114 protein-coding genes, 2 tRNA genes and 5 pseudogenes (2 of these 121 cut by a window edge) are annotated in these 115,343 nt (G+C 34.3%); 101 read left to right on the top strand and 20 right to left on the bottom strand.

The features are described from left to right. From trpE to bcp, 9 genes are all read left to right on the top strand, one after another. Positions 1 to 46 carry the 3' end of an anthranilate synthase component I gene (trpE, locus tag THYS13_RS04010; RefSeq protein WP_042833256.1) on the top strand. The gene continues 1,382 nt to the left of window position 1, outside the view, so the window shows 46 of its 1,428 coding nt (coding positions 1,383-1,428); the start codon falls outside the window, past its left edge; its stop codon occupies positions 44 to 46. Then, a complete protein-coding gene (locus tag THYS13_RS04005; RefSeq protein WP_042833255.1) occupies positions 46 to 633 on the top strand; it encodes an aminodeoxychorismate/anthranilate synthase component II in 588 nt (195 codons plus the stop codon). Before trpE ends, THYS13_RS04005 begins: the two co-directional genes overlap by 1 nt. Next, positions 614 to 1,630 carry an anthranilate phosphoribosyltransferase gene (gene trpD / locus THYS13_RS04000; protein WP_042833254.1) on the top strand — a complete coding sequence of 339 codons (1,017 nt, stop codon included), beginning with the start codon at positions 614 to 616 and terminating at the stop codon, positions 1,628 to 1,630. The genes THYS13_RS04005 and trpD overlap by 20 nt, the downstream gene beginning before the upstream one ends. Beyond that, positions 1,630 to 2,412 (top strand): indole-3-glycerol phosphate synthase TrpC, encoded by a 783-nt coding sequence (gene trpC / locus THYS13_RS03995; RefSeq protein WP_042833253.1) that lies wholly within the window; start codon positions 1,630 to 1,632, stop codon positions 2,410 to 2,412. The genes trpD and trpC overlap by 1 nt, the downstream gene beginning before the upstream one ends. A 1-nt stretch (position 2,413) precedes the next feature. Beyond that, positions 2,414 to 3,025 carry a phosphoribosylanthranilate isomerase gene (locus tag THYS13_RS03990; RefSeq protein WP_042833252.1) on the top strand — a complete coding sequence of 204 codons (612 nt, stop codon included), beginning with the start codon at positions 2,414 to 2,416 and terminating at the stop codon, positions 3,023 to 3,025. Next, complete coding sequence (trpB, locus tag THYS13_RS03985; protein WP_042833251.1) at positions 3,022 to 4,197, top strand: tryptophan synthase subunit beta; 1,176 nt, start codon at positions 3,022 to 3,024, stop codon at positions 4,195 to 4,197. Before THYS13_RS03990 ends, trpB begins: the two co-directional genes overlap by 4 nt. Next, positions 4,194 to 4,982, top strand: coding sequence for a tryptophan synthase subunit alpha (gene trpA / locus THYS13_RS03980; RefSeq protein ID WP_042833250.1), 789 nt, complete (start codon positions 4,194 to 4,196; stop codon positions 4,980 to 4,982). The genes trpB and trpA overlap by 4 nt, the downstream gene beginning before the upstream one ends. Before the next feature lie 10 nt (positions 4,983 to 4,992). Then, entirely contained in the window at positions 4,993 to 5,775 is a 783-nt protein-coding gene (gene aroF, locus THYS13_RS03975; RefSeq protein ID WP_052210453.1) for a 3-deoxy-7-phosphoheptulonate synthase, read from the top strand. A gap of 80 nt (positions 5,776 to 5,855) precedes the next feature. Further along, positions 5,856 to 6,317: a thioredoxin-dependent thiol peroxidase gene (gene bcp, locus THYS13_RS03970; RefSeq protein ID WP_042833946.1), complete on the top strand. Its 462-nt coding sequence runs from the start codon at positions 5,856 to 5,858 to the stop codon at positions 6,315 to 6,317. A gap of 31 nt (positions 6,318 to 6,348) precedes the next feature. Here the strand turns inward: bcp and THYS13_RS03965 are convergent, their stop codons facing one another. Continuing rightward, a complete protein-coding gene (locus THYS13_RS03965) occupies positions 6,349 to 7,530 on the bottom strand; it encodes a PLP-dependent aspartate aminotransferase family protein (RefSeq protein WP_042833249.1) in 1,182 nt (393 codons plus the stop codon). A gap of 220 nt (positions 7,531 to 7,750) precedes the next feature. Between THYS13_RS03965 and THYS13_RS03960 the strand changes: the two genes are divergently transcribed. Together THYS13_RS03960 and THYS13_RS03955 are read left to right on the top strand one after the other, a co-directional pair. Next, positions 7,751 to 8,062 (top strand): DUF5665 domain-containing protein, encoded by a 312-nt coding sequence (locus THYS13_RS03960; RefSeq protein WP_082990366.1) that lies wholly within the window; start codon positions 7,751 to 7,753, stop codon positions 8,060 to 8,062. Positions 8,063 to 8,077: 15 nt separating this feature from the next. Next, on the top strand, positions 8,078 to 8,698 hold the full coding sequence (locus THYS13_RS03955) for a TraR/DksA C4-type zinc finger protein (protein ID WP_042833248.1): 621 nt from the start codon (positions 8,078 to 8,080) through the stop codon (positions 8,696 to 8,698). A gap of 23 nt (positions 8,699 to 8,721) precedes the next feature. On the opposite strand, the gene THYS13_RS03950 is transcribed toward THYS13_RS03955, so the two are convergent. Beyond that, on the bottom strand, positions 8,722 to 9,138 hold the full coding sequence (locus THYS13_RS03950) for a secondary thiamine-phosphate synthase enzyme YjbQ (protein ID WP_029689246.1): 417 nt from the start codon (positions 9,136 to 9,138) through the stop codon (positions 8,722 to 8,724). A gap of 253 nt (positions 9,139 to 9,391) precedes the next feature. On the opposite strand from THYS13_RS03950, the gene THYS13_RS03945 reads away from it, so the two are divergent. From THYS13_RS03945 to THYS13_RS03870, 16 genes and pseudogenes are all read left to right on the top strand, one after another. Next, positions 9,392 to 11,083 carry an SWIM zinc finger domain-containing protein gene (locus tag THYS13_RS03945; protein ID WP_042833247.1) on the top strand — a complete coding sequence of 564 codons (1,692 nt, stop codon included), beginning with the start codon at positions 9,392 to 9,394 and terminating at the stop codon, positions 11,081 to 11,083. A 559-nt stretch (positions 11,084 to 11,642) separates the two neighbouring features. Then, a complete protein-coding gene (locus THYS13_RS03940; RefSeq protein WP_042833246.1) occupies positions 11,643 to 12,842 on the top strand; it encodes an LCP family protein in 1,200 nt (399 codons plus the stop codon). A gap of 226 nt (positions 12,843 to 13,068) precedes the next feature. Then, positions 13,069 to 14,040 (top strand): class II fructose-1,6-bisphosphate aldolase, encoded by a 972-nt coding sequence (gene fba, locus THYS13_RS03935; RefSeq protein WP_042833245.1) that lies wholly within the window; start codon positions 13,069 to 13,071, stop codon positions 14,038 to 14,040. 25 nt (positions 14,041 to 14,065) lie between these two features. Next, positions 14,066 to 15,304, top strand: a complete 1,239-nt coding sequence (locus THYS13_RS03930; RefSeq protein ID WP_042833243.1) for a 6-phosphofructokinase — start codon at positions 14,066 to 14,068, stop codon at positions 15,302 to 15,304. A 753-nt stretch (positions 15,305 to 16,057) separates the two neighbouring features. Further along, complete coding sequence (locus tag THYS13_RS03925) at positions 16,058 to 16,819, top strand: DeoR/GlpR family DNA-binding transcription regulator (protein ID WP_029689261.1); 762 nt, start codon at positions 16,058 to 16,060, stop codon at positions 16,817 to 16,819. Between the two features lie 25 nt (positions 16,820 to 16,844). After that, a complete protein-coding gene (locus THYS13_RS03920) occupies positions 16,845 to 18,131 on the top strand; it encodes a four-carbon acid sugar kinase family protein (RefSeq protein ID WP_042833242.1) in 1,287 nt (428 codons plus the stop codon). A 6-nt stretch (positions 18,132 to 18,137) separates the two neighbouring features. Further along, positions 18,138 to 19,136, top strand: coding sequence for a 4-hydroxythreonine-4-phosphate dehydrogenase PdxA (pdxA, locus tag THYS13_RS03915; protein ID WP_042833241.1), 999 nt, complete (start codon positions 18,138 to 18,140; stop codon positions 19,134 to 19,136). 39 nt (positions 19,137 to 19,175) lie between these two features. After that, positions 19,176 to 20,432 carry an MFS transporter gene (locus tag THYS13_RS03910; protein WP_042833240.1) on the top strand — a complete coding sequence of 419 codons (1,257 nt, stop codon included), beginning with the start codon at positions 19,176 to 19,178 and terminating at the stop codon, positions 20,430 to 20,432. Between the two features lie 207 nt (positions 20,433 to 20,639). Continuing rightward, the gene (locus tag THYS13_RS03905; RefSeq protein WP_042833944.1) at positions 20,640 to 21,782 is read left to right on the top strand and encodes a glycerate kinase; all 1,143 of its coding nucleotides are present in this window, start codon (positions 20,640 to 20,642) and stop codon (positions 21,780 to 21,782) included. 171 nt (positions 21,783 to 21,953) lie between these two features. Beyond that, positions 21,954 to 22,451 carry a hypothetical protein gene (locus tag THYS13_RS03900; RefSeq protein WP_065214129.1) on the top strand — a complete coding sequence of 166 codons (498 nt, stop codon included), beginning with the start codon at positions 21,954 to 21,956 and terminating at the stop codon, positions 22,449 to 22,451. 144 nt (positions 22,452 to 22,595) lie between these two features. Then, on the top strand, positions 22,596 to 23,798 hold the full coding sequence (gene istA / locus THYS13_RS03895; RefSeq protein WP_042833238.1) for an IS21 family transposase: 1,203 nt from the start codon (positions 22,596 to 22,598) through the stop codon (positions 23,796 to 23,798). A gap of 8 nt (positions 23,799 to 23,806) precedes the next feature. Beyond that, positions 23,807 to 24,571 (top strand): annotated as a pseudogene (gene istB, locus THYS13_RS03890) (IS21-like element helper ATPase IstB); the annotation flags it as partial. Between the two features lie 153 nt (positions 24,572 to 24,724). Next, complete coding sequence (locus tag THYS13_RS03885; RefSeq protein WP_235603228.1) at positions 24,725 to 25,069, top strand: transposase; 345 nt, start codon at positions 24,725 to 24,727, stop codon at positions 25,067 to 25,069. 412 nt (positions 25,070 to 25,481) lie between these two features. Beyond that, positions 25,482 to 26,531 (top strand): LacI family DNA-binding transcriptional regulator, encoded by a 1,050-nt coding sequence (locus tag THYS13_RS03880; RefSeq protein ID WP_042833236.1) that lies wholly within the window; start codon positions 25,482 to 25,484, stop codon positions 26,529 to 26,531. Positions 26,532 to 26,579: 48 nt separating this feature from the next. Continuing rightward, positions 26,580 to 27,596 (top strand): ROK family protein, encoded by a 1,017-nt coding sequence (locus THYS13_RS03875; protein ID WP_235603227.1) that lies wholly within the window; start codon positions 26,580 to 26,582, stop codon positions 27,594 to 27,596. Between the two features lie 8 nt (positions 27,597 to 27,604). Further along, positions 27,605 to 28,255: an SIS domain-containing protein gene (locus THYS13_RS03870; protein WP_042833235.1), complete on the top strand. Its 651-nt coding sequence runs from the start codon at positions 27,605 to 27,607 to the stop codon at positions 28,253 to 28,255. 303 nt (positions 28,256 to 28,558) lie between these two features. Here THYS13_RS03870 and THYS13_RS14555 read toward each other — a convergent pair. Continuing rightward, positions 28,559 to 29,438 (bottom strand): annotated as a pseudogene (locus THYS13_RS14555) (transposase). A 256-nt stretch (positions 29,439 to 29,694) separates the two neighbouring features. On the opposite strand from THYS13_RS14555, the gene THYS13_RS03855 reads away from it, so the two are divergent. The 7 genes and pseudogenes from THYS13_RS03855 to THYS13_RS14100 all read left to right on the top strand — a co-directional run bounded on the left by THYS13_RS03855 (position 29,695) and on the right by THYS13_RS14100 (position 38,850). Then, complete coding sequence (locus THYS13_RS03855) at positions 29,695 to 31,056, top strand: sugar ABC transporter substrate-binding protein (protein ID WP_042833233.1); 1,362 nt, start codon at positions 29,695 to 29,697, stop codon at positions 31,054 to 31,056. A 153-nt stretch (positions 31,057 to 31,209) separates the two neighbouring features. Beyond that, positions 31,210 to 32,211, top strand: a pseudogene (locus THYS13_RS03850) (IS110 family transposase); the annotation flags it as partial. Positions 32,212 to 32,736: 525 nt separating this feature from the next. Continuing rightward, positions 32,737 to 33,654, top strand: coding sequence for a carbohydrate ABC transporter permease (locus THYS13_RS03845; protein ID WP_052210451.1), 918 nt, complete (start codon positions 32,737 to 32,739; stop codon positions 33,652 to 33,654). Then, a complete protein-coding gene (locus tag THYS13_RS03840) occupies positions 33,632 to 34,513 on the top strand; it encodes a carbohydrate ABC transporter permease (RefSeq protein WP_369819196.1) in 882 nt (293 codons plus the stop codon). Before THYS13_RS03845 ends, THYS13_RS03840 begins: the two co-directional genes overlap by 23 nt. 26 nt (positions 34,514 to 34,539) lie before the next feature. Continuing rightward, entirely contained in the window at positions 34,540 to 35,742 is a 1,203-nt protein-coding gene (locus THYS13_RS03835; protein WP_042833232.1) for a PLP-dependent aspartate aminotransferase family protein, read from the top strand. A 34-nt stretch (positions 35,743 to 35,776) separates the two neighbouring features. Beyond that, on the top strand, positions 35,777 to 38,263 hold the full coding sequence (locus THYS13_RS03830; protein WP_042833231.1) for an alpha-mannosidase: 2,487 nt from the start codon (positions 35,777 to 35,779) through the stop codon (positions 38,261 to 38,263). Positions 38,264 to 38,634: 371 nt separating this feature from the next. Next, positions 38,635 to 38,850: a hypothetical protein gene (locus tag THYS13_RS14100; protein WP_042833230.1), complete on the top strand. Its 216-nt coding sequence runs from the start codon at positions 38,635 to 38,637 to the stop codon at positions 38,848 to 38,850. 128 nt (positions 38,851 to 38,978) lie between these two features. Here the strand turns inward: THYS13_RS14100 and THYS13_RS03825 are convergent. From THYS13_RS03825 to THYS13_RS03815, 3 genes are all read right to left on the bottom strand, one after another. Next, positions 38,979 to 39,042 (bottom strand) — tRNA-OTHER (locus tag THYS13_RS03825). 137 nt (positions 39,043 to 39,179) lie between these two features. Next, positions 39,180 to 39,878 (bottom strand): hypothetical protein, encoded by a 699-nt coding sequence (locus THYS13_RS03820; protein ID WP_042833229.1) that lies wholly within the window; start codon positions 39,876 to 39,878, stop codon positions 39,180 to 39,182. 16 nt (positions 39,879 to 39,894) lie between these two features. Beyond that, the gene (locus THYS13_RS03815) at positions 39,895 to 40,203 is read right to left on the bottom strand and encodes a hypothetical protein (RefSeq protein ID WP_042833228.1); all 309 of its coding nucleotides are present in this window, start codon (positions 40,201 to 40,203) and stop codon (positions 39,895 to 39,897) included. Positions 40,204 to 40,289: 86 nt separating this feature from the next. On the opposite strand from THYS13_RS03815, the gene THYS13_RS03810 reads away from it, so the two are divergent. The 3 genes from THYS13_RS03810 to THYS13_RS03800 all read left to right on the top strand — a co-directional run bounded on the left by THYS13_RS03810 (position 40,290) and on the right by THYS13_RS03800 (position 43,121). Continuing rightward, positions 40,290 to 40,508 (top strand): helix-turn-helix domain-containing protein, encoded by a 219-nt coding sequence (locus THYS13_RS03810; RefSeq protein WP_042833227.1) that lies wholly within the window; start codon positions 40,290 to 40,292, stop codon positions 40,506 to 40,508. A 16-nt stretch (positions 40,509 to 40,524) separates the two neighbouring features. After that, positions 40,525 to 42,294 (top strand): AAA family ATPase, encoded by a 1,770-nt coding sequence (locus tag THYS13_RS03805; protein WP_042833226.1) that lies wholly within the window; start codon positions 40,525 to 40,527, stop codon positions 42,292 to 42,294. 446 nt (positions 42,295 to 42,740) lie between these two features. Beyond that, positions 42,741 to 43,121, top strand: coding sequence for a hypothetical protein (locus THYS13_RS03800; RefSeq protein WP_042833225.1), 381 nt, complete (start codon positions 42,741 to 42,743; stop codon positions 43,119 to 43,121). A 499-nt stretch (positions 43,122 to 43,620) separates the two neighbouring features. Here the strand turns inward: THYS13_RS03800 and THYS13_RS03795 are convergent, their stop codons facing one another. The 6 genes from THYS13_RS03795 to THYS13_RS03770 form a co-directional block, all read right to left on the bottom strand. Beyond that, positions 43,621 to 43,980 carry a DUF6075 family protein gene (locus THYS13_RS03795; RefSeq protein WP_052210450.1) on the bottom strand — a complete coding sequence of 120 codons (360 nt, stop codon included), beginning with the start codon at positions 43,978 to 43,980 and terminating at the stop codon, positions 43,621 to 43,623. A 37-nt stretch (positions 43,981 to 44,017) separates the two neighbouring features. Beyond that, a complete protein-coding gene (locus tag THYS13_RS03790; RefSeq protein ID WP_052210449.1) occupies positions 44,018 to 45,004 on the bottom strand; it encodes a tyrosine-type recombinase/integrase in 987 nt (328 codons plus the stop codon). 474 nt (positions 45,005 to 45,478) lie between these two features. Beyond that, positions 45,479 to 46,276: a DUF3800 domain-containing protein gene (locus THYS13_RS03785; protein ID WP_042833223.1), complete on the bottom strand. Its 798-nt coding sequence runs from the start codon at positions 46,274 to 46,276 to the stop codon at positions 45,479 to 45,481. An 83-nt stretch (positions 46,277 to 46,359) separates the two neighbouring features. Continuing rightward, the gene (locus THYS13_RS03780; RefSeq protein ID WP_042833222.1) at positions 46,360 to 46,716 is read right to left on the bottom strand and encodes a hypothetical protein; all 357 of its coding nucleotides are present in this window, start codon (positions 46,714 to 46,716) and stop codon (positions 46,360 to 46,362) included. A 98-nt stretch (positions 46,717 to 46,814) separates the two neighbouring features. Then, positions 46,815 to 47,426, bottom strand: a complete 612-nt coding sequence (locus THYS13_RS03775) for a M48 family metallopeptidase (protein ID WP_042833221.1) — start codon at positions 47,424 to 47,426, stop codon at positions 46,815 to 46,817. Next, positions 47,423 to 47,815, bottom strand: coding sequence for a helix-turn-helix domain-containing protein (locus THYS13_RS03770; RefSeq protein WP_042833220.1), 393 nt, complete (start codon positions 47,813 to 47,815; stop codon positions 47,423 to 47,425). The genes THYS13_RS03775 and THYS13_RS03770 overlap by 4 nt, the downstream gene beginning before the upstream one ends. Before the next feature lie 184 nt (positions 47,816 to 47,999). Here THYS13_RS03770 and THYS13_RS03765 point away from each other — a divergent pair, with 184 nt between their 5' ends. From THYS13_RS03765 to THYS13_RS03600, 36 genes are all read left to right on the top strand, one after another. Continuing rightward, positions 48,000 to 48,245, top strand: coding sequence for a helix-turn-helix transcriptional regulator (locus tag THYS13_RS03765; protein WP_052210448.1), 246 nt, complete (start codon positions 48,000 to 48,002; stop codon positions 48,243 to 48,245). Positions 48,246 to 48,258: 13 nt separating this feature from the next. Further along, positions 48,259 to 48,498, top strand: coding sequence for an excisionase family DNA-binding protein (locus tag THYS13_RS03760; RefSeq protein ID WP_042833219.1), 240 nt, complete (start codon positions 48,259 to 48,261; stop codon positions 48,496 to 48,498). Positions 48,499 to 48,531: 33 nt separating this feature from the next. Beyond that, positions 48,532 to 48,708, top strand: a complete 177-nt coding sequence (locus THYS13_RS14235) for a hypothetical protein (protein ID WP_161485922.1) — start codon at positions 48,532 to 48,534, stop codon at positions 48,706 to 48,708. 106 nt (positions 48,709 to 48,814) lie between these two features. After that, positions 48,815 to 49,042 carry a hypothetical protein gene (locus THYS13_RS03755; RefSeq protein ID WP_042833218.1) on the top strand — a complete coding sequence of 76 codons (228 nt, stop codon included), beginning with the start codon at positions 48,815 to 48,817 and terminating at the stop codon, positions 49,040 to 49,042. 79 nt (positions 49,043 to 49,121) lie between these two features. Further along, complete coding sequence (locus THYS13_RS03750) at positions 49,122 to 50,051, top strand: YqaJ viral recombinase family protein (RefSeq protein WP_042833217.1); 930 nt, start codon at positions 49,122 to 49,124, stop codon at positions 50,049 to 50,051. Positions 50,052 to 50,066: 15 nt separating this feature from the next. Next, positions 50,067 to 50,963 (top strand): recombinase RecT, encoded by an 897-nt coding sequence (locus THYS13_RS03745; protein WP_065214128.1) that lies wholly within the window; start codon positions 50,067 to 50,069, stop codon positions 50,961 to 50,963. A 73-nt stretch (positions 50,964 to 51,036) separates the two neighbouring features. Continuing rightward, the gene (locus THYS13_RS03740) at positions 51,037 to 51,987 is read left to right on the top strand and encodes a hypothetical protein (RefSeq protein WP_052210447.1); all 951 of its coding nucleotides are present in this window, start codon (positions 51,037 to 51,039) and stop codon (positions 51,985 to 51,987) included. After that, the gene (locus THYS13_RS03735; RefSeq protein WP_042833216.1) at positions 51,984 to 52,541 is read left to right on the top strand and encodes a replicative helicase loader/inhibitor; all 558 of its coding nucleotides are present in this window, start codon (positions 51,984 to 51,986) and stop codon (positions 52,539 to 52,541) included. Before THYS13_RS03740 ends, THYS13_RS03735 begins: the two co-directional genes overlap by 4 nt. Before the next feature lie 6 nt (positions 52,542 to 52,547). After that, complete coding sequence (locus THYS13_RS03730) at positions 52,548 to 53,150, top strand: hypothetical protein (RefSeq protein ID WP_042833215.1); 603 nt, start codon at positions 52,548 to 52,550, stop codon at positions 53,148 to 53,150. Positions 53,151 to 53,155: 5 nt separating this feature from the next. Continuing rightward, on the top strand, positions 53,156 to 53,329 hold the full coding sequence (locus THYS13_RS14230; RefSeq protein WP_161485921.1) for a hypothetical protein: 174 nt from the start codon (positions 53,156 to 53,158) through the stop codon (positions 53,327 to 53,329). 129 nt (positions 53,330 to 53,458) lie between these two features. Further along, the gene (locus tag THYS13_RS03725; RefSeq protein ID WP_042833214.1) at positions 53,459 to 53,812 is read left to right on the top strand and encodes a hypothetical protein; all 354 of its coding nucleotides are present in this window, start codon (positions 53,459 to 53,461) and stop codon (positions 53,810 to 53,812) included. Continuing rightward, positions 53,799 to 54,068, top strand: coding sequence for a hypothetical protein (locus THYS13_RS03720; protein WP_042833213.1), 270 nt, complete (start codon positions 53,799 to 53,801; stop codon positions 54,066 to 54,068). Before THYS13_RS03725 ends, THYS13_RS03720 begins: the two co-directional genes overlap by 14 nt. Before the next feature lie 5 nt (positions 54,069 to 54,073). After that, positions 54,074 to 54,550, top strand: a complete 477-nt coding sequence (locus tag THYS13_RS03715; RefSeq protein WP_042833212.1) for a hypothetical protein — start codon at positions 54,074 to 54,076, stop codon at positions 54,548 to 54,550. 210 nt (positions 54,551 to 54,760) lie between these two features. Continuing rightward, entirely contained in the window at positions 54,761 to 55,135 is a 375-nt protein-coding gene (locus THYS13_RS03710) for a hypothetical protein (protein ID WP_042833211.1), read from the top strand. A gap of 43 nt (positions 55,136 to 55,178) precedes the next feature. Then, positions 55,179 to 55,577: an HNH endonuclease gene (locus THYS13_RS03705; protein WP_042833210.1), complete on the top strand. Its 399-nt coding sequence runs from the start codon at positions 55,179 to 55,181 to the stop codon at positions 55,575 to 55,577. Between the two features lie 181 nt (positions 55,578 to 55,758). Then, positions 55,759 to 56,262 (top strand): phage terminase small subunit P27 family, encoded by a 504-nt coding sequence (locus tag THYS13_RS03700; RefSeq protein ID WP_369819195.1) that lies wholly within the window; start codon positions 55,759 to 55,761, stop codon positions 56,260 to 56,262. 17 nt (positions 56,263 to 56,279) lie between these two features. Beyond that, the gene (locus tag THYS13_RS03695; RefSeq protein WP_042833208.1) at positions 56,280 to 57,995 is read left to right on the top strand and encodes a terminase large subunit; all 1,716 of its coding nucleotides are present in this window, start codon (positions 56,280 to 56,282) and stop codon (positions 57,993 to 57,995) included. Between the two features lie 20 nt (positions 57,996 to 58,015). Further along, on the top strand, positions 58,016 to 59,269 hold the full coding sequence (locus THYS13_RS03690) for a phage portal protein (RefSeq protein ID WP_042833207.1): 1,254 nt from the start codon (positions 58,016 to 58,018) through the stop codon (positions 59,267 to 59,269). 23 nt (positions 59,270 to 59,292) lie between these two features. Further along, entirely contained in the window at positions 59,293 to 60,363 is a 1,071-nt protein-coding gene (locus tag THYS13_RS03685) for a head maturation protease, ClpP-related (protein ID WP_065214127.1), read from the top strand. Further along, on the top strand, positions 60,360 to 61,469 hold the full coding sequence (locus tag THYS13_RS03680) for a phage major capsid protein (RefSeq protein ID WP_042833206.1): 1,110 nt from the start codon (positions 60,360 to 60,362) through the stop codon (positions 61,467 to 61,469). The genes THYS13_RS03685 and THYS13_RS03680 overlap by 4 nt, the downstream gene beginning before the upstream one ends. A gap of 62 nt (positions 61,470 to 61,531) precedes the next feature. Continuing rightward, on the top strand, positions 61,532 to 61,816 hold the full coding sequence (locus THYS13_RS03675; RefSeq protein WP_042833205.1) for a head-tail connector protein: 285 nt from the start codon (positions 61,532 to 61,534) through the stop codon (positions 61,814 to 61,816). Next, complete coding sequence (locus tag THYS13_RS03670) at positions 61,813 to 62,142, top strand: phage head closure protein (RefSeq protein WP_042833204.1); 330 nt, start codon at positions 61,813 to 61,815, stop codon at positions 62,140 to 62,142. The genes THYS13_RS03675 and THYS13_RS03670 overlap by 4 nt, the downstream gene beginning before the upstream one ends. Continuing rightward, positions 62,132 to 62,509, top strand: coding sequence for an HK97-gp10 family putative phage morphogenesis protein (locus THYS13_RS03665; protein WP_201035649.1), 378 nt, complete (start codon positions 62,132 to 62,134; stop codon positions 62,507 to 62,509). Before THYS13_RS03670 ends, THYS13_RS03665 begins: the two co-directional genes overlap by 11 nt. After that, entirely contained in the window at positions 62,509 to 62,835 is a 327-nt protein-coding gene (locus tag THYS13_RS03660) for a hypothetical protein (RefSeq protein ID WP_042833203.1), read from the top strand. The genes THYS13_RS03665 and THYS13_RS03660 overlap by 1 nt, the downstream gene beginning before the upstream one ends. A 6-nt stretch (positions 62,836 to 62,841) precedes the next feature. Beyond that, positions 62,842 to 63,411 (top strand): major tail protein, encoded by a 570-nt coding sequence (locus THYS13_RS03655; RefSeq protein ID WP_042833202.1) that lies wholly within the window; start codon positions 62,842 to 62,844, stop codon positions 63,409 to 63,411. Between the two features lie 41 nt (positions 63,412 to 63,452). Next, positions 63,453 to 63,779, top strand: coding sequence for a hypothetical protein (locus THYS13_RS03650; RefSeq protein ID WP_042833201.1), 327 nt, complete (start codon positions 63,453 to 63,455; stop codon positions 63,777 to 63,779). Between the two features lie 214 nt (positions 63,780 to 63,993). Next, positions 63,994 to 66,222 carry a phage tail tape measure protein gene (locus tag THYS13_RS03645; RefSeq protein ID WP_052210446.1) on the top strand — a complete coding sequence of 743 codons (2,229 nt, stop codon included), beginning with the start codon at positions 63,994 to 63,996 and terminating at the stop codon, positions 66,220 to 66,222. Beyond that, entirely contained in the window at positions 66,219 to 66,563 is a 345-nt protein-coding gene (locus THYS13_RS03640) for a hypothetical protein (protein WP_042833200.1), read from the top strand. Before THYS13_RS03645 ends, THYS13_RS03640 begins: the two co-directional genes overlap by 4 nt. Before the next feature lie 11 nt (positions 66,564 to 66,574). Beyond that, positions 66,575 to 67,981 carry a hypothetical protein gene (locus THYS13_RS03635; RefSeq protein WP_042833197.1) on the top strand — a complete coding sequence of 469 codons (1,407 nt, stop codon included), beginning with the start codon at positions 66,575 to 66,577 and terminating at the stop codon, positions 67,979 to 67,981. A 16-nt stretch (positions 67,982 to 67,997) separates the two neighbouring features. Continuing rightward, a complete protein-coding gene (locus tag THYS13_RS03630) occupies positions 67,998 to 68,621 on the top strand; it encodes a hypothetical protein (RefSeq protein ID WP_042833196.1) in 624 nt (207 codons plus the stop codon). A gap of 22 nt (positions 68,622 to 68,643) precedes the next feature. Further along, a complete protein-coding gene (locus THYS13_RS03625) occupies positions 68,644 to 69,405 on the top strand; it encodes a hypothetical protein (protein ID WP_042833195.1) in 762 nt (253 codons plus the stop codon). Between the two features lie 4 nt (positions 69,406 to 69,409). Continuing rightward, a complete protein-coding gene (locus tag THYS13_RS03620; RefSeq protein WP_042833194.1) occupies positions 69,410 to 72,439 on the top strand; it encodes a glycosyl hydrolase family 18 protein in 3,030 nt (1,009 codons plus the stop codon). A 98-nt stretch (positions 72,440 to 72,537) separates the two neighbouring features. Next, entirely contained in the window at positions 72,538 to 72,726 is a 189-nt protein-coding gene (locus THYS13_RS03615; protein ID WP_235603225.1) for a hypothetical protein, read from the top strand. Positions 72,727 to 72,731: 5 nt separating this feature from the next. Next, positions 72,732 to 73,472, top strand: coding sequence for an N-acetylmuramoyl-L-alanine amidase (locus THYS13_RS03610; protein WP_042833192.1), 741 nt, complete (start codon positions 72,732 to 72,734; stop codon positions 73,470 to 73,472). 5 nt (positions 73,473 to 73,477) lie between these two features. After that, positions 73,478 to 73,798 (top strand): phage holin, encoded by a 321-nt coding sequence (locus THYS13_RS03605; protein ID WP_042833190.1) that lies wholly within the window; start codon positions 73,478 to 73,480, stop codon positions 73,796 to 73,798. 112 nt (positions 73,799 to 73,910) lie between these two features. Continuing rightward, the gene (locus THYS13_RS03600; protein WP_042833189.1) at positions 73,911 to 75,104 is read left to right on the top strand and encodes a tyrosine-type recombinase/integrase; all 1,194 of its coding nucleotides are present in this window, start codon (positions 73,911 to 73,913) and stop codon (positions 75,102 to 75,104) included. Positions 75,105 to 75,235: 131 nt separating this feature from the next. On the opposite strand, the gene THYS13_RS03595 is transcribed toward THYS13_RS03600, so the two are convergent. Beyond that, a tRNA-Trp gene (locus THYS13_RS03595) sits at positions 75,236 to 75,311 on the bottom strand. A gap of 175 nt (positions 75,312 to 75,486) precedes the next feature. On the opposite strand from THYS13_RS03595, the gene THYS13_RS03590 reads away from it, so the two are divergent. Next, entirely contained in the window at positions 75,487 to 76,755 is a 1,269-nt protein-coding gene (locus THYS13_RS03590) for a stalk domain-containing protein (protein WP_042833188.1), read from the top strand. A 44-nt stretch (positions 76,756 to 76,799) separates the two neighbouring features. On the opposite strand, the gene THYS13_RS03585 is transcribed toward THYS13_RS03590, so the two are convergent. Beyond that, positions 76,800 to 78,074 (bottom strand): serpin family protein, encoded by a 1,275-nt coding sequence (locus THYS13_RS03585; protein ID WP_042833187.1) that lies wholly within the window; start codon positions 78,072 to 78,074, stop codon positions 76,800 to 76,802. A gap of 316 nt (positions 78,075 to 78,390) precedes the next feature. On the opposite strand from THYS13_RS03585, the gene THYS13_RS03580 reads away from it, so the two are divergent. From THYS13_RS03580 to THYS13_RS03540, 10 genes are all read left to right on the top strand, one after another. Continuing rightward, positions 78,391 to 79,011 (top strand): nitroreductase family protein, encoded by a 621-nt coding sequence (locus THYS13_RS03580; protein ID WP_042833186.1) that lies wholly within the window; start codon positions 78,391 to 78,393, stop codon positions 79,009 to 79,011. Continuing rightward, on the top strand, positions 79,011 to 79,766 hold the full coding sequence (locus THYS13_RS03575) for a sulfite exporter TauE/SafE family protein (protein ID WP_042833185.1): 756 nt from the start codon (positions 79,011 to 79,013) through the stop codon (positions 79,764 to 79,766). The genes THYS13_RS03580 and THYS13_RS03575 overlap by 1 nt, the downstream gene beginning before the upstream one ends. A gap of 20 nt (positions 79,767 to 79,786) precedes the next feature. Next, the gene (gene mscL, locus THYS13_RS03570; protein ID WP_042833929.1) at positions 79,787 to 80,167 is read left to right on the top strand and encodes a large conductance mechanosensitive channel protein MscL; all 381 of its coding nucleotides are present in this window, start codon (positions 79,787 to 79,789) and stop codon (positions 80,165 to 80,167) included. A gap of 36 nt (positions 80,168 to 80,203) precedes the next feature. Further along, on the top strand, positions 80,204 to 80,365 hold the full coding sequence (locus tag THYS13_RS14370; RefSeq protein ID WP_201035647.1) for a hypothetical protein: 162 nt from the start codon (positions 80,204 to 80,206) through the stop codon (positions 80,363 to 80,365). 188 nt (positions 80,366 to 80,553) lie between these two features. After that, positions 80,554 to 81,621 carry a type III-B CRISPR module RAMP protein Cmr1 gene (cmr1, locus tag THYS13_RS03565; RefSeq protein ID WP_042833184.1) on the top strand — a complete coding sequence of 356 codons (1,068 nt, stop codon included), beginning with the start codon at positions 80,554 to 80,556 and terminating at the stop codon, positions 81,619 to 81,621. A 4-nt stretch (positions 81,622 to 81,625) separates the two neighbouring features. Beyond that, the gene (locus THYS13_RS03560; protein WP_042833183.1) at positions 81,626 to 82,750 is read left to right on the top strand and encodes an RAMP superfamily CRISPR-associated protein; all 1,125 of its coding nucleotides are present in this window, start codon (positions 81,626 to 81,628) and stop codon (positions 82,748 to 82,750) included. Then, a complete protein-coding gene (locus THYS13_RS03555; protein WP_042833182.1) occupies positions 82,738 to 86,055 on the top strand; it encodes a CRISPR-associated protein Csx11 in 3,318 nt (1,105 codons plus the stop codon). Before THYS13_RS03560 ends, THYS13_RS03555 begins: the two co-directional genes overlap by 13 nt. 3 nt (positions 86,056 to 86,058) lie before the next feature. Continuing rightward, the gene (locus tag THYS13_RS03550; protein ID WP_042833181.1) at positions 86,059 to 87,285 is read left to right on the top strand and encodes an RAMP superfamily CRISPR-associated protein; all 1,227 of its coding nucleotides are present in this window, start codon (positions 86,059 to 86,061) and stop codon (positions 87,283 to 87,285) included. After that, on the top strand, positions 87,282 to 87,656 hold the full coding sequence (locus THYS13_RS03545) for a hypothetical protein (protein WP_042833180.1): 375 nt from the start codon (positions 87,282 to 87,284) through the stop codon (positions 87,654 to 87,656). The genes THYS13_RS03550 and THYS13_RS03545 overlap by 4 nt, the downstream gene beginning before the upstream one ends. Positions 87,657 to 87,658: 2 nt before the next feature. Beyond that, positions 87,659 to 88,615, top strand: coding sequence for an RAMP superfamily CRISPR-associated protein (locus THYS13_RS03540; protein WP_042833179.1), 957 nt, complete (start codon positions 87,659 to 87,661; stop codon positions 88,613 to 88,615). Positions 88,616 to 88,685: 70 nt separating this feature from the next. Here the strand turns inward: THYS13_RS03540 and THYS13_RS14095 are convergent. Continuing rightward, positions 88,686 to 89,233 (bottom strand): annotated as a pseudogene (locus THYS13_RS14095) (group II intron maturase-specific domain-containing protein); the annotation flags it as partial. Between the two features lie 127 nt (positions 89,234 to 89,360). On the opposite strand from THYS13_RS14095, the gene istA (THYS13_RS03530) reads away from it, so the two are divergent. Both istA (THYS13_RS03530) and istB (THYS13_RS03525) read left to right on the top strand, forming a co-directional pair. Next, a complete protein-coding gene (istA, locus tag THYS13_RS03530; protein ID WP_082990393.1) occupies positions 89,361 to 90,833 on the top strand; it encodes an IS21 family transposase in 1,473 nt (490 codons plus the stop codon). After that, positions 90,826 to 91,596 carry an IS21-like element helper ATPase IstB gene (istB, locus tag THYS13_RS03525; protein WP_042832981.1) on the top strand — a complete coding sequence of 257 codons (771 nt, stop codon included), beginning with the start codon at positions 90,826 to 90,828 and terminating at the stop codon, positions 91,594 to 91,596. Before istA (THYS13_RS03530) ends, istB (THYS13_RS03525) begins: the two co-directional genes overlap by 8 nt. Positions 91,597 to 91,687: 91 nt before the next feature. On the opposite strand, the pseudogene ltrA reads toward istB (THYS13_RS03525), so the two are convergent. Next, a pseudogene (gene ltrA / locus THYS13_RS03520) lies at positions 91,688 to 92,560 on the bottom strand (group II intron reverse transcriptase/maturase); the annotation flags it as partial. A gap of 583 nt (positions 92,561 to 93,143) precedes the next feature. Between ltrA and brxF the strand changes: the two are divergent. The 6 genes from brxF (at position 93,144) to THYS13_RS03490 (ending at position 104,582) form a co-directional block, all read left to right on the top strand. Beyond that, the gene (gene brxF / locus THYS13_RS03515) at positions 93,144 to 93,620 is read left to right on the top strand and encodes a BREX-3 system P-loop-containing protein BrxF (protein WP_003869593.1); all 477 of its coding nucleotides are present in this window, start codon (positions 93,144 to 93,146) and stop codon (positions 93,618 to 93,620) included. 1 nt (position 93,621) lies between these two features. Then, positions 93,622 to 97,305 (top strand): DUF6079 family protein, encoded by a 3,684-nt coding sequence (locus tag THYS13_RS03510; protein ID WP_042833177.1) that lies wholly within the window; start codon positions 93,622 to 93,624, stop codon positions 97,303 to 97,305. A gap of 15 nt (positions 97,306 to 97,320) precedes the next feature. Then, the gene (locus THYS13_RS03505) at positions 97,321 to 99,882 is read left to right on the top strand and encodes a DNA methyltransferase (RefSeq protein ID WP_042833176.1); all 2,562 of its coding nucleotides are present in this window, start codon (positions 97,321 to 97,323) and stop codon (positions 99,880 to 99,882) included. A gap of 1 nt (position 99,883) precedes the next feature. Further along, the gene (locus tag THYS13_RS03500; protein ID WP_042833175.1) at positions 99,884 to 102,568 is read left to right on the top strand and encodes a DEAD/DEAH box helicase; all 2,685 of its coding nucleotides are present in this window, start codon (positions 99,884 to 99,886) and stop codon (positions 102,566 to 102,568) included. Positions 102,569 to 102,574: 6 nt separating this feature from the next. Beyond that, positions 102,575 to 103,552, top strand: coding sequence for a BREX-3 system phosphatase PglZ (pglZ, locus tag THYS13_RS03495; protein WP_235603224.1), 978 nt, complete (start codon positions 102,575 to 102,577; stop codon positions 103,550 to 103,552). Between the two features lie 64 nt (positions 103,553 to 103,616). Continuing rightward, complete coding sequence (locus tag THYS13_RS03490; RefSeq protein ID WP_042833174.1) at positions 103,617 to 104,582, top strand: DUF4236 domain-containing protein; 966 nt, start codon at positions 103,617 to 103,619, stop codon at positions 104,580 to 104,582. A 58-nt stretch (positions 104,583 to 104,640) separates the two neighbouring features. Here THYS13_RS03490 and THYS13_RS03485 read toward each other — a convergent pair whose 3' ends face one another. After that, complete coding sequence (locus THYS13_RS03485; RefSeq protein ID WP_042833173.1) at positions 104,641 to 105,219, bottom strand: Uma2 family endonuclease; 579 nt, start codon at positions 105,217 to 105,219, stop codon at positions 104,641 to 104,643. A 194-nt stretch (positions 105,220 to 105,413) separates the two neighbouring features. On the opposite strand from THYS13_RS03485, the gene lspA reads away from it, so the two are divergent. Next, positions 105,414 to 105,848: a signal peptidase II gene (gene lspA / locus THYS13_RS03480; RefSeq protein WP_042833172.1), complete on the top strand. Its 435-nt coding sequence runs from the start codon at positions 105,414 to 105,416 to the stop codon at positions 105,846 to 105,848. Positions 105,849 to 105,852: 4 nt separating this feature from the next. Then, positions 105,853 to 106,776 carry an RluA family pseudouridine synthase gene (locus tag THYS13_RS03475; RefSeq protein WP_042833171.1) on the top strand — a complete coding sequence of 308 codons (924 nt, stop codon included), beginning with the start codon at positions 105,853 to 105,855 and terminating at the stop codon, positions 106,774 to 106,776. A gap of 133 nt (positions 106,777 to 106,909) precedes the next feature. On the opposite strand, the gene THYS13_RS03470 is transcribed toward THYS13_RS03475, so the two are convergent. Continuing rightward, positions 106,910 to 107,905 carry an AIR synthase family protein gene (locus THYS13_RS03470; RefSeq protein WP_042833170.1) on the bottom strand — a complete coding sequence of 332 codons (996 nt, stop codon included), beginning with the start codon at positions 107,903 to 107,905 and terminating at the stop codon, positions 106,910 to 106,912. A 221-nt stretch (positions 107,906 to 108,126) separates the two neighbouring features. Here THYS13_RS03470 and pyrR point away from each other — a divergent pair, with 221 nt between their 5' ends. From pyrR to pyrE, 7 genes are all read left to right on the top strand, one after another. Next, a complete protein-coding gene (pyrR, locus tag THYS13_RS03465) occupies positions 108,127 to 108,663 on the top strand; it encodes a bifunctional pyr operon transcriptional regulator/uracil phosphoribosyltransferase PyrR (protein ID WP_029688802.1) in 537 nt (178 codons plus the stop codon). A 206-nt stretch (positions 108,664 to 108,869) separates the two neighbouring features. Then, complete coding sequence (locus THYS13_RS03460; RefSeq protein WP_042833169.1) at positions 108,870 to 109,784, top strand: aspartate carbamoyltransferase catalytic subunit; 915 nt, start codon at positions 108,870 to 108,872, stop codon at positions 109,782 to 109,784. 1 nt (position 109,785) lies between these two features. After that, positions 109,786 to 111,081: a dihydroorotase gene (locus THYS13_RS03455; protein ID WP_042833168.1), complete on the top strand. Its 1,296-nt coding sequence runs from the start codon at positions 109,786 to 109,788 to the stop codon at positions 111,079 to 111,081. Between the two features lie 59 nt (positions 111,082 to 111,140). Further along, the gene (gene pyrF / locus THYS13_RS03450) at positions 111,141 to 112,064 is read left to right on the top strand and encodes an orotidine-5'-phosphate decarboxylase (RefSeq protein ID WP_042833167.1); all 924 of its coding nucleotides are present in this window, start codon (positions 111,141 to 111,143) and stop codon (positions 112,062 to 112,064) included. Between the two features lie 8 nt (positions 112,065 to 112,072). Then, a complete protein-coding gene (locus tag THYS13_RS03445; protein ID WP_042833166.1) occupies positions 112,073 to 112,804 on the top strand; it encodes a dihydroorotate dehydrogenase electron transfer subunit in 732 nt (243 codons plus the stop codon). Next, positions 112,801 to 113,709 carry a dihydroorotate dehydrogenase gene (locus THYS13_RS03440; RefSeq protein WP_042833165.1) on the top strand — a complete coding sequence of 303 codons (909 nt, stop codon included), beginning with the start codon at positions 112,801 to 112,803 and terminating at the stop codon, positions 113,707 to 113,709. Before THYS13_RS03445 ends, THYS13_RS03440 begins: the two co-directional genes overlap by 4 nt. A 13-nt stretch (positions 113,710 to 113,722) precedes the next feature. Further along, on the top strand, positions 113,723 to 114,295 hold the full coding sequence (gene pyrE, locus THYS13_RS03435; RefSeq protein ID WP_039929352.1) for an orotate phosphoribosyltransferase: 573 nt from the start codon (positions 113,723 to 113,725) through the stop codon (positions 114,293 to 114,295). Here pyrE and THYS13_RS03430 read toward each other — a convergent pair. Both THYS13_RS03430 and THYS13_RS03425 read right to left on the bottom strand, forming a co-directional pair. Further along, the gene (locus THYS13_RS03430) at positions 114,292 to 114,525 is read right to left on the bottom strand and encodes a peptidoglycan-binding protein (protein ID WP_003868407.1); all 234 of its coding nucleotides are present in this window, start codon (positions 114,523 to 114,525) and stop codon (positions 114,292 to 114,294) included. The two genes, pyrE and THYS13_RS03430, sit on opposite strands and share 4 nt — an antisense overlap. A 66-nt stretch (positions 114,526 to 114,591) precedes the next feature. Next, positions 114,592 to 115,343, bottom strand: the 3' portion of a protein-coding gene (locus THYS13_RS03425) for a class I SAM-dependent rRNA methyltransferase (protein ID WP_006570357.1). 424 nt of this gene lie beyond the right edge of the window; only the last 752 of its 1,176 coding nucleotides appear in the window; its start codon lies off the right edge, out of view — the gene reads right to left on this strand; it ends in the stop codon at positions 114,592 to 114,594.

Below are 115,343 nucleotides of genomic sequence, written 5' to 3'. Positions count from 1 at the left end.
TTACGAAACTTTAAATAAGGCAATGGCTCTTAAGGAGGTTCTTTGATGATTCTGATTATAGATAATTACGATTCTTTTACCTATAATCTTTATCAATATGTGGGAGAAATGAACAAAGAAATATTTGTAATAAGAAATGATGAAATGGATATTGAAGAGATTGAAAAACTGAATCCTGAGAAAATTATATTATCACCTGGACCGGGAAGGCCTGAAAATGCAGGCATATGCGTTGATGTCATTAAAAGTTTAGGGGACAAAATTCCAATATTAGGAATATGCCTTGGCCACCAAGCGATTGGATATGCATATGGTGCAAAAATTGTGAAAGCAGATAAGATAATGCATGGCAAAACTTCTCTCGTATTTCACGAAGGTGAAAAAATATTTAAAGATATTAAGAATCCCATAGAGGCAATGAGATATCATTCTCTTGTTATTGACAGACAAACCCTTCCAAGAGATTTAGAAATTACAGCCTATACAGAGGAAGGAGTGATTATGGGAGTAAGGCATAAAATGTACCCTGTATATGGTTTACAGTTTCATCCAGAGTCTATCTTGACAGAGCAGGGGAAAGAAATTTTGAGAAATTTTTTGGAGGTGGGATACCATGTTACAAGAAGCTATTAAAAAAATTGTTTTAAAGGAAAGTCTTAAAGAAAAAGAAGCTTATGCTGTTATGAATGAAATTATGAGTGGTAATGCAACTCCTTCTTTAATAGGGGGCATATTAATAGGACTACGATTAAAAGGTGAAAGTGTGGAAGAAATAACAGGTTTCGCGAAGGCAATGAAAGACAACGCAATAAAAGTAGAACTTGCTTCGGACTACGTGATAGATACTTGTGGTACAGGTGGCGATGGGGGGAAGACATTCAATATTTCAACGGCGGTTGCTATAATTGCTTCAGCTGCAGGAGTAAAAGTTGCAAAACACGGCAATAGAGCTGTTTCCAGTAAAAGTGGAAGTGCAGATGTTTTGATGGAATTGGGATTTGACATTGAAATGGTGCCAGAAAAAACAAAAAGATTAATCGAAGAAAAGGGTATGGGATTTTTGTTTGCGCCCAAATATCACGTTGCAATGAAAAACGTAGCAGGTATTAGGAAAGAGTTAGGCACAAGAACGGTATTTAATGTTTTAGGGCCATTGACAAATCCCGCATTTGTAAAAGGACAGGTGTTAGGAGTTTACGATAAAGGATTGATTCATCCTCTTGCTGAAGTACTTTTAAGATTGGGAATTGAAAAGGCTATGGTGGTCCACGGTTTTGATGGCCTTGATGAAATAACTACTACTTCTCCTACTTTTGTCAGTGAAGTAAAAGAAGGCAAAGTCATTGATTATGTGATAGACCCAGGAGATTACGGTATCCCTTATGCAAAACTTGAAGATTTAGAAGGCAAAGACGCTAAAGAAAATGCTCAAATAATTTTGAACATTTTGAGAGGTGAAAAAGGGCCAAAAAGAGATATAGTCGTTTTAAACGCAGCAGCAGCCTTATATATAGGAAAAGTTGTGGAAGATTTAAAAGAAGGAATAAAAGTGGCAAATTATCTAATAGATACGGGTTTAGCTCTTGATAAGCTTACAGAGATTTTGGAGTACCAAAGGAGGCTTAGTTGATGGTGTTAGATGAGATTGTGAGACACAAAAAAAAGGAGGTGGAAGAGAAAAAAAGAATAAAGCCAGTAGAGGAACTAATTAACGAAATTAAAGGAGGCTATTCTGGCAGTTTCAAGAAAGCACTTCAAAAAGAGGGTATATCAATTATTGGGGAGATAAAAAAAGCCTCTCCCTCCAAAGGAATTATAAAAGAAGACTTTGATTCAGTAAAAATTGCAAAAGTATATGAGAAAGTTGATATTGACGCTATTTCCATTTTGACAGAGAAGGAATTTTTTAAAGGGGATGACAACTATATCAGGGAAGTAAAAAAAGTGAGTTCAAAACCTATTTTGAGAAAAGATTTTATTGTGGATGAATACCAAATATATGAATCAAAAATTTTAGGAGCCGACGCAGTACTTCTCATTGTTTCCGTATTAGGGGACAAATTAAGAGATTTTTATAATTTATCTAAAAGTGTAGGTTTAGATGCGCTTGTGGAAGTTCACGATAGACAGCAGCTTGCAATAGCATTAGAAGCTGAATGTGACATAATAGGTATAAATAATAGAGACCTCAAAACTTTTAATGTAGATATAAACACAACAGAAAATTTGATTAAATATATACCTCAAAGTACAATAATTGTTTCCGAAAGTGGAATAAAAATACCTGAAGATGTAAGGTATTTAGCTTCATTGGGAGTAGATGCCGTATTAATTGGCGAGACTTTTATGAAAATTATAGATGATATTGACAAAATCACTGATTTTGTAAGGGAGGCAAAAGGAGGAGGATAAATTGGTAAAAGTAAAAATTTGCGGACTGAGAAGAAAAGAGGATATTGAATATGCCAATGAGCTAAAACCTGATTATGTAGGATTTGTCTTTGCAAAAAGCAAAAGACAAGTAGAGGTAGAACAGGCTTTATACCTCATAAGACTTCTTGATAAAGAGATCAAAACAGTGGGAGTTTTTGTAAATGAACCAGTGGAAAATGCATTAAAGATAGCTCAAACACTAAATCTCGATGTTTTACAGTTTCACGGTGATGAAACACAGGATTATATAGATAATTTTAAAAATTTCACAGTGTGGAAGGCAATACGCATAAAAGACAAAGAAGATTTGGAAAAAACAAAAGAATTTAAAGTAAATAGTTTTGTATTTGATACTTTGACAAAAAACGAATACGGTGGTACAGGAAAAACATTTAATTGGGAAGTTTTGAAGGGGATTGAATTGAATGTTCCAATAATTTTGGCAGGAGGGCTAAATGGAAACAATGTAGAGGAAGCTATAAAAATAGTAAATCCATATGCTGTTGACGTCTCCAGTGGCGTTGAGACAGAAGGTTATAAAGATTTTAAAAAAATGAAATCATTTATTGAAAAAGTGAGGGGTATTCGATGAATGGAAGATTTGGACGTTTTGGAGGCCAGTATGTGCCAGAGACTGTGATGAATGCGCTTATAGAATTAGAGAGGGAATTTGAAAAAGCTAAACAGGATAAAGATTTCATGGAAGAATATAGGTATTACTTGAGGGAATATTCAGGAAGGCCTACACCTTTGTATTATGCTGAGAATCTTACTAAAAAGCTGGGTGGGGCAAAGATTTATCTAAAGAGGGAAGACCTAAACCACACAGGAGCCCATAAAATAAACAACGTATTGGGACAGATTTTATTGGCAAAACGGATGAATAAAAAGAGAGTTATAGCTGAGACAGGGGCAGGACAGCATGGAGTGGCAACTGCTACAGCTGCTGCAATGTTTGGAATGGAATGCGAAATATTCATGGGAGAAGAAGATATAAAAAGGCAATCTTTAAATGTCTTTAGAATGAAACTTTTAGGTGCAAAAGTAACACCAGTAAAATCAGGGACGGGAACCTTAAAAGATGCAGTAAATGAAGCAATAAGGGATTGGGTGACGAATATAAACGATACCTTTTATGTGATGGGTTCTGTTGTTGGGCCTCATCCTTATCCTACTATGGTGAGAGATTTTCAAAGAGTAATAGGAGATGAGGCAAAAGAGCAAATACTTCAAAAAGAAGGAAGACTTCCTGATTATGTGATTGCTTGTGTTGGCGGAGGCAGCAATGCCATGGGAATTTTCTATCCCTTTATTGAAGATAAAGAGGTAAAATTGATAGGCGTGGAAGCTGCAGGTGAAGGAATTGAGACAGGGAAACATGCAGCTACAATGGCGAAAGGTTCTGTAGGAGTATTGCACGGCATGATGACTTATCTTTTACAGGATGAAGAGGGACAGATAATGCCAGTATACTCTATATCTGCAGGACTGGATTACCCAGGTGTAGGTCCAGAACATGCCTTTTTAAAAGAAAGTAATAGAGCTCAATATGTGTATGCGACAGACGAAGAAGCATTGGCGGCTTTTATGGATTTATCTCAAACAGAAGGGATAATACCAGCTTTGGAAAGTGCTCACGCTTTGGCATATGCTATGAAACTGGCTCCAAATTTAAGTGAAGACAATATTATCATTGTAAATTTGTCAGGCAGAGGAGATAAAGACGTAGATACAGTTGCAAAAGTATTGGGGGTGGAGTTATGAATAGGATTGACAAAAAGTTTGAAGCCTTAAAAGGAGAAGGGCACAAAGCTTTAATAACCTTTATAACAGCGGGAGACCCGGATATAGAGACGACTTATGATATAGTCTTGGCTTTGGAAGAAGCAGGAGCGGATATAATAGAACTGGGAATACCTTATTCTGATCCCTTAGCTGATGGACCTACAATACAGGCTTCTTCACAAAGAGCTTTAAATAAAGGTGTAAAAATACCTGATATAATGAAAATAGTAGAAAAAATAAGGTTAAAAAGTGATATCCCTCTGGTTTACCTTGTCTACTATAACTCTATATTCAAATATGGCATACAAAAATTTTTAAAAGAGTCAAAAGATGTAGGGATAGATGGGCTTATCATACCAGACTTGCCTATTGAAGAAAGAAAAGATATTTTAGAAGAAGCAGATAAATACGATATTTATTTAATACCTTTAGTTGCTCCCACATCAAAAGAAAGAATAAAATTAATTACTGAAAATGGCAAAGGATTTGTATATTGCGTTTCAATTACAGGTGTGACAGGTGCGAGGGAGGATATTGAAACTGACATTGAAGAATATATGAAGACAGTCTCTCAATACACCAATATGCCAAAGGCGATAGGGTTTGGCATATCTACTCCGGAGATGGCGAAAAAATTAAAAGATTTCAGTGATGGAATTATTGTAGGGAGTGCCCTTGTAGAAAGAATTGCTAAAGGGTATAATAAATCTGAAATGCTGCAGGAAGTTAAGAGTTTTGTATCCAGCTTAAAAGAAGTTTTATGAAGGTGATAAAATGGACCTTAAAATAATTGGCGACAAAAATAACAAAATATCAATAAAAATTGGGAATATAACTATGGGTAAAGACAAACTTATAATAGCAGGACCCTGCGCTGTTGAGAATGAAGAAATGCTTGTAAAAACAGCAGAAAAAGTTAAAAGCTGGGGCGCAAATGCTTTAAGAGGAGGAGCTTATAAGCCCCGCACTTCTCCTTATTCTTTTCAAGGTTTAGGAATTGATGGACTTAAAATGCTGAGAAATGTAGGCGATATGTTTAATTTGCCTGTTGTAACTGAAGTTTTGGATGTGAGGGATGTTGAAATTGTTGAAAGATATGCTGATGTTTTTCAAATAGGTTCAAGAAATATGCAGAATTTTTCGCTTCTCAAAGAAGTAGGAAAAACCAAAAAGCCTGTTTTATTAAAAAGGGGATTTTCAGCTACCTATGAGGAATGGCTTTATGCAGCGGAATATATTGCTATTGAAGGAAACACCAATATCATCATGTGTGAAAGAGGTATAAGGACTTTTGAAACTTATACGCGAAATACTTTAGATATAGCTGCTATTCCAGTAATTCATGAACTTTCAAACTTGCCTATTATCGCAGATGTAAGCCATGGTACAGGGAAAAGAAGCTTAATTATACCAATGGCGAAGGCTGCAATAGCTGCTGGTGCAGATGGAATAATGGTGGAAGTTCACCCTGAGCCCAATAAAGCATTATCTGATGGAGAGCAGTCCCTTGATTTTTCCCAATTTGAAGAATTGATGAGAGAGATAAAAAGCTATTGAAATTTTGCGTGAGAAAATATATAATAGAAGTAACAGAAAATAATTATCTAAGGAAAATAATTTTAGAAAGTAGGGATAGCATGGTAGAGCTAAATAAAAAAGCTCCTGACTTTACTTTAAATACTCATGATGGAAAACGAGTTTCCCTTTCAGATTTTTTAGGTAAAAAGGTTGTTTTATACTTTTATCCAAAAGATAACACTCCAGGTTGTACAAAAGAAGCTGTTTCTTTTAGGGACAACATAAAGTCGATAGAAGAGAAAAATGCTGTTGTAATAGGTATAAGTTTAGATGATGAAACTTCTCATAAAAAGTTTATTGAAAAATTCAATCTTCCTTTTATTCTTCTAAGTGACAAAGATGCGAATGTGTCTACAGAATATGGGGTATACAAAGAAAAAAATATGTATGGCAAAAAGAAAATGGGAATAGAAAGGTCAACTTTTATCATTGACTCTGAAGGGATTGTTAGGAAAATATTTAGAAGAGTAAAAGTAGATGGACACGTTGAAGAGGTATTAAAGGCGCTAGATGAAATATAAAAAAGTTTAGGGAAAGCCCTAAACTTTTTTCTTATATCTTGTCAAGAGCTTGTTTAAAGTCTTTTATAATATCTTCTATCTCCTCTATTCCAACAGAAACTCTTATAAGCCCTTCTGAAATTCCTAACGCGTTTAATTCTTCCTTGCTGAGAGACCTATGGGAAGTGGATTTTGGATGAGTTATCATGGTTTGTACTCCTGCCAGTGAAGGAGCAAATTTCACCAGTTTCAGCTCTTGCATAAACTTATCTACTTCAGGTTCTCCACCTTCTATTTCAAAACTTAACATACCTCCAAACTCATCTTTAAACAACTTCTTTGAAACGCTGTAGTCTGGGTGAGAGGGAAGTCCGGGATAATACACTTTTTTGACTTTTGGATGGCTTTCTAAGAATTTAGCCAATTCCATTGCATTTTTACAGTGTTCTCTCATTCTTAAGAATAGAGTTTTTGCTCCTCTTAAAACCAGCCATGCATCAAAGGGGCTCATTGAACCGCCGAAGTTTTGTGTGATTCTTTTTGTGCGGGAGATAAATTCTTTATTACCTGCTATAAGTCCGGCGATGACATCACTGTGGCCATTAATGTATTTTGTTGCGCTGTGTATTACAGCATAGGCTCCTAATTCAATTGGTTTTATCAAATAAGGTGTTGTAAAAGTATTGTCAACAATCAATTTTATATTGTGCTTTTTTGCAATATTTGCAACTTCCACAACGTCAAAAACTCTTATTAGAGGATTTGTCATGATTTCCATGTATATCACTTTAGTGTTTTGTTTTATAGCTTTTTCAACAGCTTCTAAATCGGAGAAATCTACTAAAGTTACATCAATATTAAGTCTTTTAAATTCTGCATTAAAAAGACTGTTTGTACCACCGTAAATATCTTTTGCGGCGATTATGTGGTCTCCTGAATTTACTTCTGCCAACAAAGCTGAAGAAATTGCCGCCATTCCGGATGAACAAGATTGTCCTGCTTCCGCGCCTTCTAAACTGGCAATTAATTCTTCCACTGCTGTTTGATTAGGATTTCCAAGTCTTGTGTACATATACCTTGAAGGATTACCACCAAGATAATCGTAAACTTCTTCCAATGTATCAAAAGTGAAAACAGAAGTTTGATAGATAGGAAGAGTTTTTGGCATTGGAGGAATTTCTTTATCTATGTAGTTTCCAGTATGTACTACTTTTGTTTTAAAACTTAAATCCATTTTATCAACTCCCACAATTTGTACTTTAAATTAATGATAATATGTGCAAAATTAAAAGTCAACAACGCTTCACTTGAATTATATTTTGAGGTAAACTATTATTAAATACAAGATTGATTGCATATTTTTTCTAATGAATAAATAAACGTTTATAAAGGCTTTATTTTACAGTAATAAAGAAAACGATACTGGAAAAATTAAATGTAAGGAGGAAAAAGTCTTGAATAAAGGCGAATATAAAAACAATAATAATATTATGTTAACTACAATAAAAAAACAATTGGACCAAATGTCAGAGATGATGGAGAAGATGAAAATTGCTGATTACGTCGAGCTTATGCAAAGCCCTTATAGGCTTTTGTGGTTAAACTTTATAGGCGGGGTAGCAAGAGGTTTTGGAATAGCAGTAGGCTTTACAATACTTGGTGCGATAGTTCTTTATATACTTCAAAAATTGGTGGTATTAAATTTACCTCTAATTGGCAGTATCATAGCTGACATAGTTAAGATTGTAAATCAAAAGTTATATTAAATAGGAGTTGGTATGATGGATAGTGAAAAGCTGGAACATTTTAGACAATTACTATTAAAAGAAAAGGGAAAGGTCTTAAGCACAATAAATCAAATGAATTACAATGATGGCATTGGTGGAATTGCACAGAGAGAGTATTATCAAGAACTTTCTCTGTTGGATAATCATCCGGCAGATTTTGCTTCTGAAGTTTATGAAGTAGAGAAAAATTATGCTCTTAAAGACAACGAAAAACATATTTTAAGGCAAATAGAAGAGGCTTTTAAGAGGATGGAAATGGGTACTTACGGGATATGTACTCACTGCCATAAGCCCATTGAAGAAGAACGATTAGAAGCCCTTCCTTATGCTGCTCTTTGTGCAGAATGCGCTAAAAATAATGATTTGAAATTAAAAGATTTAAGGAATTCAAGGCCTAATGAAGAGAGAATGATAAAATACCCCTTTGGATGGGGGTATAAGGATTTAAAAGGAGAAATTCAATTTGATGCAGAGGATTCTTACCAGGAGGTTGCACGATTTAATAAGACAAAAAGCGGTTTGGATAATTATGATGATGACTATGATGATGAAAATGCTGGTTATGTAGAGGAAACTGACAAGATAAGCAATGAAGATTATAAAAGGACTTTGTAAATCTCCGGGAAACTGGAGATTTTTTATTCACCTATAATTTTGACCAACACTCTCTTTTTCCTTCTTCCGTCAAATTCACCGTAAAAGATTTGTTCCCATGGACCAAAATCTAATTTTCCATCTGTTATAGCTACTACAACTTCTCGACCCATTATTGTACGCTTTAAATGAGCGTCTGCATTATCTTCATAAGTATTATGATAATATTGGTCATAGGGTTTTTCGGGGGCTAATTTTTCCAAGAAATTTTCAAAGTCCTTATGTAAGCCTGGTTCATCGTCATTTATAAAAACACTTGAGGTAATGTGCATTGCATTACATAAAAGAAGCCCTTCCTTGATTCCGCTTTCCCTAACGCATTCCTCTATAAGAGGTGTAATGTTTATAAATTCTCTTCTCTTTTTTGTTTCAAACCACAACTCTTTTCTATAACTCTTCACGAGGATACCTCCTTTGTGGTGGCTTTTTTATTTTATTTATATTTTATCATTTTTTTAATATTTTTACGAAAAAATTATTTTGGAAGAAGGAATTTTTATAGTTTGTAGAGAAATACTTTATTAAAGTAATTGGATAATTAAATAAATCTGTTACCTAAGGTAGGTGATAACTATTTTTGACGATTCAAGCAGGAAAAATAAAATTTATCAAAAAAATGTTGTCTTTTTGAGAAAGAGTGGTGAGAAAGTATAAATGACTATATATGATTTTGAAGACTATATCGATGAAATAATTTTAGATAGAGGTTATGATTACTATGTTGGAGGGAACATAATAGACATTTATAATCCCGGGAAAAATGAATATATTTTCAAAATTCAAGGTAATGATGACTATGAGGTTATAGTAAAACTTGATGACAATGGGAAAATTCTCTATTCAGAATGTAATTGCCCATATGATTATGGTCCTGTATGTAAACATCAGGTAGCAGCTTTTTATAAACTGGTTGAGATTTTTTTTAGCAGTCAAAATGAAGCTTCAAATGTACAAAAAAGAGCTAAAGAACAGCAGGATATAAAACAGGATATAAAAGAAGTATTAGATAGTCTTTCAAAAGAAGAGTTAATAGATATCCTAATGGATTTAATAGGAGAGGATGAAACTTTAAAAAAGAGGCTCGTCTTGAGATATTCAAAAGTTGACAGTAAACAGGAACTTATAAGGTGCAGAAAACTAATAAATTCTATTGTTAAGAAATATAAGGGCAGAGATGGTTTTATTTCTTATGATGAAACATATGATTTTGCAAGTGAAATGGGAGATTTATTGTGGAAAGCCAGAGACACTGAGGATATATTCTTAGCATTGGATATTGCATTTTTAGTACTTGAAGAAGCGATACAGGCTTTTGAATACGCAGATGATTCGGGCGGAAGTATAGATTTGTTAATATCAGACGCCATAGAAGTTATAGGAGACATAATAACTCAGAGTGAAAACTTAGATGCAAATTTAAAAAGGGAGATATTTAATAGGTTATTGACATTAAGTGAAAGCAAAATTTTTGATGGATGGGAAAGTTATAGAATTGATATACTTTGGCTTTGTGCTGACTTTGTTGACATAGAGGAACTGAGAGATAAACTGGTGTCGAAAATAGAATATCTTATAAGTAATTGGTCTACTAAGAATCGCTATGGAAAACATATTACGGAAAAATTACTTCAAATTCTTTATGTAATAAAAGAGAGATATGGGAGTAGAGAAGAAATAGAACAATTCGTACAAGAACATCTTGAATTTGACTTTTTTAAAGAAGTGTTTATTCAAAAGAGCTTTAGAGAAAAAGACTATGGGAAAGTCATAGAATTAGCTTTAAAGTGGGAGGAACAAGACAGGCAATATCCTGGTTTAGTATCAAAATGGAAAAAGATGAGATATGAAGCCTATAAAAAGCTTTCATTAAAAGAAGAACAAATGAAATTGGCAAAAGAGCTTTTGTTTGATGGAAATTTTGAATACTATCGAGAACTAAAGGAATTAATTACTGGCGATAGAGCAGAGTTTTACAATAATTTAAAACAAGAATTAAAAAGCTTCGAGGGATGGCATGGGAAAGATATTTATCTTAAGGTCATATTAGAAGAAAATGACTTGGATGAGCTTATGGAGTTTGTAAAAGAAAATCCAACAAGAATAGAAGAATATGCAGATAAGCTAAAAGATAAGTTTAAAGATGAAGTTATTGAAGTATACAAAAAATATATAAAACTTGCTGCAAGCTCTTCATCAAATAGAAAAGACTATCAAAGAGTATGTGGAATACTTAAAAGATATAAAAAAATAGCAGGACAGCAAAGCCAAAAAGAAATTATAAATGAGCTAATGAGGTTATATAAAAAAAGACCAGCATTTATTGATGAACTTAGAAAAATTAAGTAAGGCAGGGTTAAAGAAATTTTTCATTAAAATATAGGGAAAATATAAGAAACCGAGGGATGATACTTCTTTTAATCGAAAAAATCAAGAATACGAAGAATGCCAGGTTTATACCTCTATTGAAAGAATGGAAGAGAATAGAATATAAAAAGGTTCAAACAGAGCTTCAAAAAGCCATTGATTATTTAATGAAAGTTGGATTTTGAGAAATTTTATGATGTAATTACTTTAATTTATTCTATTTAAAAATTAAATATGCAAGTGCCAAGGGAGCCAGAAAACACATATTAGAACAAGTAGTTTAAAGAAAAATTTATAATATTGGCACTATTTTTACCTGTCTTGTTTTAAAGACACTGAAAGTAATATTATCGGTCTCGGTGTCTTTATTTTTTTTATTTATTATGAAAGTTTTTTTAAAAAAAGATGTAATGCCTTTCGAATTTTCTATATAACAATAACATCACATTAATTGACATTATCAAATCAAAGTGATATACAATAGATATATAATATGTGATAGACTAAATGAGCATAATAAGATATTTAGGAGGGAAAAAATATGAAACTGTTTAAAATATTATCCTTTCTTTTGGTGGGAGTTATAATTTCTACAGGAATAGCAGCTCTTATATTTTATAGAAATATACATGTATCTGCTGTTCAAAATGGAAACCCTTCTTCAAATATTCCTTCTAAAAACGAATCTTTTACTCAGAAAAATATCGTTGTTATAGGAAGCGATGAAAACAACTTATCTGATACCTTATTTATAGTAAACTACAATCCTGAAAATAAAAGTATAAATATCTTGTCGATTCCAAGAGATACTTATTATCATCGTCCAGGCTATAACGCTCCTGGTGATAAAAAAATAAACGCTGCCTTTTCTGAAGAAGGAATAGAAGGAACAAAAAAAGCTATAGAAAACCTGCTTGGAATAAAAATAGATAATTATATAATTTTAAATTATGAAGGCTTTAAAAAAGTAATAGATATACTTGGAGGAGTAGAAGTATATGTTCCTTTTGATATGAAATATGACGATAACAGTGCTGATCCTCCTCTTCATATAGACTTAAAAAAAGGATGGCAAGTATTAAATGGGGAAAAAGCAATGGAATTTGTGAGATATAGATATGGTTATCCTGATGCTGACCTTGGGAGGATAAGAGCACAGCATCAATTTCTTGAGGCTATATTCAAAAAATTGACGCAACCTTCTATTCTGCCCAAACTTCCTTCGTTGGCTATTACCATAACTAAATATGTAAAGACAGATTTGACTGCATCAGAAATAACAGAGTATAGTTACCAATTTATAAAAAATAAACCTTTTACTGTAAATACTTTTACACTGCCCGGTGAACCAGGGTATAAAGATGGTGTTAGTTATTTCTTTGCAGACTCTACTAAAATTCCTGAGATGGTGGCAAAGTTTTTAGGTAAGAAGAACTTACTATCCAATACATCTACTGGAGAAGAAAATAAAAATATAAGAGTGGAAATATTAAATGGGACAAATATAGAGGGACTAGCTTCAAAATACGCGGAAATATTGAAAAGACAAGGATTTGATGTAGTAAGAATAGGAAATGTTATAGGAACTACATTTTTCTCATCCCACGTATATGCCAGAACTAATGAAGAAAAAGCTAAAAAAGTAGCAAATGCCCTTTCTATACTTTCCGTAGAAAAAGACATTTCTCACGACTCACCTGTAGATGTAACGGTGATATTAGGGAATGACAAATCAAAGTAAAAATAAGAGTAATAGAAAACTATAAAACTGGTTTCATTTGGGAATTACATGATTTACTTCTATGTCGATAATCCTGCTGTATAAATGAATCAAGTCATATACTCATAAAATTTTATTTTTTAAAGTTATGTACTTTTACAATGAAATAGTTTAAAATAAAATTAATAACTCAATCGGTATTTTTATTCACCATGCTCAACAAATTACCAAAGAGGGGGAGATTTAAATGCCATTGGTTACCACTAAGGAAATGTTTAAAAAAGCTTATGAGGGCAAATTCGCTATAGGAGCCTTCAACATCAACAACATGGAAATTATACAGGGTATAATTGAAGCAGCAAAAGAAGAGCAGGCACCAGTGATACTTCAGGTTTCTCCTGGGGCTAGAAAATACGCAAAGCACATCTATTTGGTCAAACTCGTAGAAGCTGCTGTTCAGGAAGCTGCGGACATACCAATAGCCTTACATCTTGACCACGGTGAAGACTTTGAAATCTGCAAGGAGTGCATAGACGGTGGATTTACCTCTGTTATGATTGACGGTTCCAAGCTTCCTTTTGAAGAAAACGTTAAGCTTACAAAAAGAGTGGTAGATTACGCACATGAAAGAGGTGTAGTTGTGGAAGGCGAACTCGGAACCTTAGCCGGAATTGAAGACAATGTGAAAGTAAAAGAGCATGAAGCTTTTTTGACTAACCCTGATCAGGCAGCAGAATTCGTAGAGCGAACCGGGGTTGATTCGCTGGCAGTAGCTATTGGAACCAGTCACGGCGCCTATAAATTCAAAGGTGATCCCAAACTGGATTTTGAAAGATTACAGGAGATAGTAAAAAGATTTCCAGAAGGATTCCCTATAGTTCTTCACGGTGCTTCCACGGTAATTCCAGAATTTGTTGAAATATGTAATAAGTATGGCGGAAATATTGCTGGAGCTAAAGGTGTTCCTGAAGACATTCTAAGAAATGCTGCTACTATGGGCGTATTGAAGATTAACATAGATACAGACTTAAGGCTTGCCATGACCGCAGCCATAAGAAAACACCTGGCGGAACATCCTGAAAATTTTGACCCGAGGCAGTACTTAAAAGAAGGAAGGGAAGCTATAAAGACGATAGTAAAACATAAGATGAAAAATGTCCTGGGGTGCAGCAATTGGGCACCAGCCATTTTAGAAGAAATAAATAAAAGTAAAAATTAGAAAATTATAGTATGGGGGTATAGCCATGTCTTCTAAAGTCAATTGCCTGGTAGCTCAGTCAGGAGGTCCCACAGCTGTCATAAATTCAAGCCTGTATGGGGTGATAATGGAAGCCTCAACCTTTTCTAAAATTGACAAAGTCTACGGCGGGATAAACGGCATAGAAGGTATTTTAAAAAAAAAGATAATTGACGTATTTGACATACCCTACGATAAAATAAACCAGATGAGGTTTACTCCTTCAGCAGTGCTGGGCTCTTGCAGATACAGGTTAAAGGATTACAGGGAAAATGATGAAGAGTACAAAAAATTATTTGAAATCTTCAAAGAGTACAATATAAAATACTTTTTCTATATCGGCGGAAACGATTCAATGGAAACTGTCCATAAAATTCACAGCTACGCAAAAGAAGTGGGATTTGAAATAAACGTCATCGGCATACCCAAGACGATAGACAACGACCTCGTATTTACAGACCATTCTCCGGGTTTTGGCAGTGCAGCAAAATTTATTGCAACTGTAACGTTAGAACTTGCGCTGGACGGAGAAGCATACGAGACAAAAACAATAAATGTACTTGAAGTGATGGGGAGAAACGCTGGATGGCTGGCTGCTTCTTCTGCTCTAGTAAAAGACCGACTCCCTAACTTAAGACATCTTATATATCTTCCTGAGGTACCTTTCAACGAAGAAAAATTTCTGGAAGAAGTAAATGAAGCTTACAAAGAGTACGGCAACGTCTTTATCACCATTTCAGAAGGAATTAAAGATGAAAGTGGTAATTATGTTGAAGCAGGCTCTGGTTCCTACAAACAGGACAGTTTTGGACACACTCAGTTAGGCGGAGTTGGCGATTACTTAGAATACCTGATAAAACAAAAGATATATAAAAGGGTAAGAATGACAAGATTAGGTTTTACACAGAGAAGCGCTCTTCACTTTGCCTCCCAGGTGGACTTTGAAGAAGCAGAAAAAGTTGGCAGAAAAGCGGTGCAGTTTGCATTAAACGGTGAAAGCGGTAAAATGGTGGCTATCATAAGAGATAGCGACAATCCTTATACCACACACATCGAAGTGGTAAACGCGGGAGAAGTATGCAACGAGGAAAAACTGCTACCTTCATCCTGGATAACAGAGGACGGCACTTATGTAAAAGAGGAATTTTTCAACTACGCAAGGCCTTTAATACACGGTGAGGTAAAAATTCCGGTAGAGGGGCTGCCTCAATATATAAGCCTAAAACACCAATACAATCTATGGTAAAGTCGTATTAGGCTTTGTCTGGAGATAACAACAGGTGAAATTACTCCTGTTTTATTCTCCGTTTTTTTTTCTTAAAATTTCGAGCAATCTTGTAAAATAATCAAATAAAGGAGCTTCAAATTCCGTGTACAAAACTTAAATCGATTGGCTCTCGGGAGAAATTATTTTTATATGTCAAAATATGTCGTCAAGCAAATGTATAAAAGAAATAATTGAAAGATAAACTATTTTACCTGCTAGCTGGCAGGTTTTTTTATCAACTTGTTATTGTCAATAAAAATTCCTTCCTTATGGGAAAGATTTTTCTCTATCTAAAATTAATCAACTATCATCAATGAGTTTTGATTTGCTCAATAGCTTGAGTGATTAGTATTTGATTAAGTACAGACTCTAAGAATTTGGCTAGCTTTTCATCTTTAGCTCTTAAAATGGCAAAATAAAATCAAATTTTACTAGATGCTAGATTAGAAAAAGAGAGTAAGGAAGGAGAGTAAGCAATATATATTAAGGAATAATGCCAAAAATTACTTAGCCTGCTTAACTATTAGTGCTTAAATAATGTGAATGGAAATTGATTTTATAATAAATACAACCAAGATAAAAAGAAACAGCTTTTTTACAGATGTTTTTAGAACAATAATCTATAAGATTTTTTAAAACTTTAAGAAGGATTTTTTTAAATTATGTCGAATATAACATATATGAACATAAATAAACATATATAATCGATAAAAATAAACAAGGAGAATGAAAATGTTACCCGAAGAAAGGCGCATTAAAATTATAAGTGTATTAAAAGAAAATGGAAAAGTTGAAGTAGAAGAGCTATCCCAAAAATTAAAAGTATCGCCAATGACTATAAGACGTGATCTTGCATATTTAGAAGAAAGAGGTATAGTATTAAGAACTCACGGAGGAGCTGTATATTCTAATATATTGAACTATGAGATTCCGTACTCAAATAAAGAAGTGATAAACAAAGCTGAGAAGGAAAGAATCGGTAAAAAAGCTGCGGAATTTGTCAAGGAAGGGCAATCTATAATACTTGATGCGGGAACAACATGTCTGGAAGTAGCAAAGAATTTGAAATACACAAAAGATATAACTGTTATAACAAATGATATAAAGATCGCAATTGAGCTTTATACTAACTCAAATATAAAAGTGTTTTGTACCGGAGGATTAGTTCAATCAAATGTAGGGGCTTTAATTGGGAATTATGCAGAGGAATTTATAAAATCGATTAATGTAGATTACGCGTTTATAGGAGTATCATCAATTGATGAGGAATATATGGTTTCTACCCCAACAGTTGAAAAGTCTTTTTTGAAGAAAAAAATGATTCAAAGTGCAAATAAGTCTGTTTTGCTTGCTGATCATAGTAAGTTTAACAAGAGGTCACTTGCAAAAATATGTAGAATAAGTGAAATTGATATTTTAATAAGCGATTCACTTTTAGATGAAAAAATAATAGAAGATCTAAAAAAATTAGTTCCAACACTGTATTTGGTTTAAATGTAGATAAAGGAGGATATTATTGATGCCCAAAATTTTGGTTATTGCAGATGACTTTACAGGAGCAAATGCGACGGGAGCTTTGTTGAAAGAAAGTGGATTTAATTCTATTTCGTTATTAAGTTATCGAAGTATAGCAGATTGTTCTATAGACAAAGATGTAGTTTGTATAAACACAGATACAAGAGCACAAGAACCTAGTTATGCATATGAGACAGTAAAAAATGTAGTCAACCAATTTAGAGAAAAAGTAGACTTAATTAGCAAAAGAATAGATAGTACTTTAAGAGGAAATATTGGAGCTGAAATAGATGGTGTTCTAGATGGATTAAAACAGGGATATAAAGCTATTGTTGTGGTGGCATACCCTTCTTCTGGGCGAATTTCAGTTGGAGGATACCTCCTTGTCAATTCTATACCTTTACAAAGAACAGGTGTTTCAAAAGATCCTAAGACGCCAGTTAAGTCCTCAAAAATAATAGATATAATAAAAGGGCAAAGTAATAAAAATATCGGATATATTTATTTGGAAGATGTAATGAAAGGTTATGTTGTTTTAAGTGAAAAAATTGCAAACGATTTAAATGAGATAATTGTTATAGACGCTGCTACGGATGAGGACATTGATACAATTGCAAAAGCGTGTATATTGTCAAAAATACCTATCGTTTGTATAGACCCTGGACCTTTTACTACAGCAATGGCTAAAAACTTATTAGGACAAAATTATAACGAGGGTAAAGAACACAAAATTTTAATGATTATTGGTAGTACAACAGATCTAACAAGAAAACAGATTGATTATATTTCAAAGCAGAGAAATATATTAATCTGGAATGTTAATATAAGAAACGTGATTGAAAATTTAAGCGAAGAAATAACAAGAATCCCTTACTATATAAAAAATAATAAAGGAAACAAATATTTATGTATAACGACTTCACTAAAAAGTGAAGACGTTTTAGACTTAAAATTATTATCCAAACAATATAACGTTAGTCCAAATACAATATCATACAAAATCTCAGATGGATTAAGTAAAATAACTAAGTACATTTTGCAGAATCCTATTTTTAAAGTAAGTTCTGTGTATGTAAGTGGAGGTGATATAACACAAGAGTTTTTAAAGAATATAAATGCAGTAGGAATTGAGATTATAGAGCAAGTTATTCCATTAGCTGTACATGGGAAGATAATAGGAGGTGAATTTAATGGTTTGAACATAATAACCAAAGGAGGATTGGTTGGAGACGAAAAAACTCTCGATTATATAGTTTCATATATTGAAAAAAATATTGAAAGGAGAAATTAAGCTAAGATGGATAGACCAGTTGTAATAATACCCATTGGTGATGTTGCAGGAATAGGTCCTGAAATAGTTGTTAAAGCATTAACTAATAAAGAGATTTATTCTGTTTCAAAACCGTTAGTTGTAGGTGAATTAATGGCCATAAAAAGAGCATTAAATGTAACTAATTTAAGTTTAAATATTAATATTGTCAATATTATAGGAGAGGAGAAATTTGAGTATGGCACCATAGATTTAATTAACTTGAATAATGTTGATTCCAATAATATTGAGTTTGGTAAAGTTCAAGCTGAAGCGGGTAAAGCTGCCTTTGAATTTATTAAAAAATCAGTTGAAATAATTCAAAATGGGTACGCGAATGCGATGGCAACTACTCCAATTAATAAAGAAGCCCTTAAAGCTGCTGGAATAGATTATGTGGGGCATACTGAAATACTTGGAGGACTTACAGATACTGTTGATCCACTGACAATGTTTCAAGTGCGTAATTTGAGAGTGTTTTTTCTAACTAGGCATGTATCGCTTAAACAAGCAGTAGAGATGATAAAAAAAGAAAGAGTTTATGACTATATCTTAAAATGCAATAATGCTTTAAAAAGCTTAGGTATAGAAAAACCGAAAATTGCGGTAGCAGGCTTAAATCCGCATAGTGGAGAGCACGGGTTATTTGGAGATGAGGAGGTGAGAGAGATAATACCTGCAATTGAGAGAGCTAAAAACCTTGAGATAGATGTAACAGGGCCAATAGCAGCGGACTCAGTTTTTTATATAGCGCTAAAAGGTGCTTTTGATGCTGTTATATCACTATACCATGATCAGGGACATATTGCTACAAAGATGGTTGATTTTGAGCGAACTATATCTGTAACTTTGGGATTGCCATTTATTAGAACATCTGTTGATCATGGTACAGCTTTTGATATTGCAGGTAAGAATATTGCAAGTTCTATCAGTATGGAGGAGGCAATTAAATTAGCGGCTTTTTATGCAAAAGTTTATAGAATGTAAATAAAATCAAAAATATTTTCATGAAAGGAGAATGCTAATATGGAGAGTACATCAAAACGTTGGAGCCGAATTATACCTGTTGCTTTTGTAATGTATATGACTGCTTATATGGACAGAATCAATGTTGCTATGATTTTACCATATATGACTAAATCTATTCATCTATCTAGTGCTGACATGGGACTTGCAGCAGGTATATTCTTTATTGGATATATGATACTGCAAATACCGGGTGCAATATTAGCAAATAAATGGAGTGCTAAAAAAGTAGTTTTTATTCTAATGATTTTATGGAGTGCTATGGCAATGGCTACAGGTTTAGTAAAAAATGCAACACAACTTTTTATAATCAGATTTTTACTAGGAGTTTTTGAAGGTGGTGTTTGGCCAGCAGTTTTGGTTTTATTGGCTACATGGTTTCCTGCGAAGGAAAGGGCTCGAGCAAATGCTTTTTGGATGATTAACTTGCCCTTATCCGCTATTGTTATGGCCCCAATTACTGGATGGTTACTTTCAATAACGAACTGGCGCATGGTTTTCTTTATAGAGGGTTTATTACCACTTTTATGGGCGGCTGTTTGGTGGATTACTATTGATGATAAGCCATCAAGAGCTAAATGGATATCAGAAGCAGAAAGAGAATATATTATAAAAACAATAGAACAAGAAAACATCAACAAACCTAAAGGCACTGGTTATTTATCAGCTTTTACAAATAAAACAGTTCTTTTACTTGTAACAGCATATTTCTTTTGGATGTCTGGATTTTATGGATATACAATGTGGGTACCAAGTGTTGTAAAAAGTTTTGAGAATTTTACTTCTTTTGTAGTAGGGTTAATATCTGCTGTACCATTTGCTTTTGCTATGATTGGTATGGCTATAAATTCTTCATGGTCCGATAAAAATCAGCAAAGAGAAATTCATGTTGCTATTCCTCTTATAATTGGAGCTTTTGGACTGATTGGTGGACAGTTTTTGGCACATACACCATTTACAAAAATGATATTCTTAATTATAGCAGCAATTGGTGCTTATTCTCCCTATGGTCCATTTTGGGCAATTCCGACTGATATATTAAGACCAGAATTAGCTGCAGCAGCTATGGGATTAATAAATGCCATAGGCAATTTGGGTGGATTCCTTGGTCCCTATATAGTTGGGTGGATTAAGGGAAATTATTCAGGTTTTTTAGGCTTTATTGTGTTAGGTGTATTCTTGCTAGTTACGGCTATTATAGCACTAGGACTAAGATATGTGAATCATGCGTCGGTAAAACACAGCTCAGTGGGTTAAAAGCTAATTTAAAGAAAGGGGAAAATTAATAAAAAATTATATTTTTTGATTTAAACAAATAGTTAAAATTTAATTAATAATCGATTTGATTAGAGAACTTATTTCAATATTCGGGGAGGGAATAGCCCCCGAATATTGAAATTTATATTTATATCTAGTTATATCTAGTAAAATAAGTAAAAAAATAAGGAAGCGGGAGTGATGTTTTTGAAGATTTTACTTGCACCCGATTCATTCAAAGGTAGTTTATCTTCAAAAGAAGTATGTAATGCTTTAGAAGAGGGGATAAAAAAAGTTATAAATGCAGAGATAATTCCTGTTCCAATAGCAGATGGAGGAGAAGGAACGGTTGAAGCGCTTGTAATGTCTGCCGGTGGAGAAATAATTGATGCATATGTAACGGGACCTTTAGGGAAAAAAGTAAAAGCCTTTTATGGTATATTAAATGACGGAACGGCTGTAATTGAAATGGCTGCTTCTTCAGGTTTATACTTAATTCCCGAACACATGAGAAATCCTCTTAAAACAACTACCTACGGAGTAGGAGAGCTAATCAAGTTAGCTTTGGAGAGAGGGTGCCGCAAATTTATTATAGGAATAGGTGGAAGTGCCACAAATGATGGTGGAGCAGGAATGGCACAAGCCTTAGGAGTTAGGTTCCTTGACATTAATGGCAATGAAATAAGCTACGGTGGAGGAGAGCTTAATAAAATAGAAAAAATAGATTTAAGCAATATTGACAAAAGGATATATGACAGTGAATTTATTGTGGCATCAGACGTTGATAATCCTCTATGTGGCGAAAGGGGTGCATCAGCTGTATACGGACCACAAAAAGGAGCAACTCCTAAAATGGTGAAAATTTTAGATGAGAATTTAAAGCACTTTGCACAGATTGTTACAAAAACAACTGGTAAGGATTATTCGAATATTCCAGGTGCAGGAGCAGCAGGGGGATTAGGATTTGGACTAATGGCATTTTTAAATGCTAAATTGAAACCAGGGATAGAAATAGTAATGGAAATTGCAAAATTAGAAGAAAAGATAAAAGACTGCGATTTAGTGGTAACAGGAGAGGGAAATACTGATTTCCAGACAGTTTTTGGTAAAGCACCAGCTGGAATTGCAAAGCTTGCGAAAAAGTATGGTAAGCCGGTTATAATACTATCAGGTGGGTTAGGTAAGGACTATAAAAAACTGTATGACATAGGAGTCACAGCTTTTTTTAGTATTGTCAATAAACCTATGTCAATAGAGGAAGCAATGAGAAGTGCTTATTCTCTCATTGTTGATAGAATGGAAGACATCATGAGGACTATTTTAGTATACCAATTAGCCACTCAAGATTAATAAAACACAGCATGTGATGAAAAATAAAGTATAAGTTGTAAAAAATTTACTTTAATTAAACTAAAATTAACAGGGCAAAAGATTGATAGCTACTTAAGTGTTTAAAAGAACGTTTTTTTGTGGTACAATTATTATGAACCATAGTGAAAATCCTCCTTGTATGATGTTTAGTTGACACCTATATCATACACGATTTTCACTATGGTTGCTATTTTTTTATCTGTTGCATTTAATTATACAACTAACCTCCTCACAAGATTCCTGTCAGAACAGGCGTACTACGACGAAAAAACCAAGAAGCTCAAGGCCAAAGATAGCAAAAGCATACCCAGCGATTTCCTTCAGTCAGCATACGATGAGGATGCTACTTATCGCAAGAAGGGGAACAAAGCTGAAAGCGGATACGTTTTAAACCTTAGCGAAACCTGTTCAAAAGAAAATCCCTTCCAGCTCATAACAGACTATACGGTAGAAAAGAACATAAAAAGCGATGTAGAACTTTTAAAAGAAAGACTACCTATTGTAAAACAAAATACCGAATGCCAAGAAGTCTATGTAGACGGTGGTTATTACTCCGAAGAAGTAGTGCAAATTGTAAAAGTGTTTTTTAAAAGAAAACGGTGTGGAATTCCACTTTACCGACTTAAGCGGCAGGAAGCCTATTTCTAGGATATCAGTGACCGAATATGAAATAGATGAAGAAATGAAAGTTATGTAAATGATAAAATAAGAATGTACGAAAAGTGGAAAATAAAAATGTACAAATTTGTACATAAATTTGGTATCCTTCTGTTTGTAGGAGGGATACCAAAAATGAAAAATCTATTAGGTCAAATTAGTATATTTAAGGCTATGGAGATAAAACCTAATTTTTCAGAATTAGCAAGAGAATATGGAATAGATAGGAGAACTGTTAAAAAGTATTATGAAGGATATGAAGGCAAGCCAAAAACAAGAAATAAACAAAGTAAATTAGATAAATACTATGATGAAATAAAAGCAAAGCTTGAGATAAAGGGGGTTACGGTAAAGGGAGTATATGAATACTTTGTTTCTAAAAATTATGATATTGGAACATATTCTAATTTCAACAAATATGTAAAGAGAAAGGGGTTGAAACCTACTAAAAAAGCAAGTGATCATCCACGATTCGAAACTCCTGCGGGGAAACAGGCCCAGGTAGATTGGAAGGAAGACATAAAATTAGTTTCGAGATATGGAGAAGAATTCGTTGTTAATGTATTTAACTATAAACTTGGATATTCAAGATATTGCTACTTTGAATATAGGAAAGCAAAAACTCAACAAGATGTAATTGGATGCTTGATAAACGCATTTAAAGCTACAGGAGGTGTTCCGGAGGAAATACTTTTTGACAATATGAAAACAGTAGTTGATATAACAAACGAGGGGAGGAAGATAAATAATAAAATAAAAGCATTTGCAAATGATTTTGGCTTTAAGATACGCTTATGTAAACCAAGACACTCATATACAAAAGGAAAGGTGGAATCATCTAATAAATTTATTGACTGGTTACTGCCATACAATGGTGAATTTGAAAATGAAGAAGATTTAATAAAGATAATTGATGAAATAAACAAAAAAGTTAATCAATCCACAAATCAATCAACAGGGATACAACCGATAATATTATTCCAAAAAGAGAAGGAGTATCTATCTCCGCTACCAAGTAATGATATCATAGAAAGTTATATGAACTTCGAACAAAAAGCAACTGTCCATAAAGATTCTACGATATATTACAAAGGTAGTAGATACTCAGTCCCTCCAAAATATATAAATAAAACTGTAACTCTTAAAACAGTAGAAAATGAGTTACATGTATATTTTAACACAGATTTGATATCTGTCCATATATTAAGTGATAAAAAGATAAATTATCATGAATCTCATTATAGAGAATTAATGGAAAATCTTATCAAAAATAGAGAGGATATTGAACAAATATGCACAAATAATCTTAACGAATTGGATAAATTATTGCATAGGTAGGTGAGGGTGTAAGTAACTATACTAAGCTATTAAACAATTTAGAAGAGCTTGGATTAAATAACATAAAAAATAATATAGATATGTACTTAAAACTGATTAAATCAGGAGAAAAAAGTGTTATAGATGCTCTATATGAACTAAGCAATTTAGAAATAAAATCAAAACAAGAAAAAGCAATACTTGCATGTGTTAAAGTAGCAAACTTCCCTTTTTTAAAAGAACTTGATGATTTTGATTTTGAATTTCAACCAAGCATAAACAAACAAGAAATTCTTGATTTAAAAAGTTTAAGATTTGTAGAAAATAACGAAAATATATTGTTTGTAGGAACCCCCGGGGTAGGCAAGACACATCTTGCCGCCGCCATAGGGATAGAATGTGCTAAGCACAGATATTCTACATATTTTATTCATTTTCAAGAATTAATGTCTCAATTAAAAAAGGCATTAGCAGAAAACCGTTTAGAGATCCGATTAAAACATTTTTCAAAGTATAAAGTGTTAATAATAGACGAAGTAGGGTATTTACCAATAGACACAGATGCTTCAAATATATTTTTTCAGCTAATATCTAAAAGGTATGAAAAGCATAGTACTATTATTACAACTAATATGCCCTTTTCTAATTGGGCAGAAGTATTTGGATCAGCAACATTAGCCAATGCAATATTGGATAGATTACTTCATCATTCGCATGTTATATCAATAAAAGGGCCTTCATATAGATTAAAGTCAAAAGTTGAATATTTTAACAGTTCTTCGAATGCATCTTAGTACATTTTTTGTACAAAATTATATTCCACTTTTTGTACAAAAATATATTGACTTTTACAAGTTATAACAAAGTGTCCAAGGGGAATAATACGAATCCATGCCGGTGTTAAGAACGGGCAGACGGTGGCCCATTTTCCAAAAGAAGCCTGTACAATGTGTGAATTGAAAAATCAATGTTACTGCAAAGAACAGAAAAAAGATTACGTGGTGAGGATAAATCTAAAATCGATAGAAGCAGCCAAACAACGGGAAAAGATAGAATGTAGGTGTGAGGAAAACAAGAGCAAAAGAGCTGCAATAGAAGGTACCAATTCAGCCTTGAAAAGTGGTCATGGTCTTTCGAAGCTTCGAGTAAGAGGACTTGTAAAATGTAGAGTAAACATAGGCTTAAAGGTATTGGCCCAGAACTTTAAGCGTTTTGCAAGATATATGTTGGAGCAAGCTAAAAAAGCTATTCCAAAGGTCCGAGGGGGAAGTGTGCCCATATTTACTCAATAAATGGTATAACGTATTATAAAGGTAAAATGTAAGCTTTTCTCGGCAGACTTTACACTGGATTTTTGTTATCATAGGTGCAAATTACCACAATTTACCTAAAAAAATTGTCAAAGTACAGAAAAGCAGATTCTAAAATTGAGTTTCTACACTAGAATCAAATTTTCATAAAAAATTTTTTAAATAAAGAAGGATTTTTTTATTTTATGTAGAATATTATTTAATAAGATGAAAGACAACGATAGTAAAAATATATCTAATTTATACAAGATAAAATACATAAAAATTTGTATAAATCAAAAATTTTTACCAAATATAAGAGTAAAAAGTAATTAATGTAATTATTTTTTATAAATATTGAGGATTAATTTGTCTAACGTTTTACCTAATATTACAAGTAGAATAGGGTGGCGGTATGAAAAAACAAAAATCTTCTCCTACTATTAAGGATGTTGCAGAATATGCAGGTGTTTCCATAAAAACTGTATCGCGAGTTATAAACGATTCTTCTGAAGTGACAGAAATTACTAAGAAAAAAGTTCTAGATGCTATCGAGAAATTAGGTTATAGACCCAATGCTTTGGCAAAAAGTTTGCGTATAAAAAGGACTTATACTATTGGAGTCATAATTTCAGATATTGCAAATAGCTTTTTTGGCAATGTAATGAAAGGCATAGAAAATGTGGCTATTAAAAATCATTATAATATAATTTTTGCGAATTCTGATGAAAATATTGAAAAGGAGAAAATGTATTACCAATTTTTTATCGAAAAACAGGTAGAAGGTATGATTATTATTCCCGCTCCAGGCTCGCAAAGCTATTTGAAAAAACATGCTGGGTTAATTCCCGTGGTGTTTATAGATAGAAAGCCAAAGGACTGGGACGGTATTGTAGTAAAAGTAAACAACGAAGAAGGAGCTTATTTATTGACAAAACATTTAATTGAAGTTCATGGATATAGGAGTATAGTGTTTTTAGCTACAGAGTTAGACATTGACCCTGTAGGAGAGAGGTTTGAAGGCTATAAAAAAGCAATGGAAGAGGCAAATCTGAAAGTACGGGTAATTGAAGGAAATAGGACAATTGAAGACGGGTGTAAAGCTATTGAAAAAGTTCTCTTTTCTAATAAGCCTCAAGCTATTTTTGGATGTAACCACGTAATGACTTTAGGTGCTATTAAAGCTACTAAAAAATATTCTTTGGAAGTCCCGAGGGATATTGCAGTTGTAGGATTTGATGATTTCGAAAGCGGAGATGTTTTAAGACCACACTTAACTGCTGTTGCACAGGTTCCATATAGGATAGGAGAATATGCTGCGGAGCTTTTATTTAAACAAATTACTAAAAATGAGTTTATTAAAGAAAAAGAAATTATTGTTCCGGTGGAATTAAAGATTAGAGAGTCATGTGGTTGTTTGTATGTAAATGTAAATGAAGGCACTATTATAGAAAACCGTTATTAAAATTCGTTTGAAGATAAATTTTTGCCAGATATGTAGGAGGAGTTTTAAGTGGGATATTTAATAAAATCAAATAAATATGAGAAAGATTTCAACGGATATGTAATAGGAATTGATGTAGGGGGTACAAAGACAGCAGTTATTTTGGGAGATACTAAAGTTAACGTTATAGATAGAATTGAATATTCTACCAAAGAATTTGACAAACAACCAATGGAAATGATAAACAAAATGATTCAAACAATTAAAGATGTACTGCAAAACCATAAAATAACACTGGAAGAAGTAAGAAGTATAGGAATTAGTTCAGGAGGACCTTTGGACCTAGAAAAAGGCATTATATTGTCGCCGCCTAACCTTCCAGGATGGGACGAGATTCCGATTGTTGATATATTATCCAATGAATTTAATGTTCCTGTATATTTGGAAAACGATGCAAATGCTGGCGCTGTTGCTGAATGGAATTTTGGTTCAGGGGTGGGGTGTAAAAATTTAATTTTCTTAACATTTGGGACTGGTATGGGAGCGGGTCTTATTCTTGATGGTAAATTGTACAGAGGCACCAATGGGATGGCTGGAGAGGTAGGACATATAAGATTAGCAAAAGATGGTCCTGTCGGTTATGGCAAGAAAGGTTCCTTTGAAGGATTTTGCAGTGGAGGAGGGATTACGCGTCTAGCTCAAATAGAAATTTCGAAAAGATTGTCTAATGGTGAATCAGTAGAATTTTGCCCTTCGTTTGATATGCTTTCAAAAATTACTGCCGAAGATGTGGCTGTTGCAGCACAAAAAGGGGATAAAGTTGCTTTAGAAATTATTAAGATAAGCGCTGAATATTTAGGTTTAGCTCTTTCAATTTTGATTGACATACTAAATCCAGAAAAGATTATTTTGGGAACTATTTTTACAAAAAATGAAAGTTTGTTTAGAAAAATAGTAGAAGAAGTCATAAAAAGAGAGGCATTAGAAATTTCTGCAGGTGTATGTAAAATACAACCTTCTAAACTTGGGAATAAAATAGGAGATTATGCTGCTTTGTCTGTAGCATTAAGAATAGGGATGGAGTGAAGTAGATAATGAAAAAAAGCTTAAACTGGGGGATGCTTGATGAGTTAGTAAGTAGATTTCCGGAACTTAAATATCTGGAGAGCTCTATTAAAACAGCTGTAGAGGTTATTATAGAGTCATATGAAAAAGGTGGAAAGCTACTTGTATGTGGTAATGGTGGAAGTGCAGCTGATTCGGAACATATAGTAGGGGAGCTTTTAAAAGGCTTCATGAAGAAAAGGCCGCTAAATGTGGAGACTATAAACAAGCTAAAGAAGTTTGACTTTCCATGGGGAAATATCCTTGCTGAAAAGTTACAGGGTGGACTACCAGCTATTTCTCTTACCGCTCACACAGCTTTTTTGACTGCTTTTATGAATGATGTAGATCCGGATTTAGTTTTTGCCCAGCAAGTTTTTGTATTAGGGAAGAAGGAAGATATTTTGATAGCACTAACTACTTCTGGCAATTCTAGAAACATTTTGTATGCCATTTATACAGCGAAAGCTTTAGAAATGACAAGTATATGCTTTACTGGGGAAAGTGGAGGAAAAGCAAAAGAGATATGTGATGTATTATTGAATGTTCCTGCAAACGTTACTCATAAGGTTCAAGAGTATTATTTACCTATTTATCACACTATATGTGGGATTGTGGAAGAATATTTTTTTAAAATTTAATATTTATTGGAGATATACAAAATTAGTTATAACAATCACGAGTAAAAACTAAGATATGGACGATATACAATAATATAGTAATTGACAATACTAATCAAATAGGGATGTGCAAAATTAATAAAAATAATCACGAACAAAAACCAAAATATGTATGACATACAATATATAGTAATCAACACTGACAATCAAACATAAAGGAAGTGGTAAGGGAAAAGAAAAGACAAAAAGAGGAGTTAAAAAAGGGCATAAATATCCTGTAAAAGTCAAATGTTAAAAAGTGGAATGAACCAAATTCAGCAAAAGTTAAGCCGATTGCATCAGACCAACAAGGGACTTAAACTCATCAAATTTACCCAGTTTAATAGCTACAATAGCAACAGTAAGCAAAGTAATATGGCCAAAAGTATTAAGGTTGCTGACAGAATTAATATTTCTAACATAAGCTTTTTCAAAATCCAGAGCTTTAAATCGAGAATTATATCTTTCTGATTCTACTCTTAGTTTATAGACAGCCTTAAAATATAGGGAGTCTCTATTAATAGAGGACCTATAATCAGAAGATATAATAGCATACTTAGTACAGCCTCTATGCTTTTTGCCATTAAAATATTTAGGATGCTTTATAGGGCAGGCAGAGTCATCTTTAGAATTACAGAACTTGCAAACAAATTTTTGCTTAATAAAACCATCAAAATACTGCTTGCCGTCTTTGAGCATTTTAATACCTGCTTCACAAACCATATAACCATCATCAGTCAGAGGGGGATTTTTAGAATTACGCTTGTTAAGAGGAATAAAACAATGACCATGGAGAGTATCTCTAACATAATTATAGAGTTTCTTAACGTCATAACCTTTATCAGCGATAAAATTAGTACCAGTCAGTTTAAACCAATTATTAGTATCAGCAAGTAAAGACAAAGCAAGCCACAAAGATGAGTAATGATAAGATTATTGCGGAGATAATCTAAAAGGTCAGAAATTATACCGAATCTTAAAGCTTCATAACAATAAAAGCTCTAAACATTGCATGATGAGAATAACCCTTACGGCCAGGACTAGAGGAAGGGAATTCAGGCATTGAAGACAAGTCCAGATTTTTAAACATAGAAGAATAGAAATCAATTTTAGACAGAGAAGTAAAGAGTTCAGGTATATTTAAAAGTAATTGAAGCTGGTACATGTAGGATTTCCTCCTCCTTAAGAAATATTTTCATGCTGTATATATAATAATTCGACAAATTGGAGGGAAAATCATACATAAAAGATAAAAAATTCAAGATAGATAGGAAAAAAATATGTCTGTAGAATGGCTTAAATTAAGGCTTTTGAATTTTGCACAAGTCTACTTACTTAGGATTAGGAGGTGATGTAATATGGTTTAAAAACAATAAATAAAGAAAATTTCAAATACTTACAAAATTTAGGAGGGATTGAGAATGATTAAAATCTTTGCTGTTAAGATAATTTCTTTAATGTTAGTTTTGTTACTACTTTTAAGTGCTTGTACTCCAAAATCCTCCGTGAAACAAGAAAATCCCCAAGGGAACAAGATAGTGACTATAAAGTTTGTTGATGTAATGCCTAGTCCAGAAAGAGATCAAATTTATCAGGAGATAATTAATGAATTTACTAAAGTGTATCCTAATATAAAAGTTGATTTAGAAACTATACCTTGGGATCAGGCCCATGATAAATTAGTTGCTTTAGCAGCTTCCAAACAATTGCCCGATGTTATTATGTTGCATCCATTATGGGTACCGGAATTTATTTCAGCTGGATGGGTAAAACGAATAGATTCGTATTATCAACACTTTAAATATAAAAACGACTTAATTCCTTTTGTCAAAGATGTAATGATTCAAAAAAGGCAAAAAGATGTGTATGGAGGAATATATTACCTAGTAGATACTGTAAATGTACATGCTTTATATGTAAGATCTGATTGGTTTAAAGAAGCGGGAATTCCTTTACCAAAAACATGGAATGAGGTATTTGAAGCAGCTAAAAAACTTACAGATCCTGCTAAAAATAGATATGGTTTTGCATACAGAGGTGCGCGTTTAGGTTTTGAACAAATAATGGATTACGTGTTTACTGCTCTTCATGGACAATTATATGATAAAGATGGAAACTGTTTAATTTCTACTCCCCCAGCAGTAGAAGCATTTATTCGCTATACAGATTTATATAAAAAAGGTTATAGTCCTAAGGATTCAATAAACTGGGGTTATAGAGAAATGGTTCAAGCATTTACTTCAGGACTAGTGGGAATAATGAATCAGACTTCCGAAGTGATAGAAGTATGTAAGAAAAATATGAAAGAAGGTACATGGGAGGTAATACCATTCCCTAAAGCCGATGATGGTAAAATTTATTCTTCTGCATTGGCTTTTGGTTATGCTATTTCTGCTAATTCGTCTCATCCAGATGAAGCTTGGAAGTTTATTGAGTTTTTAAGCTCCCCGGATATTAATCTCAAATATGCAAAAGGAAATGGATTTTTACCTATTGTGAAACAAGGAATTTCAGATCCTTATTTTACAGAAGGACCAATGAAGGGATACTATGATACACTGAATTCTCCAGATTTGGTAGCACTTCCAGATTGGGGATATTTCCCACAACTAGGTGAGTTTACTGAATCAATAATGGATGCAGAAGTTCAGAAATATTTACTGGGGCAACAAAGTGCAGAAGAGACATTGAAAAAACTTGCTGATTATCTTACTAAATATCAAAAAGAGTATATGAAAGAACATCCTAATATTCCGGTCCCACAGCCTTTCTCTTTACGTTGAGAAAAAAGGGAAAAGGGATAATTAAAAAGTTGTCCCTTTTCCCATCACCTTAATTTATTTTACCATAAACATTATAATATAATTTATGTCTTTTTACAAATTATTATTGAGTATAAAAAATGTTAACGGAGGAGTAGAATATGGGAAATACCTATAAAGGTAGTATTGGTTAATCCATTTCATGTAAAGAGGAGCAAAGAATTAGATGACAATTCTCCCACAAAAAGCGATAGAAAAGACCCAAAAACAATAGCAATGCTAGTAAAAGACGGGAGATATGTAGAGCCGACAATACCTGAAGGAGTATATGCAGAATTAAGGGTAGCGATGGACATAAAAGACAGGTTGAACAAACAAATAGGGATGACAAAAAATCAAATAACAAGATGGATGGACATATACTTTCCGGAGTTTAACACCGTATTTTCAGACTGGGAAGGGAAAGCAGCACTTATCACATTAAGAGAATTTCCAACGCCTGAGAAGATAGCAAAAAAGAGTGCTGAAGAAATAATATCGATATGGAAGAAAGAAGTACAAAGAGGGGTAGGAGAAAAAAGGGCTATAAAGCTGATAGAAACTGCTAAGGAGAGCATAGGGAAGAAGCAGGGCATAAAGATGGCAGAATACGAGATAAAGACTCTCATTGAACAATACGAATTTCTCAAAAAACAAATTGAAGAAGTAGAGAAGAAGATAGAAGAATTAATAGTTGAGATACCAGGGGTTAAAGAACTACTAGAAATCAAAGGGATAGGGATAAATACAGTAGCGGGTTTTATTGCAGAAGTAGGAGACATTGAGAAATATGAACATCCAAAACAGATACAAAAACTAGGAGGATTAAACCTAGTAGAGAATAGCTCTGGTAAACATAAAGGAGAAACGACAATAAGTAAAAGAGGGAGGAAGCGATTGAGGAGAGTACTATTTAATGCAGTAATGGCCTTGGTTGCAAAAAACGAAGAGTTTCGTGAACTACACAAATATTACACTACCAGAGCGCAAAACCCGCTAAAAAAGAAGCAATCACTAATAGTATTGTGCAACAAACTGATAAGGGTATTTTATGTCATATTAAAAAAAGGAGTAAAATATGACCCAATCAAGATGATGAAGGACATAAAGAGGCCAGCCTTACAGGAAGCTGCATAAAAAGTGCTAACATACTATCAAATCAATTAAGGGTTAATCATCTTCTCTTCAGCTTTAAATTACTCACATCTAAAAAGCTGACCCTTAAGAAGAATTAATTTTTAGGGAAAACGAAAGTGTGAACGACGTGACCTAAAAGGTAAAGTAAGGAATAAAACAAAAACAACTAGTCAAGATGGTATATTGACAACAAGAGCGGGAATTGTCATACAAGAATAATCACCATACGGGCAAAGACCCTGCAATGGAGCAGAAATGACATCCACCTCATGGCAGGTAGAACGAAGGAATTAAGGACTAAGATCCAGTGAGACATGGGAGGGTAAACCCCATGAGATAAGTGGAGCTATCCCGCCATAATATGGAAATAGGATATGAGGTTTATTAAACTTACCTATTTAATGGTTAGATAAGTAAGAAATGATAATATAAGCCATGAGATGCTCTTGTTGTGATGAGAAAATTAAAGAAAAACTAAGATATTAAGAGAAAATAAAAGATAATAGAGGGAGGTTCAATGATTGAATGTATTACAAAACTCTTAAGATTTTAAAGAGGAAGTTTCAAAGAGAAGAAAAAGAAGTTATTGTTATGCTTATACCTACTTATGCAATATTAATACTATTTATGGGATATCCCTTATTAAACAGTTTATATTTTTCATTCCAGAAGTATAGGCTTTCACAACCTAATAAAATAGGATTCAATGGTATAGAAAATTACATTAATATACTCAACGATCCAAACTTAAAATTAATCATGTTTAATACTCTAAAATGGGTGTTTTTTACCCTAATTTTGCAATTTATATTGGGATTTATTTTGGCTCTTGCATTAAGAAAGCCATTTAAAGGACGCAATTTTTATCAAGCAATTGTATTCTTACCCTGGGCTCTATCAAACTTTGTAGTAGGGCTGACTTTTCAATGGATGTTTAATGGAGAATATGGAGTTATTAATGATTTATTGTTAAAATTAAAATTTATTTCACATAAAATATCATTTTTAGGGAGTACAACTTTTGCCTTATGGACGGTTATAATTGCTATGGTATGGATAGGTATTCCTTTTTTTGCAATTATGATTTTAGCTGCTCTACAATCAATACCCGAAGAATTATATGAAGCTGCAGAAATAGACGGTGCAGGAGTTATTATGCAATTTTTGAACATAACATTACCTCTTATTAAACCTACTATTATAGTTACTTTGCTTTTAAGAACGATATGGATATTTAATTCTGCTGAATTAATTTATGTCATGACATATGGAGGACCTGGTAATTCATCTAATACTTTTGTATCGTATATGTTTTTAAAAGCTTATAGTTCCTTGAATTTTGGAGAAGCTTCTGCTATGGGAGTTTTAGTTATGATTTGTCTTATGCTGTATAGTATTATATTTATAAGAATTACAGGATATGCGGAAGGAAGTGAATTTTAGAATGATACATATCAAACAAAAGATGGGTGTTAATAAAAAATTTTTTTCAATATTAATTAGAATAATTGTTTTAACTATTTACTTATTAATTGTAATATTTCCGTTATATTGGATGTTGATAACTTCATTAAAACCTCGAAATGACATATATACTTTGAACATTCAATACTGGCCCTATCATGTTACGTTCCAAAATTATACTGAGTTATGGAGATTCACACAGTTCCCGATTTATCTAAAAAATAGTATTTTTGTTTCTGTCATTTCTTCTACCTTAGTCTTATTTTTTTCAATTTTAGGAGGATATGCACTAGCCAGATATAAATTTAAGTGGAAAAATTTTACTATTATAAGTTTGCTAATTACACAAATGATTCCTACAGTTCTATTAATTATTCCATTATATGTTATTTTCTCACGATTTATGATTATTAATACGCTTATTAGTTTAATAATCTTTTATACAACAATTAATTTGCCATTTTCTTTGTTGATGATGGGGAGTTTTTTTGAGCAAATACCAAAATCACTTGAAGAGGCAGCTATGATAGATGGATGTACTAAAGCCCAAGTAATAATCAAGATTGTATTGCCAGTTATGTTACCAGGTATAATAGCTGTGTTTGTTTTTGCTTTTGTCGGGGCGTGGAATGAGCTTTTAGGAGGTGTTATGTTTATAAATTCAGAATCTTTAAAGACTATACCAGTAGGATTAAATGGATTTGTAGGGAAATTTGAAGTTAATTGGGGTCAGATGTCTGCTGGTAGTATATTAGCATTAATTCCAACAGTAATAATGTTTGCTTTTGTACAAAGATATATAGTAGAAGGACTTACTAAAGGAGCTGTAAAAGAATAAAAGATTTAGAGGGAAGGAGAGAAAACATGAAAAACAAGAACGATGAGTTTAAAGAAGATATAGCTATATGCACAAGTTTTGGTGAGGATGTGGAAAACTATTATGGTGCTATATCACCACCTATTTTTGAGACTTCTTTGTTCGTTTTTAAATCGTTTCAAGATATCGAAAAAGCATTTTTAGCAGAAAATATGAATTATGTATATACTAGAGGATTAAATCCAACAGTAGAGATTTTAGAGAAAAAAATTGCTGCTTTAGAACGAGGAGAGAGTTGTAAATGTTTTAGTTCTGGGATGGCTGCTATATCTGCTTGTTTTACTACTTTTACTAAGCAAAGGGATCATATTTTATTTATAAATAATGTATATGGACCAACAATTAAGTTCGCAAAATATTTAAAAAAATATGGTGTAGAGTATAGTATGGTACTAGTAAATGACGAAAATAATGAAAGAGAACTATTTAATGAAATAGAAAATGCTATACGCAAAAATACAAAAATTATTTATATAGAAAGTCCAGGAACATTTACATTTAAATTGATAGATTTAGAAAAAGTTTCTTATATAGCAAAGAAAAACAAAATAATTACAATTATTGATAATACATGGGCAACTCCTTTATTTCAAAAACCTTTGCAGTTTGGTATTGATATTTCTATTCACTCATGTTCTAAGTATATAAGTGGGCATAGTGACGTACTTGGAGGAGCCGTAATATCTAGAAAAGAAATAATTGAAAAAATTTTTTTTGAAGGTTTTCAGTTGGGAGGAGGAGTGATTGGACCTTTTGAAGCATGGTTATTAATTAGAGGATTAAGGACTTTACCACTAAGAATGAAACAACATCAAGAAAATGCGCTAAAAATTGCAGAATTTTTAGAACAACATAAAAAAATTGAGAAAGTTAATTATCCAGGTTTGAAGTCGAACAATTTTTATGAGTTAGGTAAAAAGCAATTGAAAGGATATTCTGGATTAATGAGTTTTCATTTAAAAGTAAATAATATTGAACAAATTATTAAATTTGTAAATTCACTTAAGATATTTAAAATAGGGGTAAGCTGGGGAGGATATGAAAGTCTTGTATTACCAGCCTATCATAGCAATAATATACAAGAGCTTCAGGAATGGGGTATTCCGATAAATTTAGTTAGATTATCGATAGGTTTAGAGGATGTTAATTTACTTATAAAAGATTTAGAAAATGCATTAGCAAGTATCTAAAAGATTGAGTTGCTAATTTAAGGGGGTACAATTCATGAGTTCTGAGAAAAAGATACATTTAATTGGAAATGCTCACATAGATGCTGCATGGTTATGGAGATGGCAAGAAGGATTCGCGGAAATAAAGGCAACTTTCAGGTCTGCACTTGATAGAATTAAGGAGTTTCCAGATTTTATTTTCACTGCTTCAAGTGTTGCTTACTATAAGTGGATTGAAGAAAATGATCCTGAAATGTTTGAAGAAATAAAAAAAAGAATCGAAGAGGGAAGATGGATTGTAGTGGGAGGGTGGTGGGTAGAGCCAGATTGTAATATTCCAAGTGGAGAATCTTTTATAAGACAAAGTTTATATGGGCAGCGATATTTAAAAAATAAATTTGGGATAATATCAAAGGTTGGGTATAATATAGATTCATTTGGACATAATGCAGCACTTCCTCAAATATTGAGAAAAAGTTATATTGATTATTACGTTTTTATGAGACCTAATATTATTGAAAATGATTCGATACCTGAATTGTTGTTTTGGTGGGAGGGAATTGATGGAACTAAAATTATAACATATAGGATACCAGATAATTATGAAACTTTTTCTGAAGATTTTAATGATAAAATCGAAAAAACAATGGAAGTATTTAACAAAGAAAGTAATGTAGATGTAATGTTGTTTTATGGAGTTGGTAATCATGGAGGAGGACCTACTATTGAAAATATTAAAACTATAAAATACTGGCAATCAAAGGGATATGATGATAAACTTATTATGAGTTCTCCTAACCATTATTTTGAAGATATAGGTAAAAAAAACATAACTTTGCCAGTGTATAAAGGAGAATTACAACACCATGCTAGTGGTACATATTCTACTGTTTCACATATTAAATTAATTAATCGAAAAGCAGAACATAGGATACTCGTTGCAGAAAAATTTGCAGCAATTGCTTCATATCTTTTTAATTATAATTATCCTAGGGATGAAATAAAAAGAGCATGGGAGGAAATTTTGTTTAATCATTTCCATGATATAATAGGTGGCTGCAGTATAAAAGAGGTTTACGATGATGCTTTAGAAGGGTATGGAAAAGCATTAAATATTGCAGCTAAGGTTTTAAATAATGCTATCCAGAAGATTTCTTGGAGTATTGATACTTTTAAGGGTCAAAAAAGAATAAGGAATAAGACAAAAGATTGGATATTATGGGAAGTAGAAAATGAAGGAGTTCCTGTTGTAATTTTTAACCCTCTCTGTTGGAGTGTAAGAATGCCTATACAATTAAATAGATTAGTGAAGAGTGTAACAGATAGTAATGGCAATTTTCTTACAATACAAAAAGTGAGAGCACCATATACTAATAGAGAAGATAAGTGGGCAACATTATTTTTAGCTGATATACCTCCTATGGGATATAAGGTATATTGGGCTTATTTAAGCATGGTTCCATCTGAAATAAAGGATGAAAAAGGGTTGTTAGTTGATAACTATATTTTAGAAAATGATTTTGTCAGAATTGAAATTGAATCCCAAACAGGTTATATAAAAAAGTTATTTGACAAAAACAATAAAGTAAACGTTTTTTTGGATAAAGGGGCGATACCGATAGTAATAGATATATCCCACTGTGATACCTGGGCTCATGGGGTTTTTGAATTTAGAAATGAAATAGGAAAATTTGCAGATGCAGGAGTAAAGATTTTAGAGCAGGGACCTTTAAGAGGTAAACTACGGGTTATCAGTAGATATAATAACTCTATGTTGATACAAGATTTTATATTGTATAAAGATAAACCATATATTGAGGTAGAAGTAAAATTAGATTGGAGAGAAAAGCATAAAATGCTTAAATTGTCTTTTCCAATAAATATAGTGGAACCTATAGCTACTTCCGAGATACCATATGGATACATAGAAAGACCTACAAATGGAAAAGAAGAGCCCACTCAACAATGGGTAGATTTAACAGGTAAATGTGAAAATGTAATTTATGGGGTATCCATAATAAACAATGGGAAATATAGTTATGATATAAAAGAAAATGAAATAAGAATGACAATTGCTAACAGTTCGATATATGCAGAACATTTTGGAGGTAGAGATGAATTTTGTGAATATATGGATCAGGGTATTCAAGAGTTTAAATATATAATTTATCCTCATTTATGTGATTGGAGAAATGCAAACGTAGTGAAAATAGCGTACGAATTAAATGTGTCTCCTGTCTTTGTAATAGAAACATATCACGAAGGAAGATTGCCTTTAGAGTTTAGTGGAATATCTATATCCTCGGATAATATAATTGCCTCGGTTTTCAAAAAAAGTGAGGATGGTGATGATTTTATACTTAGGTGTTATGAAACAAATGGTATTGATACATTTGTTACAATTACAATTCCATTTTTAAATCGACAATTTACTTCATATTTTAAGAAGAGCGAAATAAAGACATTTAAAATTCCTTTAGATGGGAAAAAGGACGTGATAGAATGTGATTTTCTTGAATTTGATAGTGAAAATACTTTATAGTAATTTATTATTGATAATCTTCAAAGTCTTCAAAGGGTCTAGAAAAAAGCTTACAATATCGCTAGTTAAGTATTTTAACCAAAATTATCTATTCTCATGCATAAAATATAAAAATGTCAGTTAATTCTTAACTGGAAAAAGCATTTTCTAAATGGTTAGTTGTATCTTCTTGACTTTATCAGTTTGAAACCCAAAAGGCTTGGGAATACAGGTATTGACAAAAAATTGGCGTAAAATTTGTCACTACAGTACTTTCTCATGCTAATTAATTCCATGACTTCCTCATATGTAATGAAACTTTTTCGTGCTTTCATTTTCATCACCTTTAATATATCTTTAGCTTACTCCTCTATCTTTTGTTTGAAGGCTTTTTGTCAATAGTTGGGGTGGGTATTTTTTCTGAATGCCCACCCCAACTATTGACAAAAAGCCAAAATAACAAAGTTTTTTCTGTAGATTATGCAACAAGCGATAACATGAAAAACATAGAATGCATCTACGTGCACGAAATAAATAATATAGATCCAAATGCCATGACTGTAAGAGAATATCACGAAAAGATGAAAAAAGAAAAAGTAACAAAATAGAAGTGCAGCGCTTTTAGCTGCACTCTTATTATTATCTATTTTTATTTGTTTTTATTTATTATGTTTGCAAAATGTTTGCAAATTTATTTTTAGACAAAAATAAAAAGGCTTAAAAGCCTTTATTTTTCTGGCAGGGGAGACAGGACTTGAACCCGCAGCCCACGGTTTTGGAGACCGTTCATCGACTCCCCTGTGCACTTATAGTATTTTCAGGCTTTCCAGCCGTTATCATTTCCACGGTTATCGGATTCATTGACCCTACCTATAAATATAATATACGACACATATTCGCAAATTCCTGCATATAGATGAAGAAAAATTTTATAATTTTATTGTCTACCGCCAATTGCTCCCCAACCTATTTCGTAAAGCTCTTCTCTTTCTCTTATTCCTGATTCCCATGCCTCCTTGACGGCTTTAGTAGCTCTGTGGTATTCTTCAAGTGTAATCTTGTTACGCCTCTTATATGTTGCAAAGTAATTTTGAACTGCTCTTCTGTCAGCTGTAGAAAGCTCCTTTTTCGGGGGCTTTTCTTTTTTCTCGAGGAAAGAACCACGAAGGAGGAAATAAGCAATTATCCCATCCATAAGCGAGACCGTCTGAAGTGTTAACACACCTTTGCTTAAATTCCACTGTGGAACTGAACGCGAAAGTCTCCTCCATGCATTTCGTAAAAGCTCATTTTTGACATATTCCACCAGCTCCTCTCGTGTTTGCAGCTCTTGCCTCGGCACTCTAAACACAAGCAAGTCATTTTTCCTTGCTGGCAACCATACCGGCATATCACCAACGACATCAGCAAGCGTAAAAGCCTTAGTGCCCTCCTCTCCAAACACAATTCCCTCTCTTTCTTTAAGGGCAAATAAAAGCCTTTCTTCTTCGGGAATGCCTTTCATAAAGCGCTTTAATGGGTTTATGAACCATTTTTCAAGGAAAACTCCGGCAGGAGGCTTTTGCTCAACCGCCTTGAGGAACTGAATTGTGGCTTTAAATACTGCAATTTCTATTTTTGCACGGCTTAAAGGCATTTCACCTTCAGAAGCTTTAAAGAAATTCCCAAAAACGGCTTACAAGCGCTTTAGAGCCTTCAACTGGTCTTGTAAAACACCTCTCAAGAAGGTTAAGCAGAGCAAGCATATCCTCTTCCGTTAATCTTTTTGCTTTAGCACCTTTTTCTTTTTCCCAACAGAGGAATGCCTCTTTATAATCTCCTCCTGAAAGCACCTTTAAGCGGTTTAAAATTGCTTTCTCCCTTTCGGTCTTTGGCTCTGGAGCTTTCTCTTCCATCCACACCTTAGCAGGATATGTTGTCAAAGGCACTTCAAGAGGTACTTCAACAAGTGCTTTTTGCATTTTGAAACCTCCTTTCGTGTTTTACACTGTTTTACACCTACATTATATAATATTATTAGTAAACATTCAATAGGAGGTGGTAGAAAATGGCATATACAAAACTTAGACTTTTACGTAAAGCCAAGGGCTTAACCCAATTACAGTTGGCGGCAATGACGGGAATTCACATACCAGAAATTTACAAACTCGAGAGGGGGCTTTTAAGACCGTACCCCGTGTGGAAAGAGCGTATTGCAGCAGCTTTTGATTATCCTCTTGATAAAGTGGACGAACTTTTTGAAATTGTTGAAAATTCTGACGAATAAAAGGGGGTGAGCTGTAATGGAAACAGCAAACGTAACCGAAGTTTTATGCGAAAGTCTACCCTATTTTCCAGGTCAAAGGCACCACTTGACTTTAGCGTTAGCGGGATGGCTCAGAAAAAGGGGCTACACGAAGGGAGAAGTTGAAGAGATTGTGAAGCTAGTCGCGTTGTGTTTTAACGATGATGAAATTGATGAGAGAATTCACAATGTTCAGACAACTTTCGAGCAGGATTTAAATAACGTGGCGGGTTGGAAAATGCTAATGGAAATTATCGGTGAAGAAGCTGCCAAAGAGTTGGACGCCAGAATCCCCAGAATCTTCCTGTACACGGACGAGTTCGGAACTCCGCTATTTCGAGTTTTGCGTTGGGACAAACCGGAGGGGAAGACCTTCAAAACCCAAAACTTCGACGGAAAAGAATGGAAAGATGGTCTTGGAAATGCAAGGAAGGTTTTATATAGACTTCCAGAAGTCATAAAAGCCATTAAAAATGATTATGCAATTTTCATTGTTGAGGGTGAAAAGTGTGTGCACGCTATGGAAAAACTGGGTCTTACTGCCACAACGAACCCGTTTGGAGCGGGAAAATGGCTGGACGACTTCACAAAACAATTAACAGGCGCCAAAGAGGTGGTAATTATCCCAGATATGGATGAAGCTGGTAGGAAGCACGCGGAAAAAGTAAAAGAATCCCTTGAAAAGCATAATATTCCAGAAAGGATTGTTGAACTGCCAAATCTTGGAGAAGGGGAAGATATAGCCGATTGGCTGTCACGAGAAGGAAGTAGGGACAGGCTTCTGGAGCTTATTGAGAGTTCTCAAGAAACGCAAAAACGCCCTGTTGTACAAGTGTTCGGGGTGAAAGACTTTCTCCAATATGCTGAGTCGCTTGGCTCGATATCTTGGCTGGTGGATAGCTTAATTCCAGAAAATGGAATAGTCCTCATCAGCGGACGTCCGAAACGAGGCAAATCGACTCTGGCACGTCAGCTTCTCACAGGTGTAGCTGTTCCCAACAAAGCCTTGTCGCTAAACAAGTCCGTTAAACAAAGCCCCGTAGTCATTACTGCGGGTGAGGACTTCCCACAGGCGGTAGCACAGCATCTTTTGAATCTCGGCGCGTTGCAGGACTCACCAATTTCTATTGCTTTACCCACGTCTTTCACGGAGGACTGGCAGGAGCTACTGCAGCCGTTTGAAGGAAAACTTGTGCTATTAGACCCCGCTCCTCTCTTTCTAAAAATTAGGGACGTTAACGACTACGTCCAGGTGTATGACCGATTAGCAGAGCTCAAAGCCTTTGCTAAAAGTCATGACATGACCCTTGTCTTAACATGGCATGACCGCAAACCCGCGAAGGGAGACAGCACTGAAGCAATGGACGCTGTGCTGGGGTCAACAGCCACTACAGGCGCTGTAGACGTGGTAGCAAATCTGTTAAAGCCTGTAGGCGCACCTCCCACTAGCAGGCAATTGGCAATAAAAAGCAGGCTATCAGGCGAATCCATTATAGACCTGCAATTTGAGAATGGGCTATACACAGTGCAAGACACTGAAGGTTTAAGTGCTTTTGCCATGGAGGTACTTGATTTCCTCAAGAAGTACCCTGGCGCAACGGCGAATGCTATAAGGCAAGCGTTCTACAGGAGCGGGACAGCTGTAGCAGAAGCGTTGGAGGCACTCCGAAATAATGCCCTGGCGTATTTTATGCTCCGAGGTAATAAAGTTGAATGGTACGCAGTGGAAAAAATTACTATTTTACACGAGGGGAAACGAGTAACGTAGAGCGATTTTAGTCATGTGAGTCCAGTTAGTCCAGGAGTGGCTCGAACCCGCGTCACAGCTGGATTTGAAGCTGGACTAAAGTTAAGTCCAGTTCGAGTCCAGTCAGTCCAGTTCGGACTCATTGGACTCATTGGACTAATTGGATTAGTCAGTATATATATAAATACACATATATATATAAATACACATGTGTTTCTTTCCTTGCATTCTCCCCTCGTGGAAATTAAAATTAAATGCAATTAAAATCAAATGCAATTAAAATCAAATGCAATTAAAATTAATCCCACGAAGGAAGGAGGTGATGGTATAATCGCTGAGGAGTCATAAAGGCACCAGAAAGGAGGTGGTAGTCATGATTGTTTTCCTCTTCGTGATTTTGCTTTGTATTTTGTACCCAAAACCTGTTTTGCTTGCCCTTAACCTTAAGCATTTGGAGGTGAATTAAAATGACTATTAAAATGACAATGACAATTAAGTCTAAAAAGCCCATGCGCATTGCTTGGGCGCGCTACCGTGTCCTTGAGAGCAGGACAGGAGAATATCCACCCTTCACCTGTGGAGAAATAGCCTTTCGCTACTTTCGGCTTATCAGCATAAGCGGCGGCAAATGGCTGTGGGAGGCATACGGCTACAAGCCAGAGGATGGTGAGCGCTATAACCTCCTGAAATTCGATGCGAGAAAATGCCCTGAGGATGCAGTACCTTTGGCATTTCACGACGTTGAGATTTATTCTTATAACCCCGTGGAATACGTGAAGACTAAACCCGAATGGGTAGTCATTGACGTTTCAAAATTTATTGCCACCTCAAGAGAGAATAGCGCATAGCTTTTCCCTTAAGGGGATTATGGTGCACCCGCCTTTTGCCGTGACCGCCTGCTCTTTTCCTGCCCTCATAAAGAAGAATTGAAGCACTGTAAAATTTCGGAAGGCATTCCTCTAATCCTTCGTAGGGAGTGCCTTCATAAGGGCTTTTTAAGATTTTAGATTCTTTATTCAAAATTATCACCTCATTTAAAATTATATTAAAATTATATTAAAATTCTGTAAATTTGTAAAGGTAAACTGGGAGTATTCGGAAGTATTTTCCTTTTCTTCCTCGTGGATATGAATGGAGGTGCCTCACTTCTGCCATGACCCCAGCGAATCAAAAAGCGGGATACCCATTCGCTTTAGAGCCATGATGAAGAATAAAAAACAAAGCCTTTAAAGGCTTTATGAGCGTTTTTAAATTCCACAGTGGATATATTTTTATATGTCCAGTGCTTTTAAAACAGCTCTAAAAGCCTTTAAAGGCGTCCTTGCGTTTATGGTTTATAAAAACAGCTTAAAAACATCTTAAAGCAATTGCGCTTATGGCTAAATCAAAAGCCTCTTTACTCAATCCATGAAAGGCTTCTAAAGGCGTTATGCTGAAATTGTTATAGAGGTTAAAGGCTAATGCGATTAATTTACGTTCTTCGCGGGTTAATTGCGTTAAACCTGCAAGGCATTCAGGCTTTATTGTATGCTCGCTGAAGTCATAAATCTCCTCTACACTTAATTTACCTTCTTCGTAGTATAAGCTATCTATACCCGAGAGGAGATAAAAAAGGCTCTGCCTCTCGATATCTTCCTTCCTCGTGTTATCTCTTGCTAAAAGCTCAAAAAAGCGCTGCTCATGAGCTTTTGAGATGAATTCATACATACTCATACACCTCAATTATACGAAATTATAGTTTCGTCTAATTGCTTGAATTCCTCGAATTCATTGAATTCATTGAATTCATTGGATTTCTTGAAACTCTTTTGCCTAAATACTGAAGTTTATTCAAAGGGGAGGCTTTTTCATGCGCTTCGTGAAGGTCATCTTTTGAAAGGCGTATGTAGCGTCTTGTCATGGATAAATCGGAATGTCCTAAAAGTCTCTGAAGGCTGAAAGGGTCTCCACCTGCTCTTAAAAACTCAATTGCAAAAGTATGCCTTAAACCGTAAGGCGTTATTTTCACTCCTGCTTTTTCGGAATACTGCTTTACTATGCGTGCCCAACTGTGGGAAGTCAAAGTTTTGCCATATTCACTTGCAAAGAGAGGAACTTCATTATTCCACCAGTGAGGTCTTGCCTTGAGGAACTTCAATAAAGCCTGAACGGTGAAAGGCGAGAGGATTAATGTCCTTCCTCCTCGTGTTTTAGAGACTTCAGGACGGATATAAATCTCTCTTGCTTCAAGGTTTAAGTTAGAAAGCTTGAGGTTTAATACCTCTGAGGGTCTTGCTCCTGTGTCAAGCTGTACTAACATAATGCAGTAGTCTCTTAAACCTGCATAAGTCTTTTTATCAGGTGCATTAAAAAGCTTTTTAAGCTCCTCTAAAGGTGCATGTCTCACATTTGAAAAGTCCTCTTTCGCCTTTTTAATGCCATCTGTGGGATTAGCAGGCAGGTAACCTTCACTTACACACCAGTTGAAAAAGGCTCTAAGGTACTGTAGTTTAATATTTCTGTAGCGGGGAGATGAAGGAATGCTGAAATACTTAAGAAGTGCAATACGGATTTGTTGATAGGTAGAATGGTCTAAACCTAAAAATTCAATAAACTTTTCCACGTGGTAGCGGTAATCTTTCAAAGTACGAGGCGCAAGCCCATCGGCTTCTCTCACGAGGAGGAATTCCTCAAGAAGTGGTTTCATATCAATGGCTGGCATATTATGGATACTATATGCTTTTTTAGACATAATAAAAGACCCTCCTTTATACCCCTCCGTGGTATACCGCCCTCTTTTTCCAATGCCCACGGATTTTTTGGGATTTTAAGGTAGGGTCATCGCCTGCAAATATTGAATTTACAATAATGGCAGGGGAGACAGGACTTGAACCCGCAGCCCACGGTTTTGGAGACCGTAAAAAGTCATTTTGTGCAGTTGTGTTAATTTGTGAAAGCCTTGATTTAAAAGGGTTTTATAAGTTTGGAATTAAGGTACATTATGTGTTTTTGTGTCCCCAATCGTAAATTGTGTCCCCAATTTGTCACCAATTCTTTATTTTAAAAATACAGGTTGAATCTCTCCTAATAGTAACTGTTACGCGGTAATATTTTTTCTTTCAGGTTTATTTTTTTAAAAAATTTTTTTTAAAAACTAGATTTTTGATTTTAAATGTAGTATAATATAAGTGAACCACTGAGAGCGCGAATGCGTGGGTAGGTGGTGCTATTTTTTATTTTTTGGATAATTAACTACACCGAATTCATCGTTTGGATTAGCTTTAAGATTTAAACATTTTTTAAGATTATTGAGAAAATTGTAAACGTCATCGAATTCTAAAAGTTGTGCAACTCTATTAGCAAAATTTTCATTTAAAAAATTTTTTAAGGAATATAAATAGATTAAATATGATACAAAGTCAGTAATTTGAAGAAAGTATGATTCTTTAGAGTTTTTGGGTAATATATCTTCTGTGAGTAGCTGTATTTCTTTTCTATATGTGCTGCCTGGATAAATTTTTGAAGCTATTGGATTATATATTTGCATTTTACGCGCTGTTTTTCTCATTTTACCCAGTCGACCTTCGTCTGTTATTATAAGAAAACGAGAATCCGAGTTTAAAAGATCGTTTTCTATTCTTTGTATGTTATATGATAAAGCTGCGTCTAGTACTTTATAATCTTCCTTTATAATGCGAGGTTTTACGATTACCACATTAATAAATTTAATTTGTTCTAAAGAGGGTATAAAATCTACCCAATCTTTTAAAATTTGCTTTTTTGTTTCCAAATCCCATTTATAATTTCTATATGGGTTTTTGTCAGTTAGAAAAGCCTTAGTATGGAATTCCATAGCGATAGGTAAATTGTATTTTGATTTTAACATCCTTCTAAAATCTTTTATTTGATTATAATTATTTTTCCATACATTTTCTGGCATATATAAACTGGTTAGTACAAATAATTTAGAAGAGTAATTTGGATAACCATCATCTCCGCTTTCATCCATATAAACAAAGTACAATTTTATTCACCTCTCTCTTACCAGATAATATTCCCAATATTTTGTGTAGGTCAATACACAAAATAGTCGAATTGACTATATTATCAAGACTGATAAGCAACCAAATATTCCACAACTTCTTCGGCTACCCTGTCGGCTTCTTCCTCTATCTCTATATGTTCCATATTCAGTCCTATAAAGTAACTTGTTTTAGTCATATCATTTAATATGTGGTGTATTTCATGTAAAAATACCTTAACTTGAGTCCTATAGTTTACGTTGCCATTCAATAAAATATGATAATTACCTTTCCCACTTATGTACGTAAAACCTAACACTGAAGAAGGGAGGTTAAAAATTATGTGTAACCTGATATCATAAGCATACATAACCTCATGAAATGGAATAGTTCCATCCAGTAAAGCTTTCATAAGAGGCTTGTCCAGGATTTCAAGAGACATATTATTCCTCCTTTTTCTTACGCGGTTTATATACATATCCTCTTTTCTTTTTTTCTTTTAGGTCTTTTAAATAGTTATCTATGGCAATTTTGAAGGTATCATCGTAATAAACACTTCCATCTAAAGGATTTGTTATTTTTGTTGGAGTATAATATTTGCTGTTTTTTTGCTTTATTAAGTACTCTAATGGCTTCATCTAAATTATTCATTTTTACATAAATTTGTGCGACATGAATATATACGGACGGTACAGAAGGATCTAATTCTGCTGCTTTTTGATAATATTCCAATGCTTTTTCAAATTCATATTCCCCTTCATAACATTTAGCAAGATCTCTATACACATAGCTTATTTGAATTCCAGATGTGAAGGCATCTATTAATTTACCTTCTCGACTATAGTAAGATTTTTTAATTTCAACAGGGTTTTCTAAATATTTTTCTAAGTAGTAAATAGCTTGTCTTCTAAATTTAGCACCTTTCCAAACATAGGCTGTGCCAATTAGGTAATATGCTTTAGGATGTTCAATATTTTTGCATAATTCAATAATTTTATCTAAAACTTCCTGTCTGTTTTTAGCTTTCTCTATGATTTGTTTAGCTTTTTTATAGATTGGCCCTGTACCAAACCCCGTACTAAGTTGTAAAGATTCAAATAAGGCTTGTGCCAAATTTAAAGTATCCTCTACATTTTTTCTCCCCCATATCATTCGTTACTTTCCTCCTCTTCAATAGCCTTAATTATCCTAATCACCTGTTTTATATCTTTGGGTGATAGCTTTCTTGTCTGCTTAAATAAAAGTTTTAGATCCTCCCTTTGCTTGAGTTCGTTCCAAAATTCCAAAAGCTCTGGGTCATCTTCTACTGCTTCGGTGATTTCGTCAGAAGGATTACGTATGTCGGAAACTCCCATCAACCAATCAAGAGATACATTGAAGTATTCTGCAATTTTCTTTTTCAGTTCATCATCCGGTGTACTTTTGTTACTTTCATACATAGAAACTGTCGACTTAACTATACCAAATATCTTTCCAAATTCTTCTTGCGTTAAGTTATTTTCTAAACGCAATTGTTTTATCCTATCACCTATAGTAGCCATTCTTGATACCCCCATATATAAGTTCATGAATCTTAAACTTATTATAACATTTAAAACATTTATAAAAAATATTGTTCATGAAATTTTAACTTTTTAACAAAAAACTATTGACAAGTTCATGATACTTGAACTATAATAGAGATGAAGTTGTTGATGCTTGAACGAAAGGAGGCAACAAATTAAGATGCAGATAACTGAGAAATTAAAGAAATTACGGAAAGATAAAAAAATTACCCAAAAAGAAATGGCAAAATTTTTAGGATATAAAAATAAAAGTGGGTATTGTCAACTAGAGAATGGTAAAGTAAGGATGACTTTAGATAAAGCTAAAAAAATAAGCGAAATTTTAAATGTTGATATTAAAGAAATTTTTTTTGATGATGAAGTTCAAGTATCTCGAACAAAACACAAAGACACAGAGACTGCATGAGGAGGTGAGAGAGATGGATAATCTTCATGAACAAGCAAGCGTAGAAAGAGTAACAATGTCAGCAAAGGAGGCAGCAGCGTATTTAGGAATAAGTTACTGGCTCATTCTTGAAATGGCTAAAAGGCACGAGATACCGTACATTGCTTGTGGCAGTCGTAAACTTTTCAGAAAAGAGGCGCTTGATAAATGGATGGAAGAACAGGAGAAGAAAACTTTAGAAAAACCTAAAGAGTACATTAGGAAAATTTATTGATTAGGAAAATTTATTGAAAGGAGGCGCAGTCACATGAACATGAGTTGGGGACATAAACCGGAAACGAAAGAAAAAAGAATAACAGTTTACATTATTTTAAAAAGCAACGAATATAGAGGCATTGTCACGCTTAAAGAAGTGGCGGAGAAATTCAAAAGAGAAGGGTATGAAGTTTTAGAGGATTACATCATTATTGATGAGGAGGTGTAAACATGTCAATACGCATTGCAATGTTTTTGCACAAGCTTGGCTTTGCAGTGGTATATGATGCAGACAAGAAACAAATAAAAATTTATAGGGATAGGAGGTGAAATAGATGTTACCAATTTCAAAAATTCAAGAAGGAGATATATTCCAGCAAAAATATCCTTTTGAGTTGTTGATGTGGCTAGTTTTAGAAGTAGAGAAAGAAGTAGTAAAAGTTCAAGCTTTTGATTTAAAAGGGGAATATGTAGGAAGACCAAAGTGGCTCAAAAATACAAATAGTTTATTCTCCGAAGATAATCTTATAATGCGTGAAGATGGAACTTTTTTATACAAATAAAAAGTGCCTGCAAAAGGCACAAATAAACTACCACTTTGAGTATAGCACATTTTTATAAAAAAAGAAAGGAGAGTTTATTATGCAAGCTAGTGTTTTAGTTAAAACGAAGGATATGGACAAATCTGAGTGGCTTCAATGGAGGAAGAAGGGCATAGGCGGTTCAGATGTTGCTGCTATAGCTGGATTAAGTAGATATAAAAGTCCAGTACAGGTATGGCTAGAGAAAACAGGCCAAGTTGAGCCGGAGGAACCTGGAGAAGCAGCTTATTGGGGGCAGGTTTTAGAAGAGATAGTTGCAAAAGAATTTACAGCCAGAACAGGGAAGAAGCTTAAAAGAAGATTAGCTATTCTTCAACATCCACAGTATCCCTTCATGATTGCAAATATTGACCGTGTGGTTGTTGGAGAAGAAGCAGGATTTGAAGCTAAGACCACCAGTGAATGGCACAAAGATGAATGGGAAGAAGATAAAATCCCAGATGAATATATACTCCAGTGTCAGCACTATATGGCCGTAACTGGTTTCTCAAAATGGTATATAGCCGTACTTATTGGAGGAAACAAATTTCGCTGGAAGGTTATTGAAAGAGATGAGGAAATTATCCAGTACCTTATCAAAATTGAAAGCGATTTTTGGAAACTAGTAGAGACTAATACTCCTCCAGAAATGGATGGAAGTCAAGCTAGTACTGAAGCGCTAAAATTACTTTATCCAAAAGCTGAGGAAGGAAAGGCAGTAGAATTACCGTTGAGTGCTCAGGACCTTATAGAAGAATATGAACAAATATGTGAAAAAGAAAAAGAAATAGCTGAACAAAAAGAAGCAGTAGTAAATAAACTTAAAGCATTATTAGGCGATGCTGAAGTTGGATACATCGGAAATAAGCGTGTGATATGGAAAAATATTAGTTCTGCTAGACTTGATACTAAAGCCTTAAAAGAAGAAATGCCGGAAGTATATGAAAAATACGCTAAATTAACAACTTATAGACGTTTTGAAATTAAATAGAAGGGGGATTTTATTATGGGTAAAACAGTAAAAAATGATGAATTAAAAAATAAATTAGCTAAAAAAGCTGAAAATACTCCAGCACCGGGTAAAACATTAAAAGCTTTACTTCAGGACCAGAGTGTTAAAAATAGATTCAATGAGTTGTTAGGTAAAAAATCTGCAGGATTTATATCCTCTCTGCTTAATGTTGTAAATTCTAATCCACAACTTCAGGCTGCAGATCCGCACAGCATTCTATCTGCTGCTGCTCTTGCTGCTGCTTTGGACCTTCCCATAGATCCAAATCTCGGTTTTGCATATATAGTACCATATAATGTGCGTCAAGGTGATGCTCATATTTTAAAAGCTCAATTTCAGCTTGGATATAAAGGATATATTCAATTAGCAATGCGTACAGGTGCATACAAGACAATAAATGCAACAGAGGTATATGAAGGAGAAATAAAAAACTATAACCGCTTTACAGGTGAATTTGAATTTGGTGAAAGGGAATCAGATAAGATAATAGGCTACATAGCATATTTCAAGTTGTTAAATGGCTTTGAAAAGTATCTATACATGACTGTTGAAGAAATAGAGAGACATGCAAAACGTTATTCTAAAAGTTATAACAACAATAATAGCTTATGGAAGCAAGATTTTCATGCAATGGCCCTTAAGACTGTGATCAAGCGGCTTCTCTCCAAATACGGAATCCTCTCTATTGAGATGCAGACCAGTCTACTAGCAGACCAGGCTGTAGTCAGGCAGGACGAAGAAGGCAATATAGATTATGAATATCCAGATAATATCACACTGGATGAAGAGTATTATATAGTGCACGATGAAGAAAAAACAGAAGAACATCATAGTAAAAGCGAAAATAACGAAGAAAAAGAAACTACGGACCAGATTAGTATAGAGGCGTAGATAAAATGCAGGCAGGAGGTTATTGCCTCTCTGTCTGCTGCCTCTACTTCTATAGCAAAGGAGAGGAGAAATAATGCCAAATAGAATTTTAAAAGAAAGCATTGTAACAAGTGATACAATTAACGAATTAACACCTGAAGAAGAAGTATTTTTCTACAGATTACTGGTTGTTTGCGATGATTATGGTCGCATGGATGCAAGACCAAGTATATTAAGGGCAAAGTGTTTTCCTTTAAAAATTGATAGTGTTAAAGAAGAGAATATTAAAGCATGGCTTAATAAGTTAATAAAAGTCGGATTAATAAGACTCTACATAGGCAATGATGGCAAACAATATCTACAAGTTGTAACATGGGATAAACATCAGCAGGTGAGAGCAAAGAGAAGCAAATATCCTGAGCCTGTTGAATACATAGAGGTAAATGGTAGAAGTAATGATGCAGATGAAAGTAACATAATATCAAATGTGAGCAATATGATATCAGATGATATCAATTGTAATCAAGTGAATGCATATGTCCCCGAGAATCCTAATCCTAATCCTAATCCGAATCCTAATACGAATATAAATACATATGTCGCAACTGACGTTGCTCAGCGTGTGTCTGTCCCGGCTGAGAAGCCATCTGGTTTTACTGAAGATGGTGGAGCGCAGTCTAAAAAGACTGGCAAAGATGGATACACGCAAGAGTTTGAGGAGTTTTGGGAGCATTATCCCCGGAAGATAGAGAAAAAGCGTGCTTTTAGAGCATGGAAAGCAAGGTTAAGAGAGGGAGTAGACCCTGAAATTCTAATTCAGGCATGTAAAAATTATGCTGCTTATTGTACTAGACAAGGTTTAGAGCAGCGATATATAAAACATGCCAGTACTTTCTTGGGTCCTGATAAGCCGTTTGAGGAGTATATCAATGGACCTCCTGAAACTGTGCAAGAAGGAAGCAGTCTGCTTAAAGAGCCTAAAAGTTGGGGCCTTTTGAGGAATCTTTATGATAAATACAGGCAAGAGGAGGAAAAAGGGGTATGAAAAAAACCGAAATAGTAAAACTCTTAGCGGTTATAAATGCAGCCTTTCCAAATATGCAAGTAACTGAGGCTATGGTGGACTTATGGCATGAGCTACTTGGCGATATTGATTTTAATCTTGCGAAGGCTGCTGTAAAAAAGATACTTCTTGAAAGTCCTTATCCTCCAACAATAGCTGATATTCGCAAACAGGCAGCAGAAATAATAATGCCTAAAGAAAATAAAATTGACCCTGCAGAAGCATGGGGAGAAGTTGAAAGAGCAATACGCTTGTATGGTTCATACATGGAGGAAGAGGCATTATCCAGCATGAGCCCTGCTGTAGCAAGAGTAGTGAAATATATTGGCTGGAGAGAAATATGTCTTTCTGAAGAGCCGGGAGTGGTGCGTGGACAATTTCTAAAAATGTATCAGCAATTACAAGAACGGGAGAGAAAAGAGGCTTTATTACCGCCAGATTTGAAAAATGAGATACAGCAAATAGCGCAGCAACGTGCTCTGGCTCTTGAAAACGGAGCAAGGTTGAAATTGGTTGAAGGTGGGAAAAAGGAATGATGCTTTATGTATGAGGATTTGATGATAGGTGATGAGGTGGTTGTCCATGAGATCCAAGGACAAAAAAGGTTAAAAGTATACAATGCGAGGATTGAGGGAATATATGAACATTTCATAAACGTTCGGCACAGAAACGGCTATTTGATTAGCATTTTGAAGCAGGATCTTGGTAAAAAAGTCTTAATTCGAGTAAGGGAGAGGGAGAATGAAAAAATGGCAGAAAAATTGACAAAAGAGGTATTAGCGGAAGAAATGAAAACAATGACGTGGGAGGAAATAGCGAAAAAACATGGTTTTAAAATGCCGGGGCCAGTGAAAGGTTTAGCAGTGAGATATGGACTTATTGAAGGAACGGGAGTTTATAGAGAGAAGAAAAACAAGAAACAGCAAAAAGTTGAAAAAGTGGAAGAGGTGTTAGATGTGAGAAAGAGTAATTTTTTAAAGCCGACGTCTTTTGTGGGACAACTTGGTAAAAGATACGAAATAAAAGACAATCTTATTCGTATTCATGATTCTGTTGCTATGCAAGCTATTGACATAGAAAAAGACAAGTTTGAGATATTTTTCAATGAAATAAGCGAGTTGTTGAAATATATCGAAGAGGAGTGAGGATAATGTACAACTATGACGGCCTCATAAGAGAAACTTTAGAACGTTTAAAAAATTTAGAAGAACAGCTAAAAATCGCAGACCAGGTGATATTTTATCAGCTACAGGCCGAAAAGGCAAGGTTGAGGCTGTTGCTAAGGGAGGCAAAGAAGAATGAAGCTTTATCAAAAACAATGTAAAAAATGCGGAGAAACATTTATAACAACAAGAAGGAATCAAAAATTATGCTTATTTTGTGCGTTAGAGAACGAACAGGAATCGATAAAAAAGTCGTATCAGAAAAGGAAACTAAAGAAGGTGAATACAAAATGAATAGCAAACGTAAGGGTAAGCGGGGGGAATTAGAGCTTGCACAATTACTTAGGGAGTATGGATACGATACAAGAAGAGGTCAGCAATATAGCGGTATAGAGGGGAAAGATGTAATTGGGTTGCCACACATTCACATAGAGTGCAAAAGAGTAGAGCGCTTAAATGTGTATGAAGCAGTGAGGCAAGCTGTAAGAGACGCGAAAGAAGGAGAAAAACCAGCAGTATTCTGGCGCAGGAATAGGGAAGATTGGCTTGTAACGATGAGATTAGAAGACTGGATAGAACTCTATAGAGAGTGGGAAAGCGGAATGTGGTTAAAAGAGAGGGGAGAGGGAGATGACAATTCCTGAAAAATGTCAAAAATGCTTGAAAAACGAAAATGGGCAATGCATAGCATATAAAGAATTCATTGGTGAAGGCTGTGTAGGATATGTTGACAGAATAGAAGATATGATAAAGATGTACGAAGATATGAAACAATACGCAAAGACAAGAATAATAACGTGGGATTATGTAGTAGTAAAGTACAACAAAGAAATAAACAAATGGAAAAGCAAATTGAAGGAGAGACAGGACAAAGAATTAGAAGCTGTAGTAAAGGGGTGAAATAGTTGAAGAAACTGCCGAAAAGGAACGTACTTGAACATTATTTCTTTAATTATTACCAAATTTTATTTGAAGTGAAGAAGAGGATAGACGACATAATACATTCTTCTCCTGCAAAATATGTGGAAACAGGCGGCAGTGGCATAAGCCATAACAGTAATCCCACTGAATTAAAAGCGATTAAAATTGCAATGGACAAAGATTTAACAGAAAAGCAGCAATGGCTTAAAATAGTTCGAGATGTGGTAGAAGATATGAAGTACATAGATGAGAAAAGTAAAACAAAATACGCAGTACTTATTCAAAAACGTTATTTTGATGAATTAGCGGACAATCATGTGCAGAAACAATTAGGTTTGCAGTACAGGAGTCAGTATAAAGAGATGAAAGATACTGTATTGTTGGAAGGTGTATTATTAGCAGCAGCAAGTGGACTAATAACTTATGATGAGATTAGAAAGTTTGTGAAAGAAAATTGGTAAAAAATATCTTCTGAAATGTACTGTACTTGACAGGCATTTTAAAGGGTGTTATAATTAAACTGGTACAATAGAAATTGCGCCTTGGTAGTTTGCCAAGGCTTTTGTTACTTCAGCCCGGTTGCCCCCGCCGGGCTTGTATTATGCTTGCAGGAAAATTATTCTTTGTGTATAATATACCTACAAGTGTCAATCATAAAAAGGGGGTATATGATGAAGAGAATATTAATATTATTAATTATCAGCAGTGTATTATTATTTGCAGCATGTGGTTCTAAAACAATCGAAAAGGAATTTACAAATCCAGAATTGGATCAAGAGTTATCGCAAGGTGGTCAATTAGATTACACTACATACAAAGAAATTACAGAGAATGGGGAAAAGAGATTAGAAGTAGATATAGCCTTTACTTCACTAAATTATAATGATGTACTTAGGGTTGGCACAGTACAAGCAATAATGAATTTAGTAGAACGTGAATTTGTTCCAAAATATAACAATATAAAGTTGACAATAATGCTAGAAAATCCTAAATATACTTTTGTGGAATATCGATATAACAATGGGAAATGGGAAAGGAAACATTAGAGGAGCCTAATGAATAGGCTCCTTTTTATGTGGAGTGATTACAATGCCACAGAGACCATTGAGACCATGTAGAAAGGCCGGGTGTGCAAATCTTACGAGGGATAAAACAGGTTATTGTGAAGTACACAAACAAGAGTATTTAGATTATTTAAAGCGTTTAAAAGCAGAAAGAGATAGGCGATATGATGAGCAAGTTAGAAAAACAAGAGATAGGCAATACTATGAGTTTTACAAGAGCGATGAATGGGAAAGAGTTAAAACGCAAGCTTTGATAAGGGATAAAGGATTATGTCAGTTGTGCTTGAAGAAAGGAATAATTAAGACTGCTGACGTTGTTCATCATATAGTGCCACTTAAAGAAGACTGGAGTAAACGCTTTGATTTAGATAATCTTGTTAGTCTTTGCCATGAATGTCATAACAAGCTTCATAGCAAGGGGTAGGGGGTGCCAAAAATTTTAAAACTCCAATGGGGGCCGGCGCGGCGGCCCTCGCTGCGCACAAAGTTCCCTTTATCTCACAAAAGGGGGTGCGGCTTGAAGGCGCACGAGGATTTTAGCATTTGGCAAAACAAAGAAGGTCATAAAACTCTGTGCGCCTTTAATCCGCACAAGAAGAAAAGAGGTGGTAGAGATGGGGAGGAAAGCAAAACCAATCGCATTACATTTGTTGGAAGGCAAAAAGCATTTGACAAAAGCAGAGATAGAACAAAGGTTAGCAGGAGAGCAACAATTTGCCATAGGCACTGACAAAATAAAACCACCAAAGTGGCTGGATAAGGTGGCTCAAAAGGAATTTAAGCGGATTGTCAAAGAGATGGAACAGACTGGAATACTGACAAACATTGACGTTGATATGCTGGCATTATACTGCGATGCTTATTCGCAATATATTCAATGCTGTGAGGTTATTCGTCAGGAGGGATTGATGGTAGAATACACCAATAAGGCAGCAGAGACAAACAAAGTACCACATCCATTGCTGAGCAAGAAGAAGCAATTGTTTGAACAAATGAAAGCTATTGCATCCGAGTTCGGATTCACTCCGAGTGCAAGAGCTAGGATTGCAATACCTAAGCAAGAGAAGAAGGAGGAAACAAAGTTTGACAGGCTTTTCGGCAATGTCTAGAAATTTGGTGATGAACAATGCTAAAAAAGGAGTTGATACAATATAGCGAAGACGTCGTAAGTGGCAAAATAGTCGCATGTCAAAAACACAAATGGGCTTGCGAAAGGTTTTTGAAAGATATAGAGCGAGAGGGAACTGAAGAGTTCCCTTTTATTTTTGATGAGGCAAAGGCAGAGAGATTTCTTGAGTGGATGCGCTTGTTTAAACATACCAAAGGTGTATTAGCTGGACAGTATATTGAACCGCACATAATACAGAAGTTTGTCTTTGGCAACATTTATGGTTGGGTTCACAAAGATACAGGCTTACGCAGATTCAAAAAAGCTTATTGGCAGGTTGCGAGGAAGAATGCAAAATCCCAAAGCCTTGCATGTGTGGCAAGCTATGAGGCCATGGCTTTAGGTGAGCCAATGGCCGAGGTGTACATTGGTGCAACCAAAAGAGAACAAAGCAAGATAGTTTGGAATGAAGTAAAAGCGCAATTGCAAGGTTGCGAACATTTGAAAGGCAAATACAGGGTTGCGTATGGGAAGATTGAACATTTGAAAAGCGGTTCTGTGATAGTGCCGTTGTCAAAGGAAGATGGCAAGACCGGAGATGGCTTAAACGTTCAATGTGGAATCATAGATGAATATCATGCGCACCCGACGAGTGAAATATACGACGTATTGGTTTCGGGCATGGCAGCAAGGCCACAGCCGCTTTTAATGGTAATTACCACCGCAGGCTTTGACTTGAACAATCCGTGTTATGCGGTTGAGTATAGATATGTTTCGCAAATACTTGACCCTAACAGCCCAATTGAAAACGACGAGTACTTTGTGATGATAAATGAGCTTGATAAAGACGATGACATAAAAGATGAGTCAGTTTGGGTTAAGGCGAATCCAATTTTGTGCAGTTACAAAGAAGGCATAGAGTTTTTGCGTGGCGCACTAAAAGAAGCTCTTGACGCACCGGAAAAGATGAGGAATTTCCTGACAAAAAACATGAACGTATGGGTAGACCAAAAGGAAAGTGGTTATATGGATATGAGCAAATGGGCCTTATGCGGGAGGAACTTGAAAGATTTTGAGGGATATGAAAGCAGAGAATGCTACATTGGGATAGACCTATCGGCCAAGATAGACTTAACAAGCGTGGGTTTTGTTTTCCCTAACGATGATGGCACATACACAATATTTTCCCACAGCTTCATACCGGAAGAGACATTGCAAGCTAAAAGAAAAACCGACAAAGTGCCATACGACCTTTGGGTTAAGCAAGGATGGTTAACGGCAACAGAGGGAGCAGTAGTCGATTATGAGTTTGTCAAAGCATACATCAAAGATGTTATTCAAAAGCACAACATCAAGCCCGTTATGATTTGCTATGACCCCTGGAATGCCAGCCAGTTTGCTCAAGACATGGAAAAAGAAGGCTTTGTGATGGTGGAGATAAGGCAGGGGATAAAAACTCTGGGTGAGGCTACAAAGGACTTTAGAGAGAAGGTTTATCAAGGCAAGATAATCCACAACAACAATCCTGTTTTGACTTGGGCGGTCGGGAATGCCGCTACCAAATCCGACGCAAACGAAAATATCATGCTTGATAAGAGCAAAAGCACGGAAAGGATTGACCCTATAGCTGCGATAATCAATGCTTACAGTCAGGCGATGAAGAAACAAACTTACAAGGTGGACATAAATAAATACGCAGATATAGAGTTCTTAACAAAGCTATGGGGTTTCTAATGAAAGGTAGGTGAAAACATATGGCAATTTTAGAAAGATTAAAATCACTGTTTACACGAAAGGTCAAAAATCAGACACAAGTTTTGACACTTAACGAAGATGACGAATTGATACTGCAAGCGCTTGGCATTTCGCCAACAGATTACAGCGGCAAAAATGCCCTCAAGATAGCGACAGTTTTTGCGTGTATAAGAATTTTAGGCGAATCTATAGCCAAGTTTCCTTTGAAAATATACCAAGACCAGGACGGAAAAAGAAAAGCAGCAGACCATTACCTTTATCCATTGTTGAAACTGCGCCCCAACCCTTACATGACGGCTTTTGATTTTTGGAAATGTGTAGAAGTACAACGTAATACTCATGGCAACGCTTTTGTATGGCTTGAAATGCCAGCAAGAGGACGAAATGCAGGTAAGATAAGTGCTTTGTGGCCATTAGATGCGAATAAAGTACAAATTTGGGTGGATAACAGAGGCATTTTTAGTTCACAAAGTCAAATTTACTATGTATTTACGGATAATTTAGGCAACCAATACAAGCTTTTGCCAGACGAAATATTGCATTTTAAGGGATTTTCTTTGGATGGAATTGCAGGAATTAGTCCCATACAGTATCTTAGGAACACGATAGAAAATGCAGGGAATGCCGAGCAATTCCTCAATCAAAGTCTAAAAGGTGGCATGACAGTAAAAGGTATTGTTCATTACATTGGTGATTTGAACCCAGAGGCAGAGCGAAAATTCAGAGAAAAGTTTGAACAAATGGCAAATGGATTACAGAATGTTAATCGAATAGCACTATTACCTATTGGTTATCAGTTTCAGCCGATAGCTTTGACAATGGCAGACGCACAGTTTTTAGAGAATACACAGCTCACAATCAAACAAATAGCGTCAGCATTTGGGATTAAAAATCATCAGCTAAATGATCTTGACCGTTCAACGTACACTAATATTCTTGAACAACAACGAGAGTTTTATATTGATACGTTGCTACCTATCTTGACGATGTATGAACAAGAACTGACGTACAAACTCTTTACGAATAGTGAGATAGAACAAGGATACTATGTAAAGTTTAACGTTGATTCTATCCTAAGAGCTGACATAAGCACAAGGTATGAAGCGTATCAGAAAGCAATACAAAGTGGGTTTCTTACGCCTAACGAAGTGCGTGAGATGGAAGAAAGAGAACCTAAAGAAGGAGGAGATAGATTGTATGTAAATGGCAATATGATACCGTTAGAAATGGCAGGGCAGCAATACACAAAGTGATTTGAAAGGAGGTGACAAGGAGGATGGGAAGAAAAAAATTCTGGGTTTTGAACAAGACTGATGGAGGGAATGAAGCAGAACTTTTACTTTATGGTCCTATTGGTGATGAGGCGTTTTGGGGTGATGAGATTACGCCAAAACAATTCAAAGAAGATTTAGACAGTTTAGGGGATATAAGTACGATTAACATTTACATTAACAGTCCGGGCGGCGATGTTTTTGCAGGGCAGGCTATTTACTCAATACTGTCAAGACACAAAGCACAAAAGATTGTGTATATTGATGGGCTTGCAGCAAGCATTGCTTCTGTAATTGCGATGGCCGGGGATTTGGTTGTAATGCCACGTAATGCTATGATGATGATTCATAACCCTTGGACTATGGCTGCAGGAAATGCAAATGATTTTAGAAAGCTTGCTGATGATTTAGACAAGATAAGAGAAAGTTTAATTGCAGCTTATCAAACAAAGACTCAATTAAACAGAGAAAAGATTATTGAGTTGATGGATCAGGAAACATGGATGACAGCAGAGGAAGCTGTGCAGTACGGTTTTGCTGATGAAATAGAAAAGGAAAAACAAGTTGCTGCAAGTATTGATGAAAAGTTTTTAAAGTTTTACAAGAATGCACCCAAAAGTTTGTTGCTGATAAAGAATGGCGTTGTACCCGATGATATTTCAACACAGACGGCACCGGAAGATACTCCTTGGGAAGCTCCAAACCTCTCAGATTTTACAGACAAAACTTGGGATGAATTAAGCGATGATGAGAAAAAGGATATTGCTAGGCACTATGCTTGGACTCCAAAGATGCCACCGGACAGGTTTAGTGATTTGAAACTGCCTCATCACGACCCGCACACGCATAAGGTTGTATGGCGTGCTGTAGCGAATGCAGCTGCAAGATTAAATCAAGCTGATATTCCGGAGGCAGATATTGAAAAGGTTAAAAAGCATTTAGCAAATCACTACAAGCAGTTTGGCAAAACTCCACCATGGGAACAGGACAGCAATAGAACTAAGTTGGCAAAGGCTAAGTTAGCCTTGTTGATAGAACTAACAAAAAAACAATTTAAGGAGGAATGGTTAAGATGACAAGAGAAAGAAGAGAGCTTTTAAATAAGCTTCAGGAACTTGAAACAGAAGCGAAAGAGCTTTTAAAAATGGACAACCCGGATGTAGACAAAGTAGAAGCAATTACAAAAGAGATAAGAAATGTTAAGGTAAAACTTGACGCACTTGACGAGCTTGAAAGAGATTTAAGCACTTCAGGGATGAAGAAAATTGGTGATGATGCGGTAGATGGAGTCAAGGTATTTTGTAAGGTACTCAAAGGCGAACCATTAACAGATGTTGAGGCTGCATTACTCACAACTGGCAGCGACGGTGAAAGTTATTTAATACCGCCGGATGTTAAAACAAAAATAAATGAACTCAGAAGGCAATATAAATCAGCAAGACCATTAATTGGCTCTTATCCTACAAACACTTTATCAGGGCAGCTAACTTATGAAGACATAAGCACAGTAACAGAATTAACTGACTTTACAGATGGACAAGATTTACCTACTTCAAATAATCCAAAATTTACTGTAGTCAACTATAGTGTTAAGCCTTATGGCGCAATATTGCCAATCTCAAGAACACTTTTGCAGAATGAAACAGGTGGTTTACTTGATTATATTGGGAGATGGTTCAATAAGAAAGCAGTTAGAACAGAGAATAAAAAGATATTTGCAACATTACAACTTAACAAAACACCAAAAGAACTGAACGGTTTCAAGGCGTTGAAGAAGTCTTTAAACGTTGATATTGACCCTGCACTTTCTTCAGAAATTGTGATTGTAACAAATCAGGACGGGTTTGCTTATCTTGATGATGAAGTAGATTCCATGGGAAGGCCAATTTTACAGCCTGACCCAACACAACCAACTCAGAAGCTTTTCATGGGATACCCAGTGGTGGTATTCAGCAACACAGAGTTGCCCAGCATTACAGATTCTACAGGCACAAAAGCTCCTATCTTCTATGGTGCACTGAATGAAGGTGCTATTTTTGTGGACAGAGGACAATACGAATTCAGTTCATCTGAACATGCAGGCTTTACAAAGAATCAGGTCTTTGTAAGGATTATAGAATACTTTGACGTTATACAAGCAGATAAAGACGCTTATGTATATGGCGAATTAAAGTTGGCATAGTAAAATAGGCGAGGGCAGCTTATTGCTGCTCTTGCCTATTGTTTTCACAAGGTGGTGATAACATGATTTTGACTTTACAAGAGGCCAAAGAATTTTTGAAGGTAGACAATGATGTAGAGGATGCAATAATTCAAGGGCTTATAACATCTGCGGAAGAATACATTAAAAACGCTACAGGAAAAACATTTGATAGCACAAATGAGCTTGCAAAACTTGCTTGTAAATTGCTTGTCGCACATTGGTATGAAAATAGGGCTGTTGTGGGAGATGCTAAAAGGATTGAATTTAGTTTAGATGTAATTTTGACACAGCTCAAATATTGTTACGAAAGCGATGTGACAACATGAATATTGGAGACATGAGACACAGGATAATACTGCAAAAGAAAGTAGATATAACGGATGCTGATGGCTTTACTACCCAACAGTGGCAAGACGTCGCAACAGTTTGGGCAGCGGTGGAGAACCTTTCTGGTCGTGAATATTGGCAAGCTGCAGCAGTGCAAGCAGAGAATACGGTGAAGTTTACAATCAGATACAGACAAGATTTAGATACTTCTATGCGCATAAAATTTAGAGACAAATATTACAACATCATAGCTATAGACAACATAAAATACAGAAACGAATACATTGAGATAAAAACTCAGGAAGTGGTACAAAGTGGCAGTTGAAGTTAAATTTGAAGGTATGGATGAGCTTATAAAAGCTGTGGAAACTCTTGGACAGAAAGGCAGCAGGATAGAGAATGAAGCACTGAAGGAAGCTGGCGAATACCTTGCAGAAGAAATGAAAAAAGAGGCGCCTGTTCGAAGTGGGGAACTGCGGGACAGCATTAAATGTTCTAATGTTAAAACAAAGCAAGGACAAAAATATGTAGAAGTTGGGCCGGATGAAACAACTAATTGGAGAGCAAAATTTATCGAGTTTGGTACAGTGAAGATGCGAGCTAATCCGTTTATGAGCAGAGCGTATGAAAAGAATAAAGAGCAGGTGCGAGAGATTATAGCCCAAAAGCTTAGAGAAGGGCTGGGGTTGTGATGAATATAAACTCAAAAGTGTTAACTGTGTTAAATAGTTTAGGGGTCCCAGTCAATTTTCAAATTTATACTGGCACTGAAAAAACATATATCACGTTTTTTTGTTATTTAGAGAACGGTGAATTGTTTGCGGATGATATTCAACAAGGAACAGCTTATTATATACAAGTAGATGTATGGAGTGATAAGAATTACTCAAGCTTAGTCGAACAAGTTAAGTCGGCAATGCGAAATGCTGGCTTTTCTTTTTTGAGTGCGTATGATTTGTACGAGGAAGACGTGAAAGTGTATCACAAGGTTTTGAGATTTTATTATCTGGAGGTGTAAGAAATAATGGCTAACAGCGTTAAGATAGGGCTTAAAGATGTTTACTATGCATTGCTTACTAAAGACGATGCAACAGGTGTGACATATCAAACTCCTGTTCAAATTGCAGGAGCTATATCAGCTAAGATTTCAGCAAAAACAGACAGTGTAACGCTTTATGCTGATGATGGAGCTTTTGAGACTGCGTCAAGTTTAGGAGAAATAACGCTTGAGCTTGAAATGGCAGATTTGCCTTTGACAGTTCAAGCAGCTCTATTGGGACACACGGTAAATAATGGTGTTTTAGAGGCAAAAAGCACAGACCAAGCACCTTATGTAGCAGTAGGGTTTAGGGCGTTGAAAAGCAATGGCAAGTACCGTTACTATTGGCTACTTAAAGGAAAGTTTGAAATACCAGACGATGAGTCGCAAACAAAAGAAGACAAAGTGAAATTCCAGACAGCGAAACTCAAGGGGACTTTTGTATGTCGCATTTATGACGGCAAATGGAAACTTGTTGGCGACGAAGACGAGCAAGGCTTCACAGCAACAGACTGGTTTACAACAACAAAGATTAACGCTGGCACAGGAGCTTAATCCTGTGCCTTTTTACATATTTAGAAGGGAGTGTAGCATAGATGGGCAATGTTAGAGATATAAGAACAAAACTAATACCAATACAACTTGACAAAGAAAGACATCTTAAATTTGATCTAAATGCTTTTGCTGAATTAGAGGAAATTTACAGGGATATAAACATTGCTTTTGAAGCTATGCAGAAAGGCTCAATAAAAGCAATCAGGGCAATGCTCTGGGCTGGGTTAGTGCATGAGGATAAGACACTTACACTTGAAAAAGTTGGCGAAATGGTACATTTAGGGAACATAAACGAAGTTATGAATGCAATTACACAAGCTATATCAGAAGCAATGCCAAAGGTGGATGAAGACGAAAAAAACTCATAGAGCCCAGCAATAGCAGCTGGGACTGGGCTTGGATTTATTATCTTGGACGTAATATTTTAGGACTGTCTGAAGAGGAGTTTTGGAATAGCACTCCACGAAAGCTAATTGCATTGTTTAACGTGCATAAGAAGATACATGGCATAGAAGAAAACGATGAAGAGCAAGAAGTATTCATAGACCAGATATCTTTCCTGTAAAGGCAGGTGATAATGATATGGCGAACGAGGAGATAGGCAAACTTAATGTCGTCGTTAACTTAGATAGCACAGGCTTTCAGAACGGCATATCACAGTTAAACAGGCAAATGAAATTAGTACAATCGGAATTTCAAGCTGCAACAGCAAAATTGGGCGACTTTGGAAGTAGCACAGACAAACTAAAGTTGCAAGCTGATGCATTATCAAAGCAGATAGAAATACAAAAGCAAAAGGTAGCAGCACTTGAAGCGGCATATCAGAAAAGCGTAGAAACGAAAGGCGCAGATGCAAAAGCAACACAGGATTTAGCAATTAAGCTTAATAAAGCACAAGCTGAACTTGCAAACATGGAGAACGAATTAAAGAAGACAACAACAGAGTTAGAAAAACAAAGCTCTGTTTGGTATAAACTGTCGCAATCTGCTAAAGAGGCTGGTGAAAAACTAAAAGATATAGGTAAAAAGGTCACAGATGTAGGAGAAAGCTTAACTAAGAAAGTAACAGCACCGATTATGGCTGCAGGAACCGCAGCCATTAAATTTGCAATTGACTTTGAAAATGGGATGGCGAAGGTTGCAACAATAGCAGATACTTCTAAGGTGTCGCTTGACAGCTTGAAGAAAGGGATTTTAGAGCTTTCAAATCAAACTGGTATTTCAGTAAACGAACTCACTGAAGCAGAATATCAAGCTATTTCGGCGGGCGTAGATACAGCTAACAGCGTAAAATTCTTAGATGCAGCAGTGAAAGCGGCAAAAGGCGGGTTCACAGACACTACAACAGCGGTAGATGCACTTTCTACAGTGCTTAATGCATATGGATTGAAAGCTTCAGAGGCGAAACGCATTACAGACGAAATGATGGTTGCGCAGAACTATGGTAAGACAACATTTGGCGAAATGGCGCAAAGTATCGGTAATGTTATTCCTATTGCGTCGGCATTGAATGTGTCTACTAAAGAATTGTTTGCAAGCTTAGCTGTATTAACAAAGAATGGTATTCAAACGAGTGAAGCAGTGACAGGGCTTAAAGCTGCATTTAGCAATATAATGAAACCCAGCAGCGAGGCTGCAAAGCTTGCTGAGCAGCTTGGCTTAAAGTTTAATGCTGCACATTTGCAATCAGTTGGTTGGGCTAAATTCTTAGAAGAAGTACGAGAAAAAACACATGGTAACGCTGAGATGATGGCTAAATTATTCGGCAGTGTCGAGGCGTTGAACGCAGTAACAGTACTAACAGGCAAAGGTGCGCAGGATTTTTCACAGGCTCTCAAGATGATGGGAGATGCAGCAGGGACAACAGATAAGGCTTTTGAACAGGTAACAAATACAAGTGGGGCAAAACTCAACAAAGCTCTTAACGAGCTTAAGAACAGTGCTATACAGTTTGGGGATGCACTTTCTCCAGTCGTGCAGAAGCTGGCTGATATACTTAGTATGCTCGCAGAGAAATTTAATTCACTTACACCAGCACAGCAACAGATGATAATACAACTTGCTGCAATAGCTGCAGCTATTGGCCCTGTTATTTTGGTAGTAGGCAAACTTATTACAGCGGTGGGGACAATATCAACTGCATTTAGCGCTCTTGCAGGGATAATGACGACTGTAAGCGGAGCAAGTGGTATTGTAGGTGCTGCTATAGCTGCTTTAACAAGTCCAATTGGTATAGCAGTGGCTGCAATAGTTGGGTTAACTGCGGTTGGTATTGCGTTGTATAAAAACTGGGATACGATCAAACAAAAGGGTATAGAATTAAAGGACGATTTGATAAACACATTTAATAACATGAAAGAGAAAATTATTAACGCCTGGGATAGTTTAAGAACAGCAGCAAGTGATATTTTTAATAAAATCAAAGAGGCTATTTTAGCACCTTTTAGAAATTTGCATATACCATTACCACATGTAAGCGTAAGTTGGCGTTCAATTGGGGTAGGGCCATTATCTATAAGTATTCCTGATTTTGACCTCAAATGGTATGCCACAGGCGGTATATTCACAAGCCCTTCTATTATTGGAGTCGGTGAAGCAGGTCCAGAGGCGGTTATACCTATTGAAAAATTGACATATATAATTCGTGATGCGCTTATGCAGATACAGCCGCAACAGACAGTTAGGCCGCAAGAAATACATCTGCACGTAGGAACACTTGTAGCCGACGACTATAGCTTGAAGCAACTGGAACGCAAGCTTATGAATATTCGCATACTTGAAAATAACAGGCTTGGGGTGATAGGAACATGAAAATAGGATATTCAGGGGCGGAACAGGACATACCAAGACCCAAGCAAATAAGCATAGTTGATAAAGAAATAGCAAAAGCGGATAGGACAGCGTCCGGGAAACTGGTAAAAGATATAATCGCTATTAAAAAGGAGATACAACTTAAATACGATGGGCTTACTCCTACAAGCTTTAATCTTTTTAGAACTTATTTTGAAGCAGGCAAGCCCATTAATTTTATATACGATGAAGCAGGACAAACTAAAACGATACAATGCTATATAACAGAAATGCCAAGGCAGGTATTCATTCATAATACAAACTACGTTAGCGATATAACAATCACACTTGAAGAAGTGTAGGTGTTTGAAAAATGATAACAGTAAGTAATAATTACCAGCAGGCGATAAATGCACCACGCAGGCAAATAAAAGCAAAAATTGATGTATACTTTGATGGTGTAAATGCGCCTCCAACGACTTTTACGGAACAAGATATTCAGAAAATGACATTATTAGAAGAATTGAAAGCTGAGTCAAATACACCTTTCGGATTTGTATCAAGCAATGAGCTGACAATCGATTTTATAAACGTTTCAGGCGATTTCACACCTTCAAATCCTAATGGGAAATATTCCCAAAAGCTATTACCAGATATATTGATAAAACCATATCTTGGCTTAGTTCTTGCTAATGATTCAATTGAATGGATACCGCTTGGTGTGTTTTGGTCTAAAAATTGGAATACCTCAAGTCAGACTATAACTACTGTAAATGCTTACGATATTTTGTACAACATTAGACAGAAAGATATGCCGATAATTCGTGTACAAGAAAATAGTAATTTATATGATATGTTTCAAACTTTATTTAACGCATTGGGAATAAGTAACTATACAATAGATGAAAGACTGAAAAAATACAAAATTTCGTTAGGATTTTACGAGGATACTGTTAGTGCAACATTGCAGTCAATGGCAGTAGCTGGGAATTGTTATATCAAAGCTGATAGATATGGAAACATTGTAGTTAACAGTAATTTTACGAATAAACTGCCGGTTGCTTCTTTTACAGATGATGTAAATGTAATAGATACTCAAAATCCACAAGATTATATGAAAATATATTCAGAAGTTAGTGTTAATTATGTTATGCCAAGTATACAAGAAGAAACTGAAATAGCTAGACTTGACAATTTTAAGATACCAGTAGGGACAACTACATTTGATAATCTAAGCTTTAGTAGCCCTGTGTATAAAATAACACAAGTCAATCTACTCAATTCAAAATATTCATCCATTACTGCTGTAAAATATGGAGCAAGAGGGATAGCAATAACAGTAAACAATACTGTGGCAGATGAAGAAGTAACACTGCAAGTAATAGGGTATCCGATACAGACGACTGCCTTAAATTATGCTGTGCAGGACGCAGAGGCAGTAAGCAAAATAGGAGTAAAAACATTCAGAATTAGTAATAACAATTTTATACAAACGTTAGACACCGCTAAGGAATATGCTAATTCGATTTTGAACTTTGTAAGAAATCCGATGCCACAGTATATTATAAAGACACGAGGAGATATGGCAATAGAGGCAGGAGATGTGATAACTATTGCAGATAGTGTAAACAAAATACCTGAAACAAATGTAGTTGTCGTACGTCAAAATATGGTATATGACGGTGGACTTGAAGTCGATATAAGTGCACAGATTCCGGTTGTCCCTTATGCATGGGTGTATGTATCGCCTGGTTTGTATGAATATGTAGCAGAATATTAAAAGGAGGGAAATTAAAATGGCAAATCTAATTCTTGATGATGCGGGCAGACCAATACCGCAATATATGAATAGTAGTGGCACCTTTGAAGCATGGCATGGTGTAAATGGCGCCGGCAAAATAGCAGCAGATGATGGAGCAATAGCTACATTAGGAACTATTACTGATAAGGACGCAAATGGTGGGGATGGTAGTATAGTTGCTTTGATTAAAAACTTGAGGAGTCAGATAGGACGGATAGAAACAATTATAAATAGCGCGTATGATTCTTCAACAGGGACATTAAAAACTACTATCAGAAAGCCCGTAGAAATAATAACTCACAATGAGTTAGCAATTAGGGATACAAATCCGGTCAACTCAGGAGCAATTGATGTAACTAGCATTGCCGGGAAAAAATATTTTAGAGTTATAAACGGATGCGATCAAGCTATGACTTTAAAGTTGTACGTGTACAGTCAAACAGATATGGGAGGCCCGATATATAGTACAACAATTAACGCAAATACAAGTACAATTATTGCAAGCGATATTATGCCTGTATTAGACCTTCCGCTTTCTGTGGTTGAAGTACAAGTATTGTTTAACACAGCACCCACTACGGGGACGGTAAAAGTACAGCTTTGCGGACTGCCGGGTTAAAACTTAAAAAGGTTGTGTTAATATGGGCGGAATAAATGTGGTTGAATATTTATTTGGAAACAACGTAGTAATAAATTCGGATGGTTCAGTAGGATTAACAGGTTGGCAGATTATCGGAGATGTTAGTACAACAAGTATATCTAATAGAAGTTTTTTCAAAATTGGCCCTCAATCAAGTATGAAGCAAGATATTCTACTGCCAAGAGAAACAAAAGTTATAAAAATATCAGCAGAGATAGCAGTCGATAATATGGAATTGTTAGAGACAGGAACCGCTTTAGTTAACATTAACATCAATTATACAGACGGAGACACGGACTTGTTATATGTCCCGTTAATAGTAACAAAAAGAGATGAGCTACTTAATCAACCGGGTGTTTACTATATTGAGACTGTTTATAAACTGCAAGAGAAAGATTATATGAGTTCGGCTATTACAATTAAAAGAGAAAATAGTGTAGGGTATATTTATATCTCTGAAATTGCAGTAAGACCAAACCTTAAAGTCGAGCAAGAAGCCTCTGACTCAGAGATAGGTGGAGAAGTAGTCTTTTACAAGACTTTTCCTATCCAATCTAACTCTGTAACAATAGAGTTTACAGAACCATATGCAATACAACCGACGATATTTGTTAATGTTTACGGCGACGTAACTACATTTACACCAGAGTTCATTATAGAGTGGAGTGAAGATAAAAAAGCGTACTTATACACAAAAGTAAAACTAAAGTTTCCTGACTCGTATATTGGCAAGACCTTTTCTTTCATGGCAATTGGGAGGTGATTAAGTGAGCAAATATAATATAATGTTATGTTATCATGGAATAGCGATGAACCCAAATGAAGTAGCACCTTTTAGAAGTTACATCGAGGATTTTAAAGAACAAATAAATTGGTTAAAAAAAAATGGATATACTTTTTTGAAGCCAAGTGAACTGGCAAATTCGCTTGGCGATTTGAGTATACCGAAAGCAGGAATTATTTTTGATGATGCTCTTGAAACAATACCTCCTGCTTTAGATTTTTTAATTCAAAATAATATTCCTTTCGGGATAGCAGTCATAGCACGTAGACTAAGAAAATACGAGCCTGAGAGTGGATTTATGTCGTGGCAGCTTTTAAAAGAATATGCAAACAATCCGTTATGTGAAATTCTAAATCACACTTACAACTTACATCATTTGATACCAGTTTTAGATACAGAAAGTAATACAGTAACGACTGCGCCTGTGCTTGAAAAACCGTGTTGGATACCAAATGGAGATATTGTTTATATGGCAGATGGAGATAATAGGTGGTACTGGGATTGGTCTATAATAGATACTACAACGTGGGGATTCCCACTTTTTGGGACAGATCCGGCAACTGGGCAGCCAATAACTTCAACTATGACCGTAAAAGTAAGGAAAGATGTGTCTATAAGAGAAATATACGTTCGTGCTGCTTTACACATGCCTGCATCTAGTGGATATAATGCACAAGTAGAAATAAAAATAAATGGGCAAGTGGTTAAAAATGGTATCATTCCAGTAACACAATATGAAACAAGACAACAATGGAAAGAAAGAGAATTCATGCTAATACCTTTGGACGAAGCATACAATGCACAGGCTGGTCAAACATTGCAAATAGATTTTGTCACGCAAAATCAGGGGAATGGTGCTTTTAGGATATATGCTCTTCCAGATTTTTCGGGAGACTATAAATTAAACACGAGTTGTAACGGAGGAGATTATCCTCCGGGTTACGATTGGCCAGCACGTCCTGCTATAATCTTGAGTGATGGAACAGGACGCACAGCAACGAGCGATGAATATAGTTCTTATGTTGGGTCTGATTTTAGTACTTTTTATACTGCATTTAAAAAGTATAGTGGAGATTGGGACGTAAAGAAAAACTACAACGAATTTCAGACGAATTTGTACGTCTTGACAATTGGAGGCACGTATTCGGATGGGGCGTTGGCAGACACTTATATACGGGTAAGAACTGATGGTGATGTAACCGTTGAGTGTTTGCGAATCAAATATGCTGAACGAATTGGAGAAAGATATCCTCTTATTATTGAGGTTAGCATTGGAGAAAGGACTGGAGTAGGTGAATATAGTAATCCTACTGTTGTGGCAGAATTCGCACCTAACTGGTGGGATTGGCACTGGCAAACAATAGACATAGAACCGTTTACGTTTAAAGCTGGGACAGATTACTACATTCGATTTAAAACTTTAAATAAAAGTCCTTTTGGACTAGGTTTAGTGAGAATATACATGGAACAAGATAAACCTCCTGAGCCTCGTTGGGGAATAGTAGGCTATGATGAAAACAACAACCCAATTTATGATTGGATACTACCTCCAAGCAGTGCATATTCGCATGAAGATTGGTATATGGTAGCAGAAGAAGAATACACAGATGTATATCCAGACGGAACATATGTAGACCAAAATGGAAATTGGCAATGGATAATATCTCCTCCATATGACGGACCCGGGAAAGCATTCTTGGATTTATTAGTGCCAATACCAGCGATTAGCATTCCTACAATAACCTCTATAGCTTATCCATTCGGAGCATATTACGATAATGGATATGGAACAAATGATACTATAACAAAACCTGACTTAAATCCTATATTACAGCAGATTTTAAGCAACGAAGGTATTAGCAGCGGTTGGACTGTATATCCAGCACGGTTTAGAGATGGACTGGTCGAACCAGATTTAAGGACAGTAAACTTGGCTTTGCCAAGATTTTTAGTCTATGGGAATATTTCAAATGAAGTTACCTTGAATAATTTAGCTGCATATACAGGTATAATGTGGAAAGACATAATGCATAATGGAATAGTTTGGCAAACAGCAGAGGAATACAACTCGCTGTATAATGCAACAACACGTCAGACAAACTTTGATTTCGTTAGTTTTGATGCGTACTTCTTTACGCAGTCGCCAACAATAAAGAAGGGGAATATAAATTTGCAGGATAAACAAATAGTACAACAACGTGGATATAAAGCATTGATAATTTTTTCCAATTATGATGATAGTATTGATGGACCAAACCCAGATATAGCAAGCTATGTACTTAACAATCCTGATTTGTTTGTGCCTCTTATCACAAATATAGTAACAAGTGAGGCATGGGATGGAGTATATATAAACCTGGAATGGGTTCCCCCCGATTGCAAACAGCCGTCGATTACGTTTTTTGATAAATTAGCAGCGGCACTTTTTCCGCTGGGCAAATTTATTCTTGTAAGTCTTCCTGCGATAACTGGAACAAACTATGATGACCCAGACTGGACAGGCTGGTGTGATTATGCACAAATAGCAAAATACGTAAACTTTATGAAAATAATGACATATACCGAAAGCGGAGATTTTGGAGGCCCTGCTCCACATGCGCCAGATGAATTTTTTGATGCTGTTTATCGGTATGTAAATAAAACAGTTCCTGCACAGCTTAAAAGCAGAGTTTTGGTAGGGTGCAATGCTTTTGGCCACACATGGACAATAAACGCACAAAATGAGACGGGGTATTCTTGTGATTACATTACTTTTCATGAAGCTTTAGCAGACGCAATTGTACATGGTGTTCCAATACAAGAGCAAGATGGCGAGGGATATATAGAATATCTTAATACGAAATGCTTTTTCGGGACTCCAAATACTGTTTGGAGAGCACTTAAAAAAAGCTTAGACAATGGATTAGGTGGTGTAGGAATATGGAAAGCAGATGATGGCGATTTATTACAACATAATCCAAATAATTTTAATGCTAAAAAAGCAAATGTAAACTGGGAAATTAAAGAATTATAATAACAAACACTAACACAGCCATAAAGCAGGTTTATACCTGCTTTGTATTTTGTATAGAAAGGACGATGCAGATGGAACTTGAGGAGAAGGTGAACAATATGGAAGTACAAATTGCAAAGCATAGCGAAAGGCTTAATAAGCTTGAAGAATGGCAGGCAAAACAAAACGGAAGTCTGCAAAGACTCGAGGGCAAAATCGATGGCATATATACGTGGCTAATAGGGCTTATGGGAGGCGTAATAGCCTCTTTAATTATGCTCACAATTAATTTGTTAGGGAAGAGGTGAGTTTGATGAAAATATGTATTGACCCCGGCCATGGCGGATATGACCCGGGTGCTATTGGTTCAAGCGGACTGAAGGAAAAGGATATTACTCTTGCTGTAGCATTAAAAGTAGCAGAAAAGTTGAGACATGCAGGTGTAGAAATATGTCTAACACGAAATAGCGACCAAACTCCATGGGAGTCAAATAATGACCTCCAAATGCGATGCGATATTGCAAATTCCTTTGGTGCTGATTACTTTGTGAGCATCCACTGCAACTCCGCCGGGACGCCGGAGGCAAAAGGTGCCGAGACATATTGCTATAAGCTTGGCGGTAAAGGAGAGGTGCTCGCAAAAGCTATCCAAACCGAGCTCATAGCAGCCACAGGCCGTGCTAACCGTGGAGTCAAAACGGCCAACTACTATGTTTTGCGCTGTACTAACATGCCGGCTGTATTGACGGAACTGGCATTTATCAGCAATCCAGAAGAAGAGCGACTATTGGCGGACACTGATTACCAGGAAAAATGTGCTACCGCTATTGCCAGAGCTATAGGCAAAGTAACTGGCATTCAAATCCTTCGGGAGGTGCTTCCTATGTTCAAGGATGTTCCACAAAACCATTGGGCAGCTAGCAGCATTGAGAGACTTGCACAACTGGGTATTGTCAAAGGAGACGAGCAAGGGAATTTCTATCCAGATAGGCCTATTACAAGAGCAGAAGTGGCAGCTTTACTGGATAGGGTACTAAAATATTTAGGAAGGTGAAATAAATGAGAGATTTAATAATGACGATTTTGACAGCAGGTATACAACTTGTTGTAATAGTTGTTCTTGGGTATTTGATTGATTATTTAAGCGCAAAAATTGGTATAGAAAAAATGAAAAGATATTACGAAATTGCAAAAACTTTTGTGCAGGCAGTAGAGCAAAAAATAGGAGCAGGCAAAGGGCCCGATAAAAAAGCGGAAGTGTTTAATTTATTAAAGAAAGTGATTGGCAATAAGTTAACAGACGAAGAAATTGATAAACTAATAGAAGCAGCAGTTTTTGAAATGAATCTTGTATTGAAACAAAAAGGCATACAGCAGTAATCCTCTTCCTTGTATGGCCCTTCGGGGCCTGTTTTTTTATGTTTTTAAAAAGGATTTCGATAATAAATGTCGAATAAATTAGTATAAAATATGAGCACAAAAGGTGATATTTATGCCAGGTTCAATTGAAAAACGAGGTGAGAATTCATATCGGCTTGTTGTATCTGCTGGATATGGACCTGATGGAAAAAGGAAAAGATATACTAAAACGATAAAAGTACACGGCAAAACAGAAGCAGCAAAATTAAAAGAGGCCGAAAAAGAGCTTGCTAAATTTATTGCAGAAATTGAAGGCAACATGTTCATTGAACCTTCCAGATTAACTTTTAAGACATTTATTGAAAAATGGTTAAAAGAATATGCAGAAAATAATTTAGCTCCAAAAACTCTACATCGTTACAAAGAGATGTTAGAAAAGCGTATAATTCCAGCATTAGGTCACTTAAAATTAAACAAAATAAAACCTATACATGTACTCGAATTTTTAAATATGCTAAAAGAGGATGATGCAAGATTAGATGGTAAAAAAGGTGGTTTATCACCTCAAACAATAAAGCATCATTATAGACTTATTCATACCATTTTTGAAGATGCGGTTAAATGGCAGCTTATTCCTTCTAATCCTGCTTCTAATATTGAACCACCAAAAGTTCCTAAAAAAGAAGCTGGCTATTATAATGAAGAAGAGGTTAGAAAACTCATCAAAGCACTTGAAAATGAGAAATTAAAATACAAGGTAGCAGTTATGGTTACTCTAGCAGCAGGATTACGTATTGGCGAGCTTATGGGATTAAAGTGGGAACATGTTGACTTTGAAAATAATACAATAAAAATAGAACAGACAAATCAATATTTACCTGGAGAAGGGACCTTTACTAAAGATCCTAAAACAGAAACATCAAAAAGACTAATAGCTATGCCAAAAGAAATAATGGATTTACTTAGAGAATATAAAAAAGAGCAAAATATTGAGAGACTGAAAAAAGGAAGTATGTGGATTGATACAGGATATGTGTTTACACAATGGAATGGACAACCCATGTATCCATATACCTTCACAAAATGGTTCCCTAAATTTTTAGAAAAGCATGGGTTGCGAAAAATAACATTTCATCAGCTCAGGCATACATCTGCAACTTTATTAATTAATGCAGGAGAGAATGTAAGAACTGTATCAGCACGATTAGGGCATAGTAATACATCTACTACGATGAACATATATGCTCATGCATTGAAATCAGCCGACAGAAATGCTGCTGATAAAATTGCAAATTATTTATTCGAAAAAAATAAAAACCAGGCTTAATTGCCTGGTATATTTTTGCGTTATTGGGGAATTTTCAGTTGTTTTTGTCCCCAAACTGTCCCCAATTTAAGCTTAATTTTGTGTTTGTTATATTTATCCAGACTCAAAACCCTTGATTTTAGGCACAATAATGGCAGGGGAGACAGGAATCGAACCCGCAGCCCACGGTTTTGGAGACCGTTGCTCTACCAATTGAGCTACTCCCCTGCGCGCTTTTTATTATAACATACGAAACAAACCCTCGTCAATAATTTATATCCTTTTTTGTTGAATTATTCATAGAAAATTTTCTGAGATTTAGTATAATTATTAATTAAAGAGATAAAGAAATATTGTTGTATAGTTTAATACTAATATCTAGAAAGTTCAGAGGTGATATATAATGCTTAAAAAGATATCTTTACTACTATTAGTTTTTGTAGCCTTTTCTATATTAATTCCTATTTCAGCACAAGGGGCAAATATAACAATTACAATTAATGGCCAAAATGTAGTTTTTGAACAAAAACCTGTTATAAAAGACGCCACAACTTTAGTCCCTATGCGGGCATTTTTTGAAGTATTAGGTGCTAAGGTAAACTGGGAAGAGAAGACTAAAACGGTTACAGCCTTCCGCGGCGAAACGACTGTACAACTTATAATTGGTCACAAAATTGCAAAAATTAATGGAAAAAGTTATGAATTAGCAGTGGCGCCGCAAATTATAAATGGCTATACCTATGTGCCTTTAAGATTTGTTGGTGAAGCCCTTGGAGATGAAATAATATACGATAATGGGCACATAATAATCAATTCTTCCAACCAAAGAACAACGGTAAATTCAATAACTGCAACCAAAAACATGGTTGGTACTAGTACTCTTTCAACTCCTAATGTAACCAGTGAAAAAGATTTGTATCTTTTAATTAAAAATGCTCTTGAAAACAATGAAGATGAGATAATTTTTACCCTTAGCAATTCTTTCTACAATTCTGTAAGAAGTAGTGGTACAGTTAATGATATATTAAACAGTATATCGGATATTGTAGATCTGGTATTGGCACATCATCCTGAAATTGGCTATGCTAATAAGTGGACTATTTCTGCAAATAGTTTTAACAATGTCATAAGTAAAGTAAGTATAAAATTTGAATATATATATCCTAAAGATAAATTGGAAAAAATGAAAGATGAAATAAATATTAAAGCTAAAGAAATTATTGACCAAATAATAAAACCGGATATGTCTGATATAGATAAAGTCAAAGCAATTCACGACTACATTGTAAAGAATACTAAATATGATTATGAAAATTTGATAAATAACACTATACCACCAGAATCTTATACTGCTTATGGAGTTTTGATAAAAGGAGTAGGGGTGTGCCAAGGATATACTGCTGCTTTTAATTTACTTGCTCAATTAGCTGGGATTGATAGCCTTGGAGTAGCTGGTACAGGTTTTAATTATAGTGGGTTTATGCCTCATGCTTGGAATATGATAAGAATTGGCGGCAAAATCAGTTACGTAGATGTTACATGGGATGACCCTGTTCCAGATCAAGGGGATAATGTAAGATATGATTATTTCAATGTAACAGAGGAGCAGTTAGCAAAAGACCATAGTTGGGATAAAGAAAAATTTTCAGAAAAATATTTTGATTATAAATGAGAGGGGTTAAGCGATTGCTTAAACCCTCATTAGTATTAATTATTTCAATCTTTTATACTCATCACTATGCCAATGAAAATAGGTAAATTTGTCTTATTGTCAATAATTGCATATACAAAAGGTCTATCTAATTTTACTATTTTAGGATTTACTGGCATTGCTGTGGACGTCATATTGACTGATGTTACAGCTCCTGCCTTTGTTCCTTTTTCATCAACAGATATAAAGGTTTTGTGAAGGACTTCTGATATAAAAATATTACCGACGGAAGAAGTTCCTAGTTTAGTAAAGTTTGCTTTTTCTGGTGAAAAAGCCTCCTTCATTCCGAGGGATTCTAAGGTACTATTAAGGTTGATTTCATAGTTATACTTAAATTTTGGAAGATATGCATGTACCAAAGTTATTTTCGCATCTTTGATCAAATTTATAAACTTTTCTCCTGTTAATGTTTTTACATACTCATTCACTGATATATTTTCATCAGGGAGAATAGCTACAAAACTGTAATGTTTTTTTACGTAGGGTTTGATAAAACCAATTGCATTTTTATCTTCAATATAAAAATTTTCCTCTGACATCATGAATTCAGCTTTCTGTTTATTTCCGTTTATATCAGTAAATATATCTTTATATATATTGTGCTTTTCATATACTGTTTCCCATTCTGCATCAAAAGCTACAGCATTTATCAGGTACATAACGTCTTCCGGATCAATTTTGTTTAATATTTTGTAAATCATTCCATTTGTTTTCGATTTTACCCAGTTGTTTATGTCACTTACTGTACTGCTGTCAAAAGCAGCTTTAAAAATATCGGCTTTATAATAATCTGCAATTATCTGAAGAAAATCTTTAGAGGGCATAAAATCATTTTCTTTGAACCATATTGAATTGGCGATAGTTAATTTTGTTTTTTCTTCATTGGAAAGCTTTTTCATATATGTGTACAGGTATTTGTTTAAATCTTCAATGGAAATGTCTTTTCCCAGTACTTTTTCCATTTGTGCAAGAGTCTCATTATCTGCTCCATTTGCTGTCATGGCTAATGCTAGCATTACTGAAAGTGGAGAGATTAAAGAATTTTCCTTGTCAGCAATTGAATATTTGAAAAGTTCGATTGAAAAGTCGGCTGTGTTATGGATAAACTTTTCATCTATGTTTTTTTCACTTACTAGATTTGCTTTTATTCCTTCTATCAGATTTGCAGCTTGAACTTTTGAGGTAGGAAAAGAACATCCTGTTATATTCATTAACATTGCAATGAATATTGTGATGCTGAGTATTGCTGTAAAAAGTTTTTTAAGTTTTAAAATTTCCATGATAAATATCACCCTCTCCTGTGTTCTTCTACTAAATTAGACGAATTACATCATTAAATGTTCCATAAAATTTATTAAAAATAAACTCCTAGAAAGCCGATAACAGAGCTTTCTAGGCAGAAGAGTTTTACTTTTGCTATTTTGGCAGTTTACATATGAGGGGATTATTTTAAAGTTTTTTTCCTTTTTTGAGGGATTATTTTTTGTTTTTAGAAGGAATTTTATAATTTTTGAAGAATATAAACATTAGAAATTAATTATTATTTGATAAAAATTTTATTAAAAATTTAAATTCTTTTTAAGGAGATGAACAAATATGAAAGAATGTAAAAAACTTATAACAGAGAGAAGAGCTATTACCTTTTTTGATTCAGCAAAAGAAATATCAGATGACCTTATAAAAGAGATTCTTGAAACTGCCTCTTTAGCTCCTTCTGCTTATAACCTTCAGCCGTGGAAAGTAGTTGTGGCAATAAGTAAAGAGAAGAAAAGAATTTTAAAAGAAATTGCTTTTAATCAGCAAAAAGTAGAGGATGCTTCGGCGGTAATTGTAGTTATAGCAAATCCCAAGGCAGCAGTAGAAAATATAGATAGGGTTTTAGAAAGCTCTATTGAACTTGGATATATGAAAAAAGAAAGAAAAGAGGTTGCAAAACAGAGGATTTTATCAGTTTGGGAGGATCAAGAGCAGGCTAAGAGAAAGGCTATTAGAGATTCAGCTCTTTTTTCTATGAATGTTATGATTGCCGCAAGGGTGTACGGGCTTGAAACCCACCCCATGGATGGATTTGATGAGAAGAAATTAAAAGAGTTTTTGAATATTGATGAAGAGATGTATGTACCTATGATAATAGCTATAGGTTACAAAGATCCAGACAAAGCTTTATTACCAAGAGCTTATAGATTTAAGTTTGAAGAATTTGGGGAGATTATCTGATGAAAAATTACATATTGATTTTGATGGCTTCTGTTTTAGCAGGAGCCACTAATGCAATAGCGGGAGGAGGTACACTGATTACTTTTCCCGCTCTTTTATGGGTGGGAATAAATCCTTTATCCTCTAACATAACAAATACTGTTGCTCTTTGGACTGGTTCTATTACGGGTGCGTGGGCATTTAAAGAAAGGTTTTCCCAAACGAAAGAGCTTTTAAGGTTTTTGACATTGCCTTCTTTACTTGGTGGTATCTTAGGAGCTTATCTTCTTATGATAACTCCTCACAAAGTCTTTGATTTTATTGTACCTTTTTTAATCTTGTTTGCTACCTTGGTTTTGGCATTAAATGAAAAGATACATGTATTTAGTTTAAGGGGGAAAAGGGAAAGGGCAGGGGGATCTCTGGTAGTAGTTTTTATACTTCAATTTCTTACTTCTTTGTACGGTGGATACTTCGCAGCGGGTATAGGTATTTTAATGCTTGCCGCTTTAGGAATTGCAGGTATTACTGATATACACACGGCGAACGGCATAAAAAATGTTTTGTCACTTTTTATAAATGTAACTTCAGGTTTGGTTTTGATTTTTAGTGGTAAAGTGGTGTGGGTATATGCATTTATTTTAATGCTGGGTTTTGCTTTAGGGGGTTATTTAGGAGGAGCAATTTCACAAAAGTTTGACAGTAGAAAAGTAAAAAAATTTGTTGTTTTATGGGGGTTTGTATTGGCAATAGTGTTTTGGGTGAAAGGAGTGTAATTTTGGAGGGAGGTAATATAATGATAAAAGGATTTAAGGAATTTATTACAAGAGGTAATGTTTTAGATTTAGCTGTAGCCGTAATAATAGGTGGTGCATTTAATAAGATTGTTAATTCATTGGTTGTAGATGTATTAACACCTCTGATTGGAGCAATATTTGGAGCACCAGACTTTTCTGCTATTAAATTCGGACCTATATCAATAGGCAACTTCATAAATGCAGTTATTAACTTTATAGTTATAGCTGCCGCAATATATTTTTTTGTAGTAGCTCCTATTAATACAATCAAAAATCGCAAAGAAAAACAAAAACAAGAACAAACACCACAAGCATCTCCTGAGCCTTCAGAGGAAGTAAAACTTTTAAGGGAAATTTTAGATGTGTTAAAAGAAAAATGAATAAAAACATAATTTTAATTTAAAGAGTAAGGCAAAATGATACCTGTTATTCCAGAAGAGTTTTATGAGTATTTAGACGAAAACGAAGTATTAAAATCAAAAGATGACGCACCTTATGAAGTCAAAAAGAAATTTGAACAATGGCTTAAAAACTTTGAAAAAGAATATGAAGAAAGGATAAAAATTGAAGATAAATAAATGTGTAATTTCTATATTTTTAAAATGTCGCTGATGGGTGAGATAATTAAACCAATCAACGACATTTTTGTTTATAAAATATATTTTCTTAGCAGGAATTTGGAAAGTTATGTAGAATATTGTTATATGTAGAAAGATTTTTATATAGAGCTAGTTGAAATGTATTATTATAAAAAGGAGTTTTTGGTATGAGTAAAAAAGAAATTAATGTTATTTTAGAGACAATAACTCCATTGTGGACAGGTGATGCATGGCAGGATAATACGAAAATAAGACCCTCATCTTTAATGGGGAGTTTAAGGTTTTGGTTTGAGATTATTTGTTATTTTAGTGGTGTTTGCAGTGAAAAAGACTTTAATAAAAGCAACGGTAGATTTGAGAAAGATATAAAAAATGAAGAAATAAGAAAAGAGTTGTTGAATTATGGTACCGATTTTGACGCTCAAATTCAAGCATTAAGAAAACTTAATGTTCCTATACCAGCAATAGTTTTTGGGACAACTGGTTGGAAAAGCTTGATTGAGATAAAAGAGATAAAACCATTATATGATTATTGTTTTGGTAATAGATTAAATTTACCAAATAGAATTTGTGTTTCTAAAGTGAATGAAGAAGTCAAAGAGAATAGTGATTGTCCTAAAAGAAGTGATAATAATTGGTCTGTTTTTTATTTTCCAAATCCATATTTTTATGGAGTATTTGAAGTTAAATTTTTAGTTGAAGAAGAAATATTAGATGGGATTTTTTATCCTCTTTTAAATTTTATGGACGAGTATGGCTACTGGGGAGGAAAGTGGAATATTGGTTATGGAAGGTTAAAGATTATGAGGATTAATGGTAATGTTGAGTGGACAGGAAAACAAAGATTTGATTTTAGTTTATTTAAAGATGAGACTAATGGAGTTCTAGATTGGAGCAATTATTTAAAGTTGGTTAATAGTTTTGCTGATTTAATTAAAATTGATAAAAATAGTAAAAAATTAAAAGTATTAAGCAATCAAATACAAAACCAAGATTTAAAAGAGGTTATTAAAGAATTAATAAAAATAAAAGCAAAAGAAAGGGCAAAAGACAAAAGTAATGAAGAAAATACAGAAAAAAGGCATAAGATTTTTGGCACCACTGAAAAGCCTCCATACAATGAAGATCTTCCTCAGGGGTCTAAAATTTTACCTTTTATAAAAAAAGAAAATGGAAATTATGTTGGAGGGTTTCTATCTATCGTTGATTTGTTAGAACTTTATGAAGGAGGTTAATGAAATGATTAAATATGATGCATTTGCAAGAGCTATGATAAATTTTAATACTCTTAAAAATGGGAAAGAAGAAGTAAATAATTATTTAGAATTAAAGTTTAAAAATTTAACAAAAAAAACTGATGAACTTGATAAGTTTAAAAAGAATAAAAAAGAGTATTCTATCTGGTCAGAAAAATTTCAAACCGTACAAAAGATGTCTGGTATTTTAATTAAGGAAGATAAAAATAACACTGATAAGGATTATCTAAGTAACTATATAAAAAAACTTCCATTACACTCATTTATAATCCAAGCAAAATTCAAACTAAAACAGCCTTACTTTTCAAACGATGACGATGAATTTTATATTATTCAGAACCCTGTTCTAAAAGAAAAAGCCTTTAAAGTTCCTATGGTACGTGGAAGCGGATGGAAGGGAGCTTTAGCAGGGGCATTTAAAGAATTAATTAATGAAAAAGACAACTTTAATGAAAAGAAAGAAGTTATTGATAGTTACTTAAGAATATTTGGTGCAGGCTCAGATAGTATAAAAACTATTGAGGATTATTTACAAAGTAAAAATGGGGATTTAGGCAAGTTTAAGGAAAAACTTTTAGAATTTATATTATTTGAACTTGGAATGAGAATAGACAAAAACCTTATAGATGAAATTAATAGCCAAAATTCATATGAAACACTTAAAGACATTCTTTACAAGAAAATTTCTGAGAAACTTCAAAGGGATAATAAAGATCTTCCAATAGAATTTCAAACACATAAAGGAAGAGCCATATTTTATCCTACATATTTTGACAGACTTTCTTTAGAAGTAATCAATCCCCATGACAGAAGAAAAAGAGCAGGAACACAACCTATTTATTATGAGGTAGTCCCAGAAGGAACGGAAGGATTATTGCAAATTATATACATTCCTTTTGATGCAGTTTTAAAAGAAAATGATGTAATAAAAAAGGAAGCAGAAAAAGATTTAGAAAATCTCACATCGGCAATTGAAAAAGTATCACAGAATGGAATAGGCGCAAAAACAAAGCTTGGATGGGGAACTTTTGAGTTAATAGATAGGGAAAAGTATTATTGCATTAATGGGGATATTGAAGGAACGAGGTGGGGAAAATGTCAGGGCTAAATTTGGAAAATTTAAAGAAGTATAAAGATGAAATTTTAAAGGCTGAAATAGGAGCATTATTATTTAACTTAGGTAAAACACATGTTGGATTTTCATTTTGGAAACCATATTTCCCAAATTCGAATTATAAATGGTCAAGTTACAAAGAGTATGTTGATAAATTTTTAGATACCGAACTTACACAAGTTGATAAACAACTTGAAGATTTTATAAACGCTATACAAATAAACCTAACTTTTATAACTAATTTAATAAAAATGAAAGAAATAATGCAAGGTGGTGAAAGTTCTTTAGATTTTGTTAATAAAATTTTCTTTCGTGGATGTGAAAATATAAATTCCGGTATAGACAAAGGTTCTCCCAAAAAACAGTTAGAAGGTAATTTATGGATTTCAAATGCTTTTGGGTCCTTTAAGAAAAATGTAGAATCGCAAGATTTTGATGATGCAAGGATTAGCTTTTACAATAAGCTTCATAACTTTTTATCCTGTAATAATTATTATGAAAAACCTGATTGGCAAGAAATAAGAAAATTTGTTTTCGCTGAGATTAAGAATTGGTATTCAAGACTTTTGAGTGATTCACGTTTTCCTGTAAATGATGTTACTCTTTGGGATCAGGTTTATATGACAGCTACAATGTTTAAGGCAGTATTAGCTCACTTATGTATAGATTCATCTAAAGTAGATGATTACATGAAAAATCCATCTTCTATTAGATGGCGTATTCTTGGTATACAATACGATAAACTTGGGCTTGCAGAAAAAGGTTATAAACCTCAACAAATACAATGGTATAGGGAAGTTTCAAAGGAAATCGATGATGAAATTAAAAAACTTTTAGAATATGTTTATCCTATTGGAAATGAAATATATCGTGATGAAACAGGAATTTATTTTTTAGTAGGTGAAGATTTAGGAGAAGATTTAAAGGATGAAAGGAGTTTAGCAAAGTTAAAAAGTGATTTAAAAGAAATAGAAGGAAAAATTATAGATATTTTTAAAACAAACTCTTTTGATGAGCTTTATCCTGCTATTTTTCTCACAAAAGCTTCACGTGGCATAATGAATTTAACATACCTTCTTGAAAAAGCTAAAGAAAATTTTTTAAAAGCTGATTGGAGTAAAAAAGAAACTGATATATGCTTAGAAAAATCTGAAAGCGGAAAAGCAAAAGGTATTTGTCAGGTATGTGGACAAAGATTAGTGTTTGAAAGAGATAAAAGTGATGAAGATAAAAATATATGTGATATATGTCTAAAAGAAAAAACGCAAGGTAGGATTGAACGATGGTTTAAAAATAGAGATAAAGAAACTATTTGGATAGATGAATTAAAAGATAAAAATGATAGGATTGCATTGGTTACTATGAAGTTTGAACTGTATGATTGGTTAAATGGAAATATGTTGAATAGTATGTTGGTCAGAGAAGAGGATTTTAATGATTATATTAGTATCATAAAAGATTTATTAAATTTAATAAAAAGCGAATTATCAAAAGGAGAATTAGAAAGTTTAAAAATTGATAACACAGCAGAAGACAAGATAAAGAAATTTTTGCTTTTATATGATGTAGGAGGTATTTACAAACCTTTTAATGAAGTCTATGAGCACTTAAAAAAGAATAAAAATATAGATAATGTTCCAGGCAGACATAAAGATCTAACAAAGCGCTTATTAGCAGAAGATTGGATTGAGGATTTTTCTTTTTTTAATAAGAGTAGCAGAATGATTACTATAAACAAAAAAAGGAATGAAAGTATTCAAAATTATTTAAAGGATAACGGTGCAAAAGGTCATTTATATGAAATATTTGCAATAAATTATTTAATTTTACAAATTTACAATACTTTACTTGAACGTTCTATTGGTGATAGATGGGAAGAATTTATAAAGCAGAAATTAGGCAACAAAATAGACTTTGAAAACAGAAAAATAGACTGGCAAAACCTTACCGACGATGATATAGAATTCCTCTCTACTCTTATCTTCCAATTTATCCTTCGTAAAAATTCCTCCCCGGCACGATTAAGAAGGATATGGGATAGCACAAAAGAATTTTTTGAGGATATAAAAGCAAATATATGCGCTTATGCAGGCATTCCTCAGAATAGAAGAGTAAGGTATTATTGGGGAAATGTAAAAATTGAGAACAAAAATATCCCAGACGGTGAGTATTATGATGGAGAAGCAATTTTTTGGGCTGATAAAGGGAAGGTTTATTTGATATCCAACATAAAAGATTTTACAAATGATAAAAAGTTTAATCTTAAAAAATATGAGGATAAGAAGAATATAGGAACATCACTAAATTTAAATGATAGTACAAAATCTGAGTATTACCAACCTTATATCTCTATTATTGATCCAACTCCAATTAGCTGGCAGTTTATTATACCTGCTGAGTATGTGCCAAATTTGATTGAAAATGTTATTAAAAAATACAGTGAGAACTTCAAATTTGTTTATGGAAAACTGCCACTTCATATAGGAATAGTAGTGCAGGATTATAAAAAGCCTCTATATGTAGGGGTAAAAGCTTTAAGAAAAATTAGGAGGGATGTAGAGGATACAGAAGAATTAATTTTAGAAGAAAAAGCATTCAAAATCAAAAATGTATTGAAATGTCAAAAGATTGAGGAATCATTAAACAACACTCATAATTATTATTCTTTATATTGGGGGACGCATAAAAAATGTTACGAAGTTTTTTTAAAACCAAATAATAAAAACAAAAAATGGATAGAAAGTATTGATGAATTAGGAGATAATGAAGAAATAAATATAATTCCCAATACATTTGATTTTGAGTTTTTAGATACAAATACAAGAAGAAATGATATTTATTATGACGAGAAGAAGGATAATAATGGAGAAAACAAGGGGTGGAAGAGGAAGATAGCACCTAAAAGTTCTCGCCCGTATGATTTAGAGACATGGGAGAAGTTTAAAAAATTCAAAGAACTATTTGGTAAAGAAAATATAAATGGGAGTATTCGAAGTACAAAACTTCAAAAATTAATCTCCGTTTTATATGAGAAATGGGAAGTCTTAGTAAATTACGAAAATCAAAAAGAGGATGTTAAGGAAGGAATAAAAGCATTTCTTGCTTCAAGCTTTGTAAATATTCTTAAACTAAACAACGATAAAGACCTTGCTGATAGAATAAGAGACTTATTTGATATTGATAAGTCAGAAAAAGATGTTAAGATTTATGAGCAACTGAAGAGAAAAATGACATCAGATAATGTACAGCTTTTCTTGGATATGTTTGAATTTTGGCATACAACTTTGAGGGAGGTTTAAAAAATGAGTGAAAATAATTTAGTAAAAGAGTTTAGGATTTATGGAATGGCAACAGACCCGATTTATATTGGTACAGGCGGATATACTATAGGAAGAGTTGATAATACAATTGTAAGAGACCCAATAACAAAACTTCCCAAAATTCCTGGTTCAAGTTTGGCAGGGACTTGGAGATATTATGTTTCATTGGAGCTTTTATCAAAAATTAAAGATAAGCAACCTAAACTTAAAGACATCAAAAATTTAAATGGAGCAAGCTTAAATGAAAAAATACAAGAGTGGGTTAAGCAAAATCCCAATAATTGGTCCAATAAAAATTCCAATAATGGGTTCAATAATAGTTGGGAATATTTTAATGGCAACGTGGTAGCAAAAATTACTTGTGCAGGGCAGGACAATACTCCGCAAGAAGAACTATCGAATTCACCGGATGCGACTAATAAAGAAGGCAAGACAGGGCATTGCGGGCATTGCATAGTCTGCAAAGGTTTTGGATTTTCAAAGAAAGATTTAAGCTGGCAGGGAATGATTTATTTTAGCGATTTAAATATTTTGTTTTTTCCTGTTTTTACTCGTTTTGGTACCAAGTGGATAACAACAAAAGAGATATTAAAAAATGCAAAGTTATATGGCAAAAACACAGAAAATGAACAAGATGAGAGCAAAGATTTGGTTTGTATAGCTTTAGAAAAAATTGAGGATGGAAAAGAGGATGGGCACATAAATCTTGGATGGATTTATTTACCTTATAAAGTAGAAAATATTTCACTCAATCTAAGTGAAATGAAGATAGGCGATTTTGAGATAAATCGTGACAAAATTGTTATTGTCCCTGAAAGCTTATTCTCTCAAATTGTAAATTCCAATCTTGAGGTAAGAACATCTGTTTCAATAGATCCAATAACAGGAGCTGCAAAAGAAGGTGCATTATTTACTTCGGAAGCTATACCAAGAGGGACGATATTTTATGGAGATTTAAGAATACATGACAAATCGGCTTTTAAAGGATTATTAGATAAAGTCGGAGATTTGCCTGATTATACTATGCTAAAGGAAGCTTTATGCGATTCCAAACACTTCTTTGAGACATTAGGTATTGGTGGTATGACAACAAGAGGGTTTGGAAGAATTGTATTAGAAATAAGAGATGAGGATAAAAATTGTGAAAAAGCTATTCCAAACCAACTAAATACCGGAAAGACTGACCCTAATGGGGGTGAACAAAAATGAATGAAAATAATCTTGAGTATACATTAAATGAATTGGGTTTTGAAATAGTGAGCAGTTCTCAAAAAGATAAAGAAATTTTAAGATTCATAGATAAGGCGTTAGGAGTTTTATCTAATGACGGTGTGTATGCTTATTATGTTTTTTGTTTAAGCAAAGATAAAAAAGATGATAAGAAATACAGCGACATATTTATTAAAAAGCCAATAGAAACTTTAAAGCCTTTTTTACAATCTAAATATAGTGCAATTAATAAAGCTGAAGATTTTTTTCAGGAATTGTCTAAAGATATTTACGAATTGTTATTTTACAAAGAATCATTAGAAAAAGCTCTGATCTATGCCCGATACCATGCAAAGGCAATGGGGGAATAAGAATGATATGGTTCAAACTAATTTTTAAACAAAATCAGCCAATACATATAGGCTCTGTTGAGTGGGGAGTCATTAATGAAACTGAAATTTTTATTCCTGGCTGGACTATGTGGGGAGCTTTAACAAATCAATTTTTAAAGACAATCGGGTTTAGAAAAATTGAGAGTGCTAAAAAATTCTTTAAAAAAATTACTAATTTTTATCCTGTTATAGGAAATGAAGAAGAGGTAAATTTTAATCCTTTGTTTCCAGGATATAATAAAGGCGATTTTTACCTTGGGGATTACCCTGAGGGAAAATTTAAATTTGAATTTGTTGATACTCTTGTTTCAACAGCTATAGAACCACTATTAAGAAGTGCAAAAGATGAAAGTTTGCATGAATTTGAATATATACTTCCAAAATCAAAATTAGATTTAGATAATAGAAGTAAACAACTTTATTGGGTAGGTTTAATTGGGTTTGAAGAAGAAGTTATTAAAGATATAAACTCTTTAATAACAAATGGAAATAATGACCAAGATATAAAAGAAAATGATAAAAATGATGAAAGTAAAAAGAATGAGGACAAAGATTATAATGATTTTTTGTTAGATGTTTTTTCTAAAGTTTATATTGGTGGAGATATTAAATATGGTTTTGGAAAATTAGAATTATTAAACTTGAGTATTGATGTAACAGAAGAAGAACTTAGTGAATGGAACATTACTGGAAATGGAACAGCAAGTATAAAACCTAATTTTCCATTAAAACAATTTTTCAAATTTTCTAATGAAATAAAATTTGAAGGGGAACTCAAACTTCTTTCAGAATTTGATTTTACACAGAATATACCAAAAGTTCAAGAAGCAGGCTATTTTATAAATGTAGGTAGTAAAGTTTCAGACTTTAATGGAATTGATTTAAGTAAATATCATTTGACTAAAGGTAAATTTGAAAAAAATAAAATAATCGAGTAGGAGCTGAATAATTATTTTATTCAGCGTCCTCTCACACCACCGTACGTACCGTTCGGTATACGGCGGTTCATTAGGAATTGTGTACAATTAGATATCTTTGGGATAAACTCTTATAACCTATGCTCTCAAAGTATTTATTTGTAAGAGTCTTATTTAGGATTGGGCTATTGGATATTCTCCAGTAGCCTTTCCTTGTATTGGCGTATTCCCAGGCTTTTTGTTCTTCTACTCCTAGTTTTACTAAGTTATCATGCTTCGTTTTTATCTTCTTCCATTGTTTCCATATACATGCCCTTAGTCTTCGCCTTATCCATTCGTCCAAGGTTTTCATTATGCTTTTCGCGTCTGCTAATCCAAAATAGTTGACCCAACCTGTTGTTATTTGATTTAGTCTTTTTATTCTGTTTTACATGCTTATTCCCTTGTTCCGATTGGTTATTTCTCTTACTTTTCCCTTAAACCTTTTGATGGATTTTTCATGGATTCTTATTCTTACTTCGTTTTTTTTGTATAGAATGAAAATCCAAGAAATTTTCTTCTCCATGGTCTATCTACAGCACTTTTTACTTCGTTGACTTTTAGTTTTAATTTGCTTTCTATGAATTTCTTTCTGCTTTGTTAGTGGTAAAATAAAATTACCCGAAAAAGGGAAAGATTTTTCCCCAGTAAGATTGAGAAAATACCCTCTGTAGTTTAAAATAAAAATAAAACTACAGAGGAGGAAATTGCAATGTTGGGGGTAGATATGCATACAACAATTAAAACACTTTTTAAAAGAGGTTATAACAAAACACAAATTGCCCAGATATTAAAAATTGACAGAAAAACTGTAAGAAACATTCTTAAAAAAATTGATGAAGGGGGAACTATAGAAAGAAAACCAACAGCCTCAATATTAGATCCGTATAAAGAATATATAAATATTCAGGCATCAAAAGACTTAAGTGCCATGCGTATATTCCAAGATATGCAAAGAGACTTTGGATATACAGGAAGTTATGACACAGTAAAAAAATATATAAGCAAAATTAAAAAACCAACCCAAACACCATACATGGTACTAAATACTCTTCCAGGAGAAGAAGCACAAGTTGACTTTGGATATATTGGTACCATTAAAGTTAACGGGAAGCATAAAAAAGCATGGGTTTTTGTAATGACACTAAGCTATTCAAGGTATATGTATTGTGATGTCGTATTTAACCAAGCAGTAAAAACATTTATTGACTGCCATAAAAATGCATTCAGATATTTTGGAGGTGTTCCCCAAACAGTAAAAATAGACAACTTAAAAGCAGCAATATTAGAAGCAGACTTTTACGAGCCCACTGTCCAAAAAAATTATGCAGCCTTTGCAGCACACTATGGATTCTGGCCACAGCCATGTAGGGTTAGAACGCCAACAGATAAAGGCAAGGTAGAATCAAATGTCGATTATGTAAAGGATAATTGTTTCAAAAGCAGAGACTTTGAAAATATCGACGAAGCTGTTAACTTTTCGAGGTTATGGCTTGATACCATTGCTAATGTAAGAATACATGGTACAACCAAAAAAGTTCCATTGGAAGTTTTCAAGTCAATTGAAAAAGAAAAACTATTGCCCCTTCCAACAGAGGATTTTATCTTATCAAACTCTGTTAAATGTATAGTTAACACAAACTGCCACATATCCTATAATGGTAATTATTATTCAGTACCATATGCTTACATAGGGCAAGAAGTTGATGCTATAATCGCAAACGGACTAATCAAAATATACTTTAAAGAAAAAGAAATAGCCCTTCATCCAGTATGCACAGAGGATAAAGGGAGATACATAACAAATAATGAACATTATCCTTACAGTAAGAATATATCAAGCAAAGACATTTTGTCAAGGCAAAAAGAAGAAATGAAAGAAATAGGTATACATGCCAATGTGTTCTTTGAAAACTTCATACAGCAGGGCAATCTTAAAAAGTATGACTATAGGGCTATTTCAGGCATATTATCATTAAGAAAGCATTATAGTGACGAAGTAATAAACAATGCATGTTTAAGAGCCATTTCATATAATGCCTACAGCTATAAAATTATAAAGAAAATATGTGAAAAAGGAATAATAGACCTTCCAATAGACACAAATACGAGTTATATAAATCAAGACAAGACCTATGTTTCAAGGGAACTTTATGAATACAACAAACTCATAAATTTAGGAGAATTAAAAAATGAATGATTTATTAACTTCCCGGTTAAAGGATTTAAAGCTATCAGGTATTATTAAAACACTCGAGTCAAGAAATGAAGAAGCACTTAAAAACAGTTTATCATACATGGAATTCTTTGAGATGTTAATCAATGATGAAGTATTAAATAGACAGAATAACAGTAATATCAAAAGAGTTAACAAAGCAAGATTTCCACAGCATAAAACACTTGAAGAATATAATTTTAACTATCAACCATCCATAAATAAAAGATTTATATATAACCTGGCGACCTGTGAATTTGTCCGCAAGAAAGAGAATGTGGCCTTTATAGGCCCGCCGGGAACAGGTAAAAGCCATTTATCAATAGCACTTGGTTTAAAGGCAATATCACAAGGATATAAAGTACTCTTTACCACAGTAAATGAAATGCTAGAAGAATTATATATGTCAAGAGCAGATAACTCCTTTGGGCAGAAATTAAGATATTATACGAGTCCAGACCTTCTCATATTAGACGAATTAGGACTTAAGAAACTTAATCAAAATAGTGTAGATGACTTTTATGAAATAATATCAAAAAGATATGAAAAAGGCTCTGTAATAATAACATCAAATAAAGTTTTCGAAGAATGGGCTAGAATCTTTTACGATCCAGTATTAGCAACTGCTATACTAGATAGATTTGTTCATCACTGTCACTTTGTTGTAATTAAAGGCGAAAGTTACAGAATGAAACAGAGAGAAGGAGTTATTAAATCTATGTCAGAAGAAAACTCTAAAAAAGAATAAACTAAAGTAATGAAGATAATAGCTGATTAATTTTTTACCTTAGGTGGGGAAAAATCTTTCCCATAAGTGGGGAATTTTTATTGACAATAACAATGCTTTTCATTACTCTGTTTCCTGCAGACCTGCTTTTTACATATATGTTGCAGTCATCTGCGTATCGGCAGAATTTATGCCCTCGTTTCTCAAGTTCTTTGTCTAGTTCGTCCAACATTATGTTTGCTAATAGGGGACTTAATGGCCCTCCTTGGGGTGTCCCTTCTTCTGTTGATATTTTGATTCCGTTTATCATTACTCCTGATTCTAGGTATCTTCGTATTAACTTTAGTACCCTTTTATCTCCTATCCGCTTTTCTAGTTTGGACATTATTATGTCGTGGTTTACTCTGTCAAAGAACTTTTCTAAGTCCATATCTACAACCCATGTGTATCCTTCATTTATGTATGCTTCTGCGGCTTTTATTGCGTCTTTTGCACTGCGTCCTGGTCTGAATCCATAACTGCTATCAGAAAATGTATGGTTGTAGACTTTATTTAGTATTTGGGCTATTGCTTGTTGTATTAGTCTGTCTAGTACTGTAGGTATTCCTAGTAGTCTTACTCCTCCATCTGGTTTGGGAATTTCTACTCTTCGCACTGGTTGTGGTTTGTATTTCCCTTCCAGCAGTTGTTGTTTTATGGTTGACCAGTTTTCTTTGAGATACGGTAGAAGTTCATCTACTTCCATCCCATCGACTCCATGGCTTCCTTTATTTGCAACAACGCGCTTGTATGCTGCTTCCATGTTTCCTCGTTCTACTATCATTTCAAGCATCTTGCTGGTATATCTTTGTACTTCGTTTCTTCCATCTTCCGACGCCGATGATATACTATGCACTTCCGTTGTCTTTTGAAATTCCATTTCTCTATTCAACGGATAGCCTCTTTGTTGAGTTGTCTGCAGTCTTCGCATATCTTTCGAGTCCATAAGATTTTCAAAACCTCCTAACGTTCGGTCCTTCCTTATCTATTCATGTCTAGATAAGTACTATGACCTCTGCTGACTTCTCAAGGTTCAGCCATACATCACTGCATGGGTTGTCACTTCAGATTTTACTTCCATGACTTATCCTTGAGACCTCCCCGGGTAAGAACGATAACTTTCATCTCATCTATCTGCCAGATTTACTGTATGGGTTTCGGGTAGTGTTGGACTTCGTTTTGTTACGCAAACTCATCCATCCCAATTCAGCCTCTTATCTGGTTCTTGTTCATCAGACCGAGATTTTGCCTTAAGCTTCCTTCAGATTCCACCTCACGATGGACACCCTTGCTCTTGACTAGTGGTTCCCACTACCAAGCCCACAGCGGACTTTCACCGCCTAGTTATCGCCCATGCCGGGCGCACATAAAAAAACAGGCACTGTACATAAATTCATGCCTGTTTTTATTTAACAAATGAGTATTTAAAACCGGTATATCATTGAACTCTCTTATATTTTTATCCACGTGCAGGAATTTGTAAACTTTTATAGAAATAAATATATAGGTCCAAAGGGGGAGAAGGTGATATGTCAATTTATAAAGATATACAGGATGCTTTTATTTTGCTACCGTATAAATATTACAAGTTAATTTTATTAGTAGGACCAATTGGGAGCGGAAAAACGCAAATTCTCAAGAAAATTTCTTCTGATTATAACTATGATTACATAAACTTAAATTTGAAGCTGTCAGAAAAATTAATTAATATACCTTTTGAAGAGCGTTGCTACTATGTAGATGATTTTATGGAAGAAATTTTGTCTCAAAGTAAAACAGATGTTACAATATTAGATAACATAGAGATTTTATTTGCTCCCCATTTGAAAATAGACCCTTTAAAAATGCTTAAGAACATGAGCAAATATAAAAAAATAATTACATCCTGGGGAGGCTCTTATATAAATGGTATATTGACATACGCTGAACCTGGTTATCCAGAATATAGGAGATACAAAAAAGATGACTTGGATATAATTGTAATAAATATTGAGGGAGGAAGATAGGATGAAATATGGAGATCTTATTCAGTATGAACCGATTGAAACTGTTATAAAACTTAAGGATGCAGACAAGATCGATGAGGCGAAAAGACTTGTCAAATCCTTTGTAGTATCAGAAGGGATGGCAGATAGTATTATTAATATTTGTATACCCCAATTGCAGTTTGATGAAACAATTGACAATAAGGGTATATTTATAGTTGGCAATTATGGTACTGGTAAATCCCATTTAATGTCTGTAATTTCAGCAGTAGCAGAAAATAAGGAAATGCTAGATTATGTTTCTCATGAAGAGTTAAAAAAAGAGATGGGAAAGATTGCAGGAAAATTTAAAGTTTTAAGATTTGACATTGGGGCTGTAAATACACCCTTAAGAAATATAATTACGAAAGAGATAGAAAAGGACCTTGCCAGATACGGGATAGAGTTTTATTTTCCACCAATTGATGAAGTTACAAATAACAAAGATGCTTTTATGGAAATGATGAGTAAATTTGAAGACAAATTTCCGGACAAAGGCTATCTCATAGTGGTTGATGAATTATTAGATTTTCTAAAAGCAAGGAAAGAACAGGAATTGATTCGCGATTTAACTTTTTTAAGAGAAATAGGAGAAATAACAAAGTCTACCAGATTGAGATTTATGACGGGAGTACAGGAGACCCTGTTTGATAATCCGGCATTTAATGCTGTTGCACAAACTGTATTAAAGATGAAGGACAGATTTGAACAGTTAATAATTAAAAGGGAAGATATTTCCTACGTAGTATCTCAAAGATTATTAAAAAAGAATGACAGACAAAAAGCATGGATAAGGAGCCATTTAGAGAAATTCAGTCCGTTGTATAAAAGTATTTCCAGCAGAATCGAAGAATTTGTGGAATTATATCCTATACATCCTATGTTTATAGAAGTATTTGAAAAAATGTTTATTGTAGAGAAAAGAGAAGTTTTAAAAACAATATCACATTTGATGAGAGAACTGTTAGACAAAGATGTACCTGAAGATGAGCCTGGAATTATTTCTTATGATTCTTATTGGAAGTTTTTAAGAGACAATCCTTCATTAAGGGCAGAGCCAGATATAAAGAGAGTAGTTGATAAAAGCGTTGCCGTAGAAGATTTAATTGAACATTCCTTTACAAGACCTCAATATAAAGATGCTGCATTAAGAATTGTACATGCATTAAGTGTTCATAGGTTTACTACAGGAGATATACATACATCTGTTGGTATAACAGTTGAAAATATTAAAGATGATTTGTGTTTATATATAAAAATGCCAGAGATAGAAGAGGACTTTTTAATAACGACTATAGAAACAATAATGAAGGAAATAATGAAAACATTGAGCTGGCAATATATTTCATACAATCCAGACAATCAGCAGTATTATCTTGACATGGTAAGAGAAGGCATAAATTATGATGCCAAAATTCAGGAGAAAGCAGAAATATTGTCAGAAGATATTTTTAACAGGCATTATTTTGAATTGCTTATAAAAGTCCTTGATTGGAATGCTCCTGAAAAAGTGCCAAACATGAGAATATGGGAGTATAGTCTTACTTGGAATGAGAAAAATGTTAAAAGATATGGCTATCTTTTTATGGGATATCCTGATGAAAGGAGTACAGCTCAGCCTCCAAGAGATTTTTATATTTACTTTTTACCTCCTTTTGTTGGAGTTAACTATAATAAAAAATATATATTAAATGGAAAAGAAGATGAAGTATTTTTTGAATTTGTTAATACGGATGAAGAAATAATAGAGAAAATAAAAAAATATGCCGCTACAATGGAGTTAAGTGAATTATCCTCCAGTGACCAGAAAAAAATTTATGAAGATAAAGCTAATGGTTTTCAAAAGGATATTACTAAATGGATAAGAGATAATGTGTCAAAATGTTTTAATGTTTCTTATAAAGGAGAAACACAAAGTATAATCTATTGGCTTAAAGGAAAAACAGCTAATTATGATACTATTAAAAGTTATATTGATGAGGCGGCTTCTTCTTGCTTATCATTGTATTTCAGTGAAAAATACAGTGAATATCCTACATTTTACACAAAAATCACAGAGGCAAATTTAAACGAAGTTTTTAAAAGTGCAATGAATTATTTAGCTGGCAAGAAGACAGAAACAGGCAAGAAAGTATTGCAGTCTTTTGATTTAATTTTAGGGGATGATATTGTACCCGGAAATTCAAAATATGCTAATTATTTTTTAAATGAATTATATAAACTTCCACCAGGGAAAGTTTTAAATAGAGAAGATATTATAGAGAATGTAAACGGTGAGGATATTGATAAAAGATTCAAATTAGAAGTGCAGTGGGTGGTTCTTTTGCTCAGTGCCCTTGTGTACAGCGGAGATATAATCTTGAGGATAAAAAATAAAGTTTATGATGCTACTACAATAGAGGCACTTGCTAATATGAACGTTGGAGAGCTTATAGATTTTGACAGTTTTGAGAGGCCCAGAGATATACCTGTCAGAGAATTAAAAACTCTATTTACTTTGTTAGGCTTGCCATCAGGGTTAGTAACAGCAAGTCTTAGCAAACCAGAAGAAGCTATAAGACAAATGGTGGCAAAGAGTGAAGAACTGGCTAAAAAAGTTGTAACTGTTAATCAATTTGTTGTTTCAAATAAAACTATATGGGGTAAGCCTGTATTTGATGAATTTGAAATAAGAGATTATAAAGATTTGCTCAATAATTTTAGAGATTTTCTTGACAGTTTAAAAGCCTTTAATACCCCTGGAAAATTAAGAAACTTTAAGTATACTGAAGAAGAGCTAAAAGAAAAATTCAAGACATTGGAGACAGTAAAGAAAATAGAAAAAATAATTGATTTTAAAAATGAAGTAGAAGAACTTGTCAAATACTTGTCCTCTGCCGAACAGCAATTACCCGAAGAAATTGAATTAAAGCAAAATATAAATGAAATGAAAAATGAAGTAGAAAGATTTATAAAACAAATTGATACTAAAGAAAGTGAAGATATAAAAAGGCTGACGAGAGAATTAGAAGAATTGAAAATAGAGTATATTGATTTGTACCTTGAGTATCATAAGAAACACAGGCTTGATTATAATGGAGATGAGCGTAAAAAGAAAATAATGGCAAGTGATCTGTTTAATAATCTTAAGAAGCTTAAAGATGTAGGAATATTTCCTGTTAACAAATTTAGCGAAATTGAGGATATATTGGCCTCTTTAAAAACCTGTTATAGTTTAACAGAAAAAAACATGGAAATTGAGACACAATGTCCTAATTGTGGATACAGTATAAAAAGTGGCGAAGTTCCTGTGTTTGGAAAATTGGATGAAATTGAAGACAAAATAGAAAATTTGTATATGGAATGGACTAAAATTTTATTAGATAATATTGAAGATCCAATGATTCAAGAAAGAATGGAAATTTTGAATAAAGACCAACAAAAAGTTATACGTGACTTTTTGAATAAAAAAGAATTGCCGGAGAAAGTGGATAATCTGTTTGTATCAGCAGTAAAAGACTTAATTGCTGGTCTTGAAAAAGTAGAGATTGAAATACCTGAGCTTATTTCTACTTTAACCGCTGATGGACCTATAACAGTAGAAGAGTTTAAAAAAAGATTTTTGGAATATGTCGACATTCTTATAAAAGGCAAAGAAAAGGACAAAGTGAGAATTATTATAAAATAAACGGGGGAATGACTGGTGAAATTAACAAAGGAAATGCTTGATAAAGTAAGAGATATAGAGGGATTTCCTATTGGTAAAGATGAAGATATAATAGAACTTTCTGATCCGCCTTATTATACTGCATGTCCAAATCCTTTTATAAATGAATTCATTGAAAAATACGGGAAACCTTATGTTGAAGAAAAGGATGATTACAATTGTGAACCCTATACGGCAGATGTATCTGAAGGGAAAAATGATCCTATATACAATGCCCATTCGTATCACACAAAGGTGCCTCACAAAGCGATTATGAGATATATACTACATTATACAAAGCCAGGAGATATAGTATTTGATGGGTTTTGTGGAACTGGCATGACGGGGGTTGCGGCACAGATGTGCGGCAACCCTGACCCGGAGTTTAAACTTAAAGTGGAAAAGGAGTTTGAAAAAGAGGGTAAAAAAGTAGAGTGGGGAGCAAGAAGAGCCATTCTTGGAGATTTATCTCCTGCTGCTACTTTTATAGCTTACAATTACAATACCCCTGTTGATGTGGAGGAGTTTAAAAAAGAGGCAGAGAGGATACTTAAGGAAGTAGAAAAAGAATGTGGGTGGATGTATGAAACCATACATACTCTTGATGGCGTTCCGCAATATGACATAACAGGAAATGTTATAAAAGGTAAAATAAATTATACTGTATGGTCTGATGTGTTTATATGTCCCAGCTGCAGCAATGAAATAGTTTTTTGGGATGCTGCTGTAGACAAAGATGATGGAAAAGTTCTGGATGAATTTAAATGTCCTCACTGTGGTGCAAAATTAACCAAAACAAGTCTTGAGAGGGCGTGGAGGACTGTTTATGATAAGGCTATTGGTGAAACAATAAAACAGGCAAAACAAGTACCTGTTCTTATTAACTATACAGTAGGTAAGCAAAGGTATAAAAAAAAGCCTGACAAATTTGATTTGGAACTTATACAGAAAATTGAAGAGATGGATATACCCTATTTGTATCCAACAGATGCCATTCCTAAAGGCGACAAAACTGGAGAACCTATAAGAATTGGCATAACACATGTACATCATTTTTATACTAAGAGGAATTTGTATGTATTGAGTGCTTTATATGAGAGGATAAATAATATAGTAAATTTAAATAGAAGAAATTTTTATTGGTTAATAAGTGCTGTTACTGAGGGGGGGTCAAGATTAAATAGGGAGAGACCTAAGGGATTACCAAGCAAATTATCCGGTACATTATATGTAAGTTCAATGATACATGAAGTTAATATTATTGATTTTATAGATAGGAAAATTGCAAAAAGAATTTTAATTAATAAGGATGCAGGGATAAATTTAGGAAAAGTGAAAATTACTACCCAGTCATGTAATAACTTTGATAATATAAATTCTAATTCTATAGATTACATTTTCACAGACCCTCCTTTTGGAGATAACCTTATGTACAGTGAGCTTAATTTTCTATGGGAGGCATGGCTTAGAGTATTTACAAATAATAAAACAGAAGCTGTTATAAACAAGATACAGAAAAAGGGACTTCATGAGTATCAGGAGCTTATGGAGAAGGCTTTTTCAGAGATGTACAGGATATTAAAGCCAGGAAGATGGATGACTGTAGTGTTTCACAATTCTAAAAATGCTGTGTGGAATGCAATACAGGAGGCGATCTTAAAAGCTGGTTTTGTAATAGCAAATGTACGAACCTTAGATAAAAAACAAGGAAGTTTTAACCAGGTAACTACAACTAATGCTGTAAAACAAGACCTTATAATATCAGCTTACAAGCCTAAAGAAGGGTTTATAAAAAGGTTTTTGAAAGAAGCTGGAACGGAAGAGGGAGTATGGGATTTTATAAGACAGCATCTAGAAAAACTGCCTGTTGTTATAGAGACAAATGGAAAACTTGATATAATACCAGAAAGACAGGAATATTTACTTTATGATAGTATGATTGCATTTCACATACAAAAGGGTGCTACTATTCCAATGAGTGCTGCTGAGTTTTATGAGGGATTGAAGAAGAGGTTTATAGAGAGGGATGGAATGTACTTTTTACCGGATCAGGCGGCTATTTATGATACAAAAAGGCTCAAATTAGAACTTAATGAGCAGCTTGCTTTTGTAATACAAGATGAAAAGACAGCAATACAGTGGCTGAAATTTAAGCTTTTAAATAAACCTATGACATATCAGGAAATACAGCCTATGTTTTTAGAGGAGTTAAAGCAGCTAAGATATGAAAAACTGCCAGAGCTTTTGGATTTACTACAGGAAAACTTTTTGCAAGATGAGGCAGGCAGATGGTATGTGCCAGATGCAAATAAGCAGGCAGACCTTGAAAAACTGAGGGAAAAAAGATTACTTAAAGAATTTGAGGAATATAAAAATGTTCCAGGACGACTTAAAGTTTTTAGGACAGAAGCCATAAGAGCTGGTTTCAAAAATTGCTGGAAAAACAAAGATTATGAAACGATTGTAAAAATAGGCGAAAAACTGCCTGAAAATGTGCTACAAGAAGACCAAACTTTGCTCATGTATTATGATAATGCAGTGACAAGGTTAGGTGGTTGATTTGTTCAAAGTTGGAGATTGGGTTTTTGATATTGATAAAAAAAGAGCAATGAAAATAATTGATGTATTTGAGTTGTGGGGGTATGTTTCTTACAGCATATATGATCCGATTGAAAAGGTGACCTATACTGTGTCAGATAAAAGACTTGTAAGTACAGAGAAGAAAAATGAGTTTGACTTAAATTATTTCAAATATGTAACTATAGCTTCGCGCATTTCAAATGAACTGGCTCAGGGTTTTTTGTCTTCGATAAGCGGCAGTATTATACCACTGCCGCATCAAATATATGCGCTAAACAGGGCACTGTCAAAGAGTACAGTAAGATATCTTCTGGCAGATGAAGTTGGTTTGGGAAAAACAATTGAGGCAGGACTTATCATAAAAGAGCTTAAAGCAAGAGGGCTTGTGAAAAGAATTTTAATTATAAGTCCTAAAGGGCTTATAACTCAATGGCATGATGAGTTAGAATTAAAGTTTAATGAAGATTTTAAAATTATACTTCCTCAGGATTTTGAAGTTTTGAAGAGAATTTATGGAGAGGGGAATATATGGGATAAGTTTCCACAAGTTATAACTTCATTGGATTCAGTAAAACCTGTTGAAAAGAGACAGGGGTGGACGAAGGAGCGCATTAAAGAATTTAATAAAGAAAGAATGGAAAACCTCGTTATGGCTGGATGGGATATAATCGTTGTAGATGAAGCTCACCGCTTGGCAGGTTCGAGCAGTGATGTAGCAAGGCACAAACTTGGAATTGAGTTGTCGAAAGCGAGTCCTTATCTTTTATTATTGACAGCAACACCTCATCAAGGGAAAACAGATTCATTTTTGAGGCTTATGAGACTTATTGATAAAGAGGCATTTCCTAATGAGAAAGCTATTGTAAGAGAGCAAGTTGCTCCATATATTATTCGTACGGAAAAAAGAGAAGCTGTTGATAGAGATGGTAATCCACTTTTTAAGAAAAGGATAACTAAGACAGTTAATATATCATGGAACATGAAGCATAGCCTACAAAGGGAACTTTATGAGAAAGTTACGAAGTATGTAGCTGAAGGATATAACAGAGCTAAAAAGGAAAAAAGATATTATATTGGGTTTTTGATGGTTCTTATGCAAAGGTTAGTTACAAGCAGTACCCATGCTATAAAAGTTAATTTGGAAAATAGGCTTGAGTTTTTAAAAAATGAGGTCGTAGGAATAGAATCTATTGAAGAAGATATGTTTTTTGAATATGACGCACAAAAGGTATTAGATGAATTGTTAAAAATAAAATCTATTGATATAAAAAAAGAAATAGATGAGTTAGAGGAACTTTTAAGATTGGCGAAGCAAGCTGAAAGTCAATATATTGATGCAAAAGCAGAGGTTCTTATAGATTTTATTGATCAGCTTTCAATGGAGTATAAAAATAGTCAAAAATTTATTGTTTTTACAGAATTTTTAGCTACACAGCAATATTTGAAGGATTTTCTTAAAAGTAAAGGATATAAAGTAGCTATATTAAATGGTTCTATGTCTATGGAAGAAAGAGATGCTTCATTGAAAGAGTTTAAAAATTACAAAGATGTTTTGATTTCGACTGATGCTGGTGGAGAGGGTTTAAATCTACAATTTTGCAATATTGTTATAAATTATGACTTGCCATGGAATCCGATGAAAATAGAACAGAGGATAGGTAGAGTTGATAGAATAGGGCAGGAACGAGATGTATTGGTTTTAAATTTTATGTTAGAGGATACGATTGAATTTAGAGTGAGGGAAGTTCTGGAAGAAAAATTAAGAATGATTTATGAGCAGTTTGGTGTTGATAAGATGGGTGATATACTTGATTCTGTACAGTCAGAGATGGATTTTACGGAGCTTTATATGAGAAGCATTGAGATGCCTGAAGGTATAGAGTATAACGTAAGTATTATGGAAGATAAAATAAAGGAAAAGACAGAGCAAATAAATAGGATAAAAGGATTGTTGAGAGAAGAGAAGGAACTTGATTTAAATATAGTAAGTAAAATTAGTGGGTTACCGATTAATGAGTGGATTAGGGATATGTATATAAATAAAATGGCTGCTGAAGGGGTAGAAATTTCTATTGATATGTTGGATGAGAATTTGATTTCGTTGAATAATGAAGAAATTAAAAATATGATAAAAAATTTGCCTGTATATATAAAAAGTAGCAAGATACCGATTTTATATTTAAAAGATGTTTCAAATGAAGAGGGATATTGGTCTTTATGGGAAATTAGCATTAATGGAGATTCTGAGAAGTTTAAACATGTATTCCCCGTTTTTTTAAACAAGGATAAAAAAGTGAGAATTGCTTCTGCAAATCTGATATGGGATATTTTTTTGAAGAATGAAAAAGAAGTAATTTTTAAGGGGTATAAATCAATTGATGAGGAAATGTATGATTTTATACATGATACTGCAAAGAATATGGCTTATGATTATTTTGAGAAAATAAAGAATAATTATTTTGAGAATTTAGTTAAGGAAAAAGAGCGATATGAATACGCTTTTAAGTTAAGAAAAGAAGCTATTTTAAGGATAGGACTTGAGGCTGTAAGGCGTCGGAGACTTGTGGAATTAGAAAATGAGGAAAGAAGATGGAAAGAAGAAATTGAAAAGTCTATGGATATATTGCCTATGTTAAAGCCTTTGTACATTGTGTATTTGGAGTGAGTCTATATGATTAAGGATTATATCAGAGATAAATTATCTTTAGAAGGTTCTAATCTTATATTGTTAGAGGATAAAGATGACATTTTAAATGAAGAAAGCATTATAGAGATGCTGCATAAGGATGAATATGAGGTATATAATTATCAGGAACCGGATAGTTTTAGGTTTTATTATGAATTGAACTATAGAAAATTTTATGATTCTTTTGTAGAACCCAATAAGAAATTTATACTTAAGTGTAAAGAAATAAATGAAATTCCTTATGATATACAGACAGTTTTTCATCATGTGTCCATATCATTGAAAGAAATTTTCCCAAAACTTGATTATGCTGTTTTAAAAGAATTGGGTACGGACTTTTTGGGGAAAATTTATGAGGTATATAGTTTTTACGATGGAAATGTGTTGGGGGAAAATGGGACAAAAGATTATGTGATGAAGGCTGTTTTTGGAATTATTCCAGAGCACATAAATAATTTAAATGAGCTTGTAAAGGCATTTTTACGACTGTATTACAAAAATATTGAGCTACCTAAGGTGCTTTCTGATTATTTGGAGTATAAATTAAGGCAGAAAGAGAATTTAAAAGATGTACCTTTAAATGAAATTTTATCAGGAAAGGATAGATTTTTTAGATTTGTAAGGGTACAATGGAAGAATTATATCAATGATTTAATAGAAGGGACGCATAATGCCAAAATTGATTTTAGTGACTATGATATTAGGGCATATCTTGATAATATTTTTTATGAAAAATATATTGAACCTATAGAAGTGGAAAATATTGAAAGGCTTCCCAAATGGACATATGTTGGAATTTTGTATGATGAGAATGAAAGGTATTTGAAAGAATATAGAAAAATGATAGAAAAAATAAAGGAGTTGTTGAGTTTTAGTAAGTCGTATAAGGATTGGATGAATTTGTCTTCTTTATGGGCAGTAAATGTGAATAAAATGGGGGATAATATTGTGATTATTAGATAAATTGAAAGGTGTTTTATAAGGGAATATATAAAAATTACAGTAATTTGAAAGAAGGTGATTTCCATTGAGCTGGAGATTTAGAAAAAGTATTAGTCTGGGTAAAGGAGTTAGAATAAATGTCAGTAAAAGCGGTATAGGTTTTAGTGTAGGGAAAAGAGGTGCGAGAATAGGGGTAGGTCCCCGGGGAGTTTATACTTCTTTTGGGATTCCGGGGACAGGTCTTTATACCGTCAATTATTTAAATAAAAAGAAAAAACAAGTCAGTTCTTCACTTAACACTCAAATAAATAATGTTAGTATAACTTATCCACCAGAAATATTGAAGAAAATGCCTTCAAAAGTTCCTAAGTATTTGCTATTTATTGCTTCTTTTATATTGCTATTTGCATATACTCTCTTGGGAATATTAGGCTTTATAATTTTTGTGTTTTATTCATATACATTAAGCAAGAAGCCTATTTCAAAAGCTATTTCCTTTTTTAATAAAGGCAAGTTAGCCTACAATAGTGGTAATTATGAAAAAGCTTTAGAGAATTTTTTAAAAGTCATTGAAATAGAGCCTGATGCGACTTCTTTATATAAAGAAATTGGAATTATTTATATTCATTTAGGAGAAGATAAGAAGGCTATTGAGTGTTTTGAAAAGTATCTTTCTAAGTATCCGGAGGATTTGGAGGCAAAAACTCATTACATTAATCTTTTAATTAAGGTTGGGCAATACCAAAAGGCACTTGAACTTATGAATTCATTGCCAGAGGAGTATAAGAATAGTTTGCCTGTAATCAATGCTATGGCTGATTGTTATATAGAACTTAACAAACCTGATATGGCTCTAGCAGTTTTAGAAAAAGGACCAATGAGAAAGAGAAAAACTGATACTGAAGAGATAAAGATATTCAGGTATTTACTGGGGACAGTTTATATGAAATTAGGACAAAAAGAAAAGGCGTTAAAGCAATTTCAAAAGATTTATGTGGAGGATAGTAATTTTTTGGATGTGGCTGAAATTTTAAATGAGATGGAAGGTTAAGAATACCGTAAAAACTTTATGTATACTTCTCAAGTTCTAAAGGAAAAACCTTTCAAAGCTATTTAATAAGTTTTGCGATATTTATCTCTAATTCTTTAAAAATATTAACTTTTATAGTATCTTCTATTGTATATTTTTCGGGTTCTGAATATTGACCCTTTTCATCCAATTTGTAGACAAATATATTTTTTGAAATGGGATTTACTATCCAGTATTCCTTCACTTTAAATTTTTCATATAAATAGAGTTTCTTAACGTAATCAATAGAAGCATTTGAGGGTGAAACGACTTCGATTATAAAGTCGGGTGCACCTTTTAAGCCTTTATCGTCTAATTTACTTTTATCACATATCACAGAAATATCAGGTTGAACAACATTTTTACAATTTTCTTCAGTTTCATCTTTGTCTATTAATCTAACGTCAAAGGGTGCCACATAAACTTCACATTCTAAATTTTTTTCTTTAATAAAATTCCCTATAACCCTTGAAACTTCTGTAATTATTTTTTGATGAATTCTTGAAGGTGAAGGTGACATAGCGACAAAGTTACCTTCAATTAATTCTACTCTTTCACCATCTTCCAATTTAAGATAATCGGAATATGTGTAAATATTATGTTTTATTGGGAATTCCATAATTATCACTCCTGAATTTATATTAAATTTCTGCGGAGGAATTAATGCAATTTAGTATATATTCCTCCATAATTTCATTATATCTTATGAGCACTATATTTTAAACCTATAGCTTTAAAATGTTTTATTTTGTATAATATATTCGTACAGCAATATGGTTAGAAAAACAAATGAATACATAGGAGGAATTGGCATTGGAGATAATTATTGTAGCGTTTGTAGTTTTGCTTGACCAAGTGACAAAATACCTTGCAGTGAAATATCTTATGCCTATAGGGAGTTATCCTGTTATAAAGAATTTTTTTCATCTTACTTATGTAGAAAATAAAGGTGCGGCATTTGGTATGCTTCAGAATAAGACTCTTTTTTTTATAGTTATAACAGTAATTGTAGGGGCTGTGCTAATTTATTCTATGATTAAACTGCCAGGGAATAGTGTGTATAATTATACACTTGCTATGATTTTAGGTGGTGCTATTGGAAACCTAATTGACAGAGTGAGATTAGGGTATGTTGTAGATTTTATTAATTTTAAATTTTTCCCTGCGGTTTTTAATGTTGCAGATTCTTTTATAGTCATAGGAGCTATTATATTAGGATATCTTATGATTTTTAAGGAGAAGGCGTGATGGGATGAACATAGTAGATAAGATAGTTTTGCAAGGAGAAAAAGAGGATGAGGGAAAGAGAATAGACGTTTTTCTTGCGGCAGAGTTAGATTACACAAGGTCTTATATTAAAAAATTGATTGTGGATGGGCTTGTTTTTGTAAATGGTAAAACGGTAAAGCCCAGCTACAAGGTAAAAGAGAATGATGAGGTTGTTGTAAATATCCCAGAGGCAGAGAAAATTGATGTACTGCCAGAAAATATACCTTTGGATATTCTTTATGAAGATGATGATATAATTGTGATAAATAAGCCCCAGGGAATGGTAGTGCATCCGGCACCGGGAAATTACAGTGGTACACTTGTAAATGCACTTCTTTACCACTGCAAAAATTTATCGGGAATTAACGGCATTTTAAGGCCGGGTATAGTTCACAGGCTTGATAAGGATACCTCTGGTGTGATGGTTATTGCTAAAAATGATAAGGCCCACATAAGCCTTTCGAATCAAATAAAAGAAAGAAGTGTTGTAAAAAAATATGTTGCTATTGTAGAGGGAGTTATAAAAGATGAAGCGGGGGAAATTGAGGCACCTATAGGAAGGCACCCTGTTGACAGGAAAAAGATGGCTGTAATAGAGGATGGAAGATATGCTCTTACATTGTACAAAGTTTTGGAGCGGTTTAAAGAAAATACATTAGTAGAGGCGGTTATAAAGACAGGGAGGACTCATCAGATAAGAGTGCATATGGCTTATATTGGTCATCCTGTCGTAGGGGACCCAGTATATGGTTTTAAAAAGCAAAAGTTTAAGTTGGAAGGGCAGGCATTACATTCACGTGTTTTAGGATTTATGCATCCTACAAAAGGAGTTTACATGGAGTTTGAAGCTCCTCTTCCTGAGTATTTTGTAAGGTTGATTGAAATTTTAAGACGTTCCACTCATTAAAAAGTTTAGATTTTATGTTTATGGGTATATTGCGAAGCTATTGAAATTGTATATTTGCATGTTATGTTTAATTTTTTATGTCATCAAGAACATTTTTACATGTCATCCTGAGCCGGAGCACTTCAGGCAAGAATTAAACTTTTATCCTCTCTCTATTTACTAAATATATCTCATCTCGCTCTGGTGGAGTTATTTCTTCTTTTCCTTTTGATGTTATTAAATATTTCCCTTCTTTTATAATTTTACCTATTATTGTAGCTTGTATTCCTTTTTCAGATAGAGATTTGACTATTTTATCTCCATCACTGGCAGTAATTATCATTGAACCGCTGGATATGAGCTTTAAAGGGTTTATGCCAAAAAAACGGCAAATTTCTTTTGTTTCAGGGCGTATTGGCAATTTTTCTTCATATATTTCAATACCAAGGCCTGATGCTTCTGCGATTTCATAGGCTGCTCCCAATATTCCACCTTCTGTTATGTCATGCATTGCATTTGCACCATTTTGTGTTGCAATAAGTCCTTCTTCTATGACACTTATTTCGTTTAAAAAATTTTTTGCTTTTAAGACAAAATCTTTATCGTAGCGCTTTAGCAGCAAATCTTCATAATCAGTTGCTAAAATTGCTGTACCTTCAAGGCCTAAAGCTTTTGTAACTATGACATCATCGCCTATTTTTGCGCCTTTTGTGGTTATGTATTCACCTTTTTTAGCTATGCCAATTGCTGTTGTGCTTATAATAGGCTTGTTTACTGTAGAGGTTATTTCTGTGTGGCCTCCTAAAACTTCAATGCCTAATTTTTTTGCTGCTCTATCTATTTCTTTCATGATGCCATGTAAAGTAGCTTCTTCAGTACCTTCAGGAAGCAGTATAGTTGATAATATTCCAATTGGCTTTGCGCCACAAGAAGCCAAGTCATTACAGGATATTATGACAGATAAAAAGCCGCTTAATTTGTCTGCTGCTGTTATGGGGTCTGTTGAAAGGACTGCCACGTATTCGCCGAAATCGATTATGCTACTGTCTTCTCCTAATTGGGAGTGGACTAAAACTTCTTTTCTTTTAACGCCAAGATAAGGGAAAACACTTCTTTTTAGTATTTCTACAGGTACTTTTCCTACTTCCATTTTGTCACATCCTTCTTTTAATATTGGTGTCAATACTAACATCTTAGCACAATTTTTATTTTTTTTAAATATTCCCTATAGACAAGTTGAAAAGAATGTGATAATATATAGAAAACGAAGTCCTTTAAGCAGTCCTGTGAGGCTGGCAAGGTTGGCATAATTATATGTAGCATAAGAAGCTTCTTGCCAGTGCAAGAAGCTTTTTTGTGGAGGTTAGGAAGTTGAAGATAAAAGCAGAGATAATGGATGAAAAAGCCATAGACAGAGCCTTGATAAGAATAGCCCATGAGATTGTGGAAAGGAATAAAGGCATTGAAGATGTGGTTTTGGTAGGCATTAAGACAAGAGGAGTGCCTTTAGCAGAAAGAATAGCGAGGTATATATCGCGAATTGAAGGAAAAAAGCCTCCAGTAGGGTCATTGGATATCACCTTATATCGCGATGACCTCACAACAGACCTTGAACAGCCTTTAGTGAAGAAAAAAGATATAGGTGTAGATGTAGTAGGTAAAATAGTGGTATTAGTGGATGACGTGATATACACAGGAAGGACTATAAGGGCTGCTATGGATGCAATTATCGATTTAGGGAGGCCTAAGGCAATACAGCTGGCAGAATTAATAGACAGAGGGCACAGGGAATTGCCTATAAAGCCAGATTATGTGGGTAAAAATGTTCCAACATCAAAAAATGAAATAGTAAATGTGATGTTGGAGGAAGTAGACAAAGTCAACAGAGTGGTAATAACTGAAAAGTAGCACCTTTAATTTAGCCCAGTGAGGCTAAAAAGGGAGAATGATAAATATTCTCCCGGAGTGTTAAACTCTAAAAAGGGAGGATTTTTTATGCCAAAATTTAAAAACCCTAATTTTAACAAAAGAGAATATTTTATACAAAAAGAGTAGTACCATTTCACATTATTGTGATGTGGTTACTACTCTTTTTTTAAAAGGAGGAAGGTAATGTGGATAGAAAAGACCTATTAGGCATTAAGGATTTATCGAAAGAAGAAATACTGGAAGTTTTAGATACTGCAAAGGAGATGAAAAAAATTCTGAATGGAGAAAAATATTCACAGATACTAAAAGGAAAGACAGTTGTGACGATTTTTTTCGAACCTAGCACGAGGACAAGACTATCTTTTGAGATGGCAGCAAAGTATTTAGGAGCCCATTACGGCAATATAGAAGTGGCAACCAGCAGTGTGGCTAAAGGGGAGTCTTTAATAGACACCATAAGGACTGTTGAGATGATGAAGGCGGATGTGATAATAACAAGGCACAACATGAGTGGAGCGCCGCATCTTATGGCAAAATACACAAATGCCTCTATCATAAACGCAGGAGATGGTATAAACGAACATCCGACTCAAGCCTTGTTGGACATGATGACAATCAGAGAAAAGAAAAAAAGCTTTGAAGGATTAAAAGTGGTGATAATAGGAGACATTATGCACAGCAGAGTTGCACGGTCAAATATATGGGGTCTTAAAAAGATGGGGGCGGAAGTGAGAGTTGCAGGCCCTTCCACCTTGATGCCACCCCAAATAGAAAAGATGGGAGTTAAAGCTTACTACAATGTAGAAGAAGCTATAAAGGATGCGGATGTAGTGATGGGACTAAGAATTCAATTGGAAAGGCAAAAAAGTGGACTATTCCCATCAATTGACGAATACAGAGAATATTTTGGGATAAATAAAGAGAGAATGAAACTTGCAAAAGCTGATGCGATATTGATGCATCCAGGACCTATAAACAGAAATGTTGAAGTTACTTCAGAAGCAGCAAATGCTGAGTATTCTGTCATAGAAGAACAGGTAACGAATGGTGTCGCTGTCAGGATGGCACTTTTAAAAATACTTTGTGAAAGGAGAAATTAAAATGAGAATGATTATAAAAAACGGTACTGTAATAGATAGGTTTGGAAGTGAAGTTAAAGCGGATATATTAATAGACTATGGTATCATAAAAGCGATTGACAAAAATATACAAGCCTCAGACGGGATAGTGATTGATGCGACAGGCAAATATGTACTCCCAGGTTTTGTGGATATGCACACCCATTTAAGGCAGCCGGGATTTGAAGAGAAAGAGACTATTAAAACAGGAACAGAAGCTGCAGCAGCAGGAGGTTACACTACTGTTGCCTGCATGCCAAATACAAATCCTCCTATAGACAATGAAATAGTAGTAGAATATGTAAAAAGCATTGCGCAAAGAGAAGGAGTTGTAAAAGTACTGCCTATAGGAGCCATGACAAAGGGAATGAAAGGCGAAGAAATAACCGAGATGGCAAAACTTAAAAAAGCAGGGGTTGTTGCCTTATCTGATGACGGTTTTCCAATAATGAGCGCAGGGCTTATGAAGAGGATAATGACATATGGAAAAATGTATGACTTACTCATGATAACTCACTGTGAAGACAAAACATTAAGTGGCGAAGGTGTAATGAATAGCGGAGTAATTTCCACAATGATAGGATTAAAAGGCATACCAAGAGAAGCAGAAGAAGTCATGCTTGCAAGAAATATTATACTTGCAAAGTCAACTGGTGTAAGGATTCACATCGCACATATCTCAACAAAAGGAAGTGTCGAACTTATAAGAGAAGCGAAAGAAAAGGGAGTGAAAATAACTGCTGAAGTGACTCCTCACAATCTTACCTTGACAGATGAAGCAGTCTACAATTACGATACAAACACAAAAGCTTATCCACCCTTAAGGACAAGAGAGGATATAGAAGCATTAATAGAAGGATTGAAAGATGGCACAATAGATGCAATCGCGACAGACCATGCCCCTCACACTAAGGATGACAAAAAAGTGCCTTACGACATGGCTGCTTTTGGAATATCAGGTTTAGAAACAGCATTTTCTGTGATAAATACTTTCCTTGTACAGACAGGTAAAATAACCATAAAAGAGTTAGTCAATTACATGAGTATAAATCCTGCGAAAATATTAGGTATATCCAGTGGGATAAAGGTAGGGTCGATAGCGGATATTGTAATTGTAGACCCTTATGAAGAGTATGTAGTTGACAAAGATAAATTTAAATCAAAAGGAAAAAACACACCTTTCCATGGTATGAAGCTAAAAGGAGTTGTGGAATACACAATAGTTGAAGGTCAAATAAAATATGCAAGGGATAGAAAAATTGAAAAAATTGAGGTATAATTAATAAAGGAATATTTATGCGATAAAATGAATAAATTTTCAATAAGAGGATGGTGTAGATGTTTATTGATAAATTAATTGAGAGTATAAAATCTAAAAAAAGTCCTGTAGTGGTAGGACTTGACCCCAGAATTGAAATGACGCCTAAGTTTATAAAGGATACTGCCTTTAAAAAAAGAGGCGAAAACATTGAAGGTGTGGGTGAAGCTTTATATCTCTTTAACAAAGGGATAATAGATGCAGTCTACGATATTGTGCCTGCGGTCAAAATCCAAGTTGCTTTTTATGAAGCTTATGGGATAGAAGGATTTAAAGCTTTTTTCAAAACTGCTGAATACGCCAAAAATTTAGGGCTTATGGTAATAGCGGATGTTAAAAGAGGAGATATACAAGAGGTTGCAAAAATGTATTCAAAAGCTTATTTGCAAAACCAGTTGTTTGATGCTATTACTGTAAATCCCTATATGGGTGAAGATACTATAATCCCTTATGTAGAAGATGCGATCAAATACAATAAGGGTATATTTGCACTTGTCAAGACTTCAAATAAAGGTTCTAAAGATATACAGGATATAAAAACTGCAACAGGAGAATACGTCTATCAACTAGTTGCTAAAATAATAAATAAAATTTCAAAGTCAGCAGTTGGGAAATATGGCTATAGTTCTATAGGTGCAGTAGTAGGGGCAACTTATCCAGAAGAGGCAAAAGTGCTAAGAAAGGAAATGCCAAATTGCTTCTTTCTAGTGCCAGGCTATGGAGCACAAGGGGGGACTGTTGAAGATATAATGGATTGTTTTGATGAGAATGGATTTGGCGCGATAATAAATTCTTCACGGAGCGTTATCTATGCATATCAAAGTCCTTACTGGAAAGATGTATATTCTGAATATGAGTATGCACAAGCGGCGAGAGCCGAAGTAATTCTTATGACAGGCATGATTAACAATGGGCTTGTTAAAAGAAAATACATTGCTTGTTGAGGTGAAAAATGGAAACCAGGATATTGTCTAATGAAAAGATAGCCAGTGGCATTTATAAATTGGTATTTGAGTGGAAAGGGGGAATACCCTCTCCAGGCCAATTTGTAATGGTAGACTGCAAAGGCAAGACTTTTCTAAAAAGGCCTATAAGCGTATGCTCTGCTGATGACAAATCCATGACAATTGTATATCAGGTTAAATGGGAAGGTACTAAAAATTTATCCGAAATGAAAAAAGGAGACACAATTGAAGTAACAGGTCCTCACGGACATGGTTTTGAACTATATGAGGACAAAAATGTGTTAATAGTAGGAGGGGGAATAGGCATTCCTCCCCTTCTATACCTTGCTAAAAAAATCAAAGCAAAAAATTTGTATATTGCGTTGGGATTTAAAAGTGAAATTTTTCTTGTGGAGGACTTTAAAAATTTAGGAGAAGTTATTGTCACGACAGAGGACGGAAGTTTTGGTAAAAAAGGAATGGTGATACAAGGAATTGAAGATATAATTGATAAGATTGACATAATATATGGCTGTGGACCAAAACCTATGCTAAAGATATTACAAGATATTTCTCTTAAAAATAACATTCCTTGTCAAATGTCTGTAGAAGAAAGGATGGCTTGTGGCATAGGAGCTTGTCTTGTATGCGCTTGCAAAGTGAAAAAAGATGGTGGTTTTGAGTACAAAAGAGTGTGCAAAGATGGTCCCGTCTTTTGGGCAGAGGAGGTGGAGTTTTGAATTTACAAGTTGAAGTTGGGGGACTTAAGTTAAAAAATCCGGTGATGACAGCTTCAGGTACTTTTGGGTTTGGAAGAGAGTACGGAGAATATATTGATTTAAATAAATTAGGAGCGATAGTTGTAAAAGGACTTACAATAAAACCTAAAGAAGGTAATCCACCTCCACGAGTTTATGAAACTCCTTGTGGAATGCTAAACAGTGTAGGGCTTCAAAATCCGGGTATAGATGCTTTCATTGAGAAAGAGCTGCCCTTTTTAAGAGATTATGATGTTGCTGTAATAGTAAATATTGCAGGAGAAACCATTGAGGAATTTGCTTACATGGCAAAGAAGCTTGATATAGATGGTGTTGATGGAATTGAAATAAATGTCTCCTGTCCAAATGTGAAAAAAGGTGGTATGGCTTTTGGAATAAATCCTGATGATATATTTAATATAACAAAAGAAGTAAAAAAAGTTACACAAAAAACTGTTATTGTAAAATTAACACCAAATGTGACGGATATTGGGGTTTGTGCTAAAGCAGCAGAAGATGGAGGAGCAGATGCTGTATCTTTAATTAATACAATTGCAGGGATGGCTATAGATATTGATACAAGAACCCCCATTTTTAAGAACATGATTGCGGGTTTGTCTGGACCTGCTATAAAGCCTATTGCCCTTAGGATGGTGTATGAGGCAGCGAGAGCCGTGAAAATTCCTGTTATAGGTATGGGCGGTATAAGTTCATTTAAAGATGCATTAGAATTTATGATTGCGGGGGCGAAGGCAGTGGCAATTGGCACTTGTAATTTTGTAAATCCCAATTGCACAATTGAGGTTATTGAGGGAATAAAACAATATATGGTTTTAAACAATATAGAAGACATAAATGAGATTATAGGTTCTTTAAAGGTTGATTAAAGGGGATGAGAAAATGGAAAAAGAAGAAGTCTTAGAGATTTTTAGCAAGTTAGGAGTAATTAACAAAGGACATTTTTTATTGACATCAGGAAAACACAGCGATACCTATTTGCAGTGTGCGAAAATATTTCAATATCCTAAATACAGCGAAATTTTTAGTAAAGAATTGGCATTAAAATTTAAAGGCCACGAAATAGATGTTGTAATAGGGCCTGCAATTGGAGGAATTATATTGGCCTATGAAGTTGCTCGTCAAGTTGGAGCAAAAGCTCTTTTTGCAGAAAGAGAAGAAGGAATGATGAAGCTAAGAAGAGGATTTGAAATCAAAGAAGGAGAAAATGTGCTTGTAGTAGAAGATGTAGTGACAACAGGGGGCTCCGTAAAAGAAGTTATAGAGTTAGTCAATTCTTTAAAAGGTAATGTAATAGGAGTTGGAAGCATAGTTGATAGAAGTGACGGGAAGGTAAATTTTGAAGTTCCTTTTAAGTCTGTGGTAAGCTTGTATGTTGAAGCATTTGAAAGAGAGGAATGTCCCCTTTGCAAAGAAGGCATTCCTCTTGTAAAGCCGGGAAGCAGGAAATTTTAAGGTATAAGCATATTTATAACTCTCATTGTTTCAGGTCCTACAATTCCGTCAACTTTAAGGCCATTGTCCCTTTGAAATCTCATAACAGCGTTTTTGGTTCTTGGCCCAAAAATGCCGTCTATTGGACCAGGGTCATAGCCTAAACTTTGAAGAATCATTTGAAGCTGAAGGACATCGTACCCGACGGTACCCTCATATAGAAGCCTGGAGCCTAATTGTTGCCTCTCCATTTTTTCACCTCATTTATACACTTTCACTATTACACAATATGATAAAAATAGGGAAAGTGTTCTTTTTTATAAGACTTGTAGAATTAGGCACTTTAAGTATTGAGTTTCTTCAGAGGCTAATAATATTGGATGGTCTTTTGATTGAGTACGTTGTTCTACAAGTCTTACATTTCTTTTGGCATCATTGGCTGCCTCTTTAATGACATCTAAAAACATATCAGGTTTTATGTGCTGTGAACAAGAACAGGTGATGAGAAAGCCTCCTTCTCTTAGAATTTTTAATGCTCTTAAATTTATTTCCTTGTATCCCCTTAATGCGTCTTTTACAGTTTCTTTGCTTTTTGTAAAGGCAGGGGGATCTAGTATTATAGTATCAAACTTTCTGCTTTCTTTGTCATATCTTCTTAATAGGTCAAAGGCGTTGTCACATACGAAATTACATCTTTCTTGATAACCACTGAGTTCTACATTCTTTTTTGCCATTTCAATGGCTTCCTCAGAGATGTCGACTGTCTCAACTCTTTTTGCACCATAGTGAAGGGCATGTACTGTAAATGAGCCTGTATGGCTGAAACAGTCTAGAACTTCTGCATCTTTAACGTAATTTTGAATTGCTTTTCTGTTTTCTTTTTGATCTAAAAAATACCCAGTCTTTTGGCCATTTTCAATGTCTACCCAAAATTTTATTCCATTTTCTTCAAATTGTTGCATTGTGTCAAACTTGCCGTACAAATATCCTTTTTGCTGTGGAAGCCCTTCTAATTCTCTTACATTTACATCATTTCTTTCATAAATGCCTTTGGGATTTAATATTTCAA

Source organism: Thermoanaerobacter sp. YS13 (genome assembly GCF_000806225.2).
Classification (GTDB): Bacteria; Bacillota; Thermoanaerobacteria; order Thermoanaerobacterales; family Thermoanaerobacteraceae; genus Thermoanaerobacter; species Thermoanaerobacter uzonensis.
The sequence above is the reverse complement of the archived record's forward strand: the minus strand, read 5'-3'. Positions and strand labels throughout refer to the sequence as shown.

Coding starts and splice junctions, on each gene's coding strand:
- THYS13_RS04005 (WP_042833255.1), top strand. CDS start 46: ATGATTCTGATTATAGATAATTACGATTCTTTTACCTATAATCTTTAT.
- trpD (WP_042833254.1), top strand. CDS start 614: ATGTTACAAGAAGCTATTAAAAAAATTGTTTTAAAGGAAAGTCTTAAA.
- trpC (WP_042833253.1), top strand. CDS start 1,630: ATGGTGTTAGATGAGATTGTGAGACACAAAAAAAAGGAGGTGGAAGAG.
- trpB (WP_042833251.1), top strand. CDS start 3,022: ATGAATGGAAGATTTGGACGTTTTGGAGGCCAGTATGTGCCAGAGACT.
- trpA (WP_042833250.1), top strand. CDS start 4,194: ATGAATAGGATTGACAAAAAGTTTGAAGCCTTAAAAGGAGAAGGGCAC.
- aroF (WP_052210453.1), top strand. CDS start 4,993: ATGGACCTTAAAATAATTGGCGACAAAAATAACAAAATATCAATAAAA.
- bcp (WP_042833946.1), top strand. CDS start 5,856: ATGGTAGAGCTAAATAAAAAAGCTCCTGACTTTACTTTAAATACTCAT.
- THYS13_RS03965 (WP_042833249.1), bottom strand. CDS start 7,530: ATGGATTTAAGTTTTAAAACAAAAGTAGTACATACTGGAAACTACATA.
- THYS13_RS03955 (WP_042833248.1), top strand. CDS start 8,078: ATGGATAGTGAAAAGCTGGAACATTTTAGACAATTACTATTAAAAGAA.
- THYS13_RS03945 (WP_042833247.1), top strand. CDS start 9,392: ATGACTATATATGATTTTGAAGACTATATCGATGAAATAATTTTAGAT.
- THYS13_RS03940 (WP_042833246.1), top strand. CDS start 11,643: ATGAAACTGTTTAAAATATTATCCTTTCTTTTGGTGGGAGTTATAATT.
- fba (WP_042833245.1), top strand. CDS start 13,069: ATGCCATTGGTTACCACTAAGGAAATGTTTAAAAAAGCTTATGAGGGC.
- THYS13_RS03930 (WP_042833243.1), top strand. CDS start 14,066: ATGTCTTCTAAAGTCAATTGCCTGGTAGCTCAGTCAGGAGGTCCCACA.
- THYS13_RS03925 (WP_029689261.1), top strand. CDS start 16,058: ATGTTACCCGAAGAAAGGCGCATTAAAATTATAAGTGTATTAAAAGAA.
- THYS13_RS03920 (WP_042833242.1), top strand. CDS start 16,845: ATGCCCAAAATTTTGGTTATTGCAGATGACTTTACAGGAGCAAATGCG.
- pdxA (WP_042833241.1), top strand. CDS start 18,138: ATGGATAGACCAGTTGTAATAATACCCATTGGTGATGTTGCAGGAATA.
- THYS13_RS03910 (WP_042833240.1), top strand. CDS start 19,176: ATGGAGAGTACATCAAAACGTTGGAGCCGAATTATACCTGTTGCTTTT.
- istA (WP_042833238.1), top strand. CDS start 22,596: ATGAAAAATCTATTAGGTCAAATTAGTATATTTAAGGCTATGGAGATA.
- THYS13_RS03885 (WP_235603228.1), top strand. CDS start 24,725: ATGTGTGAATTGAAAAATCAATGTTACTGCAAAGAACAGAAAAAAGAT.
- THYS13_RS03880 (WP_042833236.1), top strand. CDS start 25,482: ATGAAAAAACAAAAATCTTCTCCTACTATTAAGGATGTTGCAGAATAT.
- THYS13_RS03870 (WP_042833235.1), top strand. CDS start 27,605: ATGAAAAAAAGCTTAAACTGGGGGATGCTTGATGAGTTAGTAAGTAGA.
- THYS13_RS03855 (WP_042833233.1), top strand. CDS start 29,695: ATGATTAAAATCTTTGCTGTTAAGATAATTTCTTTAATGTTAGTTTTG.
- THYS13_RS03845 (WP_052210451.1), top strand. CDS start 32,737: ATGTATTACAAAACTCTTAAGATTTTAAAGAGGAAGTTTCAAAGAGAA.
- THYS13_RS03840 (WP_369819196.1), top strand. CDS start 33,632: ATGCGGAAGGAAGTGAATTTTAGAATGATACATATCAAACAAAAGATG.
- THYS13_RS03835 (WP_042833232.1), top strand. CDS start 34,540: ATGAAAAACAAGAACGATGAGTTTAAAGAAGATATAGCTATATGCACA.
- THYS13_RS03830 (WP_042833231.1), top strand. CDS start 35,777: ATGAGTTCTGAGAAAAAGATACATTTAATTGGAAATGCTCACATAGAT.
- THYS13_RS03820 (WP_042833229.1), bottom strand. CDS start 39,878: ATGCCTTTAAGCCGTGCAAAAATAGAAATTGCAGTATTTAAAGCCACA.
- THYS13_RS03815 (WP_042833228.1), bottom strand. CDS start 40,203: ATGCAAAAAGCACTTGTTGAAGTACCTCTTGAAGTGCCTTTGACAACA.
- THYS13_RS03810 (WP_042833227.1), top strand. CDS start 40,290: ATGGCATATACAAAACTTAGACTTTTACGTAAAGCCAAGGGCTTAACC.
- THYS13_RS03805 (WP_042833226.1), top strand. CDS start 40,525: ATGGAAACAGCAAACGTAACCGAAGTTTTATGCGAAAGTCTACCCTAT.
- THYS13_RS03800 (WP_042833225.1), top strand. CDS start 42,741: ATGACTATTAAAATGACAATGACAATTAAGTCTAAAAAGCCCATGCGC.
- THYS13_RS03795 (WP_052210450.1), bottom strand. CDS start 43,980: ATGTATGAATTCATCTCAAAAGCTCATGAGCAGCGCTTTTTTGAGCTT.
- THYS13_RS03790 (WP_052210449.1), bottom strand. CDS start 45,004: ATGTCTAAAAAAGCATATAGTATCCATAATATGCCAGCCATTGATATG.
- THYS13_RS03780 (WP_042833222.1), bottom strand. CDS start 46,716: ATGTCTCTTGAAATCCTGGACAAGCCTCTTATGAAAGCTTTACTGGAT.
- THYS13_RS03775 (WP_042833221.1), bottom strand. CDS start 47,426: ATGATATGGGGGAGAAAAAATGTAGAGGATACTTTAAATTTGGCACAA.
- THYS13_RS03770 (WP_042833220.1), bottom strand. CDS start 47,815: ATGGCTACTATAGGTGATAGGATAAAACAATTGCGTTTAGAAAATAAC.
- THYS13_RS03765 (WP_052210448.1), top strand. CDS start 48,000: ATGCAGATAACTGAGAAATTAAAGAAATTACGGAAAGATAAAAAAATT.
- THYS13_RS03760 (WP_042833219.1), top strand. CDS start 48,259: ATGGATAATCTTCATGAACAAGCAAGCGTAGAAAGAGTAACAATGTCA.
- THYS13_RS14235 (WP_161485922.1), top strand. CDS start 48,532: ATGAACATGAGTTGGGGACATAAACCGGAAACGAAAGAAAAAAGAATA.
- THYS13_RS03755 (WP_042833218.1), top strand. CDS start 48,815: ATGTTACCAATTTCAAAAATTCAAGAAGGAGATATATTCCAGCAAAAA.
- THYS13_RS03750 (WP_042833217.1), top strand. CDS start 49,122: ATGCAAGCTAGTGTTTTAGTTAAAACGAAGGATATGGACAAATCTGAG.
- THYS13_RS03745 (WP_065214128.1), top strand. CDS start 50,067: ATGGGTAAAACAGTAAAAAATGATGAATTAAAAAATAAATTAGCTAAA.
- THYS13_RS03740 (WP_052210447.1), top strand. CDS start 51,037: ATGCCAAATAGAATTTTAAAAGAAAGCATTGTAACAAGTGATACAATT.
- THYS13_RS03735 (WP_042833216.1), top strand. CDS start 51,984: ATGAAAAAAACCGAAATAGTAAAACTCTTAGCGGTTATAAATGCAGCC.
- THYS13_RS03730 (WP_042833215.1), top strand. CDS start 52,548: ATGTATGAGGATTTGATGATAGGTGATGAGGTGGTTGTCCATGAGATC.
- THYS13_RS14230 (WP_161485921.1), top strand. CDS start 53,156: ATGTACAACTATGACGGCCTCATAAGAGAAACTTTAGAACGTTTAAAA.
- THYS13_RS03725 (WP_042833214.1), top strand. CDS start 53,459: ATGAATAGCAAACGTAAGGGTAAGCGGGGGGAATTAGAGCTTGCACAA.
- THYS13_RS03720 (WP_042833213.1), top strand. CDS start 53,799: ATGACAATTCCTGAAAAATGTCAAAAATGCTTGAAAAACGAAAATGGG.
- THYS13_RS03710 (WP_042833211.1), top strand. CDS start 54,761: ATGAAGAGAATATTAATATTATTAATTATCAGCAGTGTATTATTATTT.
- THYS13_RS03705 (WP_042833210.1), top strand. CDS start 55,179: ATGCCACAGAGACCATTGAGACCATGTAGAAAGGCCGGGTGTGCAAAT.
- THYS13_RS03695 (WP_042833208.1), top strand. CDS start 56,280: ATGCTAAAAAAGGAGTTGATACAATATAGCGAAGACGTCGTAAGTGGC.
- THYS13_RS03690 (WP_042833207.1), top strand. CDS start 58,016: ATGGCAATTTTAGAAAGATTAAAATCACTGTTTACACGAAAGGTCAAA.
- THYS13_RS03685 (WP_065214127.1), top strand. CDS start 59,293: ATGGGAAGAAAAAAATTCTGGGTTTTGAACAAGACTGATGGAGGGAAT.
- THYS13_RS03680 (WP_042833206.1), top strand. CDS start 60,360: ATGACAAGAGAAAGAAGAGAGCTTTTAAATAAGCTTCAGGAACTTGAA.
- THYS13_RS03675 (WP_042833205.1), top strand. CDS start 61,532: ATGATTTTGACTTTACAAGAGGCCAAAGAATTTTTGAAGGTAGACAAT.
- THYS13_RS03670 (WP_042833204.1), top strand. CDS start 61,813: ATGAATATTGGAGACATGAGACACAGGATAATACTGCAAAAGAAAGTA.
- THYS13_RS03660 (WP_042833203.1), top strand. CDS start 62,509: ATGAATATAAACTCAAAAGTGTTAACTGTGTTAAATAGTTTAGGGGTC.
- THYS13_RS03655 (WP_042833202.1), top strand. CDS start 62,842: ATGGCTAACAGCGTTAAGATAGGGCTTAAAGATGTTTACTATGCATTG.
- THYS13_RS03650 (WP_042833201.1), top strand. CDS start 63,453: ATGGGCAATGTTAGAGATATAAGAACAAAACTAATACCAATACAACTT.
- THYS13_RS03645 (WP_052210446.1), top strand. CDS start 63,994: ATGGCGAACGAGGAGATAGGCAAACTTAATGTCGTCGTTAACTTAGAT.
- THYS13_RS03640 (WP_042833200.1), top strand. CDS start 66,219: ATGAAAATAGGATATTCAGGGGCGGAACAGGACATACCAAGACCCAAG.
- THYS13_RS03635 (WP_042833197.1), top strand. CDS start 66,575: ATGATAACAGTAAGTAATAATTACCAGCAGGCGATAAATGCACCACGC.
- THYS13_RS03630 (WP_042833196.1), top strand. CDS start 67,998: ATGGCAAATCTAATTCTTGATGATGCGGGCAGACCAATACCGCAATAT.
- THYS13_RS03625 (WP_042833195.1), top strand. CDS start 68,644: ATGGGCGGAATAAATGTGGTTGAATATTTATTTGGAAACAACGTAGTA.
- THYS13_RS03615 (WP_235603225.1), top strand. CDS start 72,538: ATGGAAGTACAAATTGCAAAGCATAGCGAAAGGCTTAATAAGCTTGAA.
- THYS13_RS03610 (WP_042833192.1), top strand. CDS start 72,732: ATGAAAATATGTATTGACCCCGGCCATGGCGGATATGACCCGGGTGCT.
- THYS13_RS03605 (WP_042833190.1), top strand. CDS start 73,478: ATGAGAGATTTAATAATGACGATTTTGACAGCAGGTATACAACTTGTT.
- THYS13_RS03600 (WP_042833189.1), top strand. CDS start 73,911: ATGCCAGGTTCAATTGAAAAACGAGGTGAGAATTCATATCGGCTTGTT.
- THYS13_RS03590 (WP_042833188.1), top strand. CDS start 75,487: ATGCTTAAAAAGATATCTTTACTACTATTAGTTTTTGTAGCCTTTTCT.
- THYS13_RS03585 (WP_042833187.1), bottom strand. CDS start 78,074: ATGGAAATTTTAAAACTTAAAAAACTTTTTACAGCAATACTCAGCATC.
- THYS13_RS03580 (WP_042833186.1), top strand. CDS start 78,391: ATGAAAGAATGTAAAAAACTTATAACAGAGAGAAGAGCTATTACCTTT.
- THYS13_RS03575 (WP_042833185.1), top strand. CDS start 79,011: ATGAAAAATTACATATTGATTTTGATGGCTTCTGTTTTAGCAGGAGCC.
- mscL (WP_042833929.1), top strand. CDS start 79,787: ATGATAAAAGGATTTAAGGAATTTATTACAAGAGGTAATGTTTTAGAT.
- THYS13_RS14370 (WP_201035647.1), top strand. CDS start 80,204: ATGATACCTGTTATTCCAGAAGAGTTTTATGAGTATTTAGACGAAAAC.
- cmr1 (WP_042833184.1), top strand. CDS start 80,554: ATGAGTAAAAAAGAAATTAATGTTATTTTAGAGACAATAACTCCATTG.
- THYS13_RS03560 (WP_042833183.1), top strand. CDS start 81,626: ATGATTAAATATGATGCATTTGCAAGAGCTATGATAAATTTTAATACT.
- THYS13_RS03555 (WP_042833182.1), top strand. CDS start 82,738: ATGTCAGGGCTAAATTTGGAAAATTTAAAGAAGTATAAAGATGAAATT.
- THYS13_RS03550 (WP_042833181.1), top strand. CDS start 86,059: ATGAGTGAAAATAATTTAGTAAAAGAGTTTAGGATTTATGGAATGGCA.
- THYS13_RS03545 (WP_042833180.1), top strand. CDS start 87,282: ATGAATGAAAATAATCTTGAGTATACATTAAATGAATTGGGTTTTGAA.
- THYS13_RS03540 (WP_042833179.1), top strand. CDS start 87,659: ATGATATGGTTCAAACTAATTTTTAAACAAAATCAGCCAATACATATA.
- istA (WP_082990393.1), top strand. CDS start 89,361: ATGCATACAACAATTAAAACACTTTTTAAAAGAGGTTATAACAAAACA.
- istB (WP_042832981.1), top strand. CDS start 90,826: ATGAATGATTTATTAACTTCCCGGTTAAAGGATTTAAAGCTATCAGGT.
- brxF (WP_003869593.1), top strand. CDS start 93,144: ATGTCAATTTATAAAGATATACAGGATGCTTTTATTTTGCTACCGTAT.
- THYS13_RS03510 (WP_042833177.1), top strand. CDS start 93,622: ATGAAATATGGAGATCTTATTCAGTATGAACCGATTGAAACTGTTATA.
- pglZ (WP_235603224.1), top strand. CDS start 102,575: ATGATTAAGGATTATATCAGAGATAAATTATCTTTAGAAGGTTCTAAT.
- THYS13_RS03485 (WP_042833173.1), bottom strand. CDS start 105,219: ATGGAATTCCCAATAAAACATAATATTTACACATATTCCGATTATCTT.
- THYS13_RS03475 (WP_042833171.1), top strand. CDS start 105,853: ATGAACATAGTAGATAAGATAGTTTTGCAAGGAGAAAAAGAGGATGAG.
- THYS13_RS03470 (WP_042833170.1), bottom strand. CDS start 107,905: ATGGAAGTAGGAAAAGTACCTGTAGAAATACTAAAAAGAAGTGTTTTC.
- THYS13_RS03455 (WP_042833168.1), top strand. CDS start 109,786: ATGAGAATGATTATAAAAAACGGTACTGTAATAGATAGGTTTGGAAGT.
- pyrF (WP_042833167.1), top strand. CDS start 111,141: ATGTTTATTGATAAATTAATTGAGAGTATAAAATCTAAAAAAAGTCCT.
- THYS13_RS03445 (WP_042833166.1), top strand. CDS start 112,073: ATGGAAACCAGGATATTGTCTAATGAAAAGATAGCCAGTGGCATTTAT.
- pyrE (WP_039929352.1), top strand. CDS start 113,723: ATGGAAAAAGAAGAAGTCTTAGAGATTTTTAGCAAGTTAGGAGTAATT.
- THYS13_RS03430 (WP_003868407.1), bottom strand. CDS start 114,525: ATGGAGAGGCAACAATTAGGCTCCAGGCTTCTATATGAGGGTACCGTC.